Annotated in this window: 97 protein-coding genes and 1 tRNA gene (2 of these 98 cut by a window edge); 41 read left to right on the top strand and 57 right to left on the bottom strand. The window is 60.4% G+C overall.

Annotated elements, in window-relative coordinates; translation table 11 throughout:
• The 9 genes from yccS to betI all read right to left on the bottom strand — a co-directional run.
• On the bottom strand, window positions 1-78 hold the start of the coding sequence (gene yccS, locus EIY72_RS05160; protein ID WP_093229279.1) for a YccS family putative transporter. Its footprint begins 2,127 nt before the window's first position; 78 of the gene's 2,205 nt are visible here — the first part of the coding sequence; the start codon lies at window positions 76-78; the stop codon falls past the left edge of the window.
• A gap of 270 nt (window positions 79-348) precedes the next feature.
• Window positions 349-1,527 (bottom strand): BaiN/RdsA family NAD(P)/FAD-dependent oxidoreductase, encoded by a 1,179-nt coding sequence (locus tag EIY72_RS05155; protein ID WP_093229280.1) that lies wholly within the window; start codon window positions 1,525-1,527, stop codon window positions 349-351.
• Window positions 1,528-1,699: 172 nt separating this feature from the next.
• Entirely contained in the window at window positions 1,700-3,037 is a 1,338-nt protein-coding gene (gene dbpA, locus EIY72_RS05150; RefSeq protein WP_231985619.1) for an ATP-dependent RNA helicase DbpA, read from the bottom strand.
• Window positions 3,038-3,336: 299 nt separating this feature from the next.
• Window positions 3,337-4,764, bottom strand: a complete 1,428-nt coding sequence (mdtD, locus tag EIY72_RS05140; protein WP_093229282.1) for a multidrug transporter subunit MdtD — start codon at window positions 4,762-4,764, stop codon at window positions 3,337-3,339.
• Window positions 4,765-5,022: 258 nt separating this feature from the next.
• Entirely contained in the window at window positions 5,023-6,360 is a 1,338-nt protein-coding gene (locus EIY72_RS05135) for a TldD/PmbA family protein (protein ID WP_093229283.1), read from the bottom strand.
• Entirely contained in the window at window positions 6,360-7,802 is a 1,443-nt protein-coding gene (locus EIY72_RS05130) for a TldD/PmbA family protein (RefSeq protein ID WP_093229284.1), read from the bottom strand. Before EIY72_RS05130 ends, EIY72_RS05135 begins: the two co-directional genes overlap by 1 nt.
• Window positions 7,803-8,050: 248 nt before the next feature.
• Window positions 8,051-9,751: a choline dehydrogenase gene (betA, locus tag EIY72_RS05125; RefSeq protein ID WP_093229285.1), complete on the bottom strand. Its 1,701-nt coding sequence runs from the start codon at window positions 9,749-9,751 to the stop codon at window positions 8,051-8,053.
• A 217-nt stretch (window positions 9,752-9,968) separates the two neighbouring features.
• Window positions 9,969-11,441: a betaine-aldehyde dehydrogenase gene (betB, locus tag EIY72_RS05120; protein WP_093229286.1), complete on the bottom strand. Its 1,473-nt coding sequence runs from the start codon at window positions 11,439-11,441 to the stop codon at window positions 9,969-9,971.
• Between the two features lie 61 nt (window positions 11,442-11,502).
• Window positions 11,503-12,096 (bottom strand): transcriptional regulator BetI, encoded by a 594-nt coding sequence (gene betI, locus EIY72_RS05115; RefSeq protein ID WP_093229287.1) that lies wholly within the window; start codon window positions 12,094-12,096, stop codon window positions 11,503-11,505.
• Window positions 12,097-12,477: 381 nt separating this feature from the next.
• Here betI and EIY72_RS05110 point away from each other — a divergent pair, with 381 nt between their 5' ends.
• Window positions 12,478-14,418, top strand: coding sequence for a BCCT family transporter (locus EIY72_RS05110; protein WP_231985620.1), 1,941 nt, complete (start codon window positions 12,478-12,480; stop codon window positions 14,416-14,418).
• A 253-nt stretch (window positions 14,419-14,671) separates the two neighbouring features.
• Here the strand turns inward: EIY72_RS05110 and choV are convergent, their stop codons facing one another.
• The 3 genes from choV to EIY72_RS05095 all read right to left on the bottom strand — a co-directional run bounded on the left by choV (window position 14,672) and on the right by EIY72_RS05095 (window position 17,706).
• Window positions 14,672-15,850 carry a choline ABC transporter ATP-binding protein gene (gene choV, locus EIY72_RS05105; RefSeq protein ID WP_093229291.1) on the bottom strand — a complete coding sequence of 393 codons (1,179 nt, stop codon included), beginning with the start codon at window positions 15,848-15,850 and terminating at the stop codon, window positions 14,672-14,674.
• Window positions 15,847-16,692 carry a choline ABC transporter permease subunit gene (gene choW / locus EIY72_RS05100; RefSeq protein ID WP_093229294.1) on the bottom strand — a complete coding sequence of 282 codons (846 nt, stop codon included), beginning with the start codon at window positions 16,690-16,692 and terminating at the stop codon, window positions 15,847-15,849. Before choW ends, choV begins: the two co-directional genes overlap by 4 nt.
• A gap of 66 nt (window positions 16,693-16,758) precedes the next feature.
• Complete coding sequence (locus EIY72_RS05095) at window positions 16,759-17,706, bottom strand: choline ABC transporter substrate-binding protein (protein ID WP_093229297.1); 948 nt, start codon at window positions 17,704-17,706, stop codon at window positions 16,759-16,761.
• Between the two features lie 424 nt (window positions 17,707-18,130).
• Between EIY72_RS05095 and EIY72_RS05090 the strand changes: the two genes are divergently transcribed.
• Both EIY72_RS05090 and gbdR read left to right on the top strand, forming a co-directional pair.
• On the top strand, window positions 18,131-19,507 hold the full coding sequence (locus EIY72_RS05090) for an L-serine ammonia-lyase (protein WP_093229300.1): 1,377 nt from the start codon (window positions 18,131-18,133) through the stop codon (window positions 19,505-19,507).
• 609 nt (window positions 19,508-20,116) lie between these two features.
• On the top strand, window positions 20,117-21,220 hold the full coding sequence (gbdR, locus tag EIY72_RS05085; protein ID WP_090325880.1) for a choline metabolism transcriptional regulator GbdR: 1,104 nt from the start codon (window positions 20,117-20,119) through the stop codon (window positions 21,218-21,220).
• 101 nt (window positions 21,221-21,321) lie between these two features.
• On the opposite strand, the gene EIY72_RS05080 is transcribed toward gbdR, so the two are convergent.
• From EIY72_RS05080 to choX, 6 genes are all read right to left on the bottom strand, one after another.
• Window positions 21,322-21,588, bottom strand: a complete 267-nt coding sequence (locus tag EIY72_RS05080) for a hypothetical protein (RefSeq protein WP_093229303.1) — start codon at window positions 21,586-21,588, stop codon at window positions 21,322-21,324.
• Window positions 21,589-21,977: 389 nt separating this feature from the next.
• Window positions 21,978-23,138, bottom strand: coding sequence for a gamma-butyrobetaine dioxygenase (locus tag EIY72_RS05075; protein ID WP_093229306.1), 1,161 nt, complete (start codon window positions 23,136-23,138; stop codon window positions 21,978-21,980).
• A 12-nt stretch (window positions 23,139-23,150) separates the two neighbouring features.
• Window positions 23,151-23,627 carry a thioesterase family protein gene (locus tag EIY72_RS05070; RefSeq protein ID WP_093229309.1) on the bottom strand — a complete coding sequence of 159 codons (477 nt, stop codon included), beginning with the start codon at window positions 23,625-23,627 and terminating at the stop codon, window positions 23,151-23,153.
• Between the two features lie 184 nt (window positions 23,628-23,811).
• Window positions 23,812-24,777, bottom strand: coding sequence for an L-carnitine dehydrogenase (locus EIY72_RS05065; RefSeq protein ID WP_093229311.1), 966 nt, complete (start codon window positions 24,775-24,777; stop codon window positions 23,812-23,814).
• Window positions 24,778-24,917: 140 nt separating this feature from the next.
• The gene (gene cdhC / locus EIY72_RS05060) at window positions 24,918-25,805 is read right to left on the bottom strand and encodes a 3-dehydrocarnitine:acetyl-CoA trimethylamine transferase CdhC (RefSeq protein WP_016983621.1); all 888 of its coding nucleotides are present in this window, start codon (window positions 25,803-25,805) and stop codon (window positions 24,918-24,920) included.
• 103 nt (window positions 25,806-25,908) lie between these two features.
• Window positions 25,909-26,853: a choline ABC transporter substrate-binding protein gene (choX, locus tag EIY72_RS05055; RefSeq protein ID WP_093229314.1), complete on the bottom strand. Its 945-nt coding sequence runs from the start codon at window positions 26,851-26,853 to the stop codon at window positions 25,909-25,911.
• A gap of 195 nt (window positions 26,854-27,048) precedes the next feature.
• On the opposite strand from choX, the gene EIY72_RS05050 reads away from it, so the two are divergent.
• Window positions 27,049-27,993: a GlxA family transcriptional regulator gene (locus tag EIY72_RS05050; protein WP_093229317.1), complete on the top strand. Its 945-nt coding sequence runs from the start codon at window positions 27,049-27,051 to the stop codon at window positions 27,991-27,993.
• A gap of 43 nt (window positions 27,994-28,036) precedes the next feature.
• Here EIY72_RS05050 and EIY72_RS05045 read toward each other — a convergent pair whose 3' ends face one another.
• Window positions 28,037-28,453: a DUF3010 family protein gene (locus EIY72_RS05045; protein ID WP_093229320.1), complete on the bottom strand. Its 417-nt coding sequence runs from the start codon at window positions 28,451-28,453 to the stop codon at window positions 28,037-28,039.
• A gap of 61 nt (window positions 28,454-28,514) precedes the next feature.
• Window positions 28,515-28,916 (bottom strand): lysozyme inhibitor LprI family protein, encoded by a 402-nt coding sequence (locus EIY72_RS05040; RefSeq protein WP_093229322.1) that lies wholly within the window; start codon window positions 28,914-28,916, stop codon window positions 28,515-28,517.
• Between the two features lie 222 nt (window positions 28,917-29,138).
• Here EIY72_RS05040 and EIY72_RS05030 point away from each other — a divergent pair, with 222 nt between their 5' ends.
• From EIY72_RS05030 to EIY72_RS04990, 9 genes are all read left to right on the top strand, one after another.
• Window positions 29,139-30,116, top strand: a complete 978-nt coding sequence (locus EIY72_RS05030) for a dipeptidase (RefSeq protein ID WP_093230795.1) — start codon at window positions 29,139-29,141, stop codon at window positions 30,114-30,116.
• 78 nt (window positions 30,117-30,194) lie between these two features.
• Window positions 30,195-30,725: a DUF5943 domain-containing protein gene (locus EIY72_RS05025; RefSeq protein ID WP_007975505.1), complete on the top strand. Its 531-nt coding sequence runs from the start codon at window positions 30,195-30,197 to the stop codon at window positions 30,723-30,725.
• Window positions 30,726-30,740: 15 nt separating this feature from the next.
• Complete coding sequence (dgcA, locus tag EIY72_RS05020; RefSeq protein ID WP_093229326.1) at window positions 30,741-32,801, top strand: dimethylglycine demethylation protein DgcA; 2,061 nt, start codon at window positions 30,741-30,743, stop codon at window positions 32,799-32,801.
• A gap of 174 nt (window positions 32,802-32,975) precedes the next feature.
• Complete coding sequence (dgcB, locus tag EIY72_RS05015) at window positions 32,976-34,922, top strand: dimethylglycine demethylation protein DgcB (RefSeq protein ID WP_093229328.1); 1,947 nt, start codon at window positions 32,976-32,978, stop codon at window positions 34,920-34,922.
• Window positions 34,922-36,142, top strand: coding sequence for an electron transfer flavoprotein subunit alpha (etfA, locus tag EIY72_RS05010; protein WP_093229331.1), 1,221 nt, complete (start codon window positions 34,922-34,924; stop codon window positions 36,140-36,142). Before dgcB ends, etfA begins: the two co-directional genes overlap by 1 nt.
• Before the next feature lie 15 nt (window positions 36,143-36,157).
• Window positions 36,158-36,928 (top strand): electron transfer flavoprotein subunit beta, encoded by a 771-nt coding sequence (etfB, locus tag EIY72_RS05005; RefSeq protein ID WP_093229334.1) that lies wholly within the window; start codon window positions 36,158-36,160, stop codon window positions 36,926-36,928.
• 113 nt (window positions 36,929-37,041) lie between these two features.
• Window positions 37,042-37,632, top strand: a complete 591-nt coding sequence (locus tag EIY72_RS05000; RefSeq protein ID WP_093229337.1) for a GNAT family N-acetyltransferase — start codon at window positions 37,042-37,044, stop codon at window positions 37,630-37,632.
• Window positions 37,633-37,852: 220 nt separating this feature from the next.
• On the top strand, window positions 37,853-38,674 hold the full coding sequence (locus EIY72_RS04995; protein WP_157720950.1) for an RHS repeat-associated core domain-containing protein: 822 nt from the start codon (window positions 37,853-37,855) through the stop codon (window positions 38,672-38,674).
• Window positions 38,675-38,763: 89 nt separating this feature from the next.
• The gene (locus tag EIY72_RS04990; protein ID WP_231985512.1) at window positions 38,764-39,996 is read left to right on the top strand and encodes a retropepsin-like aspartic protease; all 1,233 of its coding nucleotides are present in this window, start codon (window positions 38,764-38,766) and stop codon (window positions 39,994-39,996) included.
• A gap of 756 nt (window positions 39,997-40,752) precedes the next feature.
• Here the strand turns inward: EIY72_RS04990 and gbcA are convergent.
• The gene (gbcA, locus tag EIY72_RS04985) at window positions 40,753-42,048 is read right to left on the bottom strand and encodes a glycine-betaine demethylase subunit GbcA (protein WP_093229343.1); all 1,296 of its coding nucleotides are present in this window, start codon (window positions 42,046-42,048) and stop codon (window positions 40,753-40,755) included.
• Between the two features lie 284 nt (window positions 42,049-42,332).
• Here gbcA and gbcB point away from each other — a divergent pair, with 284 nt between their 5' ends.
• Window positions 42,333-43,433 (top strand): glycine-betaine demethylase subunit GbcB, encoded by a 1,101-nt coding sequence (gene gbcB, locus EIY72_RS04975; protein WP_093229353.1) that lies wholly within the window; start codon window positions 42,333-42,335, stop codon window positions 43,431-43,433.
• 129 nt (window positions 43,434-43,562) lie between these two features.
• Here gbcB and EIY72_RS04970 read toward each other — a convergent pair whose 3' ends face one another.
• Together EIY72_RS04970 and EIY72_RS04965 are read right to left on the bottom strand one after the other, a co-directional pair.
• Window positions 43,563-44,387 (bottom strand): SDR family oxidoreductase, encoded by an 825-nt coding sequence (locus tag EIY72_RS04970; RefSeq protein WP_093229355.1) that lies wholly within the window; start codon window positions 44,385-44,387, stop codon window positions 43,563-43,565.
• A 203-nt stretch (window positions 44,388-44,590) separates the two neighbouring features.
• Complete coding sequence (locus tag EIY72_RS04965) at window positions 44,591-45,631, bottom strand: threonine aldolase family protein (protein ID WP_093229358.1); 1,041 nt, start codon at window positions 45,629-45,631, stop codon at window positions 44,591-44,593.
• Window positions 45,632-45,785: 154 nt separating this feature from the next.
• On the opposite strand from EIY72_RS04965, the gene EIY72_RS04960 reads away from it, so the two are divergent.
• The 8 genes from EIY72_RS04960 to fdhA all read left to right on the top strand — a co-directional run bounded on the left by EIY72_RS04960 (window position 45,786) and on the right by fdhA (window position 55,892).
• Window positions 45,786-46,502: a TraX family protein gene (locus EIY72_RS04960; protein ID WP_093229361.1), complete on the top strand. Its 717-nt coding sequence runs from the start codon at window positions 45,786-45,788 to the stop codon at window positions 46,500-46,502.
• Window positions 46,503-46,751: 249 nt separating this feature from the next.
• Window positions 46,752-48,005 (top strand): serine hydroxymethyltransferase, encoded by a 1,254-nt coding sequence (gene glyA, locus EIY72_RS04955; protein WP_093229364.1) that lies wholly within the window; start codon window positions 46,752-46,754, stop codon window positions 48,003-48,005.
• Between the two features lie 23 nt (window positions 48,006-48,028).
• Window positions 48,029-49,279 (top strand): sarcosine oxidase subunit beta, encoded by a 1,251-nt coding sequence (locus tag EIY72_RS04950; RefSeq protein WP_093229367.1) that lies wholly within the window; start codon window positions 48,029-48,031, stop codon window positions 49,277-49,279.
• A 15-nt stretch (window positions 49,280-49,294) separates the two neighbouring features.
• Window positions 49,295-49,624: a sarcosine oxidase subunit delta gene (locus tag EIY72_RS04945; RefSeq protein WP_046039383.1), complete on the top strand. Its 330-nt coding sequence runs from the start codon at window positions 49,295-49,297 to the stop codon at window positions 49,622-49,624.
• Window positions 49,621-52,638: a sarcosine oxidase subunit alpha gene (locus EIY72_RS04940; RefSeq protein ID WP_093229370.1), complete on the top strand. Its 3,018-nt coding sequence runs from the start codon at window positions 49,621-49,623 to the stop codon at window positions 52,636-52,638. Before EIY72_RS04945 ends, EIY72_RS04940 begins: the two co-directional genes overlap by 4 nt.
• 174 nt (window positions 52,639-52,812) lie before the next feature.
• Window positions 52,813-53,445: a sarcosine oxidase subunit gamma gene (locus tag EIY72_RS04935; RefSeq protein ID WP_093229373.1), complete on the top strand. Its 633-nt coding sequence runs from the start codon at window positions 52,813-52,815 to the stop codon at window positions 53,443-53,445.
• 197 nt (window positions 53,446-53,642) lie between these two features.
• Entirely contained in the window at window positions 53,643-54,500 is an 858-nt protein-coding gene (purU, locus tag EIY72_RS04925) for a formyltetrahydrofolate deformylase (protein ID WP_093229376.1), read from the top strand.
• A 192-nt stretch (window positions 54,501-54,692) separates the two neighbouring features.
• The gene (fdhA, locus tag EIY72_RS04920) at window positions 54,693-55,892 is read left to right on the top strand and encodes a formaldehyde dehydrogenase, glutathione-independent (protein ID WP_093229379.1); all 1,200 of its coding nucleotides are present in this window, start codon (window positions 54,693-54,695) and stop codon (window positions 55,890-55,892) included.
• Between the two features lie 73 nt (window positions 55,893-55,965).
• Here fdhA and EIY72_RS30080 read toward each other — a convergent pair whose 3' ends face one another.
• The 4 genes from EIY72_RS30080 to EIY72_RS04900 form a co-directional block, all read right to left on the bottom strand.
• A complete protein-coding gene (locus EIY72_RS30080; RefSeq protein WP_231985513.1) occupies window positions 55,966-57,021 on the bottom strand; it encodes an RHS repeat-associated core domain-containing protein in 1,056 nt (351 codons plus the stop codon).
• 86 nt (window positions 57,022-57,107) lie between these two features.
• Window positions 57,108-57,782 (bottom strand): anti-sigma factor, encoded by a 675-nt coding sequence (locus EIY72_RS04910; RefSeq protein ID WP_093229382.1) that lies wholly within the window; start codon window positions 57,780-57,782, stop codon window positions 57,108-57,110.
• Window positions 57,779-58,423 carry a sigma-70 family RNA polymerase sigma factor gene (locus tag EIY72_RS04905; protein ID WP_093229385.1) on the bottom strand — a complete coding sequence of 215 codons (645 nt, stop codon included), beginning with the start codon at window positions 58,421-58,423 and terminating at the stop codon, window positions 57,779-57,781. Before EIY72_RS04905 ends, EIY72_RS04910 begins: the two co-directional genes overlap by 4 nt.
• A gap of 55 nt (window positions 58,424-58,478) precedes the next feature.
• Entirely contained in the window at window positions 58,479-59,072 is a 594-nt protein-coding gene (locus EIY72_RS04900) for a fasciclin domain-containing protein (RefSeq protein ID WP_093229388.1), read from the bottom strand.
• 234 nt (window positions 59,073-59,306) lie between these two features.
• Here EIY72_RS04900 and EIY72_RS04895 point away from each other — a divergent pair, with 234 nt between their 5' ends.
• On the top strand, window positions 59,307-59,861 hold the full coding sequence (locus EIY72_RS04895) for a DUF2780 domain-containing protein (protein ID WP_093229391.1): 555 nt from the start codon (window positions 59,307-59,309) through the stop codon (window positions 59,859-59,861).
• Window position 59,862: 1 nt separating this feature from the next.
• Here the strand turns inward: EIY72_RS04895 and EIY72_RS04890 are convergent, their stop codons facing one another.
• Window positions 59,863-60,750: an acyltransferase gene (locus tag EIY72_RS04890; protein WP_093229394.1), complete on the bottom strand. Its 888-nt coding sequence runs from the start codon at window positions 60,748-60,750 to the stop codon at window positions 59,863-59,865.
• 171 nt (window positions 60,751-60,921) lie between these two features.
• On the opposite strand from EIY72_RS04890, the gene rloA2 reads away from it, so the two are divergent.
• The gene (gene rloA2 / locus EIY72_RS04885; RefSeq protein WP_093229396.1) at window positions 60,922-61,425 is read left to right on the top strand and encodes a retropepsin-like aspartic peptidase RloA2; all 504 of its coding nucleotides are present in this window, start codon (window positions 60,922-60,924) and stop codon (window positions 61,423-61,425) included.
• 18 nt (window positions 61,426-61,443) lie between these two features.
• Here rloA2 and EIY72_RS04880 read toward each other — a convergent pair whose 3' ends face one another.
• The 9 genes from EIY72_RS04880 to EIY72_RS04840 form a co-directional block, all read right to left on the bottom strand.
• A complete protein-coding gene (locus EIY72_RS04880) occupies window positions 61,444-62,250 on the bottom strand; it encodes an RHS repeat-associated core domain-containing protein (protein ID WP_093229399.1) in 807 nt (268 codons plus the stop codon).
• Between the two features lie 101 nt (window positions 62,251-62,351).
• Window positions 62,352-62,981 (bottom strand): glutathione S-transferase family protein, encoded by a 630-nt coding sequence (locus tag EIY72_RS04875; RefSeq protein WP_197678810.1) that lies wholly within the window; start codon window positions 62,979-62,981, stop codon window positions 62,352-62,354.
• A 181-nt stretch (window positions 62,982-63,162) separates the two neighbouring features.
• On the bottom strand, window positions 63,163-63,342 hold the full coding sequence (locus EIY72_RS04870; RefSeq protein WP_093229404.1) for a hypothetical protein: 180 nt from the start codon (window positions 63,340-63,342) through the stop codon (window positions 63,163-63,165).
• Entirely contained in the window at window positions 63,339-64,469 is a 1,131-nt protein-coding gene (locus EIY72_RS04865; RefSeq protein WP_093229406.1) for a PepSY-associated TM helix domain-containing protein, read from the bottom strand. Before EIY72_RS04865 ends, EIY72_RS04870 begins: the two co-directional genes overlap by 4 nt.
• Before the next feature lie 72 nt (window positions 64,470-64,541).
• A complete protein-coding gene (locus tag EIY72_RS04860) occupies window positions 64,542-66,965 on the bottom strand; it encodes a TonB-dependent siderophore receptor (RefSeq protein WP_093229409.1) in 2,424 nt (807 codons plus the stop codon).
• A gap of 264 nt (window positions 66,966-67,229) precedes the next feature.
• Entirely contained in the window at window positions 67,230-68,204 is a 975-nt protein-coding gene (locus tag EIY72_RS04855; RefSeq protein WP_093229413.1) for a FecR domain-containing protein, read from the bottom strand.
• Entirely contained in the window at window positions 68,201-68,719 is a 519-nt protein-coding gene (locus EIY72_RS04850; protein ID WP_093229416.1) for an RNA polymerase sigma factor, read from the bottom strand. Before EIY72_RS04850 ends, EIY72_RS04855 begins: the two co-directional genes overlap by 4 nt.
• A 249-nt stretch (window positions 68,720-68,968) precedes the next feature.
• Entirely contained in the window at window positions 68,969-69,676 is a 708-nt protein-coding gene (locus tag EIY72_RS04845; RefSeq protein ID WP_093229419.1) for a 3'-5' exonuclease, read from the bottom strand.
• Window positions 69,673-71,613 carry a putative nucleotidyltransferase substrate binding domain-containing protein gene (locus EIY72_RS04840; RefSeq protein WP_093229422.1) on the bottom strand — a complete coding sequence of 647 codons (1,941 nt, stop codon included), beginning with the start codon at window positions 71,611-71,613 and terminating at the stop codon, window positions 69,673-69,675. The genes EIY72_RS04845 and EIY72_RS04840 overlap by 4 nt, the downstream gene beginning before the upstream one ends.
• A 254-nt stretch (window positions 71,614-71,867) precedes the next feature.
• Between EIY72_RS04840 and EIY72_RS04835 the strand changes: the two genes are divergently transcribed.
• Window positions 71,868-72,326 (top strand): response regulator, encoded by a 459-nt coding sequence (locus EIY72_RS04835; RefSeq protein ID WP_093229425.1) that lies wholly within the window; start codon window positions 71,868-71,870, stop codon window positions 72,324-72,326.
• 317 nt (window positions 72,327-72,643) lie between these two features.
• The gene (locus EIY72_RS04830; RefSeq protein WP_231985514.1) at window positions 72,644-73,600 is read left to right on the top strand and encodes an EamA family transporter; all 957 of its coding nucleotides are present in this window, start codon (window positions 72,644-72,646) and stop codon (window positions 73,598-73,600) included.
• Window positions 73,601-73,672: 72 nt separating this feature from the next.
• Here EIY72_RS04830 and EIY72_RS04825 read toward each other — a convergent pair whose 3' ends face one another.
• Window positions 73,673-75,850, bottom strand: coding sequence for a malate synthase G (locus EIY72_RS04825; RefSeq protein ID WP_093229429.1), 2,178 nt, complete (start codon window positions 75,848-75,850; stop codon window positions 73,673-73,675).
• Between the two features lie 601 nt (window positions 75,851-76,451).
• On the opposite strand from EIY72_RS04825, the gene EIY72_RS04820 reads away from it, so the two are divergent.
• Window positions 76,452-76,970 (top strand): glycine cleavage system transcriptional repressor, encoded by a 519-nt coding sequence (locus EIY72_RS04820; RefSeq protein WP_093229431.1) that lies wholly within the window; start codon window positions 76,452-76,454, stop codon window positions 76,968-76,970.
• Window positions 76,971-77,186: 216 nt separating this feature from the next.
• Here the strand turns inward: EIY72_RS04820 and rarD are convergent, their stop codons facing one another.
• The 5 genes from rarD to EIY72_RS04795 all read right to left on the bottom strand — a co-directional run bounded on the left by rarD (window position 77,187) and on the right by EIY72_RS04795 (window position 82,931).
• Window positions 77,187-78,074 (bottom strand): EamA family transporter RarD, encoded by an 888-nt coding sequence (rarD, locus tag EIY72_RS04815; RefSeq protein WP_093229433.1) that lies wholly within the window; start codon window positions 78,072-78,074, stop codon window positions 77,187-77,189.
• Between the two features lie 140 nt (window positions 78,075-78,214).
• A complete protein-coding gene (locus EIY72_RS04810) occupies window positions 78,215-79,189 on the bottom strand; it encodes a serine/threonine protein kinase (protein ID WP_093229435.1) in 975 nt (324 codons plus the stop codon).
• Between the two features lie 204 nt (window positions 79,190-79,393).
• Window positions 79,394-81,295 carry a PhoX family protein gene (locus EIY72_RS04805; RefSeq protein ID WP_093229442.1) on the bottom strand — a complete coding sequence of 634 codons (1,902 nt, stop codon included), beginning with the start codon at window positions 81,293-81,295 and terminating at the stop codon, window positions 79,394-79,396.
• 67 nt (window positions 81,296-81,362) lie between these two features.
• On the bottom strand, window positions 81,363-82,127 hold the full coding sequence (locus EIY72_RS04800; protein ID WP_093229444.1) for a TOBE domain-containing protein: 765 nt from the start codon (window positions 82,125-82,127) through the stop codon (window positions 81,363-81,365).
• A gap of 63 nt (window positions 82,128-82,190) precedes the next feature.
• Window positions 82,191-82,931: a ComF family protein gene (locus tag EIY72_RS04795; protein WP_093229447.1), complete on the bottom strand. Its 741-nt coding sequence runs from the start codon at window positions 82,929-82,931 to the stop codon at window positions 82,191-82,193.
• 92 nt (window positions 82,932-83,023) lie between these two features.
• On the opposite strand from EIY72_RS04795, the gene bioB reads away from it, so the two are divergent.
• The 7 genes from bioB (at window position 83,024) to EIY72_RS04760 (ending at window position 90,105) form a co-directional block, all read left to right on the top strand.
• Window positions 83,024-84,079 carry a biotin synthase BioB gene (gene bioB, locus EIY72_RS04790; protein ID WP_093229449.1) on the top strand — a complete coding sequence of 352 codons (1,056 nt, stop codon included), beginning with the start codon at window positions 83,024-83,026 and terminating at the stop codon, window positions 84,077-84,079.
• A gap of 140 nt (window positions 84,080-84,219) precedes the next feature.
• Window positions 84,220-85,398, top strand: a complete 1,179-nt coding sequence (bioF, locus tag EIY72_RS04785; RefSeq protein ID WP_093229452.1) for an 8-amino-7-oxononanoate synthase — start codon at window positions 84,220-84,222, stop codon at window positions 85,396-85,398.
• Complete coding sequence (locus EIY72_RS04780; RefSeq protein WP_093229455.1) at window positions 85,391-86,122, top strand: alpha/beta fold hydrolase; 732 nt, start codon at window positions 85,391-85,393, stop codon at window positions 86,120-86,122. Before bioF ends, EIY72_RS04780 begins: the two co-directional genes overlap by 8 nt.
• Window positions 86,115-86,927: a malonyl-ACP O-methyltransferase BioC gene (bioC, locus tag EIY72_RS04775; protein WP_093229458.1), complete on the top strand. Its 813-nt coding sequence runs from the start codon at window positions 86,115-86,117 to the stop codon at window positions 86,925-86,927. The genes EIY72_RS04780 and bioC overlap by 8 nt, the downstream gene beginning before the upstream one ends.
• Window positions 86,924-87,604, top strand: a complete 681-nt coding sequence (gene bioD, locus EIY72_RS04770; protein WP_093229461.1) for a dethiobiotin synthase — start codon at window positions 86,924-86,926, stop codon at window positions 87,602-87,604. Before bioC ends, bioD begins: the two co-directional genes overlap by 4 nt.
• Before the next feature lie 123 nt (window positions 87,605-87,727).
• Window positions 87,728-88,024 (top strand): pyrroloquinoline quinone biosynthesis protein PqqE, encoded by a 297-nt coding sequence (locus tag EIY72_RS04765; RefSeq protein WP_093229464.1) that lies wholly within the window; start codon window positions 87,728-87,730, stop codon window positions 88,022-88,024.
• Window positions 88,025-88,299: 275 nt separating this feature from the next.
• Window positions 88,300-90,105, top strand: coding sequence for a phenylacyl-CoA dehydrogenase (locus EIY72_RS04760; RefSeq protein ID WP_093229467.1), 1,806 nt, complete (start codon window positions 88,300-88,302; stop codon window positions 90,103-90,105).
• A gap of 81 nt (window positions 90,106-90,186) precedes the next feature.
• Here the strand turns inward: EIY72_RS04760 and EIY72_RS04755 are convergent, their stop codons facing one another.
• Entirely contained in the window at window positions 90,187-91,929 is a 1,743-nt protein-coding gene (locus EIY72_RS04755; RefSeq protein WP_093229470.1) for a hypothetical protein, read from the bottom strand.
• Window positions 91,930-93,042: 1,113 nt separating this feature from the next.
• Between EIY72_RS04755 and EIY72_RS04750 the strand changes: the two genes are divergently transcribed.
• From EIY72_RS04750 to EIY72_RS04735, 4 genes are all read left to right on the top strand, one after another.
• On the top strand, window positions 93,043-95,184 hold the full coding sequence (locus EIY72_RS04750; RefSeq protein ID WP_093229473.1) for a cytochrome-c peroxidase: 2,142 nt from the start codon (window positions 93,043-93,045) through the stop codon (window positions 95,182-95,184).
• 151 nt (window positions 95,185-95,335) lie between these two features.
• Entirely contained in the window at window positions 95,336-96,628 is a 1,293-nt protein-coding gene (locus EIY72_RS04745; RefSeq protein ID WP_093229476.1) for a GGDEF domain-containing protein, read from the top strand.
• An 86-nt stretch (window positions 96,629-96,714) separates the two neighbouring features.
• On the top strand, window positions 96,715-98,511 hold the full coding sequence (locus EIY72_RS04740) for an acyl-CoA dehydrogenase C-terminal domain-containing protein (protein ID WP_093229479.1): 1,797 nt from the start codon (window positions 96,715-96,717) through the stop codon (window positions 98,509-98,511).
• 174 nt (window positions 98,512-98,685) lie between these two features.
• Window positions 98,686-100,464: an acyl-CoA dehydrogenase C-terminal domain-containing protein gene (locus EIY72_RS04735; RefSeq protein WP_093229481.1), complete on the top strand. Its 1,779-nt coding sequence runs from the start codon at window positions 98,686-98,688 to the stop codon at window positions 100,462-100,464.
• A 228-nt stretch (window positions 100,465-100,692) separates the two neighbouring features.
• On the opposite strand, the gene EIY72_RS04730 is transcribed toward EIY72_RS04735, so the two are convergent.
• Window positions 100,693-101,622, bottom strand: coding sequence for a LysR family transcriptional regulator (locus EIY72_RS04730; protein WP_093229485.1), 930 nt, complete (start codon window positions 101,620-101,622; stop codon window positions 100,693-100,695).
• 169 nt (window positions 101,623-101,791) lie between these two features.
• Between EIY72_RS04730 and EIY72_RS04725 the strand changes: the two genes are divergently transcribed.
• Both EIY72_RS04725 and EIY72_RS04720 read left to right on the top strand, forming a co-directional pair.
• A complete protein-coding gene (locus EIY72_RS04725; RefSeq protein WP_093229487.1) occupies window positions 101,792-103,075 on the top strand; it encodes an aspartate aminotransferase family protein in 1,284 nt (427 codons plus the stop codon).
• 185 nt (window positions 103,076-103,260) lie between these two features.
• Window positions 103,261-103,419: a YqaE/Pmp3 family membrane protein gene (locus EIY72_RS04720; RefSeq protein ID WP_003228885.1), complete on the top strand. Its 159-nt coding sequence runs from the start codon at window positions 103,261-103,263 to the stop codon at window positions 103,417-103,419.
• Between the two features lie 107 nt (window positions 103,420-103,526).
• On the opposite strand, the gene EIY72_RS04715 is transcribed toward EIY72_RS04720, so the two are convergent.
• The 10 genes from EIY72_RS04715 to EIY72_RS04670 all read right to left on the bottom strand — a co-directional run bounded on the left by EIY72_RS04715 (window position 103,527) and on the right by EIY72_RS04670 (window position 114,375).
• Entirely contained in the window at window positions 103,527-105,353 is a 1,827-nt protein-coding gene (locus EIY72_RS04715) for a S9 family peptidase (RefSeq protein WP_093229490.1), read from the bottom strand.
• Window positions 105,319-106,479, bottom strand: a complete 1,161-nt coding sequence (gene pqqE / locus EIY72_RS04710) for a pyrroloquinoline quinone biosynthesis protein PqqE (protein ID WP_093229493.1) — start codon at window positions 106,477-106,479, stop codon at window positions 105,319-105,321. The genes EIY72_RS04715 and pqqE overlap by 35 nt, the downstream gene beginning before the upstream one ends.
• Window positions 106,451-106,726, bottom strand: coding sequence for a pyrroloquinoline quinone biosynthesis peptide chaperone PqqD (pqqD, locus tag EIY72_RS04705; RefSeq protein WP_093229496.1), 276 nt, complete (start codon window positions 106,724-106,726; stop codon window positions 106,451-106,453). The genes pqqE and pqqD overlap by 29 nt, the downstream gene beginning before the upstream one ends.
• A complete protein-coding gene (pqqC, locus tag EIY72_RS04700) occupies window positions 106,723-107,475 on the bottom strand; it encodes a pyrroloquinoline-quinone synthase PqqC (RefSeq protein WP_093229499.1) in 753 nt (250 codons plus the stop codon). The genes pqqD and pqqC overlap by 4 nt, the downstream gene beginning before the upstream one ends.
• Before the next feature lie 23 nt (window positions 107,476-107,498).
• Complete coding sequence (gene pqqB, locus EIY72_RS04695; RefSeq protein WP_093229502.1) at window positions 107,499-108,410, bottom strand: pyrroloquinoline quinone biosynthesis protein PqqB; 912 nt, start codon at window positions 108,408-108,410, stop codon at window positions 107,499-107,501.
• Between the two features lie 81 nt (window positions 108,411-108,491).
• A complete protein-coding gene (gene pqqA, locus EIY72_RS04690; protein ID WP_003444522.1) occupies window positions 108,492-108,566 on the bottom strand; it encodes a pyrroloquinoline quinone precursor peptide PqqA in 75 nt (24 codons plus the stop codon).
• A 158-nt stretch (window positions 108,567-108,724) separates the two neighbouring features.
• A complete protein-coding gene (gene pqqF, locus EIY72_RS04685) occupies window positions 108,725-111,154 on the bottom strand; it encodes a pyrroloquinoline quinone biosynthesis protein PqqF (RefSeq protein WP_093229505.1) in 2,430 nt (809 codons plus the stop codon).
• Window positions 111,155-111,192: 38 nt separating this feature from the next.
• Entirely contained in the window at window positions 111,193-111,987 is a 795-nt protein-coding gene (locus EIY72_RS04680) for a carbon-nitrogen hydrolase family protein (RefSeq protein ID WP_093229508.1), read from the bottom strand.
• A 12-nt stretch (window positions 111,988-111,999) separates the two neighbouring features.
• Complete coding sequence (locus EIY72_RS04675; RefSeq protein ID WP_093229511.1) at window positions 112,000-113,682, bottom strand: flavin monoamine oxidase family protein; 1,683 nt, start codon at window positions 113,680-113,682, stop codon at window positions 112,000-112,002.
• A 231-nt stretch (window positions 113,683-113,913) separates the two neighbouring features.
• On the bottom strand, window positions 113,914-114,375 hold the full coding sequence (locus EIY72_RS04670) for an Lrp/AsnC family transcriptional regulator (protein ID WP_093229514.1): 462 nt from the start codon (window positions 114,373-114,375) through the stop codon (window positions 113,914-113,916).
• A 130-nt stretch (window positions 114,376-114,505) separates the two neighbouring features.
• On the opposite strand from EIY72_RS04670, the gene EIY72_RS04665 reads away from it, so the two are divergent.
• Entirely contained in the window at window positions 114,506-115,132 is a 627-nt protein-coding gene (locus EIY72_RS04665; protein ID WP_093229517.1) for a peptidase M41, read from the top strand.
• 57 nt (window positions 115,133-115,189) lie between these two features.
• On the opposite strand, the gene EIY72_RS04660 is transcribed toward EIY72_RS04665, so the two are convergent.
• Together EIY72_RS04660 and EIY72_RS04655 are read right to left on the bottom strand one after the other, a co-directional pair.
• Window positions 115,190-115,266, bottom strand: a tRNA-Ile gene (locus EIY72_RS04660).
• Between the two features lie 15 nt (window positions 115,267-115,281).
• Window positions 115,282-115,343, bottom strand: the 3' end of a protein-coding gene (locus EIY72_RS04655; RefSeq protein ID WP_093229520.1) for a bifunctional diguanylate cyclase/phosphodiesterase. The gene runs 3,685 nt beyond the window's last position; the window shows 62 of its 3,747 coding nt (coding positions 3,686-3,747); the start codon falls outside the window, past its right edge; its stop codon occupies window positions 115,282-115,284.

The raw sequence follows: 115,343 nt of genomic DNA, 5'->3' as shown, positions 1-115,343 counted from the left end.
GAACACCCGCACGCTGTAGCTGAATTTATCCAGCGCCCAGAGGCGACGCAGTGACTGGCGAAACGAAGTCGATGACATGAAGTGCGAAGGCCTTCCGAGGCAATGACGCTAAATTGAGCCACTAATGACGCCGACGCAATGGCGTCGATCACATCAGACAGCAAAATTTGTTCCTTAGAGTCGATCAGCAGGACAGAGGTGATCTCTGTGGCGAGGGAGCTTGCTCCCGCTTGAGTGCGCAGCACTCACAACATGTGCAGATGGACTGTGATTGTTTTGGGGCTGCTGCGCAGCCCAACGGGAGCAAGCTCCCTCGCCACAATTCGCGTACACAGACTCTTTTTGGTGTCAGACGTACTGCGCAGCCGCGTAACCCGAAGCCCACGCCCACTGGAAGTTGAAGCCGCCCAGATGCCCGGTGACATCCAGCACTTCACCCACGAAGTACAGCCCTGGGCTTTTCAGCGATTCCATGGTCTTGGACGACACCTCGTTGGTGTCCACGCCGCCCAGGGTCACTTCGGCGGTGCGGTAACCTTCAGTGCCGGCCGGTACCACTTTCCAGCTCGCCAGTTTCTCGGCGATGTCCGCCAGTTCGGCGTGGGTGTACTGCTTCATCGGCTTGGAGACGAACCAGTTGTCCGCCAGCAGGTTGGCCATCTTCTTGGTGAAGATTTCGCCGAGCAGGGTTTTCAACTCGCTGTTGGGGCGTTCGGCCTGCTGCTGTTGCAGCCAGTCCGGCACGTCATGGTCCGGCATCAGGTTGATTTCAACGGTGTCGCCGGATTCCCAGAACGAGGAGATCTGCAGGATCGCCGGGCCGCTGAGACCGCGGTGGGTGAACAGGATGTTCTCGCGGAAGCTCTGCTCGTTGCAGCTCACCAGGCAATCCACCGAGGTGCCGGACAGCTCGGTGCACAAGGCCTTGAGCTGGTCGGTGATGGTGAACGGTACGAGCCCGGCGCGGGTCGGCAGCAGTTCGTGACCAAACTGTTTGGCGACCTGGTAACCGAAACCTGTGGCGCCGAGGGTCGGGATCGACAGGCCGCCCGTGGCGATCACCAGCGACTCGCAGGTCACCTGGCCGAGTGTGGTGTCCAGCAAGTAGCCCTTCTCCAGCTTCTCGATGGTCTGGATCGAAGTGTCCAGGTGCAGGCTGACGCCGACCTGATCGCATTCGTTGAGCAGCATCTCGAGGATGTCGCTGGACTTGTTGTCGCAGAACAGCTGGCCGAGTTTCTTCTCGTGATAGGGCACGCCGTGCTTGGCAACCAATCCGATGAAATCCCACTGGGTGTAGCGCGCCAGTGCCGATTTACAGAAATGCGCGTTCTGCGAGAGGAAATTGCTCGGTTCCGTGTACATGTTGGTGAAATTGCAGCGACCACCGCCCGACATCAGGATTTTCTTGCCGGCCTTGTTCGCGTGGTCGAGCAACAACACCTTGCGCCCGCGTCCGGCGGCCGTCAGTGCACACATCAACCCTGCGGCGCCAGCGCCAATGATCACGACTTCGGTAGAGCGCAAAACGGTGTCCTCACACAAAATTCAAATTCACCGGAAACCAATGTGGGAGCGAGCTTGGTCCGGGCGGCGTTCCGACGATGAGGCCGGCACATGCAACATAGTCGTTGGCTGGCAGTCCGCCATCGCGAGCAAGCTCGCTCCCACAGGGGATCTTCGTGGGAAGGAAGATCGCTTACAAAATACGCACGCGCAGCGAGCGGCCCTTGATCTTGCCGTCGTTCAAACGCTGCAAGGCCTGTTTGGCGACACCGCGCTCCACCGCCACATAAGCCTGGAAGTCGAAAATCGCGATCTTGCCGACCTGCGCGCCCGGGATGCCGGCATCGCCAGTCAGTGCGCCGAGAATGTCGCCCGGACGAACCTTGTCCTTACGACCGGCGGCGATGCACAGGGTGCTCATCTGCGGCAGCAGCGGACCGCCGCCCTTGGAGGTCAGGTTGTCCACCTGGTCCCAGGTCAGAGGCGTTTTCTGCAGTTGCTCGATGGCCTGGGCGCGCTGCGCTTCGGACGGTGCAACCAGGCTGATTGCCAGGCCTTTTTCGCCGGCACGACCGGTACGACCGACACGGTGGATGTGGATTTCCGAATCACGGGCCAGCTCGACGTTGATCACCATGTCCAGCGAATCGATGTCGAGGCCACGGGCGGCAACGTCGGTGGCGACCAGTACCGAAGTACTGCGGTTGGCGAACATCGCCAGCACCTGGTCGCGGTCACGCTGTTCCAGATCGCCGTGCAGGCCAACGGCAGAGATGCCTTTGGCGGTCAGGTGATCGACGGTTTCCTGAACCTGCTGCTTGGTGAAGCAGAACGCCACGCAGGACGCTGGGCGGAAGTGGCCGAGGACCTTGGTCACGGCGCTCATGCGCTCTTCCGGGGAGATTTCGTAGAAGCGTTGCTCGATCTGCGTGTCGTCGTGGAACGCCTCGGCCTTCACTTGCTGCGGGTTGCGCATGAATTTCGAGGCGAGCTGCTTGATGCCCACCGGGTAAGTCGCGGAGAACAGCAAGGTCTGGCGACGCTCCGGGGCCTGCATGATGATTTCTTCAATGGAATCGTAGAAACCCATGTCGAGCATGCGGTCGGCTTCGTCGAGGATCAGCGTGTTCAAGCCGTGCAGGACCAGCGAACCCTTGCGCAGGTGCTGCTGGATACGACCCGGGGTGCCGACGATGATGTGCGCGCCGTGCTCCAGCGAAGCGATCTGCGGGCCGAGGGACACGCCGCCGCACAGGGTCAGGACCTTGATGTTGTCTTCGGCGCGGGCCAGACGACGGATTTCCTTGGCGACCTGGTCGGCCAGCTCACGGGTCGGGCACAGGATCAGCGCCTGGCAACCGAAGTAGCGCGGGTTGATCGGGTTCAGCAGGCCGATGCCGAAGGCGGCGGTCTTGCCGCTACCGGTCTTGGCCTGGGCGATCAGGTCCATCCCCTTGAGGATCACCGGCAAGCTCTGCGCCTGGATCGGCGTCATCTGGGCATAACCGAGGGATTCGAGGTTAGCCAGCATGGCGGCGGACAGCGGCAGAGTATTAAATTCGGTGGCGATGGTGGTCACGGGACTGGCCTGCAAAACAAAATGTCGCGCAGTGTACCAGCCTCTGGCCATTAACCTCGAAAGTTCTGGACGAACGCATAATCCGTGGCGAGGGAGCTTGCTCCCGCTGGGCTGCGAAGCGGCCCCTAAATCAGTTGCATGCGGTTTTTCAGATAAACCGCGTTTTCAGCATTTACGACTGCTTCGCAGCCGAGCGGGAGCAAGCTCCCTCGCCACAGGTACGATATTTCGCTTTGCCTAAGTTGCTCTGCTCAATGCTCGATGTGTTGCTCCGGACTTCTGACGCGCCGTCCATCTTCTTTTGAGAGCTGCGAAAAGATAGTCGCAGCCAGCATCGCCATGATGCCAACGGTCACGAAAGTCAGCTGAAACGCCCCTAGAACCGTTTCTACCCCGTCATTGCCAATCTCCGCCGTAAAGCCACCCAGCAACGCGCCCGCACAGGCAACCCCAAGACTCAGGGACAACTGCGCAACCACCGACAGCAAACTGTTGCCACTGCTGGCGCTGGCGTCGTCGAGGTCGATCAGGGTCACGGTGTTCATCGCGGTGAACTGCAAGGAGTTGATCGCCCCGAGGATCGCCAGCAGGCACAGCAGCAGCCAGTACGGCGTCTGCTCGCTGACCAGGCCCATGCTCGCCAGCATGATCCCCAGTGCCAGGGTGTTGCCGGTCAGCACGATGCGATAACCCAGACGCTCGATCAGCGGGCGCGCCACCCACTTGGCGATCATCGCCGCCGCGGCCAGTGGCAGCATGCTCATCCCTGCCTGGGACGGCGAGTAACCCAGGGCGACTTGCAGCAGCAAGGGCACGAGGAAGGGCAGGGCACCACTGCCCAAACGTGCGAACAGGTTGCCGAGAATGCCGACGGCAAAAGTTCGGGTCTTGAACAACGAGGGCGCGAACAGCGGATTGTCGATATGCCCGGCGCGCAGCCAGTACGCCGCCAGACAGGCCATGCCGCCAAACAGCAGCAACATCACCCGCAAGTGCGGCAAGTGCAGCTCGCCGAGGCCTTCCATCGCGATGGTGATCAGGATCATCGCCGCACCGAACAGCAAGAATCCCAACCCGTCGAAGCGCGTGCGCTCGGAGCCACGCAGGTCGGGGATGAATTTCCACACGGCGTAGCAACCGATCAGGCCCACCGGAAGATTGATCAGGAAGATCCAGTGCCAGGTCAGGTATTCCACCATCCAGCCGCCCATGGTAGGGCCGATCAGCGGGCCGAGCAGTCCGGGAATGGTGATGAAACCCATGATGCGCACCAGTTCCGAGCGCGGGTAGGCGCGCAACACCACCAACCGCCCGACCGGCAGCATCAATGAGCCGCCAAGGCCCTGTATCACCCGGGCGCCGATCAGCATGGTCAGGCTGCTCGACATCGCGCACAGCAGCGAGCCGACGCTGAACAGGAAGATTGCCCCGAAGAAGATCTTCTTGGTGCCGAAGCGGTCGGCGATCCAGCCTGAGGCCGGGATCAGCAAGGCGACGGTGAGCATGTAGGCGATGATCACACCCTGCATGCGCAACGGGTCTTCCGCCAGATCGCGGGCCATGGCCGGCAGGGCCGTGTTGAGGATGGTCCCGTCGAGGGATTGCATGAAGAAGGCAATGGCCACCACCCACGGAATCCAGCGGGCGGTGACAGCGTCGAGAGGCGGGCGGTTGGGCATGGGACCTCAGTTGGGTTGTTCGCGGTGATTCATGGCTGGCTGACCTTTTTACCTCTGTGCACCTTTTTACTGTTGTACCTATGTATCTAATTATCTCTGTGGCGAGGAAGCTTGCTCCCGCTCGGCTGCGGAGCAGTCGTAAATCCGGCCAATGCGGTCTGTCCATTGCTCCGCGGTTGTCGGTTCAGGGGCTGCTTCGCAGCCCAGCGGGAGCAAGCTCCCTCGCCACAGGTTTCCCTGTGTACTGGGGATTTGTGTTTACAGGGTCAAAGTAAGTTTGCTCACCAACGCCCCCGGCAACAACGCCGAAGCCGTCGCTCGTTGACTATAGGTGCTCGCCGACAGCAACAACTCGCGCTCCTCGGTCAGTGCTTCCAGTTGCGCACCGAGCAGGCTGAATGCACTGTCATCGAAGCGCATGGTGCTCACCGGTGCCTGGATCTCGCCGTTCTCGACCCAGAAGGTCGCAAACCGCGTCATGCCGGTGAGGCGTGCAGCGGGTTGATCGGAGAAATTCAGGTACCACAGGTTGCTGATGTACAGGCCCGTGCCCAGTTGTTTGAGAATCTGCGCGTCAGGCAAAGTTCCGGCTTTCATGTTCAAGGCACTCGGCGATTCGCCGCCGCTGGCACCGTTGGCAGTCAAGCCGTACTCGGCGGCACTGCGCGAGCCGACCAGTTGCGCGCCGGCCTTGCCATCGACGATCAAGCCCAGATCACTGCGCGGATAACCTTCCTCGGAAAACGCCGGGCTCAGCGAGCCGCTGACTTTTTCATCCAGCGAAACCTGTGGACTGAAGGCGAGGTCGCCGCCATATAGCTTTTGCAACGGGCTGCTTTTGCTGGCAATCGACTGCGCGGAAAAACCACCCCAGCACAACATGCCGATGATTTCTTCCAGAGCAGCCGGGGCGAGGTAGGCGCGGTATTGACCCGGCGCCAAGGTGCGCAGCGGCCGACCGAGAAACTCAAGCTGCTCGCGGGCCTGTTGGAAGCGCCTGGCGAAACCTTCACTGTTCCAGTCGTGCCCGGCGTAGCTTGCCTTAACGGCTTGGCCGTTCTCGTGGAACAGGCTGAAATCGAAGTTGAAGCTGTTGGCCTGATGCCAGCCGAACGCACCGCTGGAACTGGCGAAACCACGGCTGATGGGGCCCGCCGCGTAGAAGCCGACCAGGTCCAGGCCTTCGGCCGCCCGGGTGATCTCAGCGATGACCTGCTCGGTGTCCGGCAATGGCTGGGCTTGCACGTTGTTGCTTTGCCAGCCGTTGTAGTTGAGCAACAGGTACGGGTCTTGCGGCAGCAGCGGCAAGGTGTCGCGCAACTGTTGCAGACCCTCGAGCAAGCGTTGCAGGTCAACTTGTGGATCGCCGGCCAAGGTGATGTGCAGATCAGCGTGGCGCCCGTCGTTGATCAGCTTCAGGCCAATGCTCGCCTGCTGCACCTGACCGGCCTGGCGCACCTTGGCGTGGTTGAAGCGCACGAAGGCTGACGATTCGGCGGCGTAGCTGAGGGTGAACTGTTCCGGCTCGTGAAGGGCTTCACGCAGTTCGTTGACCAGGGTCTTGAACGCCGCGGCCTGGCTGTTGGAAGTACTCATCAGGCGTCTCCCCCGAACACATCAATGTTGCTGAACACACAGGCCGGCGATGCATGACCGACGCGTATCACCTGGTTCGGTTCACCCTTGCCGCAGTTCGGCGTGCCGAGGACCTTGAGGGTACGGGCATCGCCGACGGCGCTGAGGTTGCCCCAGAACTGCGCGGAGATGCCGCGGTAATTGGGGTTTTTCACCACGCCCTTCAACTCACCGTTTTCGATCAGTTGGCCCCACTCGCAGCCGAACTGGAATTTGTTGCGGGCATCGTCGATGGACCAGGAACGGTTGGTCGACATCAGCACGCCGTGTTCGATGCCGCCGATCAGCTGTTCGAGGGAGCGGTCGCCGGGCTCGATGTTGAGGTTGGCCATGCGGTCGATCGGCGGGCGGTTCCAGCCACAGGCGCGGCTGTTGGCGACACCGTCCATGCCGGCACGGAACTGCGACAGTGCGCCGCCCAACGGGCGCACGAGTAGCCCTTCGCGAATCAGGAACTGCTTGCTGGCCGGCGTGCCGTCGTCGTCATGGCCATAGCTGGCAAGTTCTTCGGGAATGTCCGGGTCGAAGGTCACGTTAAGCAGCTTCGAGCCGTATTGCAGGCGACCGAAATCTTCGGTTTTGACGAAACTGGTACCGGCGTAATTGCGCTCGTCACCGAGGATACGGTCCAGTTCCAGCGGATGGCCGATGGACTCGTGGATTTGCAGCATCATCTGGTCGGGCATCAGCAGCAGGTCGCGTTTGCCCGCCGGGGTGTTGGGCGCCAGCAGCAATTGCAGGGCCTGATCGGCGACCTGCGCACCGGCGCCAATCAAACCGCAGCGGCTGATGACGTCATCGCCACCCTGCTGGCCGAAGTTCTCGCGGCCCAGGCTGCGGGTCTGGCTGTCGCTGCCGTCGTAGGCCGTGACATCCATGCCCGGGTAGACGAAACGCTGGGCCTGACGCAGTTCGGCGCCGGCGCTGCTGAGGTAGATCTGCTCGACCTGAGTGATGCCGAGGCTGACCTGCCAGTTCACCAGGCGCTCGTCCCTGGGCACGGCGGCCGATTCGGCGCCGAGTAACTGGTAGCAGTCGCTCAGGGATGGGAAGGCTCGATCAAGATTGGGTGAAAAGTAATCGGCGCGGTCGCTGGAAACCGCCTGTTCGCGCAGGTCCAGCAAGGCATGCGGCTTGAGTCGACGTGCCTGCTGCTCGGCGCGTTCAAGGGCGGCTTGCAGGCCCTGTTGCGACAGGTCGTTGGTGGCGGCATAGGCTTCGACGCCGTTGACCCGCACGGTCAGCATCGCACCTTCGTCCCGGCTGAAGCTCGGCGGTTCGGCGACGTTCTTGCGCACCGACAGGTACTGTCCGGATTCGCGCACATAACGCAGGGAAAAGAATTCGGCACCCGTGCGCAAGGCGGCAAAGCGCTGCTTGAGCTGGGGATGGAAGTCGAACATTCGAAAACCTCCTTGTCTGGAGTGGCGGCGAACCGGTGCTGCGAGGGGAGAGGTGAAACGTTTGCGTGGCGCTAGATTAGGCCTGCGAGGGGGATGGATCAAGGGAGGGAGAAGATGATGTGTCGGTTGTTGGGGCCTCATCGCGAGCAGGCTCGCACCCACATTTGATTTTCTGTGCTCACAAAAATTGTGTTCACTGAAAATGTCCTGTGGGAGCGAGCCTGCTCGCGATTACGGTCGACGCGGTATCAAGCCGGCTGGCTGACTTCCCGCACCGCCTTGCCCTTCACCGGCGCATCACCGGCCACGTAGTAGTCCGCCTTGCTGCGCGGCAGTGGCTGGCGACCACGGATCTTGTCGGCGATTTTCTCGGCCATCATGATCGTCGGCGCGTTGAGGTTGCCGGTGGTGATGATCGGCATGATCGAGGCATCGACCACGCGCAGACCCTGCATGCCATGCACGCGACCTTCGCCGTCGACCACGGCCATCTCGTCGGTGCCCATCTTGCACGAGCAGGACGGATGGAACGCGGTTTCGGCGTGTTCGCGGATGAACTTGTCCAGTTGCTCGTCGGTTTGCACTTCGATGCCCGGGCTGATCTCGCGACCCCGGAAGGCATCCAGGGCAGGCTGCTGCATGATTTCACGGGTCAGGCGGATGCCGTCGCGGAACTCCTGCCAGTCCTGCTCGGTGGCCATGTAGTTGAACAGGATGCTCGGGTGCTGGCGCGGGTCCTTGGACTTGAGCTGGATGCGACCGCGGCTTGGCGAACGCATGGAACCCATGTGCGCCTGGAAGCCGTGCTCTTTCACACCGTTGCTGCCGTTGTAGTTAATCGCCACCGGCAGGAAGTGGTACTGGATGTTCGGCCACTCGAATTCCGGACGGGTGCGGATGAAACCGCCGGCTTCGAACTGGTTGCTGGCGCCAATGCCGGTGCCGTTGAACAGCCACTCGGCACCAATGGCTGGCTGGTTGTACCAGAGCAGCGACGGGTACAGCGAGACCGGTTGGGTGCAGGCGTATTGCAGGTACAGCTCGAGGTGATCCTGCAGGTTTTCGCCGACGCCCGGCAGGTCGTGGACCACCGGGATGTCGAGGCTTTCCAGCAGTTTCTTCGGGCCGACGCCGGAGCGTTGCAGCACCTGTGGCGAGGCGATGGCGCCGGAGCACAGCAGCACTTCCTTGCGTGCCCGGACTTCAACACGTTCCTCGGCCGAGCCGACCAGGTAACGCACGCCGACCGCACGCTTGCCTTCGAACAGGATCTTGTCGGTCAGGGCGTGGGTGACGATGGTCAGGGTCGAACGCTTTTTCGCCACGTCCAGGTAGCCGCGCGCGGTGGAGGCACGACGACCTTTCGGCGTCACGGTGCGGTCCATCGGGCCGAAGCCTTCCTGCTGGTAGCCGTTCAGGTCTTCGGTGCGCGGGTAACCGGCCTGCACGCCGGCTTCGACCATGGCGTGGAACAGCGGGTTGTTGCCAGGCTTAGGCGTGGTCACGCTGACCGGGCCGTCGCCACCGTGGTAGTCGTTCGGGCCGATGTCACGGGTTTCCGCCTTGCGGAAATACGGCAGGCAATCGAGGTAGGACCAGTCTTCAAGACCGGGCAGTTTGGCCCAGCCGTCATAGTCCATGGCGTTGCCACGGATGTAGCACATGCCGTTGATCAGCGACGAACCGCCCAGGCCCTTGCCGCGACCGCATTCCATGCGGCGACCGTCCATGTGCGGCTCCGGATCGGTTTCGTAGGCCCAGTTGTAGCGACGGCCTTGCAGCGGGAACGCCAGTGCCGCCGGCATCTGCGTGCGGAAGTCGAAACGGTAGTCCGGGCCGCCGGCTTCGAGCAGCAGGACAGTGACGCCGGCGTCTTCGGTCAGACGGGTCGCCAGGGTGTTACCGGCCGAGCCGGCACCGATGATGATGTAATCGAATTCTTGGGACATTGAATGCACCCTCTTTGAAGTTGGTCAGGTCGCAGCCATCGATGCACCACTTACTTGTGGCGAGGGAGCTTGCTCCCGCTGGACTGCGCAGCAGCCGCAAAATCAGCGACTGTGTTCTTTCTGAAGGACCGCGGAACCTGGATTGGGGCCGCTTCGCAGCCCAGCGGGAGCAAGCTCCCTTGCCACAAAAAGACCCCAGTCTCAGGTTCGTGTCAGATCAGAACACCGAGACGTAATCGCCCAGCTCGACCTGTACCGATTTGATGCGGGTGAAGTTGTTCAGCGAGCTGATCCCGTTCTCACGGCCGACACCCGACTGCTTGTAGCCGCCGACCGGCATCTTCGCGTCGGACTCGCCCCAGGCGTTGATCCAGCAGATACCGGCTTCCAGTTGATGAATCACGCGGTGCGCGCGGTTCAGGTCGCGGGTGACGATACCGGCGGCCAGGCCGAAGTCGGTGTCGTTGGCACGACGGATCACTTCTTCTTCCGTTTCGTAGGTGAGGATCGCCATCACCGGACCAAAGATTTCTTCACGGACGATGGTCATGTCGTCGGTGCAGTCAGTGAACACGGTCGGTGCGACGAACGCGCCCTTGGCGAATTCACCGTCGGTCATACGCTCGCCGCCACACAGGACGCGAGCGCCTTCTGCCTTGCCCTTGGCGATGTAGCCCAGCACGTTTTCCATGTGGGCGAAGCTGACCAGCGGGCCGAAGTTGGTGTTTTCGTCTTCCGGGTTGCCCACACGAATGCGTGCCACGCGCTCGACGATCTTGGCTTCGAACGCGGCCTTCAGATGCGCCGGTACGAACACGCGAGTGCCGTTGGTGCAGACCTGACCGGAGCTGTAGAAGTTGGCCATCATCGCGGTGTCGGCGGCGCGATCGAGGTCGGCGTCGTCGCAGATGATCAGCGGCGACTTGCCGCCCAGTTCCATGGTCACTTCCTTGAGCGAGGAGCTCGAAGCGCTGGCCATGACTTTCTTGCCGGTGTCGGTGCCGCCGGTGAACGAGACTTTCTCGATGCGCGGGTGCTCGGTCAGCCAGGTGCCGACTTCGCGGCCGCTGCCGGTGAGGACGTTGAACACGCCGGCCGGTACGCCAGCTTCGGTGTAGATCTCGGCCAGCTTCAGGGTGGTCAGCGAGGTGACTTCGCTTGGCTTGAAGATCATTGCGTTACCGGCGGCCAGGGCCGGTGCGGATTTCCACAGGGCGATCTGGATCGGGTAGTTCCACGCGCCGATACCGGCGACGACGCCCAGCGGCTCGCGGCGGGTGTAGACGAACGAAGTGGTGCGCAGCGGAATCTGCTCGCCTTCGATGGCCGGTACCAGGCCTGCGTAGTATTCCAGCACGTCAGCGCCGGTAACGATGTCGACGTAGCGGGTTTCGGAGTACGACTTGCCGGTGTCGAGGGTTTCCAGGGCGGCCAGTTCGTCGTTGCGCTCACGGAGGATTTCCACGGCGCGACGCAGGATGCGCGAACGCTCCATGGCGGTCATTGCGGCCCAGATTTTCTGACCCTTTTCGGCGCTGACAACAGCACGCTCTACGTCTTCCTTGGTGGCACGCTGAACGTGCGCGAGGACTTCACCGTTGGCCGGGTTGATGGCTTCAAAAGTGGCGTCGCTGCCGGCGTCACTGTAGCCGCCATCGATGTAGAGTTTTTGCAGGTCGAAACGGGCCATAAAGTCCTCGCAAGAGCATAAGTGGTGGCACGGGTCGGGTGACGAGCGTTTCTGTTGTGCTCTAACTCACCCGCTTGGCCAATTGGATATCCATGTATTCGTAAGCGATCTGTTGCGCCTGCTCGGTGTCGAAAGCGTCTCCCGACAGCGCGCCGCGCAACCACAAACCGTCGATGAGGGCTGCCAGGCCACGGGCGGCGCTGCGCGCATCATCGAGCGGCAACACGCGGCGGAACTGGCAGCACAGGTTGGAATACAGGCGGTGATCGTTGATCCGCTGCAACCTGTGCAAAGACGGCTGGTGCATGCTGGTGGCCCAGAAGGCCAGCCAGGTTTTCATTGCCGGGCCATTGACCTGGCTGGCGTCGAAGTTGCCTTCGATGATCACCTGCAGATGCGCCCGCGGGCTGTCATCTGTCAGCGCCTGACGGCGCAGGGTGACGTTCTCGCTGAGGACACTCATCAGGTACCGCATCGTGGCGGCAATCAGGCCGTTCTTGTCCTGAAAGTAGTGACTGATGATGCCGTTCGAGACACCGGCCAAACGGGCGATCAGCGCAATGCTGGCGTCCCCCATTCCGACCTGATCGACCGCCAGCAGCGTGGCTTCGATCAACTGTTGGCGACGGATGGGTTGCATACCGACCTTGGGCATCTTGCACATCTCCTTAGGCCTTCCTGCAGACGTCGAGCGTCTACCGGCTTGAGGCCAGTCTATTTTGTTTTGATTGAACGTTCAATCAACAAAGAATAAGATCTGCGACAAATCGTCGCTGCCTGCTGAATTTTCCTACGTGCAGTGGCGGAAAAAACGACTTCCGAAAATCGCTCGAAACCTACGCGCTGCGGCGCTCCAGGGGTTTCGGGCTTTTTTCGGGCTGTCTTTATATCACCCACCGGTCGGCTGCCCACTAACCGATTGGTCGAGTGACTCGTTTGTCTTGCGTTCTTCTCTCGCACTGCCCGGAGCATCTGTGCCATGAGTTCTGCCTCGCTAATAAAGACCCCACCGGAAAAGGTGACGGTCAACGGTTGGGTGTTCTACACCTCGACCGCGTTGATTCTGTTGTTGACCGCCATTCTGATCATCGCCCCGCAAGAGGCCGGCAGAATGCTGGGTACGGCGCAAGCCTGGTTGTCGCGCAGCTTCGGCTGGTACTACATGGTGGTGATTGCCGCCTACCTGATTTTCGTCGTGGGGCTGGCGTTCTCGTCCTACGGCAAACTGAAACTGGGCAGCAAGGACGACACCCCGGACTTCAGTTACGGCGCCTGGGCGGGGATGCTGTTCTCCTCGGGTATTGGCATCTCGCTGCTGTACTTCGGTGCGTCCGAGCCGCTGGACCACTACTTCAACCCGCCAGAAGGTGCGGCCGCGAGCAACCTGGCGGCACGCCAGGCGGTGCAGCTGACGTTCCTGCACTGGGGCCTGCATGGCTGGGCGATCTACGCGCTGGTCGGTCTGGCGGTGGCGTACTTTGCCTACCGGCACAATCAGCCGCTGGCGTTGCGTTCGGCGTTGTATCCGCTGGTGGGCGAGCGTTGGGTCAAGGGCGCGGCCGGTCATGCGGTGGACGGTTTTGGCATGTTCGTGACCCTGCTGGGACTGGTGACCAACCTGGGGATCGGTTCGCTGCAAGTGTCGTCGGGTCTGGAAAACCTGTTCGGCATGGAGCACAGCAACACCAACCTGCTGATCGTGATCATCGTGATGAGCACCGTGGCGACCATTGCCGCCGTGTCCGGTGTGGAAAACGGCATCCGTCGCCTGTCCAACCTCAACATCGTGCTGTTCAGCGGCCTGCTGATTTTCGTGTTGCTGTTCGGCCCGACCCTGCACCTGCTCAATGGCTTCGTGCAGAACATCGGCGATTACCTCAACGGTGTGGTGCTGAAAACCTTCGACCTGTACGTGTACGAAGGCGACAGCGAGAAGTCCGACCGCTGGTTGGGCCTGTGGACCCTGTTCTACTGGGCCTGGTGGATTTCCTGGGCGCCATTTGTGGGCATGTTCGTCGCACGTATTTCCCGTGGTCGCACGGTGCGTGAAATGGTCGCCGGTGTTCTGTTGATTCCGCTGGGTTTCACCCTGGCGTGGCTGTCGATCTTCGGCAACTCGGCCCTGGACCTTGTGATGAACCACGGGGCGGTGGAGCTGGGCAAGACGGCACTGGAGCAACCGTCCATGGCGATCTACCAGTTGCTCGAACACTACCCGGCGTCGAAAGTGGTGATCGGCGTGTCGATCTTCGTCGGCTTCGTGCTGTTCCTGACCCCGGCGGACTCCGGCGCGGTGATGATGGCCAACCTTTCCTGCAAGGGCGGCAACGTCGACGAAGACGCGCCGCACTGGCTGCGGATCTTCTGGTCGGTGGTGATCACCCTGGTGACCATCGGCCTGCTGTTCGCCGGTAACTTCGAAGCCATGCAAACCATGGTCGTGCTGGCGGGCCTGCCGTTCTCGGTGGTGCTGGTGTGCTTCATGTTCGGCTTGCACAAGGCCATGCGTCAGGACGTGCAGATCGAACAGGAGCAAGCGGAGCTGGCTGCGCGCGGCCGTCGTGGTTTCAGCGAGCGTTTGACTCAACTTGACCTGCAACCAAGCCAGTCGGTGGTGCAGCGCTTCATGGACAAGCACGTCACCCCGGCCTTGCAGGATGCTTCGGCGCAGATGCGTGCCCAGGGCCTGGAAGTGCAGACGCTGCTCGGCAAGTCCAAGCGTTGCATGGGCGTGCGGGTGGAGATGGAAGAGGGCAACCCGTTCGTTTACGAGGTGAGCCTGGACGGTTACCTGGCTACGCCGACCGAATCGGCGCAGTCCGATGAAGCGCGTCAGCGTTACTATCGGGCCGAGGTGTATTTGCACAACGGCAGCCAGGACTACGACCTGATGGGCTTCACTCAGGATCAGATCACGCGGGATGTGCTCGATCAGTTTGAAAGCCATCGGCAGCTCCTTGGCCGGGTGTATAGCTAAAACCTTGAAGTTCTGCGGTGCAGTCAGCTGAATCGCAGAACCATTGTGGCGAGGGAGCTTGCTCCCGCTGGGCTGCGAAGCAGTCGTAAATCCGGATAATGAGTTCTGTCTGAGTCACTGCGGTGTCTGGTTTGGGGCTGCTTCGCAGCCCAGCGGGAGCAAGCTCCCTCGCCACATGTTCACCGTTTACAGCTGAATATCTGTACCAACAAAAACGCCGCGATCCTCTCGCGGCGTTTTTGTGTCTGGCGTGTTAGCCCAGGTTCTTGCCGAGCAACGCGTGATACAGCTCACTGTCGCCAAGAATCCCCACCACATGGTTGTTGTCGTGCAGCACCAGCTTGTTGCCGGTCTGGTAACGAATCAGCAGCGCATCACGCATGCCGATGTTGGAGTCCACCAGCGTCGGCTTGCGCTCCAGGCCGTCAACCGCCTGCCCGGGCATCCAGTTCTGCAGGTCCATGGCCGAGCCGTTCTTGCGTGCGCCCTTGATAGTGTTGCCTTCCGCCAGGTCCAGCCACGAATCGCCGCCCGGGTCCAGGCACACCGAACCGTTGATGCGCTTGCAGTTGTCCAGGGTGCGCATCAGGCTGCGACCGCACAGCACGTTCAGCGGGTTGGTGTGCGCCACGAAAGTCCGCACATAGTCGTCAGCCGGGTTGAGGACGATCTCTTCCGGCTTGCTGTACTGGATGATCCGGCCGTCTTTCATGATGGCGATGCGGCTGCCGAGCTTCAGGGCTTCGTCAAGGTCGTGACTGACGAACACGATGGTCTTGCTCAGTTTGCGTTGCAGCTCCAGCAGCTCGTCCTGCAGGCCCTGACGGATCAGCGGGTCGAGTGCGGAGAAGGGTTCGTCCATCAGCAGGATGTCGGCATCCATCGCCAGTGCGCGGGCCAGGCCGACACGCTGCTGCATGCCACCGGACAGCTCGTCGGGTTTCTTGTTGCGCCACTGGGTCAGGCCTACCAGCTCCAGCTTGTCATCCACCAGCTTGCGTCGTTCTTTTTCCGGACGGCCCTGCATTTCCAGACCGAAGCTGATGTTCTCGCGCACCGTCAGCCAGGGCATCAGGGCAAACTTCTGGAACACCATGGCGATGCGCTTGGTGCGCATCATTTTCAGCTCGGCGGCGGAGCAGGCAGCAATGTTGATCTGCTTGCCTTCGTGCTCGACGAACAGCTTGCCGCGGCTGACGGTGTTGAGGCCGTTGATGCAGCGCAGCAGGCTCGATTTGCCGGAGCCGGACAGGCCCATCAGCACGCAGATTTCACCTTTTTCGATGTCCAGGCTGGCTTTTTCCACGCCTACGATCTGCCCGGTTTTCTTCAGGATCTCGCTGCGGGTCAAGCCTTGGTCGAGCAGTTTCAGTGCCTCGCGCGGATCCCGGGTGAAGATCACGTCGACGTCTTCAAAGCGGATTATGCTCATGCGTCACCCCCTACTTTGGCTTCGGGTTGTTTGCAGATACGGTCGAGCATGATCGCCAGCAGTACGATCGCCAGGCCCGCTTCGAAGCCCAGGGCGATATCAGCGGTATTCAGTGCGTTGACCACCGGTTTGCCGAGTCCGTCGGCGCCCACCAGTGCCGCGATCACCACCATCGACAGCGACAGCATGATGCACTGGGTGATGCCGGCGGCGATGCTCGGCATGGCGTGGGGCAGTTCGATCCTTGTGAGCAGTTGGCGACGCGAGCAGCCGAAGGCCTTGCCGGCGTCCATCAGTTCTGCGGGCACATCGCGGATGCCCAGGTAGGTCAGGCGAATCGGCGCGGCAATGGCGAACACCACCGTGGAGATCAGGCCCGGGACCACACCCAGCCCGAAGAGGGTCAGGGTAGGAATGAGGTACACGAAGGTCGGTACGGTCTGCATCAGATCGAGTACCGGACGCATCAGTGTGTAGAAGATCGGCTTGTGCGCGGCGACGATGCCCAACGGCACGCCGATGACCACGCAGACCAGAGTGGCGAACAGTACCTGGGCGAGGGTTTCCATGGTTTCCTGCCAGTACCCCAGGTTGAGGATCAGCAGGAAGGAGGCGATGACGAAGACGGTCAGGCCCCATTTGCGTTGGATGAAGTGTGCCAGTAGGGCAATGAGTCCGATCAGCGCCAGCGGGTTGAACCAGGTCAGCGCAAACGTCACGCCGTGGATCATCGTTTCCAGGGTCACGGCGATTGCGTCGAAGGTGCTGGCGCCGTGTTGCGTCAGCCATTCGACGAAGCCCGCGATGTACTGGCCTAAAGGGATTTTCTGATCAATCAGCATGGTAGTGAACGTCCGCATGCAAGGAAATAAACAGCCCGGGCAGGCGAACCTGCCCGGCATAAGCGATTACTGGTTAATCTTGGCTTTCACGGCCTCCAGGCCTGGTTTACCGTCAATGGTGGTCACGCCAGCGAGCCAGGTATCGAGCACCTGTGGATTCTTTTTCAGCCAGGCCTTGGCGGCCGCTTCAGGCTTCATCTTGTCGTCGAGGATGTTGCCCATCAGGGTGCTTTCCATGTCGACGGTGAACTCCAGGTTTTTCAGCAACTGGCCGACGTTGCTGCATTCCTCGGTGTAGCCCTTGCGGGTGTTGGTGGCCACGGTCGCGGCACCGAAGTCCGGACCGAAGAAGTCATCGCCACCGGTGAGGTACTGGATCTTGAAACGCTTGTTCATCGGATGCGGCGCCCAGCCTAAGAAGACTACGGCGGTGTCGCGTTTTTGCGCGCGATCAACCTGGGAGAGCATGCCCGCTTCGCTGGATTCGACGACCTTGAAGCCGGCGTCTTTGAGGCCGAAGGCGTTCTTGTCGATCATGGTCTGGATCAGGCGGTTGCCGTCGTTGCCCGGCTCGATGCCGTAGATCTTGCCGTCGAGTTCTTTCTTGAATTTGGCAATGTCGGCGAAGTCGTGCAGGCCCTTGTCGTACAGCGCTTGCGGCACGGCCAGGGTGTACTTGGCGCCCTTGAGGTTGGTGCGCACCACTTCCACGGTGCCGGCATCGCGGTAGGCCTTGATGTCGTTTTCCATGGTCGGCATCCAGTTACCGAGGAACACGTCCATGTTCTTGCCGTCGGCCAGGGACTTGTAGGTCACCGGCACGGAAATCATGGTGGTCTTGGTCTTGTAGCCCAGGGCATCGAGCACGACGCTGGTGGTGGCGGTTGTTGCGGTGATGTCGGTCCAGCCGACATCGGAGAAGTTCACGGTACTGCATTGTGCCGGTTCTGCGGCTTGCGCCAGCAGCGGCAGACTTAACATGGCGGCCAACAACAACGACGGGGAACCTTTCATGGACGGACTCCTTGGTGTTTTTTTTGGCAGTGTTCCGACTGGACCACCGCACTTATAGGTTGCGGTTGGATGGCGTTCTGGAGACAGCTCTACCACGGCGCCGTGCAATCGAGTCGATATGATCATGTACCAGTGAAAATCTGACGCCTACAGGGCGCGTCGTATCCAGTACAGGGAGGGTCGCATCCAGTGTCGGTGACGTCGTTTACAGATTTTTTCAGCCCGATCTGGCCGTCTGAACCGCAAAAAAACGGCGAAAACACGGCGTAAAAGACACGCGGCGTTGGTGGGCATGAGTGCGTCGGTGTGAGACGTCGAACGACACAGTAAAAGCTTGATGATGCGGCCATCTCGGCGGATTGCAGCTTCAGCGTAGCAGCTCCGTCACCGTGCGCCCGGGCGTGCAATCAGGAGTTCGGCATTCATGGCTATCAGTGTTTTCGACCTGTTCAAAATCGGCATCGGCCCTTCCAGTTCGCACACCGTGGGGCCCATGCGGGCGGCGGCGTTGTTCGTCCAGGGCTTGCGGGAAAAGGGCCAGCTTGAGCGAGTGCGGCGGGTTGAAGTGCAACTGTTCGGTTCGTTGTCGGCAACAGGCATCGGCCACGGCAGCGACAACGCGGTGATCATGGGGCTGATGGGCGAATGGCCGGACGCCATTGATCCGTCGCAAATCGGCATTCGCATCGCCACCTTGCGCGAAACCGACACCCTGTTGCTCGACGGTCGGCTACCTGTGCCTTTCACCTGGACGCGGGATATGCGCCTGATCGACGAAAACCTGGCGTATCACCCCAACGCCATGACCTTGATTGTCGAAGACGAAAACGGCGAGTTCCATCGCGACACTTATTACTCGGTCGGTGGTGGTTTTGTCGTCGACCAGGCCCAGGCCTCCAGCGGTGTGGTGGATCTTGATCGCACAGAGCTGCCTTATGACTTTTCCAGTGCCGTTGAGTTGCTGGCGTTGTGCAAAGCGCATGATCTGAGCGTTGCACAATTAATGATGGCCAACGAGAAGGTCTGGCGCAGCGAAGAAGAAATCCGCAGCGGCCTGATGAAACTCTGGCGGGCGATGCAGGATTGCGTCGAGCAGGGGCTCCGGCACGAAGGCATCCTGCCCGGCGGCCTCAATGTGCGTCGGCGCGCGGCCAAGCTGCATCGCAGCTTGCAGGAGCTGAACAAACCCAACGTGATCGGCTCGACCCTGAGCGCAATGGAGTGGGTCAACCTGTTCGCCTTGGCGGTCAACGAAGAAAACGCCGCTGGCGGGCGCATGGTCACAGCGCCGACCAACGGCGCGGCGGGGATCATTCCGGCGGTGCTGCATTACTTCATGAAGTTCAGCGAGGCGGTCACCGATGCCAATGTCGTCGACTACTTTCTCGGTGCGGCGGCGGTGGGCATCCTGTGCAAGAAAAACGCGTCGATCTCCGGCGCCGAAGTCGGTTGTCAGGGCGAAGTCGGCTCGGCCTGCGCGATGGCGGCGGCGGGGCTGGCGGAGATTCTCGGCGCGACACCTGAGCAACTGTGCAACGCCGCGGAAATCGGCCTGGAGCACAACCTCGGGCTGACGTGCGATCCGGTGGGCGGCCTGGTGCAGGTGCCGTGCATCGAGCGCAACGCGATTGCGGCGGTGAAGGCAATCAATGCGGCGCAGATGGCATTGCGTGGGGACGGCCAGCACTTTATCTCGCTGGACCGGGTGATCCGCACCATGCGCGATACCGGTGCCGACATGCATGACAAATACAAGGAGACATCGCGGGGCGGGTTGGCGGTGAGTGCGGTGGAGTGCTGATCCATAATGATTTATTGGTTTTCTGTGGCGAGGGAGCTTGCTCCCGTTCGGCTGCGAAGCAGCCGTAGGACAGTGAGGATGATTAATTTGTAGAAATGTAATTGCAGGGGTCGGGGCTGCTACGCAACCCAACGGGAGCAAGCTCCCTCGCCACAGGTAATTAGCGTTGCCTGTTTATCTGGACCAGTCAAAACTGCGCACCAAGTGAACACCCGCTCAAAAGTGCGCCTCCTTTTAGCGCGTCGCTCACAGATAAATGACTGCGCCGGTGGTCGGGTACAATCAGGCCCTTGACCACCCGTCACCCGTGCCTGCGGTGACACTCCTCTCCAGCTGGGCGCAACGCCGTTCCCACAAGTGCTACCGAATTGCTCACAGCTCGTGGGGTGGGGCACTTGTCAGCCTTGATGGCCATTTATATCCCCACTCTCTGCGCGTCATATACAGACACATTCCGACGTCGTTTTCAGGAGTTATTGAACGCGCATTCAAATTTAGGCATGGCATTTGCTCTGTCATTACAAAGCCCGTCTCCTGCGCGAGTACGCCGGCAATAACAAGAGCCTCCGCCTGAGGCCCATCACCCGCTTTGTGTGAGGAGATACCGCGATGACGTCGTTCAACTCTGGGGCCCAACCCCAGAACCGTGCGCCTCAATCCATCGGCTTTCTGCTGCTGGACAATTTCACGCTGATTTCTCTGGCCTCCGCAGTCGAACCCCTGCGCATGGCCAACCAGTTGTCCGGTCGCGAGCTGTATCGCTGGACGACGCTCACCGTCGACGGCGGCCAGGTCTGGGCCAGTGATGGCCTGCAGATCACCCCCGACGCCTCCATGCACAAGGCCCCGCCGATGGACACCGTGATTGTCTGCGGTGGTATCGGCATTCAACGCACTGTTACCCGCGAACACGTGTCCTGGTTGCAAAGCCAGGCCCGTCAGTCCCGTCGCCTGGGCGCCGTGTGCACCGGCAGTTGGGCGCTGGCCTGTGCCGGTCTGCTCGACGGCTTCGATTGCAGCGTGCACTGGGAATGTCTTGCTGCGATGCAGGAAGCCTTCCCGCGCGTGGCCATGAGCACCCGTCTGTTCACCCTCGACCGTAACCGTTTCACCAGCTCCGGCGGCACCGCGCCGCTGGACATGATGCTGCACCTGATCAGCCGTGATCACGGTCGTGAACTGTCGGCGGCGATCTCGGAGATGTTCGTCTACGAGCGTATCCGCAACGAACAGGATCACCAGCGCGTGCCGCTCAAGCACATGCTTGGCACCAATCAGCCGAAGTTGCAGGAAATCGTCGCGCTGATGGAAGCCAACCTCGAAGAGCCGATCGACCTCGACGAACTGGCGGTGTACGTCGCCGTGTCCCGTCGCCAGCTCGAGCGTCTGTTCCAGAAATACCTGCACTGCTCGCCGTCGCGCTACTACCTCAAGCTGCGCCTGATCCGCGCCCGGCAGTTGCTCAAGCAAACGCCAATGTCGATCATCGAAGTAGCGTCGGTGTGCGGCTTCGTCTCCACGCCGCATTTCTCCAAGTGCTACCGCGAATACTTCGGCATTCCACCGCGTGACGAGCGCGTCGGCTCCAACACAACCCAACAAGTGGCAATGATGCCGCTGCCGCAAGCCCTGGTGCTGTCGCCGCTGTCCGGGCCGCTGTCGGCGTTGAGTCAGGCGCGCAATGAGTCGACGTTTGCCAGCGTAAGGCTTTAAACCGAGTCATCTTCATCGCGAGCAAGCTCGCTCCCACAGTAAATGCGCCATGTTCGAAATGGCGCAGAACCTGTGGGAGCGAGCTTGCTCGCGATAGCGTTTTACCGGGTGGTGTGACTCTGCTGATACTCCGCCAACGCCGGCAGCAACTGTTTGTCGATCGCCTGTCGCACCGCCGGCAGGATGGTTGCGCTGCTGGTGTACATCTCCTTGACCATTTTGCGCAGTTCATAGGCCCGGGCGTCGTCCAGGCCCCTTACCACGCACTCGCAAGCCTGTTCGGCGGTAGCGCCGCCGGGCACGTTGAAGCCCAACGACTTGAGCTGTCCCAACAGGTCTTCCTGGTCTATCAAATCGGCGTGCATCATGACGCAATCCTTCTTCAGGGAACGGTGTCGTGGCTCGATTCTGGTAGGGCCACGCAAGTGCGGCAAGGGCGATTTGTCGATATGGCCGCAATGACTATGAACAGGTCGTTTTCGGCTAACTTGCCTTTCCAGCGAGCAGGCACACTGGATTCAGCTGGTTTCACGAGGGTTTGGTCACCCTTCTGCGCAGCTCCTCAACAGTAACTTCTGCCCCGATCCTGTGACGGCTTGCATCGGGGCTTTTTTTGCCTGTGGGGTTTGTATCGCCTGTCCCGACGCCAGCGTGGAACGCCGCCCGGAGCACGCCCGCTCCCCAGATGACCGCGTTCTTTCATGGGATTGCGGTCGAATGTGGGAGCGAGCTTGCTCGCGATGAACGATGACGCGGTCTAGCGCTGCAACACGAGAATCCGCGACAACAACTCATCCCGGTCGACATAGCAGCCCTGGAAATGCCGCGCCCCGCTGGCCGGGTCGAACGCATTGCGCGCATGCAGGGTGCGGCGATTGTCGAAGCACCACAGCTCACCCGGATTGAGCCGCTGCATCAGTCGGAAACGCGGCTCGCGAGTCATGGCAATAAAGCGCCGGTAGGCCTGATAGAGCCGTGGCATCTGCTCCACCGACGCATCGAACGGCCCGCGCAGAAAATTGGCCATGCGGATTTCAGAAACCTGGCCCGAGGCATCCAGCGCGATGATCGGCGCCAGGCAACGGTAATCGCTGTGACGGTCCTTGTTGCGAAACTCCACGGGGATTTCACACAGGCTTGTGAAGGCTTGCGGGTCTTCCCGGCGCAAGGCTTCGGCAATGGCAAAACCATCGACGAAAATGCTCTCGCCACCCTCGGCATCGTTGACCAGGCAATGCAGGAATTGCAGTCCGGGTTGCAGCTCCCGTGTCGGCAAGTCGCTGTGTAACGGCAGATTGAAAGCGGTGTACGCATTGCTGTCGGCATCGGCCTTGGATTGCACGTTGAACAGCACGCCGAAGTTGCTCTCGCGGATGAAGGAAATGCGCTGGGCGATCAGCTTCAGCGAGCCAGGCTCGGTGGGCACGCCACGCACTTGGGTCAAGCCAATATCCCTTACCGCCAACAGCCATTGCAGCAGGGCATTGTTGTCGGTCATCAGCGCCTGATACTCGAACACCGGCAGCTGTAAGTCGCTGTGCCACAGCCTGGCCTTCGGCTTGCATGCCTGGCGCTCGGCGCGGGATTCGTCGTCGTAGGCGTGCGCGCGCAACCAGCCGGGGTCGAAGCGGCTGAGGTGGCCGTCCTGCCAGGCCACCGACAGGCAACCTTCGGCATCAACGTGCGCGGCGTCAGGCGCAAGGTCCTGGGGCACGTCGACGATTTCCAGCACCTGCTCGCGGGTCACGCTGTAGACGCATTGCGGACATGGGCAGTTGTCACGCAGCCATTGATGGTGGAAGGGGCTGAGGCGGTTGTCGGCCCAGCGCACCAGAAGGTGATCGTCCATGTCCTGCACGCCGGCCAGCGCGCTGATCAACGGATAAGTACGGAAATCGGCAAAGGCGGCGGTGTTCATGGGAGCTCCTTGTTATTTTTTTGGCGGCAGTGCGATCACTCGGCCAATGTACTCGGGCGTTGGCAGGTCTGCCTGTTCGGCGACCATGGTTTGCAGGCGGTTCAATGACAGTTCGCTGAACGGCGCCGATCGTGGTCCGGCCAGGTCGACATGCAGGAGCATTTGCTCATTGCCCGCCAGTTCTTTTGCATCACCGACCAGATGCAGGCTGTGATAGAGGTGCAGGCGTTTGCTGTCGTGGGCGATGATCTGGGTGTGTACTTCGACGTCGGCGTCGAGCTTTACCTCATGCAGGTAGTTGAGGTGCAGTTCAAGGGTGAACAGCGAGTTGCCGCTGGCTTCGCGGCTGTTGCTGTCCAGGCCGAGGCGATCCATCAAGGCGTCGGTGGCATAACTGAAGATCAACAGGTAGAAGGCGTCGCGCAGGTGGCCGTTGTAGTCGACCCAGTCGGGGATGATGCGGGTTTGGTAGGTGGTCAGTGCGGGCATGAAGAAACTCCACTGTATGAATGCTGGCAAACCTATTTTGTGGCGAGGGAGCTCGCTCCCGTTCGGCCGCGAAGCGGTCGTCAAGCATCAACAAAGGTGATCCTGCTAACAGATCACCTTTGGAGGATTTGGGGCTGCGTTGCAGCCCAACGGGAGCAAGCTCCCTCGCCACAGTGCGGTGTGACTACTCGCTGAACGCCATCCCGTGCTTCTCTTTGGTGGTCTTCACCGCCTCCAGCACCGCCAGCAGGCAGTCATCACGATAGCGCTCCAGCGCCGAAATGCTGTGTTTGCCCAGTTGATCACTGGTGCCGTCGACCACGTCGTCGATCAGCTTGTCGGTGAGCTCCGGCGCCGGCAGGTAGGTCCACGGCAACTGCAGTGCCGGGCCGAACTGTGCCATGAAGTGGCGCATGCCGGCATCGCCGCCGGCCAGGGTGTAGGTCAGGAACGTGCCCATGAACGACCAGCGCAGGCCTGCGCCGAATCGGATCGCGTCGTCGATTTCACCGGTGGTTGCCACGCCGTCATTGACCAGGTGCAGCGCCTCGCGCCACAGCGCTTCGAGCAAACGGTCAGCGATGAAGCCGGGGACTTCCTTGCGCACATGCAGCGGGCGCATGCCGAGGCTTTCATAGACGTTCATCGCCGCCTGGACGGCCTCGGGCGCGGTGTTCCTGCCCCCGACCACTTCCACCAGCGGCAACAGGTAAACCGGGTTGAACGGGTGACCGACCACGCAACGTTCCGGGTGGGTGGCGCTTTCGTAAAATTCGCTCGGCAGCAAGCCCGAGGTGCTGGAACCGATCAAGGCGTTCGGCTTGGCGGCGGCGCTGATCTTGCTGTGCAATTCCAGCTTCAGTTCCAGGCGCTCCGGCGCACTTTCCTGGATGAAATCGGCATCGCGTACGCACTCTTCAATGGTCGCGACAAAACGCAGGCGATCTTGCGAGGCGCCCGGCGCCAGACCCTTTTTCTCCAGGGCTCCCCAAGCGTTGGCGACACGTTTGCGCAGGGCGGCTTCGGCGCCGGGCGCCGGGTCCCAGGCGACGACGTCGAGGCCGTGGGCGAGGGCGCGGGACACCCAGCCGCTGCCGATGACGCCGCTGCCCAGGGCTGCGAAGGTTTTGATGTCGGTGATGAAGGTCATGGCAAGTTCCTGAATTCGGCTCGAAAAAACTGTGGGAGCGAGCTTGCTCGCGATGATGTCGGTACATCCGATGCATCACTTGAGGCAGCTCAACCGCTATCGCAAGCAGGCTCGGTCCCACAGGGGGAAAGGTGTTTGGGTCAGCCGCGCTGGGTCAGGCCCATCTTCTTGCGGCCTTCAGCCGGGGTCAGGACGCGGGCGCCGAGGCGGCTGAGGATTTCCGTGGCGCGTTCGACCAGTTGGCCGTTGGTTGCCAGTACACCCTTGTCCAGCCACAGGTTGTCTTCCAGGCCGACCCGCACGTTGCCGCCGAGCAGCACGGCCTGCGCGGCCATCGGCATTTGCATGCGTCCGATGCCGAAGCCTGCCCACACCGCATCGGCCGGCAGGTTGTCGACCATGGCCTTCATGGTGGTGGTGTCCGCCGGCGCACCCCACGGGATGCCCAGGCACAGCTGGAACAGCGGGTTGTCGAGCAGACCTTCCTTGATCATCTGCTTGGCGAACCACAGGTGACCGGTGTCGAAGATTTCCAGCTCGGCCTTCACGCCCAGCTCGGTGATGCGCTTGGCGCCGGCACGCAGTTGCGCCGGGGTCGACACGTAGATGGTGTCGCCATCGCCGAAGTTCAGGGTGCCGCAATCGAGGGTGCAGATTTCCGGGAGCAGTTCTTCGACGTGGGCCAGGCGTGTCAGCGGGCCGACCAGGTCGGTGTTCGGGCCGAACTCCATCGGGTTCTCGCCGGCGCCGATCTCCAGGTCGCCGCCCATGCCGGCGGTCAGGTTGACGATGATGTCGACGTCCGCCTCGCGGATGCGCTCCATCACTTCGCGATACAGCGCCACGTCACGGCTGAACTTGCCGGTTTGTGGATCACGCACATGGCAGTGCACCACGGTAGCGCCGGCCTTGGCGGCTTCCACCGCAGCGGCGGCGATTTGCTTTGGCGTGACCGGCACGTGCGGGCTCTTGGCGGTCGTGTCGCCAGCACCGGTGAGTGCGCAGGTGATGATGACGTCGTGGTTCATGGTGCGGTTCCTTTCAGGCGAATGCTTTATGGGGCAAAAAATCCGGGTGTGACGATCCGCTCCGCAGCCCTTGCGGGCTGCGAACCGGTGCTTCAATCGGGTTTTATTTGCTGGTCAGTTGCAGGTTCTCGGCGGCCGGTTTGCCGTCGAAGGTGGTCACGCCATCAAGCCAGCGCTTCTTGTCCTGCGGGTGATCCTTGAGCCACTGTTTGGCCGATTCGAAGGCGTCCTTGTGATCCAGCAGCGGCTGCATCATCCGGCTCTCGTCTTCGGCGGTGAAGGTCAGGTTGGTCAGCAAGCGGCCAATGTTCGGGCACTGCTCGGCGTATTTCGGCGCGGTGACGGTCCACACGGTGGCCTTGCCTTCGTTCGGGCCGAGGGCGTCATCGCTGCCGGTGAGGTAGGTCATCTTGACGTTGACGTTCATCGGGTGCGGCGCCCAGCCGAAGAACACCACGGCTTCGTTGCGACGTACGGCGCGGTCGACGGCGGCGAGCATGCCGGCTTCGCTGGACTCGACCAACTGGAACTTGCCGAGGCCGAACTGGTTCTTGCTGATCATTGCCTTGATCTGGGTGTTGGCCCCCGAACCGGGCTCGATGCCGTAGATCTTGCCGCCCAGTTCCTTTTCAAACTTGGCGATGTCGGCGAAAGTTTTCAGGCCCTTGTCGGCCAGGTAAGTCGGCACCGCCAGGGTCGCGCGGGCGTCTTGCAGGCTTGGTGCTTCAAGCACCTTGACCTGATTGGCCTGGACGAACGGGGTGATGGTCTGGGTCATCAGCGGGTTCCAGTAACCGAGGAACAGGTCCAGGCGCTGATCGCGGATCCCGGCGAAGATGATTTGCTGGGAGGCGCTGGTTTGTTTGGTGTTGTAGCCGAGGCCATCGAGCAAGACCTGGGTCATGGCGCTGGTGGCGATCACGTCAGTCCAGTTCACTACACCCATGCGCACGTTCTGGCACGCGGCGGGTTCGGCGGCCATGACACTGGCGCTCAGTAAGGCGGTACCGCTGAGTGCAAGAACACAGCTGCTGATCAGTCGTTTCATTCTCAGGTTCCTCGGCAGTTCGTTTATTGTGAGTTCCGGTGTCTGATGCGCCGGTGATGACACGTTACGCAGCAAATCAGTCATGAAAGCGCACTACGGCGACCAGCTCTTGCACAGCAGCGACCTGTGCTCTTGAATGGTCCTGGTAACTGGCGTATCAACGTCTTCACGCTACCCGTTTATCGAGCGCGCTCAATGTCCCAGGATTTCTACTTCTTGTTGATGCCGGGTTTTTCGGCGATCGGCTTTATCTCGGCCGTCGAGCCGCTGCGGGTGGCCAATCGTTTTCGCGGCGAGTTGTATCGCTGGCACGTGCTGAGTGCCGATGGAGGCGCGGTCCTGGCCAGCAATGGCATGTCGGTCAACGCCGACGCCGCCCTGGAGCCGCTGAAGAAGGGCGCGACGCTGCTGGTGGTCGCCGGTTTCGAGCCACTGAAATTCGCCACCCCGCCACTGGAGCATTGGTTGCGTCGCCTGGACAGCGACGGCGTGACACTCGGCGCCATCGATACCGGTAGCTTTATTCTTGCCGAGGCGGGGCTGCTCGATGGCCATCGCCTGACCCTGCATTGGGAAGCCATCGATGCGTTCAAGGAATCCTATCCACAGCTCAGCGTCACCCAGGAACTGTTCGAGATCGACCGCCGACGTATCACCTCGGCCGGTGGCACGGCTTCCATTGATTTGATGCTGGACCTGATCGCCCAGTCCCACGGTCCGGATCTGGCGATTCAGGTCAGCGAACAATTTGTGCTCGGGCGCATCCGTCCGCGCAAAGACCACCAACGCATGGAGGTGGCCACGCGTTACGGCATTCGCAACAAGAAGCTGGTGCAGGTGATCGGCGAGATGGAACAGCACAGCGAGCCGCCGCTGAGCACTCTGGAACTGGCGGAGTCGATCAAGGTGACGCGGCGGCAGCTGGAGAGATTGTTTCGGTTGCATCTGAACGACACACCAAGCAATTTCTACCTGCAGTTGCGGCTGGAGAAGGCGCAGCAATTGCTGCGCCAAACAGACATGAGTGTGCTGGAAGTAAGCATCGCCTGCGGGTTTGAATCACCGTCATATTTCACCCGCAGTTATCGGGCGAAATATGAACGGTGTCCGCGGGAGGATCGACGTACCGCAAAAGCCTGACTATCCCAAAATCTGTAGGAGCGAGCTTGGTCCAGTAGAAAACTTACTTCTTCAGCAGTGCCGAACAAGCCGCCTTGTAAGCCTCATGCTGATACTTGTTCAGCGTCCCTGGCAGTTCGACATTGTGCTTCTTGACCTGGGCATTGATGGTCTGCGGCGACAGCAGCGTCACCTCACAACCCTCCAGCAACTGGAAAACCCCTTCGATCTTGAAGGTGGTTGGTCCACCGGCAAACTCGCCTTTCTTGCTGCGCTTCTTGATCACGATCCGGTCGATGGAATTCTCGCGAACGAAGGACGCCACCTGAGCGGCAAAAACCTTGACGTTGGCGGCCTCGTCGTCATCCTCGAGGGCGATTTTCTTGGTGGCGAGTGCGACATGGCTCAACGCCTGACCGTCGAGCGACGCCACGGCAATAATCGCCTCGCTGGCCTTGATTTCGATGCCGCAGATTTTCATTTCGAATCCCGTAAATGACAGAAGTTGTGCAGCTTACAGCTCCAGTTGACCAGCAATGTCATCACTCCTGCCCAATCGACTCCAGAAACTCCGACCGTTCGTCACTCATGCGTGCGATGCAGTCGTTTTGCGCAATGGTGAAGGCCTTGCTGCCGGCGGTGGCCGGGAAGGCTTCGACGGCGCAGTCGGCGTCGCGGGTTTTCAGCCATTGTTGTTGGGCGGCCTTGAGTTTGGTGGTGATGTCGGCCAGTTGCGACGGGTTTTTGCCGTATTGCGACTGCATGCGTTCATTCAGGCCGTTGTAGTTGTCCTTGAGCAGGTCTTCGGCCGTGGTGCGGCTGTAGACCGAGCATTCCAGGGTCTGGACGTCGTTTTCGACGGCGTCGCACGGGTTGCTGTCGGAGTCTTCGGCGGCCTGAACGCCGGTGGCCATCAGTGCCAATGCCAGGAGGATGAATTTCATGTGCGTCGCCCTACATCAAGAGATGGGGCGAATTCTGGCCTAAGCCTGCGACCTTGAACAGGCCGGCGATCGGAGCTGGCGATCACCCTTTGTCGCGGATTGACGCTTTCGGCAATTCCCCTGTCGTTTTTGCACCCGGCTGCCCCGGCAGCGAGGCATATGCTGGCCCCAAAGCGCCGGCAGACGATTCGGCGCATGAATCGCCAAAAAGGGGACAGCCTGATGAGCCCAGCCGAATTGCACGCCGACAGCATCGTTATCGACGGGCTGATTATTGCCAAGTGGAACCGTGAACTGTTCGAAGACATGCGCAAGGGCGGCCTGACCGCGGCCAACTGCACCGTGTCGGTCTGGGAGGGCTTCCAGGCCACCGTCAACAACATCGCCGCCAGCCAGAAACTGATTCGCGAGAACAGCGACCTGGTGATGCCGGTGCGCACCACCGCCGACATCCGCAAGGCCAAGGAACAGGGCAAGACCGGCATCCTCTTCGGCTTCCAGAACGCCCACGCATTTGAAGATCAGATCGGCTACGTCGAGGTGTTCAAGCAGCTCGGCGTCGGCATCGTGCAGATGTGCTACAACACCCAGAACCTTGTGGGCACCGGTTGCTACGAGCGCGATGGCGGCCTGTCGGGCTTCGGTCGTGAAATCGTCGCCGAGATGAACCGTGTCGGCGTCATGTGCGACCTGTCCCACGTCGGCTCGAAGACCTCCGAGGAGGTCATCCTCGAATCGAAGAAACCCGTCTGCTACTCCCACTGCCTGCCGTCGGGGCTCAAGGAGCACCCGCGCAACAAGTCCGATGAAGAACTGAAGTTCATCGCCGATCACGGCGGTTTCGTCGGCGTGACCATGTTCGCGCCGTTCCTGGCCAAAGGCATCGACTCGACCATCGACGACTACGCCGAGGCGATCGAGTACGTGATGAACATCGTCGGCGAAGACGCCATCGGCATCGGCACCGACTTCACCCAGGGCCATGGCCAGGACTTCTTCGAATACCTGACCCACGACAAGGGCTATGCCCGCCGTCTGACCAGCTTCGGCAAGATCATCAACCCGCTGGGCATCCGCACCGTGGGCGAGTTCCCGAACCTGACCGAGACCCTGCTCAAGCGCGGCCATTCCGAGCGTGTGGTGCGAAAAGTCATGGGCGAGAACTGGGTGAATGTTCTCAAAGATGTCTGGGGCGAATAAGCCGCCGCACTTCTGAATCCTTTCCCGCTGCCGTCCGTGCAGCGGGTAACACAACGAATTTTCTGGAGTTAAGTTTCCATGGCCAAGATCGCCCCGCAATTGCCTATCGAAGTCGACAGCGAGACCGGAGTCTGGACCTCCGACGCCCTGCCGATGCTCTACGTGCCACGGCATTTCTTCGTCAACAATCACATGGGCATCGAGGAAGTGCTGGGCGCTGAAGCCTATGCCGAGATCCTCTACAAGGCCGGCTACAAATCCGCCTGGCACTGGTGTGAAAAAGAAGCCGAATGCCACGGCCTGGAAGGCGTCGCGGTGTTCGAGCACTACATGAAACGCCTGTCGCAGCGCGGCTGGGGCCTGTTCAAGATCCAGGACATCGACCTCGACAAAGGCACCGCCAGCGTCAAGCTCGAACACTCCGCGTTCGTCTACGTCTACGGCAAGGTCGGGCGCAAGGTCGACTACATGTTCACCGGCTGGTTTGCCGGCGCGATGGACCAGATCCTCGCCGCTCGCGGCAGCAAGATCCGCACCGTGGCCGAGCAAGTCTACGGTGGCTCCGAAGAGGGCCACGAAGACGGCTTGTTCATCGTCAAGCCGTTGTAAGTCGAGGAACCCGCCATGGCTTTCGAAGCAATGTTTCAGCCAATTCAAATTGGCAAATTGACCATCCGCAACCGCGTGCTCAGCACCGCGCACGCCGAGGTCTACGCGACCGACGGCGGCATGACCACCGACCGGTACGTCAAGTATTACGAAGAGAAGGCCAAGGGCGGGATCGGCCTGGCGATTTGCGGCGGTTCGTCCGTGGTGGCGATCGACAGCCCGCAGGAGTGGTGGAGCTCGGTGAACCTGTCCACCGACCGCATCATCCCGCACTTCCAGAACCTGGCTGACGCCATGCACAAGCACGGCGCCAAGATCATGATCCAGATTACCCACATGGGTCGGCGCTCCCGTTGGGACGGTTTCAACTGGCCAACGTTGATGTCGCCGTCGGGCGTGCGCGAGCCGGTGCACCGTGCCACTTGCAAGACCATCGAACCGGAAGAAATCTGGCGGGTGATCGGCAACTACGCGCAAGCGGCCCGTCGTGCCAAGGCCGGTGGCCTGGACGGCGTCGAACTGTCGGCGGTGCACCAGCACATGATCGACCAGTTCTGGAGCCCGCGGGTCAACAAGCGCACCGACGAATGGGGTGGCTCCTTCGAAGGCCGCATGAAGTTCGGTCTGGAAGTGCTCAAGGCCGTACGCGCCGAAGTCGGTGACGACTTCTGCGTGGGCATGCGTATCTGCGGTGACGAGTTCCACCCGGATGGCCTGTCCCACGAGGACATGAAGCAGATCGCCAAGTATTACGACGACACCGGCATGCTCGACTTCATCGGTGTCGTCGGCTCGGGTTGCGACACCCACAACACCCTGGCCAACGTCATTCCGAACATGAGTTATCCACCGGAGCCATTCCTGCACCTGGCCGCCGGCATCAAGGAAGTGGTCAAGGTTCCGGTGCTGCACGCGCAGAACATCAAGGACCCGAACCAGGCCACGCGGATTCTGGAAGGCGGTTACGTCGACATGGTCGGCATGACCCGCGCGCACATCGCCGACCCGCACCTGATCGCCAAGATCAAGATGGGCCAGGTCGACCAGATCAAACAATGCGTCGGCGCCAACTACTGCATCGACCGTCAGTATCAGGGCCTGGATGTACTGTGCATCCAGAACGCCGCGACTTCCCGTGAATACATGGGTGTGCCGCACATCATCGAGAAAACCGCCGGGGTCAAACGCAAGGTGGTGGTGGTCGGTGCCGGTCCTGCCGGGATGGAAGCCGCCCGTGTGGCTGCCGAGCGTGGCCACGACGTGACCCTGTTCGAGAAGAAGGAGTTCATCGGCGGGCAGATCACCACCGCTTCGAAAGCGCCGCAGCGCGACCAGATCGCCGGTATCACTCGCTGGTACCAGCTGGAGCTGGCGCGCCTGAAAGTCGACCTGCGCCTGGGCACGGCGGCGGACATTCCGACCATCATGGACCTGCGTCCGGACGTGGTGGTGCTGGCCGTCGGCGGTCACCCATTCCTCGAGCAGAACGAGCACTGGGGTGCCGCCGAAGGCCTGGTGGTCAGCAGCTGGGACGTGCTTGACGGCAAGGTCGCGCCGGGCAAGAACGTGCTGGTCTACGACACCATCTGCGAATTCACCGGGATGTCGACAGCCGACTTCCTCGCCGACAAAGGCAGCCAGGTCGAGATCGTCACCGACGACATCAAGCCCGGCGTGGCGATTGGCGGTACGTCGTTCCCGACCTACTACCGCAGCATGTATCCGAAAGAAGTGATCATGACCGGCGACATGATGCTGGAGAAGGTCTACCGCGAAGGCGACAAGCTGGTGGCGGTGCTGGAGAACGAATACACCGGCGCCAAAGAGGAGCGGGTGGTGGATCAGGTGGTGGTGGAGAACGGTGTGCGTCCGGACGAGGCGCTGTACTACGGCCTCAAGGAAGGGTCGCGGAACAAGGGCCAGATCGACGTCGAAGCCCTGTTCGCGATCAAGCCGCAGCCATGCCTGGAGCAGAACGGCGACGGCTACCTGCTGTTCCGCATCGGCGACTGCGTGGCCCAGCGCAACGTGCACGCGGCGATCTATGACGCGCTGCGGTTGTGCAAGGATTTCTAAGAGCTTGTGGATAACCCTGTGGGAGCGAGCTCGCTCGCGATAGCGTTGGTACATCCGATGCATTTTTGTCGGTAGAAACACCGTCATCGCGAGCAAGCTCGCTCCCACAGGAATCGGGCAAGGCATTCAGGTCGTTTGGCCTGCAAGACCCCCGAGGTCTTTGGGAGCTTCACCATGTTGAACACCCTTCTTCCAATCCTGTTGTTCGCAGCCCTGGCCCTCGCGGTCCTGGGCGCCTTGCGGCGGGTTTCCATGTGGCGCCAGGGGCGGGCCTCGAAGGTCGATTGGCTCGGCGGTCTGTTCGCCATGCCCAAGCGCTACATGGTCGATTTGCACCATGTGGTGGCGCGAGACAAGTACATCGCCAACACCCACGTCGCCACGGCCGGTGGTGCGGTGGCGTCCATCGTGCTGGCGATTCTGGTGCACGGTTTCGGCCTGCATAACCGCATCCTCGGCTATGCGCTGTTGCTGATGACGGCGGTGATGTTCGTCGGTGCGATCTTCGTTTATCTGCGGCGACGCAACCCGCCTTCGCGCCTGTCGAAAGGCCCGTGGATGCGCCTGCCGAAAAGCCTGCTGGCGTTTTCCGCTTCGTTCTTCCTGGTAACCCTGCCGGTGGCTGGCATCCTCCCGGAAAACTTTGGCGGTTGGTTGCTGGCGATGATCCTCGGCGTCGGCGTGCTGTGGGGCGTATCGGAGTTGTTCTTCGGCATGACCTGGGGCGGGCCGATGAAGCACGCCTTTGCAGGCGCCTTGCACCTGGCCTGGCACCGCCGTGCCGAGCGCTTTGGTGGCGGTCGCTCCACCGGTTTGAAACCACTGGACCTTGAAGACCCGAGTGCGCCTCTGGGCGTGGAAAAACCCAAGGATTTCACCTGGAACCAGTTGCTCGGTTTCGACGCCTGCGTGCAATGCGGCAAGTGCGAAGCTGCGTGCCCGGCCTTCGCTGCCGGCCAGCCGTTGAACCCGAAAAAACTTATTCAGGACATGGTCGTCGGCCTGGCGGGTGGCACCGATGCGAAGTTCGCCGGCAGCCCTTATCCCGGTAAAGCGATTGGCGAACACAGTGGCAACCCGCATCAACCGATCGTCAACGGCCTGGTGGATGCCGAGACCCTGTGGTCATGCACCACCTGCCGCGCTTGCGTCGAGGAGTGCCCGATGATGATCGAGCACGTCGATGCCATCGTCGACATGCGTCGTCACCTGACTCTGGAAAAGGGCGCGACCCCGAACAAGGGTGCCGAAGTCCTGGAAAACCTGATCGCCACCGACAACCCGGGCGGTTTCGCGCCGGGCGGACGGATGAACTGGGCGGCGGACCTCAACCTCAACCTGCTGAGCGAGAAGAAATCCACCGACGTGCTGTTCTGGGTCGGCGACGGTGCCTTCGACATGCGTAACCAGCGCACCTTGCGTGCCTTCGTCAAAGTACTGAAAGCAGCGAAAATCGACTTCGCCGTACTCGGCCTCGAAGAGCGCGACAGCGGTGACGTGGCTCGGCGCCTGGGCGACGAAGCGACCTTCCAGTTGTTGGCCAAACGCAACATCCAGACCCTGGCCAAATACAGTTTCAACCGCATCGTCACCTGCGATCCGCACAGTTTTCACGTGCTGAAAAACGAGTATGGCGCCTTCGACGGCAACTACCTGGTGCAGCACCACAGCACCTATATGGCAGAACTCATCGGTACCGGCGCGCTCAACCTTGGCCAGCACAAAGGCAGCAGCGTGACCTATCACGATCCGTGCTACCTCGGTCGCTACAACGGCGAATACGAGGCGCCGCGCGAGGTTCTGCGCGCCCTTGGGATTGAAGTCAAAGAGATGCAACGCTCCGGTTTCCGCTCGCGCTGCTGCGGCGGTGGCGGCGGGGCGCCGATTACCGACATTCCCGGCAAGCAACGGATTCCCGACATGCGCATGCAAGACATCCGCGAGACGGGCGCTGAACTGGTGGCGGTGGGTTGTCCACAATGCACGGCGATGCTTGAAGGTGTGGTCGAACCACGACCGCTGATCAAGGACATCGCCGAACTGGTGGCTGACGCGCTGCTCGAAGAGGATGCGCAAAAGTCAGCGGCACCGGCCAAACGTGAACCCGCGGAGGTGCACTGATGAGCGACATTATCCGCCGTGATCCGCGCGCCGAATGGATCGCCCGTAACCGTTTGCACCCCCTGCACGCGGCGATGCAACCGGCGCAACACAGCTGGATGGGCCCCAACGGCGTCATTCGCAAGAATCTGCATGGCATCGGTTTTATCGGGCCGAACGGGATCAAGCGCATCGACCGCAGTGGTGCTCAACAGGGTGGGTCGGCCAAGCGCTCGGCGACCGTCGAAGTGCAATTGCCGTTGCATCAGGTGGCTGCGCCGGCGTTCTACATCAGCGTGGTGCCGGACATGGTCGGTGGCCGCCTGAGTAGCCACGACAAGGATTTGCTCGGTCTCGCCCATCAACTGGCTGGCAAGGACGGCGCCGTGCTGGCGGTGGTCTTCGGTGAACACAAGGAAACCGCGTTTTCCACAGCCGGCGTCGATCGTTTGCTGGTGCTCGACGGTGAGGCATTCAACGGTTATGCACCGGAGCAACGGGTCCAGGGCTTGCGGGTTGTGGATAACCAGTTCAGTCCCCGGCACTGGTTGCTCCCGGACAGCCGCACGGGCGGTGGCGAACTGGGTCGACGTTTTGCCGCGGCACTGGGTGAGCGTCCGGCCACGCGGGTCTGGCAGGTCAAGGATGAGACGTGCACCGGCCGTGCCGGCGCTGGCTTGCAGGATCTGGTCCGGCCGCTGGCACGCTTGATCCTGGCGGCTGCCGAATGCGCAGAACCGGTCAGCGAAACTCGTCACGAAGCCTTGCCTGTAGAGTTATCCACAAGCGTCGCGCGGAGTTTGTCGCGCATCGAGGATCTGGGGGCGGTGGCGGTGGACCCGGCAGTGATTCCCATGGCCGAAGCCGAGTTCATTTTCTCCGGCGGCAACGGCGTCAAGGACTGGGAACTGTTCCATCGCACTGCCGCTGCGTTGGGCGCCACTGAAGGGGCTTCCCGGGTGGCGGTAGACGACGGCTTCATGGCTCGCGACCGCCAGGTCGGTGCTTCCGGCACCTGGGTCACTGCGCGGGTCTACGTGGCGGTGGGGATTTCCGGGGCGATCCAGCACCTGCAGGGCATCGGTGCCTGCGACAAGGTGGTGGCAATCAACCTCGACCCGGGCTGCGACATGATCAAGCGTGCCGACCTGTCGGTGATCGGCGAAAGCGCGGAGATTCTTCAAGCCTTGATCGCGGCGGTAGAGGCCTACCGCAACGACGCCAAGCGCGATGCGGCTTAAGGGAAGGAAAGGGTTATGAGCACAAACATCATCAGCCTGGTCTCCATCGGCGCCCACCCGACCTCCGGCCGGCCGCGTCGTGCCGAACAGGATGCGCGGGCGGTGGAACTGGGCCTGCAACTGGCTGGGGATAAGCTGCAGGTGCTGCATGCCGGCGACATCGCCGAGCCCGCGTTGCGCGCCTATCTGGGCATGGGTCTGGAGCAGCTTCACGTACTGGAGCAACCGCAGGGCGCCGATGCGTTGCCGGTGTTGACGGCCTATTTGCGTGAAGCTGGCGCCCAGGTGGTATTGACCGGCAGCCAGGCGGAAACCGGTGAGGGTTCGGGCATGTTGCCCTTTCTGCTCGCCGAAAGCCTCGGTTGGCCACTGGTGGTGGGACTGGCGCAGGTCGAATCCATCGACGGCGGTTCGGCGCTGGTGTTGCAAGCCTTGCCCCGTGGTCAGCGTCGGCGTTTGAAGGTGCGCTTGCCGTTCCTGGCGACTGTGGATAACGCCGCGCCCAAGCCACGGCAGAGTGCCTTCGGCCCGGCCCGCCGTGGTGTCTTGCAGGCGAAGGATGTCGAGGTCGTCGACGACGAATTGCTCGCGGTGGCCACGCTCCAGCCGGCCAAGCCAAGGCCCAAGCGCCTGAAGGTGATCAAGGCCAAGAGTGGTGCGGACCGCATGAAGGCCGCCACGGCCAAGGCCAGTGGTGGCGGCGGACAAGTGCTCAAGGGTGTGACGGCGCAGGTGGGGGCTGAAGCCATTCTCAAGTTGCTGATCGAAGAGGGCGTGGTTCGCTGACGCCAGGCCTCAGATGCAACATTCCGATATACAACCCTTGCTCAGATGCGTTGCCGCATCAGGAGCGCCCGCGTTAAATCGGGCGCTCTTTTGGTTTTCAGGAGTGCTGTTCAATGGATGTTGAATTTCGATCTGCAGTGCGTGCGGATGCGCGCGAGATTGCTCGCCTGTTTCAGATTTCCTCTGAAGGTTGCGCCGATTACATCTGGAGCCAGATCGCCGAACCTGGTCAGGATCTGCTGGATGTCGGTGCGATTCGCTATGCTCGCGAGGATGTGGATTTCTCCTATCAGAACTGCCTGATCGCCGAGGCCGAGGGTCAGGTCATTGGCATGATGCACAGCTATGTGATGCGCCACGATCCGTTTGCAGCGCCCGTCAGCGATCCGGTGCTGGCGCCCTATGCCACGATGGAAATCCCCGACACCCTCTACATTTCCAGCCTCGCGCTGCACGAAGGTTGGCGCAATCGTGGGTTGGGCAAACGGTTCCTGGCCTACGCCGAAGAACGCGCCAGCCAGCTCGACCTCAAAGGCCTGAGCCTGATTGACTATGCCGTCAACACCGGCGCCCGGCGTTTCTACGAACGCCATGGCTTTCACATCGTCGACACCTGCCAGATCACGCCGCATCCGATGATCCGGGTCACGGGTGAGGCTTACCTGATGCATCTGCCCAAGCCGATGTTTGGTGGGCGACACTAGCAGAACTGCCAGTATCGGGTTTAAGGGTGGTTTGTTAGGGTGTTGATCATTCGATACCCGTTTTGCCAACCAGCCTGCTCGGCGGTTCAACCTCGAATCAGGCGTGGCACAGCGGGTCGGTCACGTCGTACCCGAGAAGCTCCTGATGCCTGTATCTTGCCAGCCCCAACGAGTTGATCAGCCTTCTGCATCGCCGCGGCGAGTGACCCGAAGCTTGTTGTTGGCTATCGACCTGCAACAAAGCGTGCTCGCCGAACTGGACAGCAGCGGTCCCAACCCCTTCGCCTATTCCCCTTACGGAACGCAAAGCAGTCCATTTCAAGCTGGGACACAGCTGGGCTTCAATGGAAAATTCAAGGAACGGTCTAGCGGCTGGTATCACCTGGGCAATGGTCATCGGGTCTATAACCCTGCGTTGATGCGGTTTCACAGTCCGGATCGGTTGAGCCCTTTTGGAAAAGGGGGAGGCAATGCTTATGTGTACTGTGGTGGTTCTCCCGTTAACCGAGTCGACCCTGCGGGGCAATGGTGGGTTTCCGTAGTCGGCCAGGCCATCGGGATCGCAGTGGGAGGGCTGTTCGCAGCCGCGCCGACTATCAGGACGGCTGCCGCAATTGTAAACGGGCAGACATTGGATCTAAGTGCGCGGGTGGCCAATATATTCGGTTTTTATGGCGGCGTTTCAGCCGTAGCCGTACGACCTCTTGGCATCCCCGCTGCATTCTCCGCAATCGTGCCAAATGCTATCCAGGCTGTATCCGTTGGGGGAAATGCCCTCAGCCAGGCTTCGACTTTCATTGGTGGCTTCACTACCAGCGTGAATCTGGCTCGGACAACCTTGGCAAAAGCTCGCGCAAACGGCCAATCCTTAATCGCGGTGGCAGCTGAATCACTTAAAGAGGTGTCGGGTTACAACCTGCTTCGAAGACGTCCCATGGGGCAGGTGCCGCTTACTGCCGCACACCTGCAAGACATCCGGGAGGAAGCACGAGTTATAAGACATCCGAGTACATCGGGCGCGTCGCAGACTACCCAATTGTAACGCCTGATCCTTTGGCGCTGAACTAGAGTTTTTTCAGGTGCTATCCATGGGAGAGTCACGATGCTCAGGCGCTATTACGCAATCACCATATGGTCGTCAACCCGGTTTTAATATGTGGGTTGAAGATGAGGGCTTTAGGTCAGTACCTGATAATCTGGGCGGGGCTGTTGGGTGCACCCGTAGCGTTTGCATCTGATGTACCTGCGGCATCCGGCGTGGATTTTTACCGCTGGCTTGTCTCAGAGCCCGGTCAAAGGGCCTCTCTCGCGCAATTGAAGAAACAGTGCGAAAACGTGCTGGGAGAGGCCGCGCACCTCAAATGTGCCGTGACGGTGTTCGCCAGAATGCTCGAGGCCAAGGCCGCCAACCAGCTCCCCGAATACTATCTGGCGATCCAGCGCAGACACGGCCGGGCGATTGAAGCCGATGCCGATCTGAAGCCGCTGTTTTCCATGTTTGGCGACCAGTCATTGGCGATCCTGGCCGCGACGGGCGAGTTTTCCGTCAGGGGGCCGAGACAACCCGAAGTGCTGCCGATCCATCCCTATGCCAAAGACGCCTACTTCGCCGAGGAGGTATTGCCTTTTGTCGATGTCGATGCGGCCAATGGCGCAACGACGCGGTTCGTCCTGGATACCGGCGCGCCGCAGACCCGGGTCAATGCCGCCACCGCCAAACTCATGGGCATCCGCCTGTTACCCGACGCGTCTTATCGCTACAGCACGTTTTATGGTGAAAAAGCGCTACCTGCCAGGCTTGGCATCCTGGCGTCGCTGAGGGTGGGGCACCGTGAGTTCAGGAACGTCCTGGTATTTGTCAGTGACCGCGAGAACCTGCTCGGGCTGGACCTGATCAGCAAGTTGGGGCCGCTGAGAATCACCAGGAGGGCGCTGGAACTCAATCCACCGCTCTCTGTGCGATGCGATACGCCGATTACCTATTCCCGTCAGGACCTCAACCAGCGCCTGTTGGTGGAGGCCTGGCTGGATCGCCGGGCAACGCGGGCGATTATCGATACCGGGAACATTGATTACTTGACCACAGCCACCCTCGGCGATCAGGTTGGTGCCAGCGCGATAAGGCCTGGTAATTCTCCGACACAAGGCCCTGACCGTACACGCTATCAAAGCGTTCAAGGGGTGTTGGCGATGCGGGGTACTGCCTTGCCAGTCACTTACAAGTACTTCCCTGGCTTCACCCTTCCGCCATCGTGGGTGGCGGGGCATTACGTTCCTTCCATATTACTGGGCTGGCGTGCATTCAATGACTTTGAACTGCATCTGGATATCGAGTCCGGCCACTCCTGCCTCAACAGGATTTGAATATCCCAGGTGTTTACCCACAATCGCTGTTGGTGGATCTGTGGATAACATGTTTGCGCCTCGCTGCACTCCACACAGATCAAGCCCTGCAAGGCCTTGATCGAAAAACAACCAGCGGTGGCGAGGGTTTTTCCATGCTTTTTCAACGGGATAAGTGCGGAGGGTCATCCACACTTGCCCCCAATCTCTGTTGGCGCTTCTGTGGATAAGATGTTCGCTATCGGCTGTAGGCCATATAAATCGGCACTTACGTGAGGTTGGTCAATATTTGATCAAATTGCTTGATTGGGCGGTTGAGCGCTGCTCAAGTGCTGATTTTTCAAGGCTTTCAGCGGTTTTCCACAGAGCATTTGAAGTTGCCCCCAAAGTCTGTTGGCGCTTCTGTGGATAAGGTGTTCGCCATCGTCTGTAAGCCATGTACGGCGTGGCTTTCAAGGCGCTGATCAATAAATGACCAGTTGCCTTTCAAAATCGGCATTGCCGATAAGTCACGGATTTTCTTTGGTTTGTGTGGAAAAAACTGCGGGGCTTTGCACAGTTGTCCCCATTTGCTGTGGGTGGAGATGTGGATAACTTGTTTGCGGAAGGCTGGGAGCTGCGGCGGGTATAGCGCGGAACGAAATAGATCATATTTCGTACAGTTCTAGATAGGCGGAGAAACTGAAGGTGCTATCGCGAGCAAGCTCGCTCCCACAGGGGATTTGTGAACAACACAGATCCAGTGTGGGAGCAAGCTTGCTCGCGAAGCTTTTGATTTTAGCCTTGCACCGGAACACCCTTGAGGTAAGGCGCCGGCTCGGCCCCCAGGTTGTTCAGCAAGCGTTCGCTGTACCAGTCGACGAAGTTCACCACACCAAACTCGTAGGTCTTGGAGTACGGCCCCGGCTGGTAGGCAACGGAGTTAATCCCGCGCTGGTTTTCTTCGGCCAGGCGGCGGTCCTGGTCGTTGGTGGCGTCCCAGACCTTGCGCATGCGCTCGACGTCGTAGTCCACGCCTTCAACGGCGTCCTTGTGCACGATCCACTTGGTGGTGACCATGGTTTCCTGAGCGCTGATCGGCCACACGGTAAACACAATGATGTGATCGCCCATGCAGTGGTTCCAGGAATGCGGCAAGTGCAGGATGCGCATCGAGCCCAGGTCCGGGTTCTTGATGCGGCCCATGAGCTTGGCGCAACCCTGCTTGCCATCCATGGTCATCGACACGGTGCCCTTGAGCAGCGGCATGCGCACGATGCGGTTACGCAGGCCGAAACTGGCGTGAGCGTAAGGGATCTTCTCGGCTTCCCAGGCAGCGGCCGAGGCGGCGACGTGATCCTTGAACGCCTGGTCGGCGCGCGGATCGGTGACGTCGTCCCACTCCAGCAGGGTTTTCAACAGTTCCGGGTGCGAGGCGTTGCAGTGGTAGCACTCGCGGTTGTTTTCCAGCACCAGTTTCCAGTTGGCCTTTTCCATCAAGGTGGTGGTAATCGCCACCTTGGTGTTCTCCATGTCGTACGGTTCCATGTAATGGTTGAGCGTCGACAGGAAGTCATCGATGGCCGGCGGGTTCTCCGAAAGGCTGACGAAGATGTAGCCGCCAGCGGTCTTCACGTTCACAGGTTTGAGGCCGTACTGCTTCATGTCGAAGTCGTCGCCCATTTCCGTGCCGGCGAACAGCAGGCGGCCGTCCAGCTCGTAGGTCCACTGGTGGTAGTGGCAAACCAGCTTGGCGACCTTGCCCTTGTCGCTGGTGCACAGGCGTGAACCACGGTGACGGCAGACGTTGTGGAACGCATGCACCACACCCTCGGCACCGCGAATGACGATGATCGGGTTCTTGCCGATCTGCAGGGTCAGGTAGTTGCCCTTGGCCGGGATTTCGCAGGTCATGCCGGCGATCAACCACTCTTTCTGAAAGATTTCCTGCATGTCGATATCAAACAGGCGTTCGTCGGAGTAGAACGGCTGCGGCAGCGAGAACGTGCGTTCGCGCTCTTGCAGCATCTGCGCGGTGGCCTTGCGTGCGGGCTCCAGCGGATCGCCCAGGCTCAGGGTAGTGGTGACGTCCATCGATTTAGTCCTCATGGCCATTCAGTGTGGCCGGCGAATTGTGGCTACGGTTGTGCGACGCAAGACAAAAAAACAGCGGTTATCTGTTGTGGCGAGTGTGGGGCCGGCGAGGGCCAGAACCTTATCCATGGGCGACATGGTGCAATCTGTTCCCGACGCGCAAGGCCCGGTCGTTGGGGGCTGGTCGCGATAAGCATGTCAATGTCGCAGATAGGTAAATGGGCGGTTCGCGCTATACGCAGAATCGGCAACATGAAGGCCGACAGTCGGCCGTGGAGATGAGCATGTCCAACAACTTCCTGAACCCGGTAACCACCCAGACCTGGGCCAATGGTCGACACATCGTCCGTTGCGTCAAAGTCATCCAGGAAACCTGGGACGTGCGCACCTTCTGCTTCATGGCCGATCAGCCGATCCTGTTCTTTTTCAAGCCGGGGCAATTCGTCACCCTGGAACTGGAAATCGAAGGTGAGCCGATCATGCGCTCCTACACCATTTCCAGCTCGCCATCGGTACCCTACAGCTTTTCCGTGACCATCAAGCGCGTGCCGGGCGGGCGGGTTTCGAACTGGCTTCACGACACCCTGCACGAAGGTCAGGAACTGGCCGTGCACGGGCCGGTCGGTTTGTTCAACGCCATCGACTTCCCCAGCCCGAAAGTCCTCTACCTCAGCGGCGGCGTGGGGATCACCCCGTGCATGTCCATGGCGCGCTGGTTCTACGACACCAACGCCAATGTCGACATGACGTTTATCCACAGCGCCCGTTCGCCAAAAGACATCATCTATCACCGCGAGCTGGAGCACATGGCGTCGCGGATCGACAACTTCAGCCTGCACCTGATTTGCGAAAAACATGGCCTGGGCGAGCCCTGGGCCGGCTATCGCGGTTACCTGAATCACAAGATGCTGGAACTGATGGTGCCGGATTTCCTTGAGCGTGAAGTGTTCTGCTGCGGCCCGACGCCATACATGAACGCGGTCAAACGCCTGCTGGAAGCCGCCGGCTTCGACATGAAGCGCTATCACGAAGAATCTTTCGGCGCCACGCCAGCGGAAGCCCGCGCCGATGCGGTGGAGCAGGCCGAACAGGCCGCCGACGCACCGGAAGTGGATGCTGCGGATCTGCACCAGGTGGAATTCATCACCTCGGGCAAGAGCATTCGCGTGGCCCCGGGCGAGACTGTTCATGCGGCTGCGGCCAAGGTCGGCCTGATGATTCCGAAAGCCTGCGGCATGGGCATCTGCGGCACCTGCAAGGTATTGAAGCTGGGTGGTGAAGTGGAGATGGATCACAACGGCGGGATCACCGAGGAAGACGAAGCCGACGGGTTCATCCTGTCGTGCTGCAGCGTGCCGAAGGGGGATGTGCGGATCGAGTTTTGATCTCGGCGAACCCACTGTAGGAGCGAGCATGCTCGCGATGGACGTCAACGATAACGCGGGAAGTCTGATGCCCCGTGTTGTTCTGTTGACCATCGCGAGCATGCTCGCTCCTACAGAGGGATGGGGCTTTCAATCGACAAACAGATCAGTCATCAACTTGTCGTGGCTGTCGGGCTTGAAGCGGTAGTGGTCGTATTCGCTCACGCCATGTTCCCGCAGTATCTCCTCATCAATCATCAGGCGCCCGGTCAGGCTGCGATCAGTACTGCTCAGAATCACATGGGCTGCATCGGCCATGATCGCCGGTGTGCGCGCATGCTTGAACGACTCCCTCGATCCCAGCTGAAACTCGATGGCGGCGGTGGCGATCATCGTCTGCGGCCACAGTGAGTTGACGCTGATCCCGTAGTTCCGGAATTCCTCGCTCATGCCCAGTGTCAGCATGCTCATGCCGTATTTGGTCACGGTGTAGGGGCTGTACTGGGCGAACCACTTGGTTGCCAGGTTCAGCGGCGGAGAGAGGTTGAGGATGTGTCCGGCGGATTTTTTCAGATAGGGCAGGGCGGCTTGGCTGCACAGCAGCACGGCACGGGTGTTGATCTGGTGCATCAGGTCGAAGCGCTTGAGCTCGATGTGCTGGACCCCGGTCAGCTTGATCGCCCCGGCGTTGTTGACCAGCGCATCAATGCCGCCGAAATGCTCGTTGGCCTGGGCCAGTGCTGCTCGTACCGCGTCTTCATCGCGGACATCCACCTGCAAGGCCAGCGCCTTGCCCCCGGCGGCTTGCACCTCTTCGGCGACACTGAAAATCGTCCCCGGCAGTTTCGCATGGGGTTCGGCGCTTTTCGCCGCAATCACTATGTTGGCGCCGTCGCGGGCGGCGCGCAGCGCAATCTCGCGGCCGATGCCACGGCTGGCGCCGGTGATGAACAGGGTTTTTCCTTGCAATGACATGCGAACGCTCCTGATTGTTGTTATGAGAGCCGGGGCTCGCCAAACAATGTAGACGAAGCGTTTGAGAGTCAGAGTCAGAAGGCGTGTCAGGATGCTTCTGTGGCGAGGGAGCTTGCTCCCGTTCGACTGCGCAGCAGTCGCGAAATCTTGGGGCCGCTTCGCAGCCCAGCGGGAGCAAGCTCCATCGCCACAGGGGATCGGTGTTAAGCGGTCATCACTTCACGGATATCCCGCGCCAGCTCCCGCACCCGCTCTTCCTCGGTATCCCACGAGCACATGAAACGTGCGCCGCCGTTGCCGATGAAGGTGTAGAAGCGCCAGCCCTTGGCGGTCAGCGCGGCGATGGCCGGTTCCGAGAGTTGCAGGAACACGCCGTTGGCCTGCACCGGGAACATCAGTTCCACCCCTGGAATGTCGCTGACCAGTTCAGCCAGCAATTGCGCGCAGCGGTTGGCGTGATGGGCATATTTGAGCCAGGCGTCGTTTTCCAGAATGCCGACCCAGGGTGCCGACAGGAAGCGCATCTTGGAAGCCAGCTGACCGGCCTGCTTGCAGCGGTAGTCGAAGTCTTCGGCCAGCTTGTGGTTGAAGAACAGAATCGCCTCGCCCACCGCCATGCCGTTTTTCGTGCCGCCGAAGCACAGCACGTCAACACCGGCTTTCCAGGTCAGGTCGGCAGGCGTGCAACCCAAAAACGCGCAGGCGTTGGAGAAGCGCGCGCCGTCCATGTGCAGGTTCAGGCCCAGTTCTTTACAGGTGGCGCTGATGGCGCGGATTTCGTCCGGGGTGTAGACGCTGCCAACTTCGGTGGCCTGGGTCAGGGTCACGACGCGGGGTTTCGGGTAGTGAATGTCCTGGCGCTTGAGCGCGACTTCGCGGATCGAATCCGGGGTCAGCTTGCCGTTTTCGGTGCGGGCGATCAGCAGTTTCGAACCGTTGGAGAAGAACTCCGGGGCGCCGCATTCGTCGGTTTCGACGTGGGCGGTTTCCGAGCAGATCACGCTGTGGTAACTCTGGCACAACGACGACAGGGCCAGCGAGTTGGCGGCAGTGCCGTTGAAGGCGAAAAACACTTCGCAGTCGGTTTCGAACAGTTTGCGGAAACCGTCGGAGGCGCGGGCGGTCCATTCGTCGTCGCCGTAAGCGCGCTGGTGGCCGTGGTTGGCCTGCTCCATGGCAGTCCAGGCTTCAGGGCAGATGCCGGAATAGTTGTCGCTGGCGAATTGTTGGCTCTTGTCGGTCATGGCCTGCTTCCGTGGTCGGAACGCCTATGGTGAGGCGTACCGTGGTCAATGAGGGGTGCACTCTGCCCAAGATCGTCAGGTGAGCACACGGGATGTTGCTATCAGGAAAATACACGCTCAAAGGGCAATTATGCACGCGACGATAGACAAGGCTATGTCTTTGAATCAGCGGGACGGGGCGCTGGATCTGCTCAAGTGGCTGGCGCTTTTGAGCATGGTGCTCGATCACCTGCGATATGTCGGTTACTCCGTCGATTTGTTGTATGTGCCGGGGCGTCTGGCGTTTCCCTGGTTCTGCCTGGCGATGGCGGCCAATCTGGACCGTGCGCCCGCCGGGAAGACCGATGGTCGCTGGCGTTACCTGGGGTGGTTGGTGCTGTTTGCCGCGCTGAGTGAAATTCCTTACCGGATGTTTATTGCCGAACACGACACGTTGAACGTCATGCCTACGCTGGTACTCGGTCTGCTGGTGGCGCGTGGCTGGCAGAACCCGACCTTGCAGGCACGATTATTGGCTATCAGCGCCGTGCTGCTGGCGGCGCTTTTCTCCTCGTGGCTGATGTTCGGCTTCTTCGGTGTGATGTTGCCGCTGGTGCTGTTGCTGGTGTTTCGTCGAGCCTGGTATTTCGCCTTGCTGGCGGGGCTGGTCTGTCTGGCATCGAACCAGTGGCAGGTGCTGTATTACGCGGCGCGCCAAGGCAACATCGCGGCCATTCCGGCAGTCATCACCTGCCTGATTGCGCCATGGCTCGGACTGTTCCTGTTGCGACACGCCAAGGGCGTAAAACCACCACCGATGCGACGTTGGGCGTATGCGCTGTATCCGCTGCATTTCCTCATGCTGCTGGCTTTGCGCCAATTCCTTGCCTGACCTTGGCAGCCGTCTAGAGGAGGACACAAACCCCGTGGGAGCAAGCTTGCTCCCACAAGGGATCTCTACAGGTCCGAAGATCGAGTGTGCTGCGTCCATTTCCCGCCATGTCGTAAACGCACCTTTGCGTGGCGTCCATAGGCATCTGGGCTGTCTGCGCCGGTCATACCATCGCATCCAAAGGGCACTGCCGAAAGGCACGTGCCTCACCGAGACGAATGGCGCACCGCCGCCGCTGGGAGAGACGCGATGTTCAGCAAGCAAGACCAGATCCAGGGTTACGACGATGCACTGCTGGCGGCGATGAATGCCGAGGAGCAACGCCAGGAAGATCACATCGAGCTGATCGCGTCAGAGAACTACACCAGCAAACGCGTCATGCAGGCCCAGGGCAGCGGTTTGACCAACAAGTACGCCGAAGGTTATCCGGGCAAGCGTTATTACGGTGGTTGCGAGCACGTCGACAAGGTCGAAGCCCTGGCCATCGAACGCGCCAAGCAACTGTTTGGCGCTGATTACGCCAACGTCCAGCCGCATTCCGGTTCTTCGGCCAACAGCGCCGTGTACCTCGCGCTGATTTCGCCAGGCGACACCATTCTCGGCATGAGCCTGGCCCACGGCGGTCACTTGACCCACGGTGCCAAGGTGTCGTCCTCGGGCAAGCTGTACAACGCCGTGCAATACGGTATCGACACCAAGACCGGCCTGATCGATTACGACGAAGTCGAGCGCCTGGCGGTCGAGTGCAAACCGAAAATGATCGTTGCCGGTTTCTCGGCCTACTCCAAGACCCTCGACTTCCCGCGCTTCCGCCAGATCGCCGACAAGGTCGGTGCGCTGCTGTTCGTCGACATGGCCCACGTCGCCGGCCTGGTTGCCGCCGGTCTGTATCCGAACCCGCTGCCTTACGCCGACGTGGTCACCACCACCACCCACAAGACCCTGCGTGGCCCGCGTGGTGGGCTGATCCTGGCCAAGTCCAACGAAGAGATCGAGAAGAAACTCAACGCCGCGGTATTCCCCGGCGCCCAGGGTGGCCCGCTGATGCATGTGATCGCCGGCAAGGCGGTGTGCTTCAAGGAAGCCCTTGAGCCTGGCTTCAAGGCTTACCAGCAACAAGTGATCGACAACGCCCAGGCGATGGCGAGCGTATTTATCAAACGTGGCTACGATGTAGTGTCCGGCGGCACCGATAACCACCTGTTCCTGGTCAGCCTGATCCGTCAGGGCCTGACCGGCAAAGACGCCGATGCCGCCCTCGGTCGTGCCCATATCACCGTGAACAAGAACGCCGTGCCCAACGATCCACAGTCGCCGTTCGTGACCTCCGGCCTGCGTATCGGCACTCCGGCGGTGACCACGCGTGGCTTCAAGGTTGCACAGTGCGAAACCCTGGCCGGCTGGATCTGCGACATCCTCGACAACCTCGGCGATGCCGATGTCGAGGCCAACGTGGCCCAGCAAGTGGCGGCCCTGTGCGCGGACTTCCCGGTTTATCGCTGAGTTCGGTTTTGGAGTAAATGACTATGCAACGCTACTCGGGCTTCGGCCTCTTCAAACACTCCCTCAGCCACCATGAAAACTGGCAGAAAATGTGGCGTACGCCGACCCCGAAAAAGGTCTATGACGTGGTCATCGTCGGCGGTGGCGGGCATGGTCTGGCGACCGCCTATTACCTGGCCAAGGAGCACGGCATCACTAACGTCGCCGTGGTCGAGAAAGGCTGGCTGGGTGGCGGTAACACCGCGCGCAACACCACCATCGTGCGTTCCAACTACCTGTGGGACGAGTCGGCGCACCTGTACGAACACGCGATGAAACTGTGGGAAGGCCTGTCCCAGGACCTCAACTACAACGTGATGTTCTCCCAGCGTGGCGTCTACAACCTGTGCCACACCCTGCAGGACATTCGTGATTCCGAGCGTCGGGTCAGCGCCAACCGCCTCAACGGTGTCGACGGCGAACTGCTCAACGCACAACAAGTGGCCGATGAGATTCCGTACCTCGACTGCTCGAAGAACACCCGCTACCCAGTGATGGGCGCGACCGTGCAACGTCGCGGCGGCGTGACCCGTCACGATGCCGTGGCCTGGGGCTTTGCCCGGGCCGCCGATGCACTGGGCGTGGACCTGATCCAGCAGACCGAAGTGATCGGTTTCCGCAAGGAAAACGGCGTGTGCATCGGTGTCGAAACCAACAAGGGTTTCATCGGCGCCAAGCGTGTTGGCGTGGTCACGGCCGGTAACTCCGGACACATGGCCAAACTCGCCGGTTTCCGTCTGCCGATCGAGTCCCACCCGCTGCAGGCGCTGGTGTCCGAGCCGATCAAACCGATCATCGACAGTGTGATCATGTCCAACGCCGTGCACGGCTACATCAGCCAGTCCGACAAGGGCGACCTGGTGATCGGCGCCGGCATCGACGGCTACAACGGCTACGGCCAGCGTGGTTCGTACCCGGTGATCGAGCACACCATCCAGGCCATCGTCGAGATGTTCCCGATCCTGTCCCGCGTGCGCATGAATCGTCAGTGGGGCGGCATCGTCGACACCACGCCTGATGCCTGCCCAATCATCTCCAAGACGCCGGTACCGAACATGTTCTTCAACTGCGGTTGGGGCACCGGTGGCTTCAAGGCCACGCCTGGCTCGGGCAACGTGTTTGCCGCGAGCCTGGCCAAGGGTGAAATGCACCCGCTGGCCGCGCCTTTCTCCATCGACCGTTTCCACAACGGTGCGTTGATCGACGAACACGGCGCTGCTGCCGTCGCCCACTAACAGGAGAACTTTCCTATGTTGCATATCTTCTGTCCTCACTGCGGCGAACTGCGCTCCGAAGAGGAATTCCACGCATCCGGCCAGGCGCACATCCCGCGCCCGCTGGACCCGAACACCTGCACCGACGAGGAGTGGGGCGACTACATGTTTTTCCGCGACAACCCGCGGGGTCTGCACCACGAGTTGTGGGACCACGTTGCCGGTTGCCGTCAGTACTTCAACGTCACCCGCGACACCGTGACCTACGAGATTCTCGAAACCTACAAGATCGGCACCAAGCCGCAATTCACCGACAAGACCGATAGCCCGAAAGCGGCCAGCACGGCTCTGGGAGAGAAGGTATGAGCCAAGTCAATCGCCTGTCCAACGGTGGACGGATCGACCGCAACAAAGTCTTGAGCTTCACCTTCAACGGCCAGAACTACAAAGGCTTCGAAGGTGATTCCCTGGCGGCTGCGCTGCTGGCCAATGGCGTCGACATCATCGGTCGCAGCTTCAAGTATTCCCGCCCCCGCGGCATCTTCGCCGCCGGTGCCGAAGAGCCGAACGCGGTGCTGCAGATCGGCGCCACCGAAGCCACCCAGATTCCCAACGTGCGTGCCACGCAACAGGCGTTGTACCAGGGCCTGGTCGCCACCAGCACCAACGGCTGGCCAAGCGTGAACAACGACATGATGGGCATTCTCGGCAAGGTCGGCGGCAAGCTGATGCCGCCGGGTTTCTACTACAAAACCTTCATGTACCCGCAATCGTTCTGGATGACCTACGAGAAGTACATTCGTAAGGCTGCGGGCCTCGGTCGTTCGCCGACCGAAGTCGATCCGGACACCTACGACTACATGAACCAGCACTGCGACGTGCTGATCGTCGGCGCCGGTCCCGCTGGCCTGGCGGCGGCTCTGGCGGCTGCACGCAGCGGTGCCCGGGTGATCCTCGCCGATGAGCAGGAAGAGTTCGGCGGCAGCCTGCTCGATTCCCGCGAAAGCCTCGACGGCAAACCGGCGATGGACTGGGTCGCCAGCGTCATCGACGAACTGAAAAATACCCCGGACGTGCTGCTGTTGCCGCGGGCCACGGTCAACGGTTACCACGACCATAACTTCCTGACCATTCACGAGCGCCTCACCGATCACCTCGGCGATCGCGCGCCGATTGGCCAGGTGCGTCAGCGCATCCACCGGGTTCGCGCCAAGCGTGTGGTGCTGGCCACCGGCGCCCATGAGCGTCCACTGGTCTACGGCAACAACGACGTGCCGGGCAACATGCTCGCCGGCGCCATCTCGACCTACGTGCGCCGCTACGGCGTGGCCCCGGGCAAGAAGCTGGTGCTGAGCACCAACAACGATCACGCCTACCGCGTGGCGCTGGACTGGCTCGACGCCAGCCTGCAAGTGGTGGCCATCGCCGATGCTCGTCACAACCCGCGTGGCGCGCTGGTGGAAGAAGCCCGCGCCAAGGGGATTCGCATCCTCACCGGCAGTGCCGTGATCGAGGCCCGTGGCAGCAAGCACGTCACCGGTGCCCGTGTCGCCGCCATCGACGTCAAGGCCCACGCTGTGACCAGCCCGGGCGAATGGCTCGAATGCGACGTGGTGGCCAGCTCCGGTGGCTACAGCCCGGTGGTTCACCTGGCTTCGCACTTGGGTGGCAAGCCGATCTGGCGTGAAGACATCCTCGGTTTCGTACCAGGTGAAGCTCCGCAGAAACGCGTGTGCGTCGGTGGCATCAACGGCGTCTACGGCCTCGGCGATTCCCTCGCCGATGGTTTCGAAGGTGGCGCCCGTGCTGCCAGTGAAGCCGGTTTCAGCGTGGTCGAAGGCACCTTGCCGAAAGCCCTGAGCCGCCTCGAAGAAGCGACCCTGGCGCTGTTCCAGGTGCCCCATGAAAAGAACACCGCACGAGCGCCGAAGCAATTCGTCGACCTGCAGAACGACGTCACCGCCGCCGCCATCGAACTGGCGACCCGCGAGGGCTTCGAATCGGTCGAGCACGTCAAGCGCTACACCGCGCTGGGCTTCGGCACCGACCAGGGCAAGCTCGGCAACGTCAACGGCCTGGCCATTGCCGCCCGTTCACTGAACGTGACCATCCCGCAGATGGGCACCACCATGTTCCGTCCGAACTACACGCCAGTGACTTTCGGCGCTGTGGCCGGTCGTCACTGTGGGCACATCTTCGAGCCGGTGCGTTACACCGCACTGCATCAATGGCACCTGAAAAACGGCGCCGAGTTCGAAGACGTCGGCCAGTGGAAACGTCCGTGGTACTTCCCGAAATCCGGTGAAGACATGCATGCCGCGGTGAAGCGCGAGTGCAAGGCCGTGCGCGACAGCGTCGGCCTGCTGGACGCCTCGACCCTGGGCAAGATCGACATCCAGGGCCCCGATGCCCGCGAGTTCCTTAACCGCGTGTACACCAACGCCTGGACCAAGCTTGACGTGGGCAAGGCCCGCTACGGCCTGATGTGCAAGGAAGACGGCATGGTCTTCGACGACGGTGTGACCGCGTGTCTTGCCGACAACCATTTCGTCATGACCACCACCACTGGCGGCGCGGCTCGCGTGTTGCAATGGCTGGAGCTGTACCACCAGACCGAATGGCCGGACATGAAGGTCTACTTCACTTCCGTGACCGACCACTGGGCGACCATGACCCTGTCCGGGCCGAACAGCCGCAAGCTGCTCAGCGAAGTCACCGACATCGACCTGAGCAACGAAGCCTTCCCGTTCATGACCTGGAAAGAAGGCGAGGTCGGCGGTGTGCCGGCGCGGGTGTTCCGTATTTCGTTTACCGGTGAGCTGTCGTACGAAGTCAACGTGCAGGCCGACTACGCCATGGGCGTGCTGGAAAAAATCGTCGACGCGGGCAAGAAGTACAACCTGACGCCGTACGGCACCGAAACCATGCACGTGCTGCGGGCCGAGAAGGGTTTCATCATTGTCGGCCAGGACACCGACGGTTCGATGACCCCGGACGACCTGAACATGGGGTGGTGCGTGGGGCGCACCAAACCGTTCTCGTGGATCGGCTGGCGCGGCATGAACCGTGAAGACTGCGTGCGCGATCAACGTAAGCAGCTCGTCGGTCTCAAGCCGATCGACCCGACCAAATGGCTGCCGGAAGGTGCACAGCTAGTGTTCAACACCAAGCAGGCGATCCCGATGACCATGGTCGGCCACGTGACCTCCAGTTATGCGCACAACTCCCTTGGTTATTCGTTTGCCATGGGCGTGGTCAAGGGCGGCTTGCAGCGGATGGGTGAGCGGGTGTTTGCACCGTTGGCCGATGGCAGCGTGATCGAGGCGGAAATCGTGTCTTCGGTGTTCTTCGATCCGAAGGGTGAGCGGCAGAACGTTTAAGTACCTTCAATTTTGTGGGAGGGCTGCTGGCGCCATCGCGAGCAAGCTCGCTCCCACGGGATTGGAGTCACCAGAGAAATTTGTGTTAGGCACTGTGGAAGCGAGCTTGCTCGTGATGGCGGCATTACAGCCACTACAGAGTCCAGAACCAACAGAATCCAGAACAGGTGCTTTATGACAGCCGCCAATGTTTACCAACAACGCCCAACCTCCGGGGCCCGTGCCGAGTCGTCGTTGCATCACGCCGACCTTGCCAGCCTGGTGGGCAAGGGGCGCAAGAGTGCCGGCGTGACCGTGCGCGAGAAAAAACTCCTCGGCCACCTGACCCTTCGTGGCGATGGCCACGATGCCGCATTCGCCGCCGGTGTGCATAAGGCCCTGGGCATCGAATTGCCGGGTGCGCTTAGCGTCGTCGTCAAAGGTGAAACCAGCCTGCAATGGATGGGCCCGGATGAGTGGCTGCTGATCGTCCCGACCGGCGAGGAATTCGCCGCCGAGCAGAAACTGCGTGAAGCGCTCGGTGATTTGCACATCGCGATCGTCAACGTCAGCGGCGGACAGCAGGTCCTCGAACTGAGCGGGCCGAACGTGCGCCAGGTGCTGATGAAGTCCACCAGCTACGACGTGCACCCGAACAATTTTCCGGTGGGCAAAGCTGTCGGCACCGTGTTCGCCAAGTCGCAGCTGATGATTCGCCACACTGCCGAAGACACCTGGGAGTTGCTGATCCGCCGCAGCTTCTCGGATTACTGGTGGTTGTGGCTGCAGGATGCGTCGGCTGAGTACGGGCTTAGCGTTCAGGCCTGATTTGGCTGATGACTGCTTTTTGTGGCGAGGGAGCTTGCTCCCGTTGGGTTGCGAAGCGACCCCAAGATCGGCATTAGCTTTCCTTCAGAAAGAACGCGGATACAAGGTGTGCGACTGCTTCGCAGTCGAACGGGAGCAAGCTCCCTCGCCACAGGGTTCTTTGTGACCAGCAGATTTGTAAAAGGAGTCACCGCACCATGAGCCGCGCCCCAGACACATGGATTCTGACCGCCGACTGCCCCAGCGTGCTCGGCACCGTGGACGCGGTGACCCGCTTTCTGTTCGAGCAGGGCTGCTACGTCACCGAGCACCATTCCTTCGATGATCGCCTCTCGGGGCGTTTCTTCATTCGTGTGGAATTCCGCCAACCCGACGGCTTCGACGAACAGTCATTCCGCGCAGGTCTCGCCGAGCGTGGTGAAGCCTTCGGCATGGTCTTCGAGCTGACCCCGCCGCACTACCGACCGAAAGTGGTGATCATGGTCTCCAAGGCCGATCACTGCCTCAACGACTTGCTCTATCGCCAGCGCATCGGCCAGTTGTCGATGGATGTCGCCGCCGTCGTCTCCAACCACCCGGACCTCAAGCCGCTGGCCGACTGGCACCAGATTCCGTACTACCACTTCCCGCTGGACCCGAACGACAAGCCATCCCAGGAGCGTCAGGTGTGGCAAGTCATCGAAGAGTCCGGTGCGGAACTGGTGATTCTTGCGCGCTACATGCAGGTGCTGTCGCCGGAGTTGTGTCGCAAGCTCGATGGCAAGGCAATTAATATCCACCACTCCCTGCTGCCCGGTTTCAAGGGCGCCAAACCGTATCATCAGGCCTACAACAAAGGCGTAAAACTGGTCGGCGCCACGGCGCACTACATCAATAACGATCTCGATGAAGGGCCGATCATTGCCCAGGGTGTCGAGGTGGTGGATCACAGCCATTACCCCGAAGACCTGATCGCCAAGGGGCGTGACATTGAAGGCCTGACGCTGGCGCGGGCGGTGGGGTATCACATCGAAAGAAGGGTGTTTCTCAACGCCAATCGTACCGTCGTTCTTTAGGTCGCCATCGCGAGCAAGGTTTTGTGCCATTCACAAATCCTGTGTTCACCCAGATCCATTGTGGGAGCGAGCTTGCTCGCGATGAGGCCCTGACAGGCAACACAAGACAAGCATCAGCATCTGTACCCGAGCACTTTACGCGCTGCCTGCCTGGGCAACGCGATTCCATAAAAACAACAGCGAGGTGAAAGCATGTCTGGCAATCGTGGTGTGGTGTATCTCGGCGCTGGCAAGGTCGAAGTGCAGAAGATCGACTATCCGAAAATGCAGGACCCGCGTGGCAGGAAGATTGAGCACGGTGTGATCCTGCGCGTGGTGTCCACCAACATCTGTGGTTCCGATCAGCACATGGTGCGCGGGCGTACCACGGCGCAAACCGGTCTGGTGCTGGGTCACGAAATCACCGGTGAAGTGATCGAGAAGGGCAGCGACGTCGAGAACCTGAAAATCGGTGACCTGGTGTCGGTGCCGTTCAACGTTGCTTGCGGGCGCTGCCGTTCCTGCAAGGAGATGCACACCGGCGTGTGCCTGAGCGTCAACCCGGCGCGCCCGGGTGGTGCTTATGGTTACGTGGACATGGGTGACTGGACTGGAGGTCAGGCCGAGTACGCCATGGTGCCGTACGCCGACTTCAACCTGCTGAAACTGCCGGACCGCGATCGCGCCATGGAGAAAATCCGTGACCTGACCTGCCTCTCGGACATTCTGCCCACCGGTTACCACGGCGCAGTCACTGCCGGCGTCGGCCCGGGCAGCACCGTGTACATCGCCGGTGCCGGCCCTGTCGGTCTGGCTGCCGCCGCATCCGCTCGGCTGCTCGGTGCGGCAGTGGTCATCGTCGGTGACGTCAATACCGTGCGCCTGGCCCACGCCAAGGCCCAGGGTTTCGAAATCGCCGACCTGTCCCTCGATACTCCGCTGCACGAACAGATCGCCGCGCTGCTGGGCGAACCGGAAGTGGACTGCGCCATCGACGCCGTCGGCTTCGAAGCCCGCGGCCATGGTCATGACGGCGTGAAACACGAAGCCCCGGCCACCGTGCTCAACTCGCTGATGGGTGTGGTGCGTGTTGCGGGCAAGATCGGTATTCCCGGCCTCTACGTCACTGAAGACCCGGGTGCGGTGGATGCCGCTGCGAAAATGGGCAGCCTGAGCATCCGCTTCGGTCTGGGCTGGGCCAAATCCCACAGTTTCCACACCGGCCAGACCCCGGTGATGAAGTACAACCGCCAATTGATGCAGGCGATCATGTGGGACCGTATCAACATCGCTGAAGTGGTGGGGGTGCAGGTGATCAGCCTGGATCAGGCGCCGCAGGGCTATGGCGAGTTCGATGCGGGTGTGCCGAAGAAGTTTGTGATTGATCCGCATAAGATGTTTAGTGCGGCGTAAGATTGATGACGGCGTTAAAAGGGATGGCTTAATACTTCCCTTTTAACGCTAGCTCCAATGTCCCTTGATAGTCCTATATTTGATTTTTTAGTGCTTTTAGTCTTCGTCTATCATCTTTTATAGATTTAAGGGTGTCTCGAATTCCTTGGCCAAGTAATTCAGGTTGAATACCACGTGTATTATCACGAATTCGCTGGCGGTGCTCAGCGAGCTCTTTGAGCTGTCGGTCAATTTGTAGGTTTTTTTTATGAACATTTCTGACGTAAGGCGGCGCAGCTTCTAGGTTAGGTGTGCTAGTACTTTGATTTCCCGAAAGCGCTGCTCTATTACTTTCGTTGTTTGGGAATACTCGGAGATCCGTTTGACTTTGGATATAGGTGGGTAGTGGTACCCCGTTTTCCCCTCTCGACGTTCTCCCAAAAACATCAGTTGCAGATGCTTCAACAGAGTAGGGAGGTGGCCCATCTAAAGAGCTCAGGCTTACTCGAGAGTTCGAGGAACCTACGTGGGATTGAACTGCGACATTATTGGTTAGATTCGATCGAGCCCTGCTAGGTGTGCGTCCCAATAAATTCAGGAGTCCCTTAAATGGATTTCCAATGTGCCCTGTCGGATCAACAAGATTGACCGGATCCCCCACACAATACGCATACGCATTCGCCCCACCCTCCCCAAACGAACTCCAACTGTCCGGGCTGTTAAACCGCATCAACACCGGATTAAACGCCCGATACCCTTTCCCCAACAAATACCACCCCGTCACCGGATCCGGCCGTTCGCCGTTGAAACCGAGCAGGCTGAGCAATCCGTTTTCTACCCTGCGATGACCGTAGGGCGAATAGGCGAGGGGATGGGGACGTGCGGCATCGAGCGCGTTCAACACCGAACGCTGTTGATCGGTGGCGAGCAGTCGGGTTTCTGTGGCACTGGTCTGGCGTTGTTGCTGCGCCAGCAGTTGAGCGTCGTGCTGCATGATCGAGTACCGCACTGCACCCTGAATCTCGGTGGCGAGACGATCCTTCAGGTAGAAACGCTGGGCACTGGCCTGCGCTGAAGGCGTGCAATCGACCAGGCGATCCAGTGGGTCGTAGTGGTAGCGGCAGAGCAGGGTTTCGCGGTTGGACGGCATGGTCGTGGACCCCTGAAGTGTTAGTCAATTCAGGGATTCACTGTCGCGCAGTTGGCGGGGGTTGCCTACTAGCAGAACTGATAGTGTCAACGTGCTGCCAACGCCCCTTGATACAACACCGGCCCTGTCGGCTGCCCGGTTGGTGAGCCGCCCTTCGGCTCCAGACTGACCGCCAGCGCAATCGGTTTGCCGATCAGCGCTTTCTGCGCCTCGTTCAGCTCAACATTGCCTTTGCCGCCCGCGGGAATCACGCCGAGGGAAATCGGCTTGCCGTCGGCGGGTATCGCCCACAGTTCCAGGCTTTGTTCCGGCGTGATGGCCGCCAGTGTCAGCGGTTCAACCTGCAGGTAGTCGGCGTGCGCCTGAACGCGCAAGGCAGGCTTGGCATCGGCGCTGGCCAGGGTGGCGCTGTAGCGAACCTCGTCGCGGGTATAGATCACGCCCAATGCCACGGCGATGACCAGCGAGCAGACCGCCATGGTCACCCGCAGCCAGTTCCAGAACGGTCGTTTTTGCGGCACGTGCAATTCTTGCGGATCGATCCGTGAGGTGATGCCGTGCCAGACGCGATCCGGTACCGGTTGTTCGGCCACGGCGTCAGTCAGGCTGGCGAGGCTTTCCTGCCATTGCGCCAGCTCTGAACGCAGGGCTGCGTCATCGAGCAGCAGCTGTTCAAAGCGACGGCGGGCGGCGGATGACATCAGGCCGATGGCGTAGTCGGCAGCGAGGGCGCGGCGCAGGGTGGGGGTCTGGTAGTTCATGATTCAAGGCACCTGCGCAGGCGTTCCATGCCCCGGCGAATCCAGGATTTCACCGAGCCCAGCGGTGCCGCCAGATGATCGGCCAGTTCCGAGCATGACAGGCCCTGAAAGTAGGCGACGGTGATCGATTGGCGCTGCATGCCTTCCAGGGTGTCCAGGCAGCGATTCAGCTCGCGGGCTTCGCGGTCGCTGCTCAGTTGTTCATGGGCGGACGGGCCTTCATCCTCCAGCGCCTGCTCTTCCATCTCGGTCAGTGGTCGGTCGCGATGTTTGCGCAGTTGATCGATGGCCTGATGGCGGGTGATGTTGATCATCCAGGTCATCGGCGCCGACAGATGCGCCTCGTAACGCGAGGCGTTGTGCCAAATGCGCACAAAACTTTCCTGCAGCACTTCCTCGGCGAGGTCGGGGCGCCCCATGAAGCGCAGGGCCACACCGTGCAAACGCGGGCCGACGCTGCGGTACAGCGTTTCGAACGCACGGCGGTCGCCCAATGAACATTGGGCCAGCAATTGCCTGAGCTGATCGGCGTCGGCGATGGAAATAGCGGTTCTCCAGACAATCGAGGTAGCGGCTGTGGGCTGCGAGCGGTGCCGGTTGCAGGCAGAGGGTAGTTCACGACGCGCAGTTGTTCCATTCACGGGCGGACACCTCGAAAAAAGCGCCGGCCCCGATGCGCGAGGCCGACGCTACTGCTCAACTTTTCGGCAGCAGTACTTTGTCGATGACCTGAATCACGCCGTTGGACTGGTACACGTCATAGGTGGTGATGTCGGCGACGTCGCCTTTTTCATCCTTGATGGTGATGTTGTGCGGGCCGTTCATCATCGCCCACAGCTTGCCGCCGGAGACGGTGTCGAGTTCGGCCTTGCCGCCACCGGCCTTGATCTTCGCGGCCAGGGTCATCATGTCGAGTTTGCCGGCGACCACGTGGTACGTGAGGATGTGGGTCAGCGTTGCCTTGTTCGCGGGTTTGAGGAGATTGTCGACGGTGCCGGCGGGCAGGGCGGCGAAGGCCGAGTTGACCGGGGCGAACACGGTGAACGGGCCTTTGCCTTTGAGGGTATCAACCAGGCCGGCGGCTTTGACGGCGGCGACCAGGGTGGTGTGGTCAGCGGAATTCACCGCGTTATCGACGATGTCCTTGCTCGGCATCATGCTCTGGCCACCGACCATCACGGTATCGTGGCTCATGTCCGCCGCTTGCACGGTACTGATGGCGAACCCGCCACCAAGGGCCAGAGTCAGCAGGCTGGCAATCAACGGCGTTTTGATCGAAGTGCGTTTCATGGTGAGCATCCTAGTGGGGAGGTTCGGCCAGGAATGTCTGTCCGTGCTTGATATACGCGGGGCGGGCTAGACTGGATGCAGTGCACGGTTAATCTTTTTTAGCGACGGTAGTCCCTGTACGAGCAAGCTCGCTCCTACAAGGGCCGTGCGGGAACAATCCTTGGGGTTGCCAGTCGAAAGCACAGTTTTTTTGCCGCCCACTGCCGGGCGGTGTCATGACAAGAGGATGTCTGGATGAAGATTTCACGCGGTTTTGTACTGGCTTCGCTGCTCTCGGTGGCGGCCGGCCCGGTCTTCGCAGGCTTCAGCCTGGACGACGTGACCAAGGCTGCGTCGAGCATGCAGGGCGGTAACGCCGCCACCGCCGCCGCACCAACCCCACAAACCGCGGACCTGCTGGGTGCCCTGACCAAATTGGACGTGACCCCGCAGCAAGCCGTCGGTGGCACCAGCGCAATGCTCGGGCTGGCCAAAAATCAGCTGAGTTCGACCGATTATTCGCAGCTGGCCAAAAGCGTGCCTGGGATCGACAAACTGTCCGGTGGTGGTGAGCTGGGGGCGCTGGCCGGTCTGCTCGGTTCCAGCGGCAAGGCTGCTGGCCTGGACAATGCAGTGGGCAACGTCAAGAACACCACTGACCTGAACAACGCCTTCAGTGCACTGGGCATGGACAGCGGCATGGTCGGCCAGTTTGCCCCGGTAATCCTGCAATACCTCGGTCAGCAAGGCGTCGGCGGTTCGCTGCTGAACAGCCTGGGCAGTATCTGGGGCGTTGGCAGCGGCAGTTGATTCAGCGACGCTCGGAGCGCAATGCTTCGATACGTTGATCTTTCTCGATCCAGAGCTGGTTGACCCAGTTCTGGATTTTCTCGCGAAACACCGAATCGTTTTCGTAATCGCCTTGGGACAGCGCAGGGTCGAGTTCGCGGGTGCGGATATCAATGATGACCTTTGGCACCTGGCCACTGATCAGGTCCCAGAACCCCGGAATCTTCTGCTGCGGGTACACCACCGTGACATCAAGCAGGGCGTCGAGCTGTTCGCCCATTGCCGCCAGTACAAAGGCCACGCCACCGGCCTTGGGCTTGAGCAGATGGGTGAAGGGTGATTGCTGCTGTTGGCTTTTCGCGTGGGTGAAGCGCGTTCCTTCCAGATAATTGACCACGGTGACCGGTTGGCGTTTGAACAGCTCGCAGGCCTGCTTGGTGATTTCCAGATCCTTGCCGGCCAGTTCCGGGTGTTTGGCCAGGAAGGCCTTGCTGTAGCGCTTCATGAACGGGTAATCCAGCGCCCACCACGCCAGGCCCAGGAAGGGCACCCAGATCAGTTCTTTCTTGAGGAAGAATTTGAAGAACGGTGTACGCCGGTTCAGGGTCTGGATCAGCGCCGGGATGTCCACCCAGGATTGATGGTTGCTGATCACCAGATAGGAGGTGTCACGGCGCAGATCGTCACCGCCTCGAATATCCCATTGGGTGGGAATACACAGGCGGAAAATCAGTTTGTCGATCTCCGACCAGGTCTCGGCGATCCACATCACCGACCACGAGGCGTAGTCACGAAAGCGGCCGGGCAAAACCAGTTTGAGCAGGGCAAACACCATCAGCGGTCCGATCAGGACCAGGGTGTTGAGCAGAAGCAGCAGGGTCACGAAACAGCCGGTGAGCAGGCGGCGCATAAGTCACTCATGGAAACCATTGGGCGCGCCATGATAAGCAGCTTCGGCCGACAGGCCAAATCGGGGGTGACGAATGTTTCACATTCGGGTCGTTAACCTCGTGGGAACGAACCCTCGAACGACGGTCTAAAATTCCGCGATTGACGCCCCATTCCCAAGGAAGCCCATCACGTGAAATCCCTGCTTGCCGTGCTCTCCCTCGTCGCCCTGCCGGTGCTGGCCGCCGAGCCGACCCTCTACGGACGTTACGAATACATCGCCCTGCCGGAAATCGGCGGGCAGGTGCTCAAGGCCAAGATGGACACCGGCGCCCTGACCGCGTCACTGTCGGCCAAGGACATCGAAACCTTCAAGCGTGACGGCGAAGACTGGGTACGTTTCCGTCTCGGCACCAAGGACGCGAGCAATCAGGTCTACGAGCACAAGATCGCGCGGATCAGCAAGATCAAGACCCGCTCCGAAGAGGACGATGACGAAGAAGTGGCTGCGCCAACCAAACGGCCGGTGGTTGACCTGGAATTGTGCCTGGGCAACGTGAAGCGCACGGTCGAGGTCAACCTGACCGATCGCAGCAGCTTCAACTATCCGCTGCTGATCGGGGCGAAGGCGTTGCGCGAGTTTGGCGCGGCGGTGAATCCGGCGAGAAGGTTTACGGCGGACAAGCCGGATTGCTGAAGCGCTCAGGATGCCTCTTCACGACTTTCGGATTTGCGTTGTTTGATCGGCCATGAAGGTGGACCTGGCGTCTGCGACCTTAATGTCCGCAAAGTCCCTTTGGTTTCCTATTGAAGTTTTGTTGCGTGTGCGAAATGGTCGAGGTTTCTGAGGCTGATGCGATGGAGGAGTAGTTGCAGGACCAGGATCGCTAGAATGAATAGTAATAGATCGACTGCCTTCAACTGCCTCATCCAGTGCTTTGCGAAAGGACATATCGTCCGATCGTGGTAAAGCGTTGGAAGCTGATCGTTGTATTGCGCCTGATTTTTTGGCACTCAACGTCGTTGCTAAAACCGGTTGAGCACTGCTAGTCGCTGCTTTTTTTGGGATTTCTGGTACCTCGGATATAGGCGCCATTTTAATTGGGGTCTTGGTTGCCACATTGCGGGTTGCGGCAAGTGTTCTCGTATCAGCGATTAAGCTGGAAACCGCTGGCAGTTTGAACATGTGTCCTGTTGGATCCGCACGATTGACGGGGTCACCTGCGCAGTACATGTAGGCATTCAATCCCCCATCCCCAAACGGACTCCAGGTATCCGGACTGTTAAACCGCATCAATACTGGATTGAAGGCTCTGTAACCATTCCCCAAAAGATAATGTCCGGTCAGCGGTTCTGGCAGTTCCCCGTTAAATCCGATCAGGCTAAGCAGTCCATTTCCTGGCGGGCGATGGCCGTAGGGTGAATAGGCAACGGCATTAATCCCGCTAGCGTGAAGGGTATTCAATACCGATCGCTGTTGATCAGTGGCCATCAAGATTGTGTTGCGTGAATACGTAGGCATTGGCTGAGCTCCGCATCGCAAATCAATAAAGAAATGCCAGCATCAAACGATTCTCAGCCATTGCCTACTAGCAGAACTGCTAGTTCGTCGCGCGCCAGGCTTCAAACCTTCGGCAGGGTCGCCAGCATCGAAGGCCGCTGGCTCACTTCGAAATACCACGCCGCCAATTGCGGGTTCGCCGCACGCCAGTCCAGGTCCGGATGGCGCAGATCCAGATAGCCCAACGCACAAGACACACTGATCGCCGCCACATCGAAATGGCAGGTCAGCTCTGCAATCGCATCCTTTTCCAGCAAAGCCAGGGCCCGGCGGATTTTGTCGCGCTGGCCATCGAGCCATTCGTCCCAGTGTTTTTCCGGTGCGCGCAGGGCGGTTTCGTAACGCACCAGGACAGCGGCATCCATGATGCCGTCGGCCAGTGAGGCCAGGGTCAGGCGGCGCCAGCGGGCCGAGCCTTCGCGCGGGATCAGCGGGTTGCCGACATGCTGGTGGTCGAAGTAGTCGAGGATCACCCGGCTGTCGTGAATGATATTGCCGTCGGCCAGGCGCAGGGCCGGGATCTTGCTCAGCGGGTTGTCTTCGATCAGCGTGAGGTCCGGGTTCACCGGGGTGAGCACACTGCTTTGCAGCGCCACGCGGTCCTGTTGACCGGTTTCGTGCAGCAGCACCAGGACCTTGCGAACGAAGGGGGACAGCGGGTTGTAGTACAGGGTCATGCTCGGGGTGGACATGGCGGTGTCTCGGTCGGTGGCGATGCCGGGCAGCATAGCGTGTTGCAGGGATACTCAAAATCCCTGGGAAACACGACCCCCTGTAGGAGCGAGCCTGCTCGCGATGAGGGAGTGTCAGTCAATATCCATTCAGGCTGACACACCGCCATCGCGAGCAAGCTCGCTCCTACAGGTAAAGGGCTCAGCGGCGTAGTAGCAGGCCGCGTAATGCCAGGAACGCAGGAATGCCGAGTCCCACCCAGCTCAACGAATCCCACACACCATCCCCGAGCAGCGCAGCAAACAGACCGCCAGCGCTGAGGACAGCGATGGCGGTCGGTACGCCAAAGACCTTCCAGAAGTTCGTTTGCCGGGGCTTCATGCCACGCTCTCCGCTTTTTCCAGCACGGGTTTCGTCGCCTTGCGCCGCACTATCCACAGGTAGACGCCACTGCCGAGCACGATGATGGTCAGCACATCCAGGGTCGCCCAGAGGGCCTTCATCGGCATGCCGCCGTAATCACCGAAATGCAGTGGCTGCGACATGCCCATGGCGTCCATGTACCACGGCCGCTCGCCGACGGCCGTGACTTGCAGGGTGCTGGCATCGATCAGTACCGGCGTCAGCAGGTGCGAGGTCAGGTGCGTGCTGCCTTTCATGAACACCGCATAGTGGTGCTCGCTGGAGAAGCGTGTGCCGGGGAAGGCGATGAAATCCGGCTGCATGCCCGGTGCGGCGTCCTGGGCGATGTCGAGCAGGCGTGTCGCCGGTGCCAACTGTGTCAGTGGTGGCGCATCGCGATAAGGCGCGACCATCGCGGTCAGCGTTTCATTGCGCCATGCGGCAATGATCAGGTCCGCACAGGCGCTGATCACCCCGGTCACACCGACCACCAACGCCCAGGTCAGGGTGACGACGCCGATCAGGTTGTGCAGGTCCAGCCAGCGCAGGCGGGTGGATTTGTCCTGGCGCACGGTGGCGAATTTCAGGCGGCGCATGAACGGCAGGTACAGCACGGTCCCGGAAACAATCGCCACCACGAACAAAATGCCCATGAACGCCAGCAACAGCTTGCCCGGCAGCCCGGCGAACATGTCCACGTGCAAACGCAACATGGTCAGCATGAAGCCGCCGTTGGCCGAGGGCGTCTCCAGTGCTTCGCCGGTGCGGGCGTCGAGCATGAAGGTGTGCGACGAGTTCGGTTCGGTGCCGGCCGTTGCGGCCATGATGGTCAGTACGGCGTTGGGCTCGTCGTCCTCGAAGCCGAAGTACTGCATGACTTCACCGGGCCGGTGTTGCTCGGCGGCTTGTACCAGTTGCTGTAGATTCAGGCGCGGGGTGTCCGCCGGCATTTCCTTCACCTCAGGGGCATCGCCCAGCAGGTGGTCGATCTCGTGATGGAAGATCAGCGGCAGGCCGGTCAGTGCCAGCATCAGCAGGAACACGGTACAAATCAGGCTGGTCCAGGTGTGGACAGCGGACCAGCGGCGAATTGTTTTACTTTTCATTTCATAGCCTCCAGAAATACCAAAGCCGTCCACGAAGGACGGCCTGGGTACCGGGCGTGTCAGATCAGGCTGTTACCACTTGTAGGTGGCACTGGCGATCACACTGCGTTCATCGCCGTAGTAGCAGTAGAAACTGTCACAGGTGGCGAGGTAGTCCTTGTTGAACAGGTTGGTCGCGTTGATGGCCAGCGATGCACCTTTGAGGCTGTTGTCCAGGCGACCGAGGTCGTAGTGGACCGCCGCGTCGAACACGGTGTAGGCGTCTGCCTTGCCGAGTTCGGTGTTGGCCTGGTCGCCATAGGTGTTGCCGGTGTAACGAACACCGCCGGCCACACCGAAACCGTCCAGCACGCCGTTGTGCCAGGTGTAATCGGCCCACATCGAAGCGGTCTGGTTGGGCATCAGTTGCAGGCGATTGCCCTTGAACTCGCCATCCTGCACTTCGGACTTGGCCAGGGTGTAAGCGGCGGTCAGCTTGAGGTTTTCAGTCACGTCGGAGACGGCTTCCAGCTCCAGACCCTTGACCTTCACTTCACCGGTCTGGCTGGTCACCGGGATGCCGCCGATGTTGTTGGTCACCGAGACATTCTTCTGGGTCAGGTCATACACCGCAGCGGTCAACAGCGTGTTGCTGCCTGGCGGCTGGTACTTGATGCCCAGTTCCCACTGTTTACCTTCGGTCGGCTTGAACGAGTCGGTGGCGGAGGTATCGGCGTTACTCGCCGGCTGGAACGATTCGGCGTAGGACAGGTACGGCACGAAGCCGTTGTCGAAGACGTAGCTGATGGCGGCGTTGCCGCTGAAGTTCTTGTTGCGATCAGTGTTGGTCGCGTCGCCCTTGTTGAAGAACTTGGTGCTGGTGTGCACCCAGTCCTCACGACCGCCCAGGGTCAGGCGCCATTGGTCCAGGGCCATCTGGTCCTGCACGTACAGACCGGTCTGGTAGGTCTTCTGTTCGTAATCGTAGAAGGCCGACGAACGTGGCGGACGCACGATTGGCAAACCATAGATCGGGTTGTTGACGTTGGTGGTCAGGCCGTCACCGAAGATCGAGGTGTAGTTGGTGTCGGTGCGCTGGTGATCGAGGCCGATCAGCAGGGTGTGACGGATATCGCCGGTGGCGAAGTCAGCCTGCATGTTGTTGTCCACGGCGAACTGGCCGATGTCCTCGTCGGTCGAGGTGCTGGTGCGGCCAACATTGCCGTCGGCATCGACCTGGGTGAACGGGTAGGCGCCGGGGGTGAGCGCCTGGAAGGACAGCTCCGATTTGGTGTAGCGCAGGTTCTGGTGGAACTGCCAGACATCGTTCAAACGATGCTCGAAGGCGTAGCCCAGCGCGTAGTAAGTGCGGTCGTAGTATTCCCAGTCCGGGTCACCGAGGTTCTTGTGGTGGGAAATATCGCCCAGTGGCGAATGGATCTTGGTGCCTTGGATCGGACGGAACTGGCTGGTGATGCCAGTATCGTCACGGGTGAACTGGGTCAGCAGGGTCAGCTTGGTATCGTCGTCGATGTTCCAGGTCAGGCTCGGTGCGATGTTGTAGCGCTTGTCGTCGATATGGTCGATGGGCGTGCCGCCATCGCGTACCACACCACTCAAGCCATAGAGGAATTGGCCTTCATCGTCGATCTTGCCGGTGCTGGCGAAGTTGATCTGGCGATGGTTGTCGCTGCCGTACTGCAACTGGACTTCATTGCTGGCTTCGGCGCTGGGGCGACGGCTGACCATGTCCAGCAAGCCACCTGGCGGGGTCTGGCCATAGACCGAAGAGGCCGGGCCGCGCAGTACGGCCAGGCGATCGAGGTTCCAGGTCTCCTGTTTCGGGTTGGCGTAGACGCCTTTTGGCAGCGGCAGGCCATCGAGGAACTGGGTCGGTTCGAAACCGCGTACACGCAACCAGTCGGCACGGGTGTCGCTGCCAAAGCTGGCGCCGGTGGTGCCCGGCAGGTAGCGCACGGCCGCGTCCAGGGTGTGCACATTGCGATCGTCCATCTGGTCGCGGGTCACGACCGAAATCGAACGGGGTGCTTCAACCAGCGCGGTGTCGGTCTTGGTGCCGGCGGCAGTGCGTGTGGCGACGTAACCCTCAACCGGGCCCCATGCGCTTTCTTCGTTTTGTGCGCCGATCACGCTGGTCGCCGGCAGGGCCAATGTACCCTCAGGCACCGCCACCAGGGTGTAACTGCCGGTGCTGCTTTGCTCCAGTTGCAGACCGGTGCCACGCAGGGCTTCGCGCAGGGCGCCGGTCGCGTCGAACTGACCGTTGACCGGTGCCGAGGTCTTGCCCGCCGCCAACGAAGGGTTCAGCGACAGGGCCAGGCCGGCCTGGCTGGCGATCTGGTTCAGGGTGCTGGCCAAGGGGGCGGCTGGCAGATTGTAGGCGCGAACGCTGGACTGCTCGGCGGCGATCAGTTGAGTGCTGGCCAAAGGGGTGCAAAAGGCAATGGCGACCGCCAGCAAACTGGGGCGCAACAAGGTGTCTAGCGAACGGGACATTACAGCGGCTCCTGAATGGAAATATTTCTCAATTGCCTGTGTGCCGAACGAGAAACGAAAAGTGATAGGGCTGGATGAAAATAATTTTGATTTAGATATGGAGGACTGCTTAAAACCGGATCAAGCAGACACTTGAGTGACGGCAAGCGAGCAAGCCGAATCTGAGTGCACCGCTGTTGCAATGGGCTTACTTGGACTTTGTGAATGACGCAAAACCTGTGGGAGCGAGCTTGCTCGCGATAGCGGTCGATCAGGCCAATCGTTTCAAGGCTTGGAATCAGCCTTCGCCACCACCGTCACCCACCACGGCGTGTGATGTTCGATCTGCACCGGCAGGGTCGGCAGCAATGCATTGAGGGCCAGGTCGGTATCGCGCAGCGGGAAGCTGCCGGTGATGCGCAGGTCTGCCACTTGCGGCGAAACCCCAAGATACCCACGGCGATAACGACCGATCTCCTGAACCAGATCCGCCAGCCGTGCGTTGTCCACCACCAGCATGCCGCGGGTCCAGGCATCCGCACCGGGGTTGAGGGCCAGCATCGGGCCTAGCCCGTCACTGCGAATCAGCATCTGCTGGCCCTCACGCAGAATCTGTTCATGAGGATTGGACTCCGGATGAACCGCGACTGCCGACTGCAACACGCTCAGGCGCGTGCCGTCTTCCTCGCGTTTGACCAGGAACCGCGTGCCCAGTGCACGCATGCTGCCTTCGCGGGTTTCGACAATGAACGGCCGGGGGTCGCCATGCCCGGTTTCGACGAGGATCTCGCCTTCCTGCAGGACAATGCGCCGCTGTTTCTCGTCGAAGCGCACGTCGAGGGCGCTGTGGGTATTGAGGTTGATCAGCGTGCCATCAGCCAGGCGCAACGTGCGTTGCTCGCCGGTGGCGGTGCGCTGGTCGGCCAGCCAATAGTTGATCGGCAGGTAATGTTCACCGGCGAACAGCGCCAGGCCGATCACCGCCACGACGCTGGCCAGGCCACTGCCGAGTTTGCGCACGCGGCGGCGAATGCCTTCACGCGATTGCAGCAGTGCCGTTCGAGCCGGTCCACTGGCGACGCTGAAGCGCTGGTCGAGCATGCCCAGTTGGCGCCAGGCACGGGCGTGCTCTTCGTGGGCGGCATGCCATTTGGCAAACTCTTCGCGCTCTATCGGGTTGGCGCAATCCAGGGACAATTGCCAGGCGATTGCCGCATCGAGCACCTGTGCCGACACCGGTTTGGAACTGAGCGGACTCATGTCGGCTCGCCGTACAGAGCGATGTAGCACTGGCGCACGCCCTGGGCCAGATACTGACGCACCCGCGGCACTGACACGCCCAGGCGCTCGGCGATTTCCGCGTGGCCCATGCCGTCCAGCCGGTTATACAAAAAGGCCGCCCGCGCCTTGCTCGACAGTTTGCCGAGCAGGCGGTCGATGTTTTTCAGGTCTTCGAGGATCATCTGCTGTTCTTCGGCCGAAGGTTGCTCGGCTTCGGGAATCAGCATCAGCTCGGTGAGGTAAGCCTGTTCCAGTGCCGCGCGACGGAAATGGTCGAACAGCAGGCCCTTGGCAATCGCCACCAGAAAGGCTCGCGGCTCCCGTGGTGCCTTGAGTTCTTCCCGGCCCAGCAAGCGCATGAAGGTGTCCTGGCTGAGGTCTTCGGCACGCTGGGGGCAGGCAACGTTGCGTCGTAGCCAGGCCAATAGCCAACCGCGATGGTCGCGATACAACGCACCGACGAGTTCACTTTGAGGGCTTGGGACTGACGACACGCGACATCACCGACTGGGAAAGATTAACCAACGAGAATTGTTCGCGATTGTGTCAGAGGCTGAGGTTGTAGGCAATTGGCGTTGGTCGGGTGGGAAATTGGGCAATTACGTAGGACGCGTCATCGTTCGTCGTCCGAACGCCGCCCGGAACAAGCTCCCACAGGTTTAGTGTTGTTCGCTGACTGTGCGAACGACACATCCTGTGGGAGCGTAGCTTGCTCGCGATGGGGTCGTAACAGGCGCTAAAAATCAGAAGGACGGCGAATGCTGCCGTCGCTTCCACTGACTCAAGCGCTGTTGCAGATTCAACGGGCTGTGAATCTGTTGCTGGCGTGCCCGGCTGAACAGAATCAACATCAGCTCCGCCGTGGCCAGGGCGTCGGCGCTGGCATGATGCCGCTCGGACACCTCCAGCTTGAACCAGTTGATCCAGTCATCGAGCCCGGCCTCACGGATGTTGGCCTGCGGGCACAGCAGCGGCGCAATGTCCGCGACATCCAGAAAAGGATGCTGCAACTTGTAGCCCAGATGTTCCTTCAGCGCGCGCCCCAGCATGTGCTGGTCGAACGGTGCATGAAAGGCCAGCACCGGGCTGTCGCCGATAAAGGCCAGCAAGTCGAGCAAGGCTTCGGCCGGGGCGCTGCCAGCCGCAATTGCGCTGGGCCCAAGGCCGTGGATCAGCACGCTCGGGCCGAGTTTCAAGGCTGTTTGTTGCAGGGTGCGTTCGAACTGTTGGCTGAAATCGATCGCGCCGTCTTCGATCACCACGGCGCCGATGGACAGTACGCGATCCCGGTTCATGTTCAGGCCGGTGGTTTCCAGATCGAGGACCACCCAACGTTGCTCGCGTAGGCTGCACTCGCCCAGCGCTGCGGGGGAGGGCAGACGGTCGAGCCGTTGTTGCAACTCGACGGGCAGACTGGGCGCTGCCGGGCGCAACCAGGAAAACAGGCTCATAGCTGATACCGCAACGTCAGGCTGCTTTGCAGGCGCTGGGCCTGACGTAGGGATTCGCGCAGGATGCGTCGGTCCAGATGATTGAGACTGTCGGGATCGACCCGATTGGAGTACGGAAAATTCTCCCGGCTCTGTAGCTGATGTTGCTGCATGCGGGTTTGTTGAATGAAGTGATAGGCCTCTTCGTACGCCGCGCCGTCCAGTGGGTCGATGATTTCCTTGGCGATCAGCTGGCGGAAGCGCTCGAGCGTATTGTTCGCCTCAATGCCGTGGGCCAACGCCAGCAACCGGGCGCCATCGACAAAAGGTGTCAGGCCCTGAACCTTGAGGTCGAGGGTGGCCTTCTCGCCGTTCTTGCGTGCCAGCACGAACTCGCGAAAGCGTCCCACCGGTGGCCGATTGCGCAGGGCGTTTTCGGCCATCATGCGCTGGAACAAGCGGTTGTCGCCGACCTGATCGAGAATCCCGCGGCGCAGTTGTTCACAGCCTTGCTCACTGCCCCAGACCACCCGCAGATCGAAATAGATGCTTGAACCCAGCAGGTTCTCCGGGGTCGCTTCGCGGATGAACGCCGCGAAACGCCGCGCCCATTCGGCCCGGGACAGGCACAGTTCCGGGTTGCCGGCCATGATATTGCCTTTGCACAGGGTGAAGCCGCACAGCGCCAGGCTCTGGTTGATTTGCTGGGCAATGGGCAACAACTTGCCGCGAATCTCGGCGGCATGGGCTGCATCCTTTGCTTCGAACAGAATGCCGTTGTCCTGATCGGTGTGCAGGGTCTGCTCCCGTCGACCTTCACTGCCGAAACACAGCCAGCTGAACGGCACGCCGGGGTCGCCCTTCTCGGCAAGGGTCAGTTCGATGACCCGGCACACGGTGTGGTCGTTGAGCAGTGTGATGATATGAGTGATCTGCGTTGACGACGCGCCATGGGCGAGCATGCGCTCGACCAATTGTCCGATTTCACCGCGCAGCGCCACCAAGGTGTCCACTTTTGCAGCATTGCGGATGGTCCGTGCCAGATGTACCAGGTCGACCCGTTGCAGGGAAAACAGATCACGTTCGGAGACCACGCCGCACAAGCGTTGGTCCTTGACCAGACAGACGTGGGCGATGTGGCGTTCGGTCATGGCAATGGCGGCATCGAACGCACTGTGATCCGGTGACAGGTAGAACGGTGCGCGGGTCATGCGGCGTTCAATGGCTTCGCTGAAATCACTGCTGCCATCGGCCACCGCCTGACGCAGGTCACGCAAGGTAAAAATCCCCAGCGGTGCCTTGTGCTCGTCGACCACGACAATGCTGCCGACTTGCTGCTCGTGCATCAGCGTCACCGCCTCACGCAGAGGTGTTACTGGGGTGCAGGTCACCGGATGGCGCATGGCCAACTCGCCCAAGCGGGTGTTGAGTGAATACTGGGTGCCGAGGGTTTCCACGGCTTTCTGCTGGACCTGTTGGTTGACCTGATCGAGCAGGCTGCTGACACAACGCAGGGCGAAATTACGGAAAGTGTCCGACAGCGAGAACAGGCGAATGAATGCCGGTTTGTTCAATTGCAGGCAGAAGGTGTCTTCACCTGCCAGGTGCTCGGTGCGGGTGGCGCGCTCGCCCAACAGCGCGGCGAGAGGAAAGCACTCGCCGGTGGTGATTTCGAACACCGTTTCAGTGCCACCCTTGGCCGTGTGCGGACGCTCGCCGACCACGCGACCTTGCTTGACGATATAGAAGTGTTCGACCGGGCCGTCGGCCGGCTTGATGATGCTCTCGCCAGGGGCATAAAAACGCAGCTGGCATTGCTCAACCAGAAACGCCAGGTGCGCGTGCTCCATCTGGTTGAAGGGCGGGAAACGCTGAAGGAATTGCAGCGTGCCCTGAATGTTCTGCAACACCGCGGTTTTCCCTGCCTGTGTGAAGGCGTCCGCTTTACTCATAACCATTACCGCAGTCTTTTTTTGAATTGTTTTGGTCGGATGACACAGCCATGGTCGGCCCGCGCGGTCAGGGTGCCCATTGGACGTAAGTCTAGGTAGCCAGCAAACCGGGTGAAATGTCGGAAAAGCCTTACGCAATTGTGCGAAAAACCCCGCCGTTGCCCTATTGGAAAAATATCCGACGAAGTGCACATTGGTGATCTGCTTAGCGATGTCTCACCACTGTGCTAGGGATTTGAATCGAACATGTAGAGAAGGCTATGTCCGACCACGATATTTTGAGTGACGCCGAGCGCGAGTTGCTTAGCTCCGTCATGCTGGAACCTGATCTGCCGCTGCAACGGGTACTGATCGTCGACGACGATAAAGACGCTCGTGAACTGCTGTCAGAGATCCTTGCGTTGGAGGGCATTCGCTGTTTAACCGCCGCCAGTGGCGAAGCGGCACTGAAAATCCTGGTGGCTGAGGCCGAAATCAAAAAGCCCTCGATCGGATTGCTGATTACCGATTTGAGGATGGGGCACGTAGACGGGCTGGATCTGATCCGGCGGATACGTGAGTCGGTTCGGGCAGCGTTACCCATCATCATTGTATCGGGGGACGCCGACGTGAAGGATGCGATCGCCGCGATGCATATGAGCGTGGTGGACTTTCTGCTGAAGCCGATCGATGCCAGTCATCTGCTTGCACTGGTCAAGCGTGAGTTGGGTATTAAATGACTGATTGCTTGTAATTGTTAATTACGAGGTTTGATTGTTTTTGGTGGTTTAGTTTGTAATTTGATTTTTCCAGTTAAGTTGCGAAAAAACTGCTCACAAATAGCGTGTTTATTCTTTCGACGATTCCGTTATGGTTCAATGCATGAATGTCGATAAAGGCATTCATGTAAGGTCATGCCTGGTTTGATTGAACCTTCTGTATCACTATAAAACTGCCAATTTTACTCGCCGATTTTGTGGGTCGAGAATGATGATGGTTGTCTTGAATTCAAGTTGTGGCTGGTTTGCACAGATAAATCAAGATAAAGATCAAATCGTTGTTCCTGAATTGTTGTGCGGGTGTGTATCGCAATGAGGCTCATGTGATAAAAAAAATAGAATTTCGCGATCTTGTACTTATTGTCGGCGTGACAGTCATGTGGGGCAGCAACTATACGGTAATCGATATCAGTCTTGACGGTATTGATCCGTTCATATTGACAGCGCTGCGTTTTACTTTTTGTGCATTGCCACTCATATTTTTCATTCCGAAACCCAAGGGTGTCAGTACATTTGTAACTGTTGTCTACGGTTTGTTGTTCGGTATCGGAATGTGCTGGTTGATGAACTACGGCATGTTTCTTGGTGTCAGTGCGGGCGTGACATCCTTGCTCGTACAGTTCAGTGCGTTTTTCACAGTCATCTGGGGAGTACTGCTGTTCGGCGAGAAAATGTCGGCCATTCAAGTGACCGGTATTCTCATGGCGTTGTTGGGACTGACGTTCATTATTCATGTCACAGACGGCGATGCCGAACACCTTGGGCTTTTTCTGGTACTTCTCGCCGCATTGTTCTGGAGTTTGTGCAATGTGCTGGTCAAGAAAAGCAAGGTGGTTGATGTATTTTCCTTTGTCGTCTGGTCGAGTCTGTATGCCACACCACCGCTTTATCTGATGACTTACTGGGTCAAGGGAGCCGCCCCTTTTCAGGCATTGTTAACGAACATGACTACTCCGGTGCTGGCGTCTGTCCTGTTCCAGGCCTATGTGGCAACGGTATTCGGGTATTGGGTATGGAACCGGATGATTGAGAAGTATCCGGCAAGCCAGGTTGCACCGTTGTCGGTGATTGTTCCGATTTCGGGAATCTTGACGTCGTGGTATGTACTCGACGAACCCATTGGTGGCGAAAAACTGTTTGCCCTGGTCATCACGGTGGTTGGAATTACCCTGTTCATGAATGCATCGAAAATTGGCCGCCACATCGATGCCAGCGCGTTGCGTAACAGGAAGTAGTTGAGCATCTGCAGGACGCAGAAACAAAAATCCCCCGGTATTTCCACCGGGGGATTTTTGTTGAGGGCTGGATTACAACCCGTTCTTCGCCTTGAACTCGCGACGACGACGGTGCAGGACCGGCTCGGTGTAGCCGTTCGGCTGCTTGGTGCCTTCGATCACCAGTTCGACCGCCGCCTGGAAGGCGATGTTGCTGTCGAAGTTCGGCGCCAGCGGGCGGTACAGCGCATCACCAGCGTTCTGACGGTCAACCACCGGCGCCATGCGCTTGAGGCTTTCCATCACTTGCGCTTCGGTAACGACACCGTGACGCAGCCAGTTGGCGATGTGCTGGCTGGAGATCCGCAGCGTTGCACGGTCTTCCATCAGGCCGACGTCGTTGATGTCCGGCACCTTCGAGCAACCCACACCCTGGTCGATCCAGCGCACCACGTAACCGAGAATGCCCTGGCTGTTGTTGTCCAGTTCGTTCTTGATCTGTTCGGCATTCCACTGCGGGTTCACCGCCAGCGGAATGGTCAGGATGTCGTCCACCGAGGCGTGGGCACGTTTGGCCAGCTCGGCCTGGCGAGCGAACACATCGACCTTGTGGTAGTGCAGCGCGTGCAGCGCAGCAGCTGTCGGCGACGGCACCCAAGCCGTGTTGGCACCGGCCAGCGGGTGAGCGATTTTCTGCTCGAGCATCGCTGCCATCAGGTCCGGCATGGCCCACATGCCTTTACCGATTTGCGCGCGACCTTGCAGGCCGGTGCTCAAACCGATATCGACGTTGGAGTTCTCGTAGGCGCCGATCCACTTTTCGGCCTTCATGTCGGCCTTGCGCACCATCGGCCCGGCTTCCATGGAGGTGTGGATTTCATCGCCGGTACGGTCGAGGAAACCGGTGTTGATGAACACCACGCGTTCGCTCGCGGCCTTGATGCAGGCCTTGAGGTTGATCGTGGTACGACGCTCCTCGTCCATGATCCCGACCTTGAGGGTGTTGCGCTTCAGGCCCAACACGTCTTCGATGCGACCGAACAGCTCGTTGGTGAACGCCGCTTCTTCCGGGCCGTGCATCTTCGGTTTAACGATGTAGATCGAACCGGTACGGCTGTTCTTGCGCGAAGTGTTGCCGTTCAGGTTGTGCATCGATGCCAGGCAAGTCACCAGACCATCGAGAATGCCTTCCGGCACTTCGTTGCCCTGACTGTCGAGGATCGCGTCGATGGTCATCAGGTGACCGACGTTACGCACGAACAACAGCGAACGGCCGTGCAGGCTCAGTTCCTTGCCATCCACGCCAGTGTAGGTGCGGTCCGGGTTCATGGTGCGAGTGAAAGTCTGGCCGCCCTTGGCGACGTTTTCCGACAGGTCGCCCTTCATCAGGCCGAGCCAGTTGCGGTAGATCACCACTTTGTCATCGGCGTCGACGGCAGCCACCGAGTCTTCGCAGTCCATGATGGTGGTCAACGCCGCTTCCATCAGGATGTCTTTGACGCCGGCTGCGTCGGTCTGGCCGACCGGGGTGCTGGCATCGACCTGGATTTCGAAATGCAGGCCGTTGTGTTTCAGCAGGATCGCGGTCGGAGCAGCGGCGTCGCCCTGGAAGCCGATCAGCTGTGCATCGTCACGCAGGCCGGTGTTGGAGCCACCCTTGAGGGCGACCACCAGTTTGCCGTTGACGATTTTGTAGGCGGTGGAATCGACATGGGAGCCGGCGGCCAATGGCGCCGATTCGTCGAGGAAGGCGCGGGCGAACGCGATGACCTTGTCGCCACGGACCTTGTTGTAGCCTTTGCCTTTTTCCGCGCCGTCAGCTTCGCTGATGGCGTCGGTGCCGTAGAGCGCGTCGTACAGCGAACCCCAGCGGGCGTTCGAGGCATTGAGGGCGAAGCGGGCATTCATGACCGGAACCACGAGCTGTGGACCGGCCATGCGGGCGATTTCGTCATCGACGTTTTGCGTCGTCGCCTGGAAATCGGCCGCTTCTGGCAGCAGATAACCGATGTCTTGCAGGAAGGCTTTATAAGCCACGGCGTCATGTGATTGACCGGCACGGGATTGGTGCCAGCCATCAATACGAGCCTGGAAATCATCGCGTTTGGCGAGTAGGGCTTTGTTCTTCGGTGCCAGGTCATGAATGACCTTGTCGGCACCGGCCCAGAACTGGTCGGCGGTGAGGCCGGTTCCGGGAATGGCTTCGTTGTTCACGAAGTCGAACAGGACTTTGGCGACCTGCAGGCCACCGACTTGAACGTGTTCAGTCATTGCTTGCCTCACTCTGCTCAGCTATTTCGCTTTTCAGCTCTTCAATTTAACAATGAAGCCTTTGGCCATTTAAACCACAAACCCGTCTACCAGTACATGCCAATGAGCGGCGGCTGGGGTGGGACCAATCAACGGCTTGGGGCCTTGCTGACAGGGCTTTCAGGGTTGCGAACGTGCCTGCGGCAGACATCGATCCAACGTTATGTAGTGCGCGCTGCGGCATACTACATGATGAATTGCGGTTGTGAAAATTAGACTAATTACGTCGTTCTGCGACCCCATGACGCATTGCGGTCACGGCGCGGAACAGGATGTTCTCAAAAAACCAGTAGATTGTTCCAGCTAAATATCAAAAGTTGTACACATAATCTTTGTGTCCCTGCTATGAAGCTTTGCCTTTGTGGCGAGGGAGCTTGCTCCCGTTCGACTGCGAAGCAGGCGCAAAACGAGCCAACTCGGTCTCCATTGATCGCTGCAGAGGGCCGCTTCGCGCCCCAGCGGGAGCAAGCTCCCTCGCCACAAGAGCAGTGCCGCGCCGAATCTATCTCCTGCCTATACTTGTTTTTCCATTACAAAAGTCATGACCAGAGAGGGCTGCGCCATGGACCACCTCGTACTCACCGTTTTCGCACCGGACAAGCCCGGGCAGGTCGAGCGCATTGCCCAGTGCATCGCCGAGCATGGTGGCAACTGGCTGGAAAGCCGCATGTCGCGCATGGCCGGGCAATTCGCGGGAATTTTGCGTGTCGGCGTGCCGGCTGAAGCCTACGACGAACTGGTCGATGCCCTGCAGGGATTATCCAGCCAGGGCATTCGGGTGTTGATCGCGGAAAGCGGCATCGAGCAATCCTGCACCTGGAAGCCGATTGCCATGGAGTTGGTGGGCAACGACCGCCCGGGGATTGTGCGTGATATCACTCGGTTGTTGAGCGAGCAGGGGGTCAACCTTGAGCGACTGGTCACGGAAGTGCGCCCGGCACCCATGAGTAGCGAGCCGCTGTTTCATGCCGAGGCGATTCTCGCCGTTCCGCTGACGCTGTCGCTGGACGTTCTGCAATCACGCCTGGAAACCCTGGCCGACGACCTGATGGTTGAGTTGGTACTGCGTAGCGATCCCTGACAGGGTTATCCAAGTTAAACGTGCACCTGCCTGTGGATAACCTGTAGAGACAGCCCGCAACGCCATACCAGCCGTGGCTTTGCGGAGCATGATCAAAAAATCACCAGTATTCAGTGACTTGCGCACAATCGGCGGGGATCACGCTGTGGATAACCTTGGGAAGGAACGGTGCAGGCCAAGAGGGACGTGGCCTGCAGAGGTTTGTGCGTTTTTTGATCAGCTGCGGCGGCGCAGGCTGATGACCGCATCGACGCTGTAGACCGCCAGGCCCGCCCAGATGAAGATGAACGCGACCAGGGTGCTGGACGACAGGTGCTCGTCAAACAGCAGAACCGCTTGCAACAGCACCAGGGTCGGCGCCAGGTACTGCAGAAAACCCAGAGTCGTGTAGGGCAAGTGTCGCGCAGCAGCGTTGAAGCAGACCAGCGGCACCAAGGTGATCGGCCCGGCCGCGACCAGCCACCAGGCTTGCGAGGTGGTCCAGAATTCAGCTTGTGCACTGCTGGCCATCGGGTTGAGCAGCAACCAGCCAATGGCGATCGGCACCAGCATCCAGGTTTCCACCACCAGGCCCGGCAGAGCCTTGACCGGTGCCTGCTTGCGAATCAGTCCGTAGAAGCCGAAGGTCAGGGCCAGCACCAGTGACACCCAGGGCAGGCTGCCGACTTGCCACACTTGCTGGGCCACGCCGACGGTCGCCAGGCCCACGGCGATCCACTGCATGCGCCGCAGCCGCTCGCCGAGAATCAGCATGCCCAACAGCACGTTCACCAGCGGGTTGATGTAGTAACCGAGGCTGGCTTCGAGCATGCGTCCGTTGTTCACCGACCAGACGTAGGTCAGCCAGTTGGCCGCGATCAGGCTCCCGCTCAGTGCGAGGATCGCCAGGCGCTTGGGGTTCTGGCGCAATTCCCGCCACCAGCCCGGGTGCTTCCAGACCAGCAGCAGCAACCCGCCGAACAGCGCTGACCACAGCACCCTGTGGATGATGATTTCCACGGCAGGCACGCTGGCGATGGCTTTGAAATAGAGCGGGAACAGTCCCCAGATGATGTAGGCACTCAGACCCAGTATGTACCCGCGACGCGGGTTGGCGGCTTGCATGCAGAATCCTTGCTTAGGCAGCTAACAAAGAGGGGATTGTAAGGAGATTTGTCTACGAATGTCCTGACTGAATAGGTAGGGTATTTGTGAACATGGACACCTGTGGGTGCGGGCTCACTCCCACAGGGTTTCGGGTGGGGTCAGAAGAGCTTGAGCGGTTCTTCATTGAGCGCCGCGCATTGCTCGCGCAACGCCAGCACCTGATCGCCCCAGTAACGCTCGGTGCCGAACCACGGGAAACTATGGGGGAACGCCGGGTCGTCCCAGCGACGGGCCAGCCAGGCGCTGTAGTGCAACAGGCGCAGGGCACGCAGAGGTTCGATCAGTGCCAGTTCCCGCGGGTCGAAGTCGTGAAACTCGTTGTAGCCGTCCATCAATTCCGACAACTGACTCAGACAATCCTGACGATCACCGGCGAGCATCATCCAGATGTCCTGCACCGCCGGGCCCATCCGGCAGTCATCCAGATCGACGATATGGAACATCTCGTCGCGACACATCATGTTGCCGGGGTGGCAATCGCCGTGCATGCGGATGTTCTGGTGCGGCGTGTTGCAGTAGGCATCTTCCACGCGCTTGAGCAGATCCCGGGCCACCGACTCGTAGGCAGGCAGCAGGCTGCGGGGTATGAAATTGCCTTCCAGTAGGGTGTTGAGTGAGTCGTGGCCAAAGTTTTTCACGCCCAGGGCTTCGCGGTGGTCGAACGGTCTGGTCGAGCCGACCGCATGCAGACGACCGAGCAACTGGCCCAGGCGATACAGTTGATCCAGATTGCCCGGCTCCGGCGCGCGACCGCCGCGGCGAGGGAACAGGGTGAAACGGAAGCCGTTGTGTTCGTGCAGGGTTTCTCCGTTGTGGATCAACGGCGCCACCACCGGCACCTCGCAGTCGGCGAGTTCGGCGGTGAATTGGTGCTCCTCCAGGATCGCTGCGTTGCTCCAGCGCTGGGGCCGATAGAACTTGGCGATCAGCGGCTCGGCGTCTTCGATGCCGACTTGGTAGACGCGGTTCTCGTAGCTATTGAGCGCCAGAATGCGCGCGTCGCTGAGAAAACCAATGCTTTCGACGGCATCGAGCACGAGGTCGGGTGTGAGGGTTTCAAACGGGTGGGCCATGCTGACTCCTGCGCGCAGCAGGCGGCTGCGTCCGGCCAGGCATGGTAGCGCAGACGGCGGGGCTTTAGGGGGTAGGCTTGAGATGCGTGGTGTTTGGGCTGACGCCATCTCGGCGAGCCCGCTCCCACAGGATCACCCTCGAACACGGATATTGTGTTCGCTGAAGATAACTGTGGGAGCAGTGTTGCCCGCGATGAGGCCGGATCAGGCGCCGACGATCCCGCCATCCTCACGGTTGATCGCGATCACCGAAGAGCGCGGCTTGCCGTTCGGCAAATGCTCCGGGAAGGTCGAACCACCGTTTTCACCCGGATGCTGAATCCCGACAAACAGAGTTTTCTGGTCCGGTGAGAAGCTGATGCCGGTGACTTCACAACCCACCGGCCCGACCATGAAACGGCGGATTTCGCCGCTGGCAGGGTCGGCACAGAGCATCTGGTTGTTGCCCATGCCGGCAAAGTCACCGGCATTGCTGACATCGCCATCGGTCAGGATCCACAAGCGACCGGCCTTGTCGAAACCGAGACCGTCCGGGCTGTTGAACATGTTCTCAGGCGTGATATTCGGAGAGCCGGCTTTTGGCGTTCCGGCGTGGGCCGTTGGGTTGCCGGCGACCACAAACAGATCCCAGGCAAAGGTGTGCGAGGCGTGATCGTCACGCTCGGTGCGCCAGCGCAGGATCTGCCCGTAGACGTTCTTCTCCCGCGGGTTCGGTCCGCCCACCGGCTGGCCGTCTTCGCCGCGTTTGGCGTTGTTGGTCAGGGTGCAGTAGACCTGGCCGTCCTTGGGGCTGACCACAATCCATTCCGGGCGGTCCATGCGCGTGGCCTTGACCACGCTGGCAGCCAGGCGTGCATGAATCAACACTTCGGCCTGGTCGGCAAAGCCGCTGCTGGCGTCGATGCCGTTCTTGCCATGGGTCAGTTCAACCCATTCCCCGCGCCCCTTGGGGTGATCGGTGTTGCCGTCACCGGCATCGAAACGCGCGACGTACAAGGTGCCGTGATCGAGAATGTCGCGGTTGGCCTTGAGGTTCTTGTGGTTGATCTTGTCGCGACTGACGAACTTGTAGATGAATTCGCCACGCTCATCGTCGCCCATGTACACCACGGCGTGACCGTCGGCGGTTTCAGCCAGGGCGGCGTTTTCATGTTTGAAGCGACCCAGGGCCGTGCGTTTTACCGGCGTTGATTTAGGATCGAACGGGTCGATTTCCACCACCCAGCCGTGACGGTTGAGCTCGTTGGGGTTCTTGGCCAGGTCGAAGCGCTCGTCGTGCGGGTGCCAGTTGATCTCTTTGCTGGTCGCCACGGCGCCGTAGCGCTTTTGTCCGGCATCGAATTTCTGCTCGGTATTGCTGCTGCCGAAGCAGTCGGTGAAGTTCTCTTCGCAGGTCAGGTAAGTGCCCCAGGGGGTCTTGCCGTTGGCGCAGTTCTGGAAGGTGCCCAACACGTTCTTGCCGTGCGGGTCGGCGCTGGTCTTGAGCAAGGCATGTCCAGCCGCCGGACCGCTCAGGGTGATCGGCGCGTTGCCGTGAATGCGGCGGTTGTAGCGCGAGCCCTGGACGAACTGCCACTGGCCGTTTTTGCGCTGCACTTCGATCACCGACACACCTTCGCTGGCCAGGGCTTTGCGCACATCGTCCGGCGATTGCGGCATGCCGCCGTGGGGGTAGAGGTAGCGGTAGTTGGTGTATTCGTTGTTGATGGCCATCAACGCCCGGTCTTTTTCACCGGGGAATTCGAACAGGCTCATGCCGTCGTTGTTGTCACCGAACTGCACTTCCTGATGCTCGGCCGTGCCGTTGCCGCTCGGGTCGAATGCCGGACCGTCCTTGTGCAGGGGCTGGCCCCAACTGATCAGCACGGAGGACTTGTAGCCAGGTGGCAGGGTGATGGTGTCGGTCGTAGCGGCTGCAATGCTTTCGAAACCAAGCAGTTGACTGTTGCCGGCGCTGACGCTGGCGGCCAGCACACTGCGGCTCAACAAGTTGCCACCGAGAAACATCGCCGCGCCGCACAGGGCACCTGCGCTGATGAAGCCGCGACGGCTGAGGCCGACCATCTGTTCGAGGTCGGTGGACTGGTTTTCTTCTAATAGGCTCATTTCAGGCTCCCTGCGGTTTTGGCAGTCACCTTAATGGCGGGTAATGACGCTTTTGTTGCAGTTTTGCTTACAGCGGCGTGCCCAGCAGAACCCTGGACGGCGAGAACTCGACTCGTACCGCTTTGCCGCTCTCCAATCCGAGGGATCGCAGGTACTCGGGCTCGGCCAAGGCGCACAGGGTAGGGCCGTTCGGCAGGGTGATGCGCACTTCGCAGGGGCCGTCTTCGGCATCGAGAATCTTCTCGATGATGCCCTTCAGGCAATTGTTTCCAGGCGTTTCAGTCGAGTCGATTTCCAGTACATCGAGCCATCCGGCCTTGACCAGGGCCACGACTTCGGTGCCGATTTGCAGCTCCAGGCGTTCGGTGCTGTCGTGGGTGATTTGCGCGTCGACGATCAGGTCTTCGGCCACTTTCAGGCGTATCAGGTCGTTACGTCCCTGGGGCTCGATGGCTGCGACCTTGCCGTGCAACTGATTGCGGGCGCTGGTCCTGAGCATCAAGCGCCCGAGCAGGTCCAGGTCACTGGCGTCCTCGGCGGCTTCCAGCACTTGTGCCTGCAGCACTTGCAGCCTTTGATACAAACGCAGTACCCGTTCGCCTTCCGGGGACAATCGGGCGCCGCCACCGCCTTTGCCGCCGACGATGCGCTCCACCAACGGTTTCTGCGCAAGGTTGTTCAGCTCATCGATCGCGTCCCACGCGGCCTTGTAGCTCAGGCCCGCGCTTTTCGCCGCGCGGGTAATCGAACCCTGCTCGGCAATGTGCTGCAGCAAAGCGATGCGTTGCGGGCGGCGGACGATGTGCTGGGACAACAGGGTAGGCAGGGACATGGTGAGTCGCTTTGGGCTGTGACGATGGGGAGGACGTTGGCGGCTTGAGGCGCACTAGTCAAGTCAGGGCGACTTACCGGGTTTTGGTGTGCGGGCCAGGCAATAGATGTCGACTCGCGCCGCACCCGCCTTCATCAACAGGCGGGCAAGGGTTTGCGCCGTCGCGCCGGTGGTGAGTACATCGTCCACCAGTGCCAGGTGCCGACCCGCCACCACAGCGCCTTGGGTCACGTTGAATGCATTGCGCAGATTCTTGCGCCGTGCGTCGGCGTTGAGCACCTGTTGCGCTTCGGTGTCCAGCGTGCGCAATAGCGCCCGCTCATCGCAGGGGATTCCTAGTCGGGAGCTGAGCCATCGCGCCAGCATCGCCGCCTGATTGAACCCGCGTTTGCGCAAGCGTTGGCGAGCCAGCGGCACCGGCAGCAGTGCGTCAGGCCGATCCAGATCGTTATCGAAACGATCCAGCAGGTGTTGGCCGAGGAGTTCGCCCAGCAGGTGGCCAAAAGGCCATTTGGCGCTGTGCTTGAAGCGAGTGATCAGACTGTCGACGGGAAAACCGTAGGTCCAGGGTGCGACAACCTGGTGGAAGGCCGGGGGATGATTCTGGCAATGGCCGCAGGTCAGGCCAGCCGCCGGCAGCGGCAGGGCGCAGGTCCGGCACTGATCGCCGAGCCAGGGCAGTTCCGTTTCACAGGCCATGCAGATCGGCGTGCTGTCGTCGGCTGGCTCATCGCACAACAAACAGGATTGGTTGTTTTCTAACCAGATGTAAACCTGCCCTTCGTATTGAGGTTGACAGCGCATCGCTCTTCCTTAAACATGCCCAACATCCGTGTCGCGCCTGTGGGTATTGCATTGCCCCGGCCACTTGCCAAGCCAGAACAAAGGAATCGCCCATGAGCGCCAGCACCACTGCCACCCTGCGTCATGACTGGACTTTAGCCGAAGTCAAAGCACTCTTCGTACAGCCATTCAACGACCTGCTGTTTCAGGCGCAGACGGTGCACCGTGCGCATTTCGACGCCAACCGTGTCCAGGTCTCGACCCTGCTGTCGATCAAGACCGGCGCTTGCCCGGAAGACTGCAAGTACTGTCCGCAGTCCGGGCACTACAACACCGGCCTGGAAAAAGAAAAGCTGATGGAAGTGCAGAAGGTCCTTGAAGAGGCAGCGCGCGCCAAGGCCATCGGTTCGACCCGTTTCTGCATGGGCGCGGCGTGGAAGCATCCTTCGGCCAAAGACATGCCCTACGTGCTGAAGATGGTCGAAGGCGTTAAAGCGCTGGGCCTGGAAACCTGCATGACCCTCGGTCGCCTGGATCAGGAGCAGACCGAAGCCCTGGCCAAGGCGGGTCTGGATTACTACAACCACAACCTCGACACCTCGCCGGAGTTCTACGGCAGCATCATCACCACGCGTACCTACAGCGAGCGTCTGCAGACCCTGGCCTATGTCCGTGATTCGGGGATGAAGATCTGCTCCGGCGGCATCCTCGGCATGGGCGAGTCCCTCGACGACCGTGCCAACCTGCTGATCCAGCTGGCCAACCTGCCGGAGCATCCGGAGTCGGTGCCGATCAACATGCTGGTGAAAGTGGCCGGTACGCCGCTGGAAAACGCCGAGGACATCGACCCGTTCGATTTCATCCGCATGCTCGCGGTGGCCCGCATCCTGATGCCGAAGTCCCACGTGCGCCTGTCCGCCGGCCGTGAAGCCATGAACGAGCAGATGCAGGCCCTGGCTTTTTTCGCCGGCGCCAACTCGATTTTCTACGGCGAGAAACTGCTGACCACCGCCAACCCGCAGGCCGACAAGGACATGCAGTTGTTCTCGCGCCTGGGCATTCTGCCGGAGGCTCGCGAAGAGCACGCCGACGAGGTGCATCAGGCCGCTATCGAGCAGGCGCTGGTGGAGCAGAAGAGCAGCGAGCAGTTTTATAACGCGGCTGTTTGATCGAATCTGGAATGCAAAACCTGTGGGAGCGGGCTTGCCAGTCGACATCATTGTTGAACCTGGCGCCGTAATCGCGAGCAAGCTCGCTCCCACAGGGCGTTGTGTCTAGTCCAAAACCAGGATCAACCATCGAGGCCTGCATGTCTTTCGATCTCGCCGCACGCCTTGCTGCCCGTCGTGCCGAAAATCTCTACCGCCAGCGTCCATTGCTGGAAACCCCGCAGGGGCCGCAAGTGGTGGTCGATGGCCAGCCGTTGCTGGCGTTCTGCAACAACGATTACCTCGGCCTGGCCAATCACCCGCAAGTGATTGAAGCCTGGCGCGCCGGTGCGGCGAAATGGGGCGTGGGCGGTGGTGCTTCGCATCTGGTCATCGGTCATAGCGGCCCGCATCACGCCCTGGAAGAAGCGTTGGCTGACTTGACCGGCCGTCCCCGTGCGCTGCTGTTCACCACGGGCTACATGGCCAACCTCGGCGCAGTGACTGCGTTGGTGGGGCAGGGCGACACGGTGCTTGAAGACCGGCTCAATCATGCGTCGTTGCTCGATGCCGGCTTGTTATCCGGTGCGCGGTTCAACCGTTATCTGCACAACGATGCCGAGAGCCTGGCCAAACGCCTGGAAAAAGCCACCGGCAATACGCTGGTGGTCACCGACGGCGTATTCAGCATGGACGGCGACATCGCCGATCTGCCAGCGCTGGCGCATGCGGCCAAAGCCAAAGGCGCTTGGCTGATGGTGGATGACGCCCACGGCTTCGGTCCCTTGGGGGCCAACGGTGGCGGCATCGTCGAGCACTTCGGGCTGAGCACTGACGATGTCCCCGTTCTGGTGGGCACCCTCGGTAAAGCCTTCGGTACGGCGGGTGCTTTTGTCGCCGGCAGCGATGAGCTCATCGAAAGCCTGATCCAGTTCGCTCGACCCTACATCTACACCACCAGTCAGCCGCCAGCCCTGGCCTGCGCGACGCTGAAAAGCCTGGAATTGCTGCGCAGCGAGCACTGGCGCCGCGAGCATCTCAAGACCTTGATTCGCCAGTTCCGCCAGGGTGCCGAGCAGATCGGCCTGACCTTGATGGACAGTTTCACACCGATTCAGCCAATCCTGATCGGCGATGCCGCTCGGGCGCTGCGCTTTTCACAGCTGCTGCGCGAACGCGGCCTGATGGTAACGGCGATCCGTCCACCCACCGTGCCGGCAGGCAGTGCGCGTTTGCGGGTGACCTTGACCGCCGCCCACAGTGAGGCGCAGGTACAGCTATTGTTAGAGGGGTTGGCCGATTGTTTTCAACAACTGGGGACGGAGCCAAGTCATGCGTGATCGTCTGATTCTGCTGCCCGGTTGGGGCCTCGGCGTGTCACCCCTGCAACCACTCGCCGCTGCATTGCAGGGGCTGGACGAGCACCTGCACGTCGAGATCGAGCCCCTGCCTGAATTGGAGTCGAGCGATCTCGATGAATGGCTCGATGAGCTTGACTCGACATTGCCTCAAGACGCCTGGCTCGGCGGTTGGTCGCTCGGTGGCATGCTCGCCTCGGCATTGGCCGAACGCCGCGGTGATCGCTGTTGCGGCTTACTGACCCTGGCGAGCAACGCATCCTTTGTTGCCCATGAGCATTGGTCGAGTGCGATGCCGGCCGACACCTTCGATGCATTCCTGGCAGGATGTGAAGCCGATCCTCGCCTGACCTTGAAGCGTTTCTCCCTGCTCTGTGCCCAAGGTGCCGAGGACCCGCGTGGCTTGTCGCGATTGTTGCTGGGTGGGGCACCGCATACCACTGCGTCGGTGTTGATCAGTGGTTTGCAGGTGCTGGCGCAACTGGATACGCGCCAAGCGTTGCAGTCCTATCGTGGCCCGCAACTGCATCTGTTTGCCGGCCTGGACGGGCTGGTTCCGGCGGAAGCCGCCGGTGAGTTGCTGGCGTTGCTGCCGGATGTCGAAATTGGCCTGATTGAACAGGCCAGCCACGGGTTTCTTCTGGAGGATCCCCACGGTGTGGCGGGGGCGATCCAGGCGTTTTTGCATGAGAGCGGCGATGACTGATCTTTCCCTTCGCAACCTGCCCGGCGGCTTGCCCGACAAGCGTCAGGTCGCGGCATCTTTCTCCCGTGCCGCAGCGAGCTACGACAGCGTCGCCGAATTGCAGCGGGACGTTGGCAGTCAACTGCTTCACCGATTGCCGACGGATTTTGCCCCGCAACGCTGGCTGGATCTGGGTTGCGGCACCGGGTATTTCAGTCGCGCCCTGAACCAGTGCTTCCCGGCGAGCCATGGTGTGGCGCTGGACATCGCCGAAGGCATGCTCAATCACGCGCGGCCGTTGGGTGGTGCAACGCACTTCATTGCCGGCGACGCCGAGCGCTTGCCGTTGCAGGACGCGACCTGCGACCTGATCTTTTCCAGTCTGGCGGTGCAATGGTGTGCGGACTTCGCCTCAGTGCTGCGTGAGGCTCATCGGGTGCTAAAACCGGGTGGCATTTTCGCCTTTGCTAGTCTGTGTGTAGGCACTCTGGTTGAGCTGCGTGACAGCTGGCGTCAGGTCGATGGCCTGGTCCACGTCAATCGCTTCCGAGAGTTCGCCAAGTATGAGCAATTGTGCGCGGCCAGTGGCTTGCAGGTCGTCAGCCTGCAAAACCGTGCACATGTGCTGCATTATCCGGATGTGCGCAGTCTGACCCATGAACTCAAGGCGCTGGGTGCGCACAATATCAATCCCGGCCGCCCCGGCGGCTTGACCGGCAGGGCACGGATACTGGGATTGGTCGAGGCATATGAGCAGTTTCGTCAGGCGCGGGGCCTGCCGGCGACTTATCAAGTGGTATACGCCGTTATGGAGAAACCCTTATGAGCGTGGCCTATTTCATTACGGGCACGGATACGGATGTCGGCAAGACCACGGTTGCGGCAGGACTGCTGCACGCGGCGCGGTCGGCGGGTTTGAGCACGGCGGCGGGTAAACCGGTAGCTTCGGGCTGCGAGGTGACGCCCAAAGGCTTGCGCAATGCCGATGCCCTGGCGTTGCAAGCGCAGTGCTCGTTGCCGTTAACCTACGATCAGATCAACCCGGTGGCGTTCGAACCGGCCATCGCACCGCACCTGGCCGCACGTGAGGCGGGTGTCGCGCTGACGGTGCAGTCCTTGCTCGCGCCGATGCGACAGATCCTCGACATGCACGCCGATTTCACTTTGATCGAAGGGGCTGGGGGCTGGCGCGTACCCTTGGCCGATCAGGACAATCTGTCTGACCTTGCCATCGCCTTGCAGCTGCCGGTGATCCTGGTGGTCGGCGTGCGGCTGGGCTGCATCAGCCATGCCTTGTTGACGGCCGAGGCCATTGCCCGGGACGGTTTGCAGCTGGCGGGCTGGGTGGCCAACATCATTGATCCGAAGACTTCGCGCCTGGAAGAAAACCTTGCCACGCTGGCGGAGCGTCTGCCCGCACCCTGCCTGGGGCGAGTGCCGAAGCTGAAGCCGGCGACGGCCGAGGGCGTGGCAGAGCACCTGCAGCTGGATCTGCTGGACTGATTTGATCTACCTGTGGGCTTTGCCTATGACAAGGCACTCTGCCATTAGTGTTTTTGACGGGCCTTTTCCCAACAGGTCTGCTTCAATGAGTGCTGTTGATCCTTTGCAAGGACGAGTTCTCCCATGGAAATCTCAGGAAACAGCGCTTTTTATGCCGGTCTGAGCACTATTCAGACAGGGCAGAACCGCGTCGATCAGGCAGCCAGCCAGATCGCCAACACCACCGTCGAACGTTCCGTCACCAGCCAGTCTTCCGAGACTCAGGTTGATCGGTTGCTGTCCGTCGATCGCAGTCAGCAATCAGACGTTGCAAAAAATGTGGTCGACATGGCCCAGGGCAAGGTCCAGACAGAACTCGGCGTGAAAGTCGCCAAGGCCGCCGACGAAATGCTCGGCACGCTGATCGATACCTACGCCTGATTTATTGCTCAATCCGCCTCCAGCGCCGCGCTTGTTCGCGGCGTTTTTCTGCGTAAGTCCTTCTTCCTCAACTAGTCTTTTTTCAATGACCCGGTTGCCTCGCCAGAGTGACCGTACAGTCGCGTTTCTGCCTGTTCGACAGGTGATGACGAACGGCAAAAGATCGATGCTTGACAAGATTTGGGCGTAAACGTATGTTTCAAACAACTGTTTGATCGCAACAACAAATCCATGCGGTCGTTCATTCCCGGTTACATCAGCAGAGGTTTATCGCTATGCCTGACTACAAGGCCCCCTTGCGTGATATTCGCTTCGTTCGTGACGAACTGCTCGGTTACGAAGCGCACTATCAGAGCCTTCCAGCTTGCGCGGACGCAACGCCAGACATGGTCGACGCCATTCTCGAAGAAGGCGCCAAGTTTTGTGAGCAGGTACTGGCTCCGCTGAACCGTGTGGGCGACCTCGAAGGCTGCACCTGGAGCGAGTCCGGCGTTAAGACCCCGACTGGCTTCAAAGAGGCCTACAAGCAATTCGTCGAAGGTGGCTGGCCAAGCCTGGCCCACGACGTCGAGCACGGCGGCCAAGGCCTGCCGGAGTCCCTGGGCCTGGCGATCAGCGAAATGGTCGGCGAGTCCAACTGGTCGTGGGGCATGTACCCAGGCCTGTCGCACGGCGCGATGAACACCATCTCCGAGCACGGTACCCCTGAGCAGCAAGAGGCTTACCTGACCAAGCTGGTATCCGGCGAGTGGACCGGCACCATGTGCCTGACCGAACCGCACTGCGGCACCGACCTGGGCATGCTGCGCACCAAGGCCGAGCCTCAGGCCGATGGTTCCTACAAGGTTTCCGGCACCAAGATTTTCATCTCGGCCGGTGAACACGACATGGCCGACAACATCGTCCACATCGTACTGGCCCGCCTGCCGGACGCTCCGGCTGGCACCAAAGGCATCTCCCTGTTCATCGTGCCGAAGTTCCTGCCGAACGCCGACGGTTCGGTTGGCGCGCGCAACGCGGTGTCCTGCGGTTCCCTGGAACACAAGATGGGCATCCACGGCAACGCCACCTGCGTGATGAACTTCGACGGCGCCACCGGTTTCCTGATCGGCCCGGCGAACAAAGGCCTGAACTGCATGTTCACCTTCATGAACACCGCGCGCCTGGGTACCGCACTGCAAGGTCTGGCCCACGCTGAAGTCGGTTTCCAGGGCGGCCTGAAATACGCTCGCGACCGTCTGCAAATGCGCTCGCTGACTGGCCCGAAAGCGCCGGACAAAGCCGCTGACCCGATCATCGTGCACCCAGATGTACGCCGCATGCTGTTGACCATGAAGGCCTTCGCCGAAGGCAACCGTGCGATGGTGTACTTCACCGCCAAACAGGTCGACATCGTCAAGTACGGCGTGGACGAAGAAGAGAAGAAGAAAGCCGACGCACTGCTGGCTTTCATGACTCCGATCGCCAAGGCGTTCATGACCGAAGTCGGTTTCGAATCGGCCAACCACGGCGTGCAGATCTACGGCGGCCACGGCTTCATCGCCGAGTGGGGCATGGAGCAGAACGTTCGCGACAGCCGCATTTCGATGTTGTACGAAGGCACCACCGGCATCCAGGCACTCGACCTGCTGGGCCGTAAAGTGCTGATGACTCAAGGCGAGGCTCTGAAAGGCTTCACCAAGATCGTGCACAAGTTCTGCCAGAACAACGAAGGCAACGAAGCGGTTCAAGAGTTCGTCGCGCCACTGGCCGCACTGAACAAGGAATGGGGCGAGCTGACCATGAAGGTCGGTATGGCGGCCATGAAGGATCGCGAAGAAGTCGGCGCGGCCTCGGTGGACTACCTGATGTACTCCGGTTATGCCTGCCTGGCTTACTTCTGGGCTGACATGGCGCGCCTGGCTGCCGAGAAGCTGGCTGCCGGCACTTCGGAAGAGGCGTTCTACACCGCCAAGCTGCAGACTGCGCGTTTCTACTTCCAGCGCATCCTGCCGCGTACCCGTACTCACGTTGCAACCATGCTGTCGGGTGCCAACAACCTGATGGACATGAAAGAAGAGAACTTCGACCTGGGCTACTAAGTCCCGGCGCGGTACTCGCAAGAAAAAACCGCCGCTCCCTCGGGATCGGCGGTTTTTTTATGCCTTGTCGTCAGCGCTTTTTCACCATGGTGTCGGTTCCAGCGGGCCGACGCCGGTCGGGGTGCTCGCGCCTTCACCATTGCGGATGAACGGCAGGTGCCAGAAATCGTTCGGCACATTGGGATCACCGGGTCTCACGCCTTCGGGGAAGATGAACTCGAACACCGGTGCCACGTACTGCCCCGCAGTCAAACCGTTGGCCACAGTCAGCCGGCTGGCGTTTTGAATGCAGTTGTCGACACCGGTTTGCGACAGCGAGTTTTGTGGCACGCACAGCGAGCGCGCAACGACACGCAAGGTCCGGGTCGGCTGGCTCAAAAGACCGGTAGGCGCCTTGGTGGCACGCAATCTGGCCCGTTGTGGCTGCGCACCCACATTCTGCGTGGTGATGCCGCCCGAAGCACCCAGGCAAGCGGTGCCCAAACCAGTGGCAGGGTTGCATTCACCGGTCATCTCGAAAGGTGTCACCCAGCGATTGGTCTGTGCGCCTGTGGTTGGGTTGACATCGATCAGATAGATATCGACCGGGGTCTTGATGTCGGTGGTCGAGGCTTCGAGGAAGATTCGGTCCTGGGTTTCCTGGTCTGCACCGCCGATAGCGGTCACCGCAGGATCCGCGGTCCCGACGCCGAACTCACCGATCGCCAGGTAGCTGGGTTGAGTGCCGGGTTGAGTGTAGATCCCGACATTGGCCTCGATGGTGTGCGCGGAAATGAAGTCCGGGCTGCCGGTGGTCGCCGATTTGAACAGGGTGCCGGCATAGCTGATGAAGTCGCCGACTTCGAATGGCGCCTGTTGCGTCGGGTCAGGATCGGTCGCGGTGCGTGTGGCATCGCTGAAGCGCTTCATGACGAACTGGCTGCAATACACCTGACCGACCGCAGGTTGCGAAAGCTCTCCGCTGGCCGGCAGTGTCACGCCGGCCTGGCTGAAGTTGCGGCAGTTGTTGGTGGTGGTCGGGGTGACCACTTTAGGCCGGTTTTTCTGTGGGCACAGGGCATCGTCGCCGGAGATACTGCGCGGCACACACATCGGGTAGCCGGTGGCGGCGTGGATGGTGGGGTTGGCGTCATCGACGGAGAAGCGCGGGTCGGGGCTCTGCGCGCGACCAAAACGGCCGTTCGGGTCGTTGATCTGGATGATGGTCGGTTGCGAGGGATTGCCGCTGTCGACTTCGATGTTGCCATTGGTGTAGTCGATTCGGGAAATGTAGCCATTACCAACGTTGGTCGATTGCTGCGAGACATAGATCAGCCCGGCAATTTTCTTGTCGGCGACGAAGTTGCCCACCACATGGATTTCGAACGACGGGTAGGCGGGTGGCGTTTTGTTCAGCGCCAGCGAGCCACCGTGGACAAAGTCCGCCCAGCTCAGGGTGTTGGCCGGCATCTGCATGATGGTGTTGCAAGGGACGGTGATGGTGACGCCGTTCAGTTGTACGGTACCGCCGTAGCGGGCCGGATCCGTAGTGCCGGGGCAATTCACATTGGTAGCGTCCAGTGTCATGTTCTGGATAAAACCGGTGACGTCAAAGCCATGTACTGCATTCGGATTGGCGAATACCGGATCGGGCAGGGTGGGCGTTGCAAACGGCGGCGTGGCACCTTTGACGGGCGGTTTGTCCGTGCCGTTTTTAGCCCATGCAGTGCCGGCCCCTCCGGCGCCCAGAGCGAGGGCGACCATGCCGGCGAGCAACGCGTGGCGACCAAGACCTTTGTGGTGCGGTGCACGGGTGAGTGTTTCAGCGAGCGTAGATAAACGCATGGTTGTCTCCACAATCTTGCAGGACCTGTTGCCGGCCAATCGGTAGACCCTGCCAATGCGTGGAATCCTGCGCAGTGAAGACGGTAAGGTGTTGAGGCTCAATCCGGGTGGACAAGTGCCAGGGTATGCGAGGTGCATCCTGAGGCGAGTCCTCCAGGTACTGTCTGTCGGCGATGTGCTGGCCGGTTCCGAACACAAGCGCGAGAGAAATTTCCCTGAGCCTGGAGGGGCCATAGCAGTAGTCGTGCCTGATTGCGCACGATCAGTTGGCAGCCAATAAAAATGCGGGCTGCAGGGGCGTTAGTTGCTTTTTATATAACTATACCGATGTGATTAACACCAAAGTAGGGGGGTATATACACCCAACTTTGGGCGTGTTCCCGGTCGCTGTAAGCTTTCCAGTTAATCATCTCGAAAGTAAATGAATGAGAACGGTTGCTTATAGGTATCCGAAAGGATCAAGTGTGGCAAGCGATATTTTTCCTGGGTGGGAAGTGTGCAAAATTGGCTGGGTTAACAAGTGCGGGGGAAAGACAATAGCTCACGCAGTGCAACTTGTGCACGAGTGAGTTATTTTCATTACTATGTACTTTGGTATTTAACGCTGTGCGAATTAACAGTTTAAGTGTATTCGCTCATCCGAGTGTTTATTCGGAATTAGCAATTACTCTGCCAGCTTTTTCATGGATCTGCTCATGTGGCTTTGTGCTTGTAAATAATAGCTTTTTTACTTCGTTGTGAGTTGGCTGGCCCTGGCTGCTGGGGAAATGCACCCGAAGTTGGGGATATTTAACCACTATTGAGCAAGTGCCATTTTTTAGCTTTGCCGTGTGAGCGGTTGCATACGACGACTGCAATAAAAATTTTTATCTTTTTGCTGTTGAAATTATTTGTTACAGCTAAAGTGAGGTTAAGCGCCCTTGCTGGCGCTATCTGAAAAGTGTTTGAGAAAGCCTGAGCCAAGAGAGTGCCTTGCCTGTCACACTTTCCCCTGTCGGCCGACTTTTAGTTGGCGTGATCACGTGTGGGTGGAAAGAATCACGGCGACAAGTTCATCTCGTAACAGGTCAATCGCGAAGCCTGGCGACTTCGCTCTGAATCGAGAATGTCATCATGGTTAAGTACTTGAGCATCTTTCGAACCCATGGCATGACCTGTGAGGTAACCGTCGCTTTATTTGCACTCGTCCTGCCTGCCACTCACGTCTTTGCGGCTGACCCGGTGGAGGCCGTCCCACCGGTACCGGACGTGCCCAGCCTGCAATCTCTGCGGGGCATGACGCCGCCCGATCCGTCAGGTACCGAAGGCGGGCGCAAGGTCGACTTGATGACCGATTACGTGGTCAATCGCTCCGCAGCCATCCTGCTGGGCAAAGCCCTGTTCTGGGACATGGAAGTCGGCAGTGACGGCGCCACGGCCTGTGCCTCGTGCCACTACCATGCCGGTGTCGATCACCGCACCACCAACCAGATCAACCCCGGGCAGGCCAACACCAACGCCAACGTCGGTTCGATCTTCAACAAACCGTTCACCGCCTCTGACATTCCGGGTGACGTACCGTCCTATGCGACCAAGTCCGGAGGCAAGGGTGGCCCGAATTACCTGTTGAAAAAGGCCGACTTTCCGACCCACGTCCTGGCCAATCCGCTGGACCGCAACTCGGCGATCCTCTATTCGAGCGATGATGTGATCGGCTCCCAGGGTGTGTTCGACGCCAACTTCGTCAAGCCCAATCAGCCGCGTTTCGACAAGTGCACGCAGCAGCCGGACGGCATCTTTCAGGTTGGTGGCGTCAATGTGCGCCGGGCCACCGGGCGTAACGCGCCATCGGTGATCAACGCCGCGTTTAACGTGCGCAATTTCTGGGACGGTCGGGCCAACAACGTCTTCAACGGTTTTTCGCCATTCGGCAATCGTGACCCGGATGCCGGCATTTTCGTGACCAACGATCGCAGCGGTGTGGCGGTCAAGGTGCGGCTGGCACTCAACGACGCTTCTGCCGCTTCGCAAGCGGTGGGGCCACCCGGCAGCCCGGTGGAAATGTCCTGTGGCGGACGCACATTCGCCGACATCGGCCGGCGCATGCTCGATAGTCTGATGCTCAAGCAGCAGCGTATTTCGTCCACCGATTCGGTGTTGGGTCCGGTGTCCGGAGCCCGCCGTCCGACCTACCGGGAACTGATCAAGAACGCCTTCCAGCCGCGTCTGTGGAACGCCACGCAGCAGGTGTCCCTGGGCGGTGCGCCGTACACCCAGATGGAGGCGAATTTCCCGCTGTTCTTCGGCCTGGCGATTCAGATGTATGAGTCCACGCTGATCTCGGACCACACGCCGCTGGATGCCTACCTGCAGGGCGACCATACGGCGATGAACGCCCAGCAGGTCGAGGGCATGAACCTGTTCCTGGGCAAGGGCAAGTGCGTCAGCTGCCATGGCGGTGCGGAGCTGACCAATGCCGGCAGCCGCCTGCTGTTCCATCCGCGTGAGCGCATCGAACGCATGGTCATGGCGGATAACCTGACCACGCTCTACGACAATGGCTTCTACAACACCGGCGTACGGCCGACTTCGGAAGACCTGGCACTCGGTGGAACGGATGCCTGGGGCAACCCCCTGTCGTTCTCGCGCCAATACAACACGGTGTTGCAGGGCGGCAAGATTCCCGACCCGCTCGATGTCGATGTGTGCACCTTCGAGGCGCCACTCAGTGCAGCCATTCCCTGCGATGCGACACTCAAGCCCAATGTCGGTTTCCGCGATTCGGTCGATGGTGCGTTCAAGACTCCGACCTTGCGCAACATCGCCTTGACCGGGCCGTATTTCCATAACGGCAGCCGCGCCACCTTGAAGCAGGTGGTCGAGTTCTACAACCGCGGCGGTGACCGGCGTGGCGAGGACGCGAGCAACACCAGCGGCTTCGATCATCCCGCTGCGAACCAGCACAACGCCTCGAACCTCGACCCGGACATGACCCCGCTGAATCTGACAGAGGATGAAATCGATGCCTTGGTCAAATTCATGGAGGTGGCACTCACCGACCCTCGCGTGGCGTGGGAGCAGGCGCCGTTCGATCATCCTTCGCTGGTGTTGCCGCAAGGTCATATAGGCGATGAGAACGCGGTGACGGTCAAACCGGCCAGTCCGAAGATCACCACCCGCCAGGCGATGGACGCCAACATTCAACTGCTGCCCATCGGGGCTGAGGGGCGCAAAGTCAGCGAGGGGCCGTTGCAGCCGTTCTACAACGATCTTTGACCGTCTTCCCCTTGCGTCACGGGTAGCCGCTGGTCGCCCGTGGCGCTCTTTTTTGAAAATACCTCAGTAATTTACTCAGTAAGTCGCGGTTTCTGCCGTTACAGTGGTGGGCACATTGCCATCTATTGGTTTGACGGTCGGAGCTTTACCCTTGCCGCGTTCTTCCGCTGTACGTTTCAGTCATTTCCTACCGTCATTGATGTTGTTGCTGGCGGGGCTTGCGGCTGCGTACGTCAAGGATCTCAGCGTTTTCTTCACGTCCCTGTTTAATGTCTTGCCGACTCTGGTGCTGTTGCTCGGTGGTGCCTACTGCGCGGTCTACAGACGTCAGCGTGAGCTGTTCCTGATGGTCACGGTGTACATCGCCTATTACCTGCTGGACACCCAGACCGACTATTACCGCGACAACGGCAAGGTGCGCGACGACGCCGCCGTGGTCTTTCACCTGTGTTGCCTGTTATTGCCGCTGTTGTTCGGTGTGTTCGCCGCCTGGCAGGAGCGCACCCATCTGTTCCAGGACATGGTGGCGCGCTTCGCCGTGTTGCTGGCCGTGGGCAGCGTGGCCCTGGGGCTGGAGCAAAGTTATCCCCATGCGTTGCTGATCTGGCTGTCGGAAATCCGCTGGCCGGCTTTGCACGGGGCATGGATGAGCCTGATCCAGCTGTCCTACCCGGTGTTCTTCGCGACGTTCCTGCTGCTGGCCTGGCAGTACTGGCGTAATCCGCGACCGCTGCACGCCGCTCAACTGGTGGGCTTGCTCGGGCTGTTCTGGATGTTGCCAAAGACGTTCATCCTGCCGTTCACCCTCAACATCATGTGCAGCCAGGTGATGCTGATGATCGCCTCGGCCGTAGCGCACGAGGCCTATCAAATGGCCTTTCGTGATGAGCTGACTGGTCTGCCGGGCCGTCGTGCCTTGAACGAACGGATGCAACGGCTGGGGCGCAACTACGTGCTGGCGATGAGCGACGTCGACCACTTCAAGAAATTCAACGACACCCACGGTCACGATGTGGGCGACCAGGTGCTGCGTCTGGTGGCCAGCAAACTGGCGAAAATCGGCGGTGGCGGCAAGGCGTACCGTTATGGCGGCGAGGAGTTTGCCCTGGTGTTCGCCGGCAAGACCGTCGAAGAGTGCCTGCCGCACCTGGAAGTCATCCGCGAATCCATCGCCAACTACAACATTCAACTGCGTAATCAGGACAATCGTCCCCAGGACGACAATCAGGGGCGACAGCGCCGCTCCGGTTCCGGTGCGTCGAGTGTGTCGGTTACCGTCAGTATCGGCGTCGCCGAACGGGTGGAGCAACGCAACCCGGACGAGGTGCTCAAGTCCGCGGACCAGGCGCTCTACAGCGCCAAGGGTGCGGGTCGAAACTGCGTAATGGCGTTCGGTCAGAACCGCCGTGGCGCGGTGCGCATGGAAGCCGCTACGGCTGAGTGATGATGACGCATTCAGCGTCTGGACAGTGATTGTGGGGCGGGGGCCGCGGCAGTAGGTTTGAAGAAAACTGCCGACGGAGAATGACCATGCCCGAGTACAAAGCTCCCCTGCGCGACATGCGCTTTCTGATCGATCACGTCTTCGATTTCCATGGCAACTACGCCGCGTTGGGCGCTACCGATGCCAGCCCGGACATGGTCAATGCCATCCTCGAAGAAGGCGCGAAGTTCTGCGAAAACGTGCTATCGCCGCTCAATCGCAGCGGCGACGAAGAAGGCTGTCATTTCGACAATGGCGTGGTCACCACGCCTGCGGGTTTCAAGCAGGCCTTCGCCCAATACGTCGAAGGTGGCTGGCACGGTCTGGCGGCAGACCCGGCCTACGGCGGCCAGGGCCTGCCCAGCTCTCTGGGCCTGGTCATCAGCGAAATGGTCGGCTCCAGCAACACCTCCTGGGGCATGTACCCGGGCCTGACCCACGGCGCCATGTCGGCCATCCACGCCCACGGCACCGCCGAGCAGAAAGACACCTACCTGAGCAAACTCACTGCCGGTCAGTGGACCGGCACCATGTGCCTGACCGAGGCCCATTGCGGCACCGATCTGGGCATCATCAAGACCCGCGCCGTACCTGCGGCGGATGGCAGTTACGCGATCACCGGCAGCAAGATTTTCATCTCGGCCGGCGAGCATGACATGAGCGCCAACATCATCCATCTGGTGCTGGCCAAGCTGCCGGATGCACCAGCGGGGACCAAGGGCATTTCGCTGTTCATCGTGCCCAAGTTCCTGCCCGATGCGGCGGGCGAGGCGGGTGAACGCAATGGCGTGACCTGTGGATCGATCGAACACAAGATGGGCATCAAGGCTTCGTCCACCTGTGTGCTCAACTTCGACGCTGCCAAGGGCTTTCTGATCGGCGAACCGAACAAGGGCCTGAACTGCATGTTCACCATGATGAACCATGCACGACTGGGCACCGGCATGCAGGGCCTGTGCCTGGGCGAGGCGAGTTTCCAGGGCGCGATCAAGTACGCCAACGACCGCTTGCAGATGCGCTCGCTGACCGGTCCGAAAGCCCCGGACAAAGCCGCTGACCCGATCATCGTGCACCCTGACGTGCGGCGCATGTTGCTGACCATGAAGGCCTTCAATGAAGGCAACCGTGCGCTGACCTACTTCACCGCGCAATTGCTGGATGTTGCGCACCTGAGTAGGGACGAAAGCGCACGGCAGGACGCGGAAGACCTGCTGGCCTTCCTCACCCCAATCTGCAAAGCCTTCATGACCGACACTGGTCTGGAAGTGACCAACCACGGCATGCAGGTGTTTGGCGGCCACGGCTTCATTCGCGAATGGGGCATGGAGCAACTGGTACGCGATTGCCGCATTGCACCGATCTACGAAGGCACCAACGGCATCCAGGCGCTGGACCTGCTCGGGCGTAAAGTCCTTGGCAGCCAGGGCAAACTGCTGCGTGGTTTCACCAAAATCGTCCACAAATTCTGCTCGGCCAACGCCGCCCACCCGCAACTGTCCAGCTATGTGGCGCAGCTCAATGAGTTGAACCGGCAGTGGGGCGAGTTGACCACCCAGGTCGGCATGGCGGCGATGAAAAACCCGGATGAGGTCGGCGCCGCTTCGGTGGATTACCTGATGTACAGCGGCTATATCATCCTCGCGTACCTGTGGCTGCGCATGGCCTTGGTGGCCCAGGCACAGCTGGACGCTGGCAACGGTGATGCCGATTTCTGTCGGGGCAAGCTGGCAACCAACGCGTTTTACTTCAAGCGATTGCTGCCAAGGACCGCCGCGCATCGGGCGGCCATCGAAGCAGGCAGCGATTGCCTGATGCAATTGCCGGCAGAGTTGTTCGCGCTTTAGTCATTTTCATTTGTTACAACGAAGCCCGCCTTGCGCGGGCTTTTTCTTGATGACTAAAAATAACAAATCGGTCATGAGCCGACCCTATGTGTCGCAAAAGTTGTTGGGGTACACTCCGGCGCAGCAAAAACAATATTCCTGTGATCCACCTGTATAGATCTTGCGAGGTTTGCCATGGCTGACTACAAAGCGCCCCTGCGCGATATGCGCTTCGTCCTCAATGAAGTTTTCGAGGTCGCCAAACTCTGGGCCGAGTTGCCTGCGCTGGCCGACACGGTCGATGCCGAAACGGTTGAAGCCATTCTGGAAGAGGCCGGCAAGGTCACCAGCAAAAGTGTCGCGCCGCTGAGCCGTGCCGCTGACGAAGAAGGTTGCCATTGGGCGGACGGTGCCGTCACCACGCCGGCAGGTTTCCCACAGGCTTATCAGACTTATGCTGAAGGCGGTTGGGTTGGCGTTGGCGGTGATCCTGCCTACGGCGGCATGGGCATGCCCAAGGCCGTGTCGGCCCAGGTCGAAGAAATGGTCAACTCCGCCAGCCTGGCCTTCGGTCTGTACCCGATGCTGACCGCCGGTGCTTGCCTGTCGATCAATGCCCACGCCAGTGAAGAGCTGAAAGCGGCCTACCTGCCGAACATGTACGCCGGCGTCTGGGCCGGTTCCATGTGCCTGACCGAGCCGCACGCCGGTACCGACTTGGGGATCATCCGCACCAAGGCCGAACCTCAGGCCGACGGTTCCTACAAGGTCAGCGGCACCAAGATCTTCATCACCGGTGGTGAGCACGACCTGACCGAAAACATCATCCACCTGGTGCTGGCCAAGCTGCCGGATGCACCGGCGGGCCCGAAAGGCATTTCGCTGTTCCTGGTGCCAAAGTTCATGGTCAACGCCGACGGCAGCCTGGGCGCACGCAACCCGGCCAACTGCGGTTCGATCGAACACAAGATGGGCATCCAGGCATCCGCGACCTGCGTGATGAACTTCGACGAGGCTGTAGGCTATCTCGTTGGCGAGCCGAACAAAGGCCTGGCGGCGATGTTCACCATGATGAACTACGAGCGTCTGGGCGTCGGTATCCAGGGCCTGGCCACTGGTGAACGTTCTTACCAGAACGCCGTGGAATATGCCCGCGATCGCCTGCAAAGCCGTTCGCCAACCGGCGCGCAAAACAAGGACAAAGTGGCTGACCCGATCATCGTCCACCCGGACGTGCGTCGCATGCTGCTGACCATGAAAGCTTCGAACGAGGGGGGGCGTGCATTCTCCACTTACGTGGCCATGCAACTCGACACCGCCAAGTTCAGCGAAGACGCCGCGACGCGCAAACGCGCTGAAGACCTGGTGGCCTTGCTGACCCCGGTCGCCAAGGCGTTCCTCACCGACCTCGGCCTGGAAACCACCGTGCACGGCCAGCAGATTTTCGGCGGTCACGGTTACATCCGTGAGTGGGGCCAGGAGCAGCTGGTGCGCGACGTGCGCATCACCCAGATCTACGAAGGCACCAACGGCATTCAGGCGCTGGACCTGGTCGGGCGCAAGATCGTTGGCAGTGGCGGGGCGTTCTACAAGCTGTTCGCTGACGAGGTCCGCCATTTCACTGCAACTGCCAGCGCAGACCTGGCCGAGTTCACCAAGCCGCTGAACGACGCCGTGACCACCCTCGACGAGCTGACGGCCTGGTTGCTGGACCGAGCCAAATCCAACCCGAACGAGATCGGTGCCGCATCGGTCGAGTACCTGCAGGCATTCGGCTATATGGCATACGCTTACATGTGGGCGCTGATGGCCAAGGCGGCGTTGGGCAAGGAAGGCGAAGACGATTTCTACGCCAGCAAACTGGGCACGGCACGCTTCTACTTCGCCCGTCTGCTGCCGCGTATTCACTCGTTGAGCGCGTCAGTGAAGGCCGGTAGCGAGTCGTTGTTCCTGCTGAACGCTGAGCAATTCTGATGACGAAACGTTATGTAAGCATTCTCTTACATAACGTGCTGCTGTTCTCCCATAGAGGTAAATTGGATCCACAGCTAATCTACTTCTCATGGACGTAGCGCAGGAAGCGCAAAGCAACAACACGGACACGTAGGATTCTGCCAGGACGGCGGAGTGAAAAGGATGTCAGGGAAACAGTCTGCAAAGCCCCGCTTCGGCGGGGTTTTCTTTTGTCCGCAGAAAAGCGTTTCAGTTCAATTCATCCAGACCCGATGCGCTGTTCAAGTGCCCGTCAGGGCCGTTGATCACCTCTTCCAGCAGCGTACGCAGCAATGCCAGTGACGCCTGTTGCCGTTGCACATCTCGACACACCAGACCGACTTTGAGCGGCACTCGCGGCTCGCTGAGGGGTTTCCACAGCAGCTCCTGATTGCCATGGACCTTTTGCGAGCGTCCGGGCAGCACGGTGGCCAACCGTGTATGCGGCAGGCTGTCGAGGATCCCTGCCATGTTGTTCAGCTCAGCTTGCACCTGCGGTCGCCGGCCCAGGCTGGCCAGTTGTGACTGCCAGATCTGCCTGATCTGAAACTCCTCGCCCAGCAGCAACATCGGCAACTCGGCAGCCTGACTCATCGACACTTTCTTGAATTCACGCAGCGGGTGGTCTGCCGGGATGACCAGGGTCAGTTCATCTTCGTACAGCATCACGCCATGCAGGCCTGGCTGGCGGGGCGGCAAGTAACTGATACCGATGTCCAGCGAACCGTTGAGCAAACGCCGTTCGATCTCCAGTCCCGTCAGTTCGTAAATCTGCACCACCAGATGCGGTTGCGCCTTGCGCACCCGTTCGAGCATTTGCGGGACGAGGCTGGTATGCACCGTCTGCAAGACTCCGATGGCAAGGGTACGCAGCGCCTTACCCTTGAAGTTGCCGAGGGCTTCGCGCGCGCGTTGCAGGCCATCCAGCAATGGCTGGGCGTGGTTGTACAGGGTGTGGGCGGCGAGGGTCGGCAACAGGCGCTTGCTGCTGCGTTCGAACAGGCTCACATCGAGGTTTTGCTCCAAATGACGGATCTGCTGGGACAGGGCCGGTTGGGAGATGGACAAGCGCTCGGCCGCCCGGCCGACATGGCCTTCTTCATAGACCGCGACGAAATAACGCAGTTGTTTAAAATCCATAAGTAATGCTTATCGAAAATGCTGGTAAATCGAAATGGCTCAGCGCCGCGCATACCCCTAGTCTAACCGCATTCACAAGGCTTGAAGGGCCACAGAGCGCGATGAATACCGCTGGTTTCGATGGTGTTTACATAGGTAAGGCAAAAAACCTCAAAAGAGGTTTTTCAGCATGAATCTGTTCAATTTGCGTCGTCACCCGCCCAGTCTCGATGACCTTGTCATGGAGCCCGCCTCGCCGTCCCGGGGCAACCACTTATCCAGCGAGTACCTGATGACCAGTGTCGAGCGGCCGAAACAGATGTTTGTCCGCGGTCAGGGCTCCTGGTTGTGGGACAGTGAAGACCGCGCGTATCTGGATTTCTGCCAGGGTGGCGGCGCCAATAGCCTCGGTCACAGCCCTTCGGCGCTGGTCAATGCGATCACTGCGCAGGCGCAATCGCTGATCAACCCGGGGTTCAATCTGAACAACAGCGGGATGCTCAATTTGTCTGAGCGTCTGTGTGCGAGCACCGGTAGCGATCAGGCCTACCTGCTCAACACCGGCAGCGAGGCCTGCGAAGCGGCCATCAAGCTGGCCCGCAAGTGGGGTCAACTGCATCGCGGCGGCGCCTCACGGATCATCGTCGCCAGCAATGGTTGCCATGGTCGTAGCCTGGCGACGATTTCGGCGTCGGACAGTTCGGCATTGGTCAACCGCTTCGAGCCGCAGCTCCCGGGTTTCAGCCTCGTTCCGTTCAACGACCTTCCGGCCATGCACGCCGCGGTGGATGAGCGCACCGTCGCGATCATGCTGGAGCCGATCCAGAGCGAGGCCGGGGTGATTCCCGCCACGGCGCACTACCTTAAGGGTGTTGAGCGCCTGTGTCGTGAGTTGGGCATTCTGCTGATCCTGGATGAAGTACAGACCGGTGTCGGCCGTTGTGGCAGCTTGCTGGCGGAACAATCCTACGGCGTGAAGGCCGATATCACCGTGCTCGGCAAAGGTCTGGGCGGTGGTGTGCCTTTGGCGGCGTTGCTCGCGCGGGGTAAGGCCTGTTGTTTCGAAATGGGTGAACTGACTGGCACCCATCACGGCAATGCGTTGATGGCAGCTGCCGGGCTTGCTGTGCTCGACAATGTCCAGGACCCACGCTTTCTCAAACATGTTGCTGAATCCGGCCAGCATCTGCGTGAAGGCCTGGCGCGTTTGTCCCATCGCTACGGTCACGGCGAACTGCGTGGTCAAGGCCTGTTGTGGGGGCTGACGCTGTCGGACGATTCAGCGCAAGCCGTGGTCAAGGCCGCGCTGTACGAAGGACTGCTGCTCAACGCCCCACAACCGAATTGCCTGCGCTTCACCCCGGCGCTGAACGTCAGCAACGCCAACATCGATGAAATGCTCCTGCGCCTGGCGCGCGCCTTCTCTCGTGTACGTACTGCGCAACTGCAGTGCCGCAAAGGGATCGCCGTCTGAGCAGGTGCGCCCTGCACGAATTCCAGAACCGTCTCGCGGTATAACGCACGCCTCACGCCTGATTCTTTTGGCGTGGGGCGTTTTTTTGTCCAAAGGCCAAGGACGGATTGACTGAACCCTGACGAACGGCAAGGGTCGACTGGCAGTAGGGTTTGTATGAACCCATTTCAATCAGGAGCTGCCCCATGGACTTTATTCGCATCATCATCGCCATTCTGTTGCCGCCCTTGGGTGTATTCCTGCAAGTCGGATTCGGCGGGGCGTTCTGGCTGAATATCCTGCTGACGTTGTGCGGCTACATTCCGGGGATCGTGCACGCGGTGTATATCATCGCCAAGCGTTGAGCCGTGGGTCGTCGATAAGGATCGCTTTCGCGGGCAAGCTCTCAGGCCGTACACAAATCCTTTGGGAGCGAGCTTGCTCGCCACAGTCTCGGCACGATGCGCGCAAGTCAGTCCAACTGCTCCATCACCCGCTTATAAAACAACCACTCCTGCTCCAGCGCATGGGCCTGGTTGACGGCCTTGCGAAAGCCATGGCGTTCATCGGCGTAGTAGTGCGCCTCAACCAGAACGCCGTTGTCTTGCAACGCCGTCACCATGTCGCGGGTCTGTTGTGGCACGACCACCGCGTCCAGTTCCCCCTGAAAAAAGATCACTGGCACACGGATGTTGCCTGCGTGCAGCAGCGGCGTTCGGGCAGCGTAGCGTTCTGCATCCCGCTGCGGATCGCCGATCAACCAGTCCAGATAATCGCCTTCGAACTTGTGAGTCGCACGACCCAGTGCCACGGGATCGCTGACCCCGTACAGGCTGGCGCCGGCCCGGAACACCTTGTGAAAGGCGAGCGCACAGAGCGTGGTGTAGCCGCCGGCACTGCCGCCGCGAATGAAGGTCCGGTCGGCGTCAATCAAGCCACGCTCGGCCAGGTGACTGACCACCGCGCAGGCGTCTTCGACATCCACCTCGCCCCAGCTCAAATGCAGCGCCTGACGATAGGCACGGCCATAGCCGCTGCTGCCGCGGTAGTTGAGGTCTGCCACGGCAAAACCGCGTTGTGCCCAGAACTGGATGCGCGGATCAAGCATCGGATAGCACGCCGACGTCGGGCCACCGTGAATGAACACCACCAGTGGTGGCTTCGTCTCGTCGGTCATTGCCGGGTAGAAAAACCCATGGGCGTCGCCCGACGCACTGGGATAACACAGAGTTTGTGGAAGGCTGATCCGCTCGACGGGCAAGGGTGCAATACCACCGGCCAGCACGCGGGTTGCGCGAGTCTGACGGTCGATGGCGATCACCGCCGTCGAGTTGGTCGGTGACGCAGCGATGCAGTAGATGAACTGTTCATCCATGGCCAGATGGCGAAAGCGCGTGTAATCGCCCGTAAAGTCTTCGAGGGTGTCGCCACACAGGCCCAATCGGCCGAAGCCACCTTCAGTCCAACTGGCCAGGTAGCAATCATCGTCCAGCGGCAACCAGGTACAGCCGCCAAGTTGCCAAGGTGCTGGCCCATGATCGGCGGCCGCACTCGGCAAGGGACTCAGCCCGTTTTCTGATTCTCTCCAGGGCTGCCAGTAACCACCGCGATCGGACAGGCAATACAGGCGATTGTTGGCATCGAATCGCGGCTGCTGCACGGACTCTTGATCGCCGTCGCCAGCGAAGCAGCGTGGCACAGCAAAACGCCCATCCGGTTGGCGCTCGGCAACCATCAGGCGGGTGGCGGTCCATGGCTGATCGGGGCGGCTCCATTCGATCCAGGCCAGGCGCCTGGTGTCTGGGCTGAGGGTCGGCGCGGCATAGAAGTCCGCGCCTTCGGCCAACACCTGGCGCGTGCCGTCGTGCAAGTCGATGGCCACCAATCGGTGCTGATCACGAAACTCTTCCACCGCCAGCACTTGCTCATTGGCGTACTGAAGATCGCCATAACGGCACTCGCCGGATGTCAGCCTTTGCGGCGCATCCCCCCGCAATGACTGGCGATACAACTGCTGATCCGCCTCGTTGACGAATACCACCCCGTCATCCGTCAGGCAAAACGCGCCACCGCCATATTCGTACACCCGACTGCGCACACTGAAGCCCATTGGCGTCAGACATTTCGCTGAGCCTTCGAACCAATGCCAGATCCGGCACGCGCCATCGGCGGGGCGGTACTCGTTCCAGAACAGGCCATGAGCACCAAGCTGCAATTCGGCAAAGTCGACGCCGGCCGCAACGGCGGTGGCGGCACTCAGGGGTTCAGCTTTTGGCGATGAGGCGTGAGTTTCGTTCATTGCGGAAGGCCAGTTGATCGATGGTCTGGGTTGCGTGCTCGGCTTCTTCGCGGGCCTTGAGAATCACCTCGTGATGATGCGACTTGCTGCACACAGGGTCGGCATTGCTCGCGTCACCGGTGAGCATGAAGGCCTGACAGCGGCAGCCACCGAAATCTTTTTCTTTCTCGTCGCAGGAGCGGCACGGTTCGGGCATCCAGTCATAACCGCGAAAGCGATTGAAGCCAAATGAGTGGTACCAGATGTGCTGCATGCTGTGGTCGCGCACATTGGGAAATTGCACCGGCAGTTGTCGGGCGCCGTGACAGGGCAGCGCGGTGCCGTCCGGTGTCACCGTCAGAAAAATACTGCCCCAGCCGTTCATGCAGGCTTTCGGGCGTTCTTCGTAATAGTCCGGCGTGACGAAGATCAGCTTGCATGGATGCCCTTGGGCTTCCAGTTTGGCGCGATATTCGTTGGTGATGCGTTCGGCGCGCACCAGTTGCTCACGGGTGGGCAACAACCCGACTCGGTTAAGCTGCGCCCAGCCGTAGAACTGGCAGGTGGCGAGTTCTACGAAGTCCGCTTCGAGGGCGATGCACAGCTCGATGATGCGGTCGATCTGGTCGATGTTGTGCCGATGGGTGACGAAGTTCAGCACCATCGGATAGCCGTGGGCCTTCACCGCACGGGCCATTTCCAGCTTCTGCGCGAAGGCTTTTTTCGAACCGGCCAGCAGATTGTTGACCTGTTCGTCGCTGGCCTGAAAGCTGATCTGGATGTGATCGAGCCCGGCTTTCTTGAAATCGCTGATTTTCTGCTCGGTCAGGCCGATGCCCGAGGTGATCAGGTTGGTGTAGAAACCCAGTTGCCTTGCTTCATGAATCAGCTCGGCCAGATCCTGGCGCACCAGAGGTTCGCCACCGGAAAAACCCAACTGCGCGGCGCCCATCTCCCGCGCCTCGCGAAACACCTTGATCCACTGCTCGGTGCTCAGCTCCTTGCCTTGCTCGGCGAAGTCCAGCGGATTGGAGCAGTACGGGCATTGCAGCGGGCAGCGATAGGTCAACTCGGCCAACAGCCACAGCGGCAGGCCGACTTCAGGCTTGGGCGGCAGATCAGTCAAGGGTAATCCAGTGCTGCGCACGGGCAACCTCCATGAATTGCTCGATGTCGTCACCGAGCTCGGGTACGCCGGGGAATCGCTGGTCGAGCTCGCTGATGATCGTCGCGACATCGCGCTGACCATCGATCAGACCGCCGATCAGAGCAGCGCTTTCGTTGAGCTTGATCATCCCCTCGGGGTAGAGCAGCACATGGCCTTTTTGCGCCGGCTCGTACTGGAAGCGGTAGCCAGGGCGCCAGGTCGGAATCTTGCTGCGATCGAAACTCATAGGGTGATTCCTTTGTGCCAGACCCGCTCGGCGGTCACGCTGTGATACGGCGGGCGTTTGAGTTCGTAGGCCATGCTCATGGCATCGAGCATGCTCCAAAGAATATCCAGTTTGAACTGGAGTATTTCCAGCATGCGCTCCTGACCGGCCCGTGTCGTGTAGTGCTGCAAGGTAATCGCCAGACCGTGCTCGACATCCCGCCGCGCCTGACCCAGACGGGTGCGGAAATACTCGTAGCCGGCCGGGTCGATCCAGGGGTAATGCTGTGGCCAGCTGTCCAGGCGCGACTGGTGGATCTGCGGCGCGAACAGCTCGGTCAGCGAGCTGCTGGCCGCTTCCTGCCAACTGGCGCGACGGGCGAAGTTGACGTAGGCGTCCACGGCAAAACGTACGCCCGGCAACACCAGTTCCTGGGAACGCAATTGGTCCGGGTCGAGGCCCACGGCTTGACCCAGGCGCAACCAGGCTTCGATGCCGCCGTCTTCGCCGGGGGCGCCATCGTGGTCGAGCAGGCGTTGAATCCATTCGCGGCGGATTTCACGGTCGGGGCAGTTGGCCAGGATCGCGGCGTCTTTCAGCGGGATGTTCACCTGATAGTAAAAGCGGTTGGCAACCCAGCCCTGGATCTGTTCGCGAGTGGCCCGGCCTTCGTACATCGCCACGTGGTAGGGGTGATGGATGTGGTAATAGGCGCCCTTGGCGCGCAGGGCGGCTTCGAATTCGGCGGGGGACAATGGGGTGTCGGTCATCTTGGGTCTCCGGGGGCCATTAGCTACAACACAATACTCATGCCGTCATAGGCCACTTCCACATTGCGCCGCGCCAGCTCCGCGCGCTGCGGCGAGTCCTCATCAAGAATCGGATTGGTGTTGTTGATGTGGATGAGCACCTTGCGCTGCCGCGGCAGTTGCTCCAGCACTTCGAGCATGCCGCCGGGGCCGTTCTGCGCCAAGTGGCCCATCTCGCGTCCGGTGCGGGTGCCGACGCCACGCCGCTGCATTTCATCGTCGTCCCACAAGGTGCCGTCCACCAGCAGGCAATCGCTGTCGGCCATCATCTCGAGCAACGGCGCATCGACCTTGCCCAGCCCCGGCGCATAGAACAACTTGCCACCGGTGTTGAGGTCTTCGACGATCAGACCGATGTTGTCGCCCGGGTGCGGGTCGAAACGGTGCGGCGAGTAGGGCGGGGCGGCGCTGCGTAGCGGCAGTGGGGTGAAGCGCAAGCTCGGGCAGGCTGCAATGGTGAAGCTGCGATCGAGCTCGATGCGATTCCAGTTCAGCCCGCCATTCCAGTGGGTCAGCATGTTGAACAGCGGGAAACCGCTGCTCAGGTCTTCGTGGACCATGTCGGTGCACCAGACCTGATGCGGGCAACCTTCGCGCAGCATGAGCAGACCGGTGGTGTGATCGATTTGACTGTCCATCAGGATGATCGCGCTGATGCCGGTATCACGCAGGGCGCGGCCCGGTTGCATCGGGGCGAAGCTCGCAAGCTGGGCGCGGATGTCCGGGGAGGTGTTGCACAGCACCCAGTTCACGCCGTCAGCGGAAATTGCGATGGACGATTGGGTCCGTGCCTTGGCCCGCAGGCTGCCTTCGCGAAAGCCTGCACAGTTCGCGCAGTTGCAGTTCCATTGGGGGAAACCACCGCCGGCAGCGGAACCTAGAATCTGGACAAACATGGGGGCTCCATCATTTCAACGCCGAAAATAAAACGCCCCGGATGTCCGAGGCGTTGTGCTGCATCGCTACCAGAACAGAGATTAGCGGCTGGCGAAGTACATGGTGACTTCAAAGCCGATACGCAGGTCGGTGTAGGCAGGTTTGGTCCAGGCCATATGTTGAACTCCTTCAGATGTGATGGGACAGCGCTATCTATGGGTATATTCCACCTCATTTCAGAGATGTTCAAGATAGTTAGGTGGCTATGTTACTCAAAGATTCCAAAAGTTTAGTCATGAAACATTGAGAAAGCTCATTACCGCTCCGGTAACGATCACCGGCTCGCCTGCCAAGGCATCCCCGGATTGGCGGAACTGGCCAGGCAGCGCCAGCCGCCATCGGCCCTGGTCAGGCGCTCGAGCGAATCTAACAGCGCGGCGCGCTCGATTCGCAGAATTTCCGTGGGTAATTGTGTCAAGTAATCCGACGGGCGGCTGGCCAGTGTGCTCTGCCAAAGCAACTCGGCGGCCTGAGTCGTAGATAACGTTGCTGGGGAAAACTGCTCGGCCAGTGCCTGGCGTCGGCCATTGAAAGTGCTGTCGTCCATGGCGTTGATCAGGTCGGGCAACGCATGCAGGAACTGTTCAATGTGTTGCAGCAGCGCCTTCGGCTCGGTCGACGGTGACTGCACGCCGAACAGCAGACCGGTTTGCCCGTGCATCTGCCGCAAGCCGCTGAACACGGCGTAACCGAGTTGCAGCTCGACGCGCAGACGTTGGTAGAACGGCGTCTGGCAGACATGGGCGAGTAGACGCCATGCGGCTTCGTCGGCCAGTTCCGGGCCAGGCGCGGGACAGAACAGTAGCAAAGCGTGTTCGCTGGCGCCGGTGTCGATATGAGTCCACCAGTGTTGCGAGGGGATCGACGTGACAGGCGCTGGGTCCGTTTGCGCCGTTCCCGGAATGCGGCTCAATGCCAGTCCCATGGCCGCTTGGGTCTGGGTGGAGAAACCGACGGCGAGACCTGACCAGTGCGCAGTCGACCACAGTTGTTGCAGATCCTCCGATTCAGCCGCGTTCTCTATGCAACGGTCGGGCAGCACCTTGAGCAGTTGGCGAATCGGTATCAGTGCAGGAGCGGTCGCGGGTGCCTGTAGGAAAGTGCTGTCCACAGTAGTCAGCGCTTTCAGGGCATGTTCGAGAACACGCGGCATCGGTTCCTGCAAGCCGGTCAGCGTCAGCAGCCATTCATTGGCCGAGGCACTGAAGGCCATTTCCACACCGGCCTGAAGCGCGTCTTCACGCAGCGGTTGAAGGCTGTGTTCCAGTGCGGCTTGCAGGTGAGCGCCGGGCGCGAATGCCAGGCGCCAACGCACATATACCGCACCTTCATCGGCAGTGTCCGGTAACGCCTGGCTGAACTGCATGGGCGACCGTTCACGACGGCTGCGCGAACGGTCCTGGGCAAACGTACGCAGACCTCGGTGGGCGCTGGTCTGTCCACGAATCAACCCGGCATTGGCGGCAGATGCTTCGGTGCGCAAGAACGGATTGGGCGAGGGCAATTGCCAGGTGCCGGTGAAGTTATCCACAGCGCCTATCTGCGTGAAGATGTGCTTCAAGGCGATAACGCCCTGTTCGGACAACCCGTTTTCACGTTGCTCGCTGTCCAGCCGAGCCAGTTGCAGCGCGCCGCTGACGTGTTGCTGGCGCTGCAGCAGGGTGGCGTATTCTTCGCGCAACCGCTTCCAGTCTTGCTGGGCGAAGAACCCGAGCCAGTCCGCGAGACGTTCAGCGATGCCGGTGGACGCAGGGTTGGCCGGCAGAGTGAATTCCAGGTGCAACAAGGCTTGCCCGGCGAATTGATACAGCGGTTGCGCCTTGAGGTTGTCCGCCAGGCCCTGCTCGCGCAAATCGGCCAGCAAGCTTCCGGGCTTCGCTGAGTTGAGCCAGTGGCACAGAAACGCCAGCGCCTCGGTGGAGGATTCGAGCAGGTCCTCCAGGGCAAACAGCAGGCCCAGGCGACGCTCGCCAGCCTGTTGATAACTTTTCTGCGGCGTATTCATCAGCGGCGTCGGCGCTTGCTGTGGCACCACTTCACCCTCGGCGATGGCACCGGCAAAGGTTTCAGCCAGAGTCCTCAGCTCGTCGATACTCTGCGGACCCACCAGGCTCAGGGTCATCTGCCCGGTCTGATAGAAGCGCTGATAAAAATCGCGCAAGGCCTGCTGAAATTCAACCTGCTCCACCGGCAGGCTGTCGCGGTTACCGGCATGAAAACCACGCAGCGAATGCGCGTCCGAGAGCCCATTGAACAATGTCTGCTGCTGTTGTGCCTGGGCATCCTGAGACCAGGCAACAAATTCCGCCTGCAGCACTTCCCGTTCCCGCAACTGATCGTCGGTATTCATACGCGGGTGAGCGAGCATGTCTGACAGACGCTGCAGGCCACCGGCAAACGCCTGGGCGGGCAACTCGAAAAAGTAAGCCGTGGTGCGCTCGCTGGTGCGCGCATTCAGCTGGCCGCCGTGCCGTTGCACGTAGGCCATCAACCCTTCGCTGTCAGGAAAACGCTCGGTGCCGAGAAACAGCAGGTGCTCAAGGAAGTGCGCCAGCCCCGGCCAGGCCAGCGGCACATCATGGCTGCCCACGGCCACGCGCAATGCGGCTGCACAGCGTTTCAGATTCGGCGCATGACGCAGCGTCACCCGCAGACCGTTGGCAAGGGTTTCAGTGAGGGGGCGGGGATGATTCAGCGCGGGCATGGGCACTTCCAGAACAGTGAAGTGCCCATGCTAGCGGATTAGGGCTTGTTCAGCTCGCCGTAAAGCTCGGGACGGCGGTCGAGGAAGTAGCGGTTGGCGGCGCGGGAGTCGAGCATCAACTGCCGGTCCAGTTCGCCGACTATCAGCGCTTCATCCAGCCCGGCCTGGGCGACGCGGTTGCCATCCGGCGCGGCGATGCTGCTCTGGCCGCAGTAGTGGATATCACCCTCGCTGCCGCAATAGTTGGCGTAGGCCACGTAGCACTGGTTCTCGAAAGCTCGGGCGCGCACGGTGACGTCAGCGATGAAGTCGTAAGGAATCATGTTGGCGGTCGGCACCAGGATCAGCTCGGCACCGGCCAGGGCCAGACGCCGGGCGTTCTCCGGGAATTCCACGTCATAGCAGATCAGGAAACCGAGCTTCCAGCCGTTGAGCTCGACGATGGGAAACTGGTCCGCCCCTGCGCTGAACATCGAGTTGTCCAGGTCACCGTACAAGTGCGTCTTGCGGTAATTGCACAGGCGCTCGCCATTGGCGTCGATCAATTGCACGGCGTTGTAGATCTGCCCGTCGGCGGTGCGTTCGGGATAACCGTACAAAATGGCGATTCCGGCGGTTTTAGCGATGCGTGCGATCTGCTGCGCGGACTCACCGTTGTGCACCTCCGCCAGCACGCTGACGGCATCGACGCCGATGTTGTAGCCGGTCAGGAACATCTCCGGCACCACCAGCAAGTCGGCGCCTTTGGCTTCCAGTGCCAGCTGATGCAGGCGTTGCAGGTTACCGGCGACATCCAGGGGCAGCGGTGGACATTGGTAAAGGGCTACGCGCATTTCGGATTCCTCTTACTCGGGCAGGGCGATCGGTCCAATCTCGTTGAACACATCTCCTGGACCCGGGTTTTCGGCGTGAGTTTCACCGCCGAAGTGTTTCATGATCCCCCATACCGCATTGAGCGAGGTTTGCACCGCACCTTCCACCCAGGCCGGCGTCCACGACACATCGTCACCCGCGATGAAAATTCCGCGTTGCTCAGCCGGCATGTCGTCCTGCATGAAGTGCGCATACATGCGCTGGTTGTAGCGGTAGTGACCCGGCAACGCACCTTTGAAGGCTCCAAGGAAATGCGGGTCGGCTTCCCAGGAAACGGTGATCGGATCGCCGATAATGCGCGCCGCGATGTCGACTTTCGGGTAGATCTTTTTCAATGCATCCAGTGCCAGCTTCACGCGCTTTTCCACCGGGTGCGGGAGCATTTTCAGCGCGTCGCTCATCCATGAGTACGACAGGCAAATCACGCCAGGCTTGTCGTCGCCGTTGTCGAACAGATAGGTACCACGGGTCAGGCGATCGGTGAGGGTCATGCTCATCAGGTCGCGGCCGGTCTCCGGGTCCTTGTCCTTCCAGAACGGCCGGTCGACCATCACGAAGGTTTTCGACGACTGCATGTAGCGCGTGCGGTCCAGGGCCATCCACATCTTTTGCGAGAACAGGCTTTCGTCGCATTCGATCTGGGTGGTCAGCAGCCAGCTCTGGCAGGTGGTCAATACCGCGGCGTATTCACGGGTGTCGCCCCAGTTGTCGGTGACGGCGAAACGACCGCCCGGTGCGTGGGCAATCTTCTTCACCCCGGTGCGCGGCGCGCCGTTGTGCAGGGAGCTGAGGCTGGTGCCTTCAGGCCAGTGCACGCAGCGCTCCGGCACATGGCGCCAGATGCCTTGCGGCACCTGTTCGACGCCGCCGACCACAAGGTGCTGGTGATCGTCGCAGTTGGTCATCACTACGCGGAAGATTTCCAGCATCGAGTTGGGGAAGTCCGAGTCCCAGCCGCCGGTGCCAAAGCCGACCTGACCGAACACTTCGCGGTGATGGAACGACAGCTTGGCGAATGCCTTGGAGGTGGCGACAAAATCGTAGAAAGTGCGGTCGTCCCACAGTGGCACGAGGGTGTTCCAAAGTTCTTTCAGGCGCGGCACGTCCCGATCGCGGATGGCTTGCTGGATGTCGGAGAACTGCGAACCGGCTTCCAGGGCATCGGCCCAGGCGTCAGCCACTTCCTGGAACAGCGCAGGAAGATCCGCCAGTTTCTGTGCGTAATGGGTTTTACCTTCCAGGTCGATCACGGTGCTGCCCGAGGCAGGTGTCAGCGGGTTCGGGAAAGGCTTGGTCTCAAGGCCGAGCTTGTCGACGTAGTGATAGAACGCAGTGGACGACACCGGGAAGCGCATGCCACCCAACTCGGCGACAATGCCCTCGGCACCGTTGAACGCCTGGGAACGCAGGCGGCCACCCATTTTCGACGCCTCATACACCACAGGTTTGAGGCCCAGCTTCATCAATTCATACGCGGCCACCAGCCCTGCGATACCGGCGCCGACAATCGCCACTTCGGCACCGTGGTTGTGCGCGGGAATGCTGCCCAGACCGGCCGGGTGTTCGATCCAGTCGTCGAAAGCGAAAGGAAAGTCCGGGCCGAAAATGGTGACTGGTTTCTTACCGTCTGCAGGATGGCGATTGTTCTTGTTCATGGCTGACCTTGCTGGCGACCCGACGCGGAATGCGCATCTGAGTATAGGAAAAGATGCCAGCCATTCTAGAGAGCACAGAACACGTTAATAAGACGCAAAGTGTCGTCGTTATGCCATTTTATTGGTCGTTATGACGAAGTAGTAAATCAAAGTGACAATGATATCCCTTGTAGGAGCGAGCTTGCTCGCGATGGCGTCAGCTCAGGCACCCCTGAAACCCGAGCTGGCATGTCAAACCGGCTGCCCCCGATCAATCTTACTGCTCAGGATGATCGAAGTCGTGGTCTTCTCCACGCCATCCACACTGCCAATCTGATCCAGCAGCTGATCCAGTTGCTCCGGCGAATCGGTGCGCAACCACGCCACGTAGTCAAACTCGCCACTCACCGCACACAGCTGCTGCACCTGCGCCATGGCGCTCAAACGTCGCAATACTTCCTTGCCCGAACGCGGCTGCACGGTAATGCCCACATACGCCTGCAAGCCGCCATCCACCACTCGCTGACCCAGACGTACGCCGTAGCCGGTGATCACCTTGGCCTTCTCCAAACGCGCCAGTCGCGACGTCACCGTCGTGCGCGCGATGCCCAATTGCCGGGCGAGCATGGCCACACTTTCGCGAGCATTGATTTGCAGGGCCGCGATCAACTGGCGGTCGATTTCGTCGAGAACTGGCGGGCGGGTATCGGACAAAGGGCAGGCTCCAAAGGCGTGGATCAATGGTCCGGCATGTTACAGGCTCGTTTGGCAAGACGCTTGTGGCCGTAGGCATGCACGTGCAATCGGCTAGGATGGAAGCAGTCGAACCTGCGAGTTCAAGGACATGACCAGAAAACTTCCTCCCGCCGTGCGGGACCGCGCCCTGCAAATCGCCCATCACGAAATGGGCCACTACGTCATGGCCCGCGCCCTGGGGTTTGCAACGGGAAGCGTGCACCTGACCGTGACCATGGATCTGCGCCATCAAGGCGGCGCATCCATCAGCCTGGCGCAGCCCATCACTTCCATGCACGCCATACAGGAATACCTGCAATCTCGGGTGATGATCCTCATGGCGGGCGCCATGGCCCAGTCGCTGACCTGTAAACATGCCGTCGACAAGGCTAAAGCCACCGCCATTCTCAAAGGTGGCGGTGGGGCAGAGCAGGACTTCTCCAAGATCCGCGAGCTGCAGCACTTACTGCGCAACATGGCCTACCCCGATACCGATCCGACGGCGACCGAGCGCATCGCGGCGCAACTGAAAACCATCTCCGATCAAGCCTGGAATCAAGCTCAGGCAATCATTGAGGAGCAGGCTGAAACCATTGCCGAGTTGGCCGGGATGCTGGTCGCTGCCATGGCCCTTGTGGAGCAGTGGGGGCGGCCGGCGGATACTTATGAGGGCGTGTTGACCGGACCGGTGCTGGAGCGGTTGGGGAGTGCGTTATTCGATAAAGCCGCACTTTGACTAAAGGCAGGCAAGCACCAGACACGAAAAAGCCGCGCATTGCGCGGCTTTCTTGTTTGGTGGGCCCACACGGACTTGAACCGTGGACCAAAGGATTATGAGTCCTCTGCTCTAACCAACTGAGCTATAGGCCCTCAGTAGGTCGCGGATTATAACGACGGTTTCGCAGCTGTGCCATCCGAAAAAGCCTTTAGCGTTGTACGAAGAAACG

This window comes from Pseudomonas vancouverensis (assembly GCF_004348895.1).
Taxonomy (GTDB): domain Bacteria; phylum Pseudomonadota; class Gammaproteobacteria; order Pseudomonadales; family Pseudomonadaceae; genus Aquipseudomonas; species Aquipseudomonas vancouverensis.
The sequence above is the reverse complement of the archived record's forward strand: the minus strand, read 5'-3'. Positions and strand labels throughout refer to the sequence as shown.

Bases quoted from the DNA above. Each gene is read 5' to 3' on its own strand.
- EIY72_RS04945 (WP_046039383.1), top strand. From the start codon at position 49,295: ATGTTGCATATCTTCTGTCCTCACTGCGGCGAACTGCGCTCCGAAGAG.
- EIY72_RS04730 (WP_093229485.1), bottom strand. From the start codon at position 101,622: ATGGATTTTAAACAACTGCGTTATTTCGTCGCGGTCTATGAAGAAGGC.
- EIY72_RS04835 (WP_093229425.1), top strand. From the start codon at position 71,868: ATGTCCGACCACGATATTTTGAGTGACGCCGAGCGCGAGTTGCTTAGC.
- pqqD (WP_093229496.1), bottom strand. From the start codon at position 106,726: ATGAGTTTCGATCGCAGCAAGATTCCGACCTGGCGCCCTGGCTACCGC.
- EIY72_RS05080 (WP_093229303.1), bottom strand. From the start codon at position 21,588: ATGATGCACGCCGATTTGATAGACCAGGAAGACCTGTTGGGACAGCTC.
- etfA (WP_093229331.1), top strand. From the start codon at position 34,922: ATGAGCGACATTATCCGCCGTGATCCGCGCGCCGAATGGATCGCCCGT.
- EIY72_RS05045 (WP_093229320.1), bottom strand. From the start codon at position 28,453: ATGAAAATCTGCGGCATCGAAATCAAGGCCAGCGAGGCGATTATTGCC.
- EIY72_RS04680 (WP_093229508.1), bottom strand. From the start codon at position 111,987: ATGCGCGTAGCCCTTTACCAATGTCCACCGCTGCCCCTGGATGTCGCC.
- dbpA (WP_231985619.1), bottom strand. From the start codon at position 3,037: ATGCTGGCTAACCTCGAATCCCTCGGTTATGCCCAGATGACGCCGATC.
- dgcB (WP_093229328.1), top strand. From the start codon at position 32,976: ATGTTGAACACCCTTCTTCCAATCCTGTTGTTCGCAGCCCTGGCCCTC.
- EIY72_RS04890 (WP_093229394.1), bottom strand. From the start codon at position 60,750: ATGCGCCGCCTGCTCACCGGCTGTTTCGTGACCCTGCTGCTTCTGCTC.
- bioF (WP_093229452.1), top strand. From the start codon at position 84,220: ATGTCTTTCGATCTCGCCGCACGCCTTGCTGCCCGTCGTGCCGAAAAT.
- EIY72_RS04965 (WP_093229358.1), bottom strand. From the start codon at position 45,631: ATGACCGACAAGAGCCAACAATTCGCCAGCGACAACTATTCCGGCATC.
- EIY72_RS05090 (WP_093229300.1), top strand. From the start codon at position 18,131: ATGGCTATCAGTGTTTTCGACCTGTTCAAAATCGGCATCGGCCCTTCC.
- bioC (WP_093229458.1), top strand. From the start codon at position 86,115: ATGACTGATCTTTCCCTTCGCAACCTGCCCGGCGGCTTGCCCGACAAG.
- fdhA (WP_093229379.1), top strand. From the start codon at position 54,693: ATGTCTGGCAATCGTGGTGTGGTGTATCTCGGCGCTGGCAAGGTCGAA.
- EIY72_RS04720 (WP_003228885.1), top strand. From the start codon at position 103,261: ATGGACTTTATTCGCATCATCATCGCCATTCTGTTGCCGCCCTTGGGT.
- EIY72_RS05025 (WP_007975505.1), top strand. From the start codon at position 30,195: ATGGCCAAGATCGCCCCGCAATTGCCTATCGAAGTCGACAGCGAGACC.
- EIY72_RS05050 (WP_093229317.1), top strand. From the start codon at position 27,049: ATGTCCCAGGATTTCTACTTCTTGTTGATGCCGGGTTTTTCGGCGATC.
- EIY72_RS04675 (WP_093229511.1), bottom strand. From the start codon at position 113,682: ATGAACAAGAACAATCGCCATCCTGCAGACGGTAAGAAACCAGTCACC.
- pqqC (WP_093229499.1), bottom strand. From the start codon at position 107,475: ATGACCGACACCCCATTGTCCCCCGCCGAATTCGAAGCCGCCCTGCGC.
- EIY72_RS04665 (WP_093229517.1), top strand. From the start codon at position 114,506: ATGACCAGAAAACTTCCTCCCGCCGTGCGGGACCGCGCCCTGCAAATC.
- EIY72_RS05075 (WP_093229306.1), bottom strand. From the start codon at position 23,138: ATGAACACCGCCGCCTTTGCCGATTTCCGTACTTATCCGTTGATCAGC.
- etfB (WP_093229334.1), top strand. From the start codon at position 36,158: ATGAGCACAAACATCATCAGCCTGGTCTCCATCGGCGCCCACCCGACC.
- EIY72_RS05070 (WP_093229309.1), bottom strand. From the start codon at position 23,627: ATGCCCGCACTGACCACCTACCAAACCCGCATCATCCCCGACTGGGTC.
- EIY72_RS04810 (WP_093229435.1), bottom strand. From the start codon at position 79,189: ATGGCCCACCCGTTTGAAACCCTCACACCCGACCTCGTGCTCGATGCC.
- glyA (WP_093229364.1), top strand. From the start codon at position 46,752: ATGTTCAGCAAGCAAGACCAGATCCAGGGTTACGACGATGCACTGCTG.
- EIY72_RS05135 (WP_093229283.1), bottom strand. From the start codon at position 6,360: ATGAGTACTTCCAACAGCCAGGCCGCGGCGTTCAAGACCCTGGTCAAC.
- EIY72_RS04800 (WP_093229444.1), bottom strand. From the start codon at position 82,127: ATGTCCCTGCCTACCCTGTTGTCCCAGCACATCGTCCGCCGCCCGCAA.
- rarD (WP_093229433.1), bottom strand. From the start codon at position 78,074: ATGCAAGCCGCCAACCCGCGTCGCGGGTACATACTGGGTCTGAGTGCC.
- EIY72_RS04880 (WP_093229399.1), bottom strand. From the start codon at position 62,250: ATGCCTACGTATTCACGCAACACAATCTTGATGGCCACTGATCAACAG.
- EIY72_RS04750 (WP_093229473.1), top strand. From the start codon at position 93,043: ATGGTTAAGTACTTGAGCATCTTTCGAACCCATGGCATGACCTGTGAG.
- EIY72_RS04855 (WP_093229413.1), bottom strand. From the start codon at position 68,204: ATGAGTCCGCTCAGTTCCAAACCGGTGTCGGCACAGGTGCTCGATGCG.
- purU (WP_093229376.1), top strand. From the start codon at position 53,643: ATGAGCCGCGCCCCAGACACATGGATTCTGACCGCCGACTGCCCCAGC.
- EIY72_RS04825 (WP_093229429.1), bottom strand. From the start codon at position 75,850: ATGACTGAACACGTTCAAGTCGGTGGCCTGCAGGTCGCCAAAGTCCTG.
- EIY72_RS05065 (WP_093229311.1), bottom strand. From the start codon at position 24,777: ATGACCTTCATCACCGACATCAAAACCTTCGCAGCCCTGGGCAGCGGC.
- EIY72_RS04970 (WP_093229355.1), bottom strand. From the start codon at position 44,387: ATGTCATTGCAAGGAAAAACCCTGTTCATCACCGGCGCCAGCCGTGGC.
- choW (WP_093229294.1), bottom strand. From the start codon at position 16,692: ATGCTGATTGATCAGAAAATCCCTTTAGGCCAGTACATCGCGGGCTTC.
- EIY72_RS04805 (WP_093229442.1), bottom strand. From the start codon at position 81,295: ATGAGCCTATTAGAAGAAAACCAGTCCACCGACCTCGAACAGATGGTC.
- EIY72_RS05130 (WP_093229284.1), bottom strand. From the start codon at position 7,802: ATGTTCGACTTCCATCCCCAGCTCAAGCAGCGCTTTGCCGCCTTGCGC.
- EIY72_RS04910 (WP_093229382.1), bottom strand. From the start codon at position 57,782: ATGAACTACCAGACCCCCACCCTGCGCCGCGCCCTCGCTGCCGACTAC.
- EIY72_RS04865 (WP_093229406.1), bottom strand. From the start codon at position 64,469: ATGAAAAGTAAAACAATTCGCCGCTGGTCCGCTGTCCACACCTGGACC.
- gbdR (WP_090325880.1), top strand. From the start codon at position 20,117: ATGACGTCGTTCAACTCTGGGGCCCAACCCCAGAACCGTGCGCCTCAA.
- EIY72_RS04755 (WP_093229470.1), bottom strand. From the start codon at position 91,929: ATGCGTTTATCTACGCTCGCTGAAACACTCACCCGTGCACCGCACCAC.
- pqqF (WP_093229505.1), bottom strand. From the start codon at position 111,154: ATGCCCGCGCTGAATCATCCCCGCCCCCTCACTGAAACCCTTGCCAAC.
- EIY72_RS04860 (WP_093229409.1), bottom strand. From the start codon at position 66,965: ATGTCCCGTTCGCTAGACACCTTGTTGCGCCCCAGTTTGCTGGCGGTC.
- EIY72_RS04940 (WP_093229370.1), top strand. From the start codon at position 49,621: ATGAGCCAAGTCAATCGCCTGTCCAACGGTGGACGGATCGACCGCAAC.
- EIY72_RS04760 (WP_093229467.1), top strand. From the start codon at position 88,300: ATGCCTGACTACAAGGCCCCCTTGCGTGATATTCGCTTCGTTCGTGAC.
- EIY72_RS04870 (WP_093229404.1), bottom strand. From the start codon at position 63,342: ATGAAGCCCCGGCAAACGAACTTCTGGAAGGTCTTTGGCGTACCGACC.
- EIY72_RS05095 (WP_093229297.1), bottom strand. From the start codon at position 17,706: ATGAAAGGTTCCCCGTCGTTGTTGTTGGCCGCCATGTTAAGTCTGCCG.
- dgcA (WP_093229326.1), top strand. From the start codon at position 30,741: ATGGCTTTCGAAGCAATGTTTCAGCCAATTCAAATTGGCAAATTGACC.
- bioB (WP_093229449.1), top strand. From the start codon at position 83,024: ATGAGCGCCAGCACCACTGCCACCCTGCGTCATGACTGGACTTTAGCC.
- EIY72_RS04765 (WP_093229464.1), top strand. From the start codon at position 87,728: ATGGAAATCTCAGGAAACAGCGCTTTTTATGCCGGTCTGAGCACTATT.
- EIY72_RS04960 (WP_093229361.1), top strand. From the start codon at position 45,786: ATGTCTTTGAATCAGCGGGACGGGGCGCTGGATCTGCTCAAGTGGCTG.
- EIY72_RS04840 (WP_093229422.1), bottom strand. From the start codon at position 71,613: ATGGTTATGAGTAAAGCGGACGCCTTCACACAGGCAGGGAAAACCGCG.
- EIY72_RS05030 (WP_093230795.1), top strand. From the start codon at position 29,139: ATGAGCCCAGCCGAATTGCACGCCGACAGCATCGTTATCGACGGGCTG.
- EIY72_RS04895 (WP_093229391.1), top strand. From the start codon at position 59,307: ATGAAGATTTCACGCGGTTTTGTACTGGCTTCGCTGCTCTCGGTGGCG.
- EIY72_RS30080 (WP_231985513.1), bottom strand. From the start codon at position 57,021: ATGCCGTCCAACCGCGAAACCCTGCTCTGCCGCTACCACTACGACCCA.
- mdtD (WP_093229282.1), bottom strand. From the start codon at position 4,764: ATGCCCAACCGCCCGCCTCTCGACGCTGTCACCGCCCGCTGGATTCCG.
- EIY72_RS04820 (WP_093229431.1), top strand. From the start codon at position 76,452: ATGGACCACCTCGTACTCACCGTTTTCGCACCGGACAAGCCCGGGCAG.
- gbcB (WP_093229353.1), top strand. From the start codon at position 42,333: ATGTCCAACAACTTCCTGAACCCGGTAACCACCCAGACCTGGGCCAAT.
- betA (WP_093229285.1), bottom strand. From the start codon at position 9,751: ATGTCCCAAGAATTCGATTACATCATCATCGGTGCCGGCTCGGCCGGT.
- EIY72_RS05040 (WP_093229322.1), bottom strand. From the start codon at position 28,916: ATGAAATTCATCCTCCTGGCATTGGCACTGATGGCCACCGGCGTTCAG.
- choX (WP_093229314.1), bottom strand. From the start codon at position 26,853: ATGAAACGACTGATCAGCAGCTGTGTTCTTGCACTCAGCGGTACCGCC.
- EIY72_RS04875 (WP_197678810.1), bottom strand. From the start codon at position 62,981: ATGTCCACCCCGAGCATGACCCTGTACTACAACCCGCTGTCCCCCTTC.
- betB (WP_093229286.1), bottom strand. From the start codon at position 11,441: ATGGCCCGTTTCGACCTGCAAAAACTCTACATCGATGGCGGCTACAGT.
- EIY72_RS04845 (WP_093229419.1), bottom strand. From the start codon at position 69,676: ATGAGCCTGTTTTCCTGGTTGCGCCCGGCAGCGCCCAGTCTGCCCGTC.
- EIY72_RS04935 (WP_093229373.1), top strand. From the start codon at position 52,813: ATGACAGCCGCCAATGTTTACCAACAACGCCCAACCTCCGGGGCCCGT.
- EIY72_RS05000 (WP_093229337.1), top strand. From the start codon at position 37,042: ATGGATGTTGAATTTCGATCTGCAGTGCGTGCGGATGCGCGCGAGATT.
- EIY72_RS04715 (WP_093229490.1), bottom strand. From the start codon at position 105,353: ATGAACGAAACTCACGCCTCATCGCCAAAAGCTGAACCCCTGAGTGCC.
- EIY72_RS04725 (WP_093229487.1), top strand. From the start codon at position 101,792: ATGAATCTGTTCAATTTGCGTCGTCACCCGCCCAGTCTCGATGACCTT.
- bioD (WP_093229461.1), top strand. From the start codon at position 86,924: ATGAGCGTGGCCTATTTCATTACGGGCACGGATACGGATGTCGGCAAG.
- EIY72_RS04795 (WP_093229447.1), bottom strand. From the start codon at position 82,931: ATGCGCTGTCAACCTCAATACGAAGGGCAGGTTTACATCTGGTTAGAA.
- EIY72_RS04735 (WP_093229481.1), top strand. From the start codon at position 98,686: ATGGCTGACTACAAAGCGCCCCTGCGCGATATGCGCTTCGTCCTCAAT.
- EIY72_RS04740 (WP_093229479.1), top strand. From the start codon at position 96,715: ATGCCCGAGTACAAAGCTCCCCTGCGCGACATGCGCTTTCTGATCGAT.
- choV (WP_093229291.1), bottom strand. From the start codon at position 15,850: ATGAGCATAATCCGCTTTGAAGACGTCGACGTGATCTTCACCCGGGAT.
- pqqB (WP_093229502.1), bottom strand. From the start codon at position 108,410: ATGTTTGTCCAGATTCTAGGTTCCGCTGCCGGCGGTGGTTTCCCCCAA.
- gbcA (WP_093229343.1), bottom strand. From the start codon at position 42,048: ATGGACGTCACCACTACCCTGAGCCTGGGCGATCCGCTGGAGCCCGCA.
- cdhC (WP_016983621.1), bottom strand. From the start codon at position 25,805: ATGAACCACGACGTCATCATCACCTGCGCACTCACCGGTGCTGGCGAC.
- EIY72_RS04780 (WP_093229455.1), top strand. From the start codon at position 85,391: ATGCGTGATCGTCTGATTCTGCTGCCCGGTTGGGGCCTCGGCGTGTCA.
- EIY72_RS04950 (WP_093229367.1), top strand. From the start codon at position 48,029: ATGCAACGCTACTCGGGCTTCGGCCTCTTCAAACACTCCCTCAGCCAC.
- EIY72_RS04900 (WP_093229388.1), bottom strand. From the start codon at position 59,072: ATGAAACGCACTTCGATCAAAACGCCGTTGATTGCCAGCCTGCTGACT.
- EIY72_RS04990 (WP_231985512.1), top strand. From the start codon at position 38,764: ATGGTCGTCAACCCGGTTTTAATATGTGGGTTGAAGATGAGGGCTTTA.
- betI (WP_093229287.1), bottom strand. From the start codon at position 12,096: ATGCCCAAGGTCGGTATGCAACCCATCCGTCGCCAACAGTTGATCGAA.